Raw genomic sequence first — 115,343 nt, forward strand, 5'->3', positions numbered from 1 at the left:
GCACGCCGAGGCTGTGCGCCTCGATGCGGTGGTCCATGCCACGGATCCACGCCGGGCGTTCGCAGAGCCTGCGCGCGGTGTCGCCTGCCGCGAGGATCACGGCGGCGGCGCCGTCCCCGATGGGCGGGCAGTCGCCGGTACGCAGTGGGTGGACGAGGTAGTCGCCCGCCGGGACGGAGCCGCTGAGCTGGGCGTGCGGATTGGCCTCGGCCGCGGCGCGGCTGCGGGCGGCGACGCCTGCGAGTGCCTTCTCGTCGGTGTCCCCCGCGTCGATGAGTGCCTGCGCCTGGAGCGCCGCGAGCGACACCGAGTCGGGCCACAGCGGGGCGATGTAGTACGGGTCGAGCTGGCGGGTCAGTACGTCGCGCAGCTCGCCGGGCGAGGACTTCCCGTACGCGTAGACCAGTGCGGTGTCGGCGTCGCCGGTCAGGAGCTTGACCCAGGCCTCGTACAGCGCCCAGGCGCCGTCCATCTCGACATGGGACTCGGAGATCGGCGGCCAGGCGCCGACGCCGTCGAGAGCCATGGTGAAGGAGAAGGCGCGGCCCGCGAGATAGTCGCTCGATCCGGAGCAGGTGAAGTCGATGTCACTGGTTTTCAGTCCGGTCTGCCCGAGTACGTCGTGCAGCACGGGCATGAGCATCTCGACTTCCGAGAGCTCGTCGCTGCGCCGCCTGTGGTCGGTCTGCCCGAAGGCGACGATGGCCACCTCGCGCATCAGATCAGCTCCTTGTAGACGTCGTAGTCGGCATCGGGTTCGCCGGTGGGTCGGTAGTGGTCGGGATGGCGGCCGTCCTCGGTCCATACCGGTTCGACGCGCAGGCCCATCCGCACCTGGTCGTAGGGGATGCCGCCGATCCGGCCGTGCAGGGCGAGGTCGGCTCCGTCGAGGGCGATGTGGCCGTAGACGTACGGCACTTCGATGTCGAGATTCGCCGTATATGCAGCCTTGATGTTGACGATGCAGAAAGTGGTGACGGTGCCGCGCGGGCCGACCTCGACGCGCTCCTCGGTGGCGATGCCGCAGGTGGGGCAGGCGCCGCGGGGCGGCACGTACACCTTGCGGCAGGAGGGGCAGCGCTCGCCGACGGTGCGCCGTTCGGCGAGCGCGTTGATGTAGTCGGTGGGGGCGCGGCCGGGGCTGTAGGTGTAGTCGAGGCGGGCGGGGGTGGTGATGCCGGTGACCAGGTTCTCGAAGTGCCCGTCGTGCGGGGCGGCCCCGGTGGCCGCCCCGCCTTCGCACGGCTCGAAGCAAGCGATGTCGGTGATGGCGCCGCTGCGTTCGCCCGCCCAGCGGATCCGGACGCGCATCCCGGTGCTCACGGCGTCCGCCCGTGGCGCGTCGAGGACGTGCAGGAGGGCGGTGTCGGCCCCGTCGAGCTTCACCATGACCCAGGCGAAGGGCGTGCTCAGCGGCTGGTCGCGGCGCGGGGTCGGGTTCCAGGCCCAGGTGGTCACGGTCCCGGTGGGGGCGACCTCTACCAGGTGGCGGATCTCCTCGGCGGTCACCGGATCGTATTCGACGGGCGGTACGAGCACCTTGCCGTCGGCGCCGCGCACGCCCAGCACGGTGCGTTCGCGCAGGCCGGTGAGGAAGGCGCTCTGGACAGGACCGAGCGAGCGGGTGAAGGGGAACTCGACGACGAGGGGGGCACTGAGGACTTCGGGCACGGTCACTCCTTGGGTCGGGTCGGACGCAGGCCCCCAGGACCTGCGTCCGTCAGGCGCGCCGGTAGACGGGGGGACGCTTCTCGGCGAAGGCGCGGGAGCCCTCCTTGGCGTCGTCGGTGGCGAAGATCGGCCAGCCGCGTTCGAGTTCGGCGGCGAGGCCGTCGGTCTCGGTCATCTCCGCCGTCTCGTACACCGACGCCTTCACCGCCTCCACGGCGAGCGGACCGCACGCGTTGACCTGCTCGGCGATGGCCAGTGCCTTCTCCAGAGCGGCGCCATCCGTCACGACGTGGCCGATGAGCCCGATGCCCCTGGCCTCCTCCGCGCTGTACGGGCGGGCGGTCAGCAGCATCTCCAGGGCGTGGGTGCGCGGGATCTGGCGGGGCAGGCGCACGGTCGAGCCGCCGATCGGGAAGAGGCCGCGTCTGACCTCGAAGAGACCGAAGGTGGCGCTCTCGCCTGCGACCCGGATGTCGGTGCCCTGAAGGATCTCCGTGCCGCCCGCCACGCAGTAGCCCTCGACGGCGGCGATCACCGGTTTGCGCGGGCGGTGGTGGCGCAGCATCGCCTTCCAGTGCAGGTCGGGGTCGGCCTCCATGCGGTCCCGGTACTGCTCGCCGCCCATCGAGTCGCCCGCGAGCGCCTTGAGGTCCATGCCCGCGCAGAAGTCCCCTCCCGCGCCGGTCAGCACGATCGAGCGGACCGTGTCGTCCTCGTCGGCCGCCAGCCAGCCGTCGTACAGACCGACCAGCATCGGCAGCGAGAGGGCGTTCTTCGCCTCGGGCCTGTTCAGGGTGAGCACCAGAGTGGCGCCTTCGCGCCGCGCGGTGAGGTGTTCCGTACCGAGGTGTTCCGTACCACCCATAACCATCCTCCACTCGTCGGACGTGGAACAGGTTGCAGGAGGGCGGGTTCCAGTTCAATAGTTTTCTGACAGTCAGTCAGATTTCTTCGGTGCAGGCCCTTCCCACTTGGGGCGGGCTTTGCTCTGATGGCCGTCGAGCCAGTCGTGCCAGTTCTGCACCCGGGGCAGTCAGGAGGAACGGTGGAGTACAACCTTGCCGACCTGTTCGAGTCGGTCGTCGACGCGGTCCCGGACCGCGAGGCGCTTGTGTACATCGACCATCCCGGCACGGGCGCGGAGCGCCGGCTCACGTACGCCGAGCTGGACGTGGCCGCCAACCGTGTCGCGCACCACCTGATCGACGCGGGCATCAAGCCGGGCGAGCATGTGGGCCTGCATCTGTACAACGGCATCGAGTATCTGCAGACCGTGCTGGGCTGTCTCAAGGCACGCATTGTGCCAGTCAACGTCAACTACCGTTACGTCGAAGAGGAGTTGATCTACCTCTACCGTGACGCGGACCTGACGGCGCTCGTCTTCGACGCCGAGTTCACCGAGCGGGTCGCGGCCGCCCTGCCGCAGACCCACAAGCTCCGGCATCTGGTGCGCGTGGGCACTCCCCCGCCCGGTGTCCCCGAACCCGCCGTGCTCCCCGTGCCCTTCGCGGAGGCCGCGACGACGGCGTCCGACGCGCGGGGCTTCGGTCCGCGGTCGGCCGACGACCAGTTCATCATCTACACGGGCGGCACCACGGGCATGCCCAAGGGCGTCATGTGGCGCCAGGAAGACCTGTTCTTCTCCGGGCTCGGCGGCGGCGCGCCGACCGGTGACCCGGTGAAGTCCCCCCAGGAACTGGCCGAGCGGGTGGCGGCCGGCGGCGACGGGATCACCTTCTTCCCCACTCCCCCGCTGATGCACGGCACCTCGACCCTCACCGCGTTCATCGGCTTCTTCTTCGGCCAACGGATCGTCATCCACCGCAAGTTCGCGCCCGAAGAGGTACTTCGTACGATCGAGAAGGAGAAGGTCACCAGCGTGTCGCTGGTCGGCGACGCGATGCTGCGGCCACTGATCGACGCACTGAACGGGCCGATGAGGGGCACCGACTGCTCGTCGATGTTCAGCGTCTCGTCCTCGGGCGCGATCATGTCGGAGACGGTGCGCGCACAGTTCCAGGCGCTGGTGCCGACGGTGACGCTGCTGAACAACTTCGGGTCATCGGAGTCCGGCTTCAACGGCACGGCGACCGACGACTCCGGGCCCGAGAAGGGGTTCAGGTTGCGCGTCAACTCCCGTACAGCGGTGGTCGATCCGGCGACGTACACGCCGGTCGCGGTCGGCGAGGTGGGCCGCATCGCCCAGCGCGGACACGTACCGCTCGGCTACTACAACGACCCGAAGAAGACCGCCGAGACCTTCTTCCAGGCGGACGGCGAGCGCTGGGTGCTGCTCGGCGACATGGCGACCGTCGACGACGAGGGCATCGTCACGGTGCTGGGCCGGGGCTCGCAGTGCATCAACACCGGTGGTGAGAAAGTCTATCCGGAAGAGGTCGAGCAGGCGCTGAAGTCCCATCCCGATGTGTACGACGCGCTGGTGGCGGGTGTCCCCGACGAGAAGTGGGGCAATCATGTGGCCGCCGTGGTGCAGCTGCGCGAGGGGGCGGGCGAGCCGAGCCTCGACGACATCCAGGCGCACTGCCGGACCCGGTTGGCGGGGTACAAGATCCCCCGGCAGCTGGTGATAGCACCCGAGATCCAGCGCTCACCGAGCGGCAAGGCGGACTACCGGTGGGCCCGGACGGTCGCGGTGGGCACGAACGGCCGATAGGGCTCCCCCGCCGTGGCTCCCCCTGCCGCCCCCGGTGACTTCCGCCGCCCCCGGTGAAGACGCCGCGGGCCATCGGGCAGTCATCAGCGGGAATCGGAAAGGCCATGCCGAAGAAATCGGGCAAGGGCGTGCTGTACGCGGAGAACGAGGCCGAGGCCAAGGATTCTGCTTGAGGCCTACGCCAAGGGCATCGAGTTGGACAGGGCGCTGGTGTCCGAGAGCATCTGGGCCACGACCCCGCGGATCGCCTGCGACCCCAAGGAAGGCATCAGCGTGGCGGAGAGCGCGCTGCTCACCGAACTGCAGGAACTGCAGGAGCTGCAGGAGCTGCAAGAGCTGCAGAGCGAGACGCGCAGGAAGGCACGCCGGGACGCGCTCGCCACGCAGTGGGCCACCCTGCCGGGTCGTACGGCCACGATCGGCGGCGCCGTCCAGAACATCGCAAGCCAGTGCCGGGCCCAGTACATCTCGGGATCCCCAGTGGACTTCAGTTACGGCGCGCCCCTGACCGAAACCGCGTGCGAAGCACTCGGCGCGAACTGGAAGACGCTGGGCACCTGGGCCTCGGGCCAGGGGCTCACGCAGTTCCAGTCGTTCCGTTGGCTGCCGGTCGAGAACAAGGAGGAGAAGGTCAAGGGGGGCGGTGCGACGCTCGCACGCCGCGGCAAACAGGGGAACCTGTTCGTCACCATTCGGAACATCACCTACAACGCCCATATCGACATCCGCTGAGCCCCGGCGTTCGACGGATCGCGCGGGCCTCCTACCGGCCGGCCAGCAGGCTCTTGAGCTCGCGGCCGAAGAGCAGCCGGCCCGCGCGCACGATCGCCCCGTCGAACACCCTGGGGAGCCCACGGACGTGCAGGTCCTCGGTCCAGACGACGCAGGCGCCGCCGGGCACGGGCCGTACATCGAACTCGGCCCACCCCAGCACGACGGAGCCGCGCTTCTCCAGGCGGCAGCGCCCCGGGCCGTCCGCCCGCGGCGGCTCCCAGCGCACCACCTCCATGGGGTCGTCGAACCCGAGCGGACCGGCGCCCGTACGGGCCACGAAGACCGTCCCCGGGCCGGTCGGCGACGGCGTGGTGACGGTGACGCGGGTGAGGGGGACCTGGGCGCCGTGGCGTTCCCACGCGGTCAGGCGGCGCCAGGCCTCGTCGGCGGACAGGTGCGTGCGTCGTTCGATACGGAAGAGGGCCACAGCGCGAGCTTAGGCCTGCGGGATGACGGATGCCGTTGCACGATGGGGGCATGCTGCTGGCCACACTCGCCCGGGTCTCCCGGGAGATCACCTCGACCTCGGCGCGCTCGGGGAAGACCGCGCTGCTGGCGGAGCTCTTCCGGGCCGCGGAACCCGACGACGTACCGATCGCCATCGCGTATCTGGCGGGCCGGCTGCCCCAGGGCCGGATCGGGATCGGCTGGAGTCTGCTGAGCGAGCACGTCGCCCCGGCCGCCGACCCCTCGCTGACGCTGCGCGAGGTGGACGCGGCGCTGACCGCGTTCGTGGCGGTCGCCGGGCGCGGTGCGCAGGCGGAGCGCGGCAGCCTGGTGCGGGGGTTGATGGCCTCGGCGACGGACGAGGAGCAGCGTTTCCTGACGGGGCTGCTCACCGGCGAGGTGCGGCAGGGTGCCCTGGACGCGCTGGCCGCGGAGGGCCTGGCCGCCGCCGCCGGGGCACCGGCGGCGGCGGTGCGCCGGGCGGTGACGCTGGGCGGCTCGCTGGTCGAGGTCGGCCGGGCGCTGCTCGCCCGGGGCCCGGCGGCGCTCACCGAATTCAGCCTGCGGGTCGGGCGTGGCGTGCCGCCGATGCTGGCGAGCCCCGCGGCCGGTGTGGGGGCGGCGGTCGAGAAGCTCGGCCTGTGCGCCGTGGAGGAGAAGCTGGACGGCATCCGGGTCCAGGTGCACCGCGACGGCGAGGGGGTCCGCGTCTTCACCCGCACCCTGGACGACATCACCGACCGGGTTCCCGAACTCACCTCGGCGGCGATGGAGTTGAGCGCCGATTCGTTCATTCTCGACGGCGAGGTCATCGCGTTCGACACTCGCGGACGCCCGCTGCCCTTCCAGGACATCGCGGGCCGTGTCGGCTCGCGCCTCGATGTGGCGGCGGCCCGCGCGGCGCTGCCCCTGTCCCCCGTGTTCTTCGACGTGCTGGCTCTCGACGGGGAGGTCCTGCTCGACCTGCCGTACCGGGAGCGCCATGAGCGGCTGGCCGGGCTCGTTCCCGAGCCGATGCGGGTACGCCGGACGGTGGTGACGGGCGCCGACGGCCGGGCCGCGGCGGACGAGTTCTGGGCGCGGACACTTGAACGCGGCCACGAAGGGGTGGTGCTCAAGGCGCTGGACGCGCCCTATCAGGCGGGGCGGCGCGGCGCCTCGTGGCTCAAGGTGAAGCCGGTCCACACCTTGGACCTGGTGGTACTGGCCGCCGAATGGGGCCACGGCCGGCGGACCGGGAAGCTGTCCAATCTACATCTGGGCGCGCGCCGGCCCGACGGAACGTTCGCGATGCTCGGCAAGACGTTCAAGGGGCTCACCGATGTGATGCTGGCCTGGCAGACGAAGCGTCTACAGGAGCTGGCGACGTCCGAGAAGGGGTACGTGGTGACCGTACGCCCGGAGCTTGTCGTGGAGATCGCGTACGACGGGCTCCAGCGGTCCACGCGATACCCGGAAGGGGTGACGCTCCGGTTCGCGCGGGTCGTCCGCCACCGGGAGGACAAGGCGGCGGCCGAGGCGGACACCGTCGAGACGGTGCTCGCGTCGGGGCCGGTCCTGACCGAGGAGAAGCCGGAGTAGTAGCGGGCCGCCGCCCTCCTTCCACATCGCAGGTAAAGAAGACTTGACACCATATCCGGGGTGCTTGACACTCACGAGTGTCAGGTTTTCTTTACATGGGGGGCTCATGAAGGCCATCGTTCACGACACCTACGGACCGCCCGAGGTGCTGCGCCTCGAAGAGGTAGCGCGACCGGTCGCCGGCCGGGGGGAGGTCCTCGTCAAGATCCATGCCGCGTCCGTCGACCCGGGGGTCTGGCATCTCACGACGGGCCGCCCGTACCTCCTCCGCGCGGCGGGCTTCGGCCTGCGGGCTCCCAAGGCCCGCGTCCGGGGCACGGACGCCGCGGGGCGGGTGGAGGCGGTCGGCCCGGACGTCACCCGGTTCCGGCCGGGCGACGAGGTGTACGGCACCTGCAAGGGGTCGTTCGCCGAATACGCGTGCGCCAAGGAGGACAGCCTCGCGCCGAAGCCCGCGAACCTCGACTTCGAGCAGGCGTCCGCGGTCCCGGTTTCCGCGTGCACCGCCCTCCAGGCCCTGCGCGACGGAGGGCGGCTGAAGTCCGGCCGGCGGGTCCTCGTCATCGGCGCGTCGGGCGGCGTGGGCACGTTCGCCGTACAGCTGGCCAAGGCCTTCGGCGCCCATGTCACCGGCGTCTGCAGCACCGCCAACACGGACCTGGTCCGCTCCGTCGGCGCCGACGAGGTCATCGACTACACCCAGGAGGACCCCACCGACGGCGCCCGCCGCTACGACCTCGTCGTCGATACCGGCGGCAACCGCCCCCTCGCGCGGCTGCGCAGAGCCCTGACCCCGCGCGGAACCCTGGTCATCGTCGGCGGCGAGGGCGGGGGCAAGTGGATCGGCGGTACGAACCGGGAGTTGGGGGCGCTCCTGCTGTCACCGTTCGTGGGCCACCGGCTGCGCGGGCTCGTCGCCACGCAACGCCACAGCGACCTGGCGCTTCTCACGGAACTCGTCGAGGCCGGATCGGTGACACCCGTCATCGACCGCGTCTACCCGCTGGCCGACGTCCCCGCCGCCGTCCAGCACCTCAGGGAGGGCCACCCGCGCGGCAAGATCGTCGTCCGCGTCTGACGGGCCGTCCGACATCGCTCGGCCGAATCGGTCGTGCGCGTAGGCCAGTTGGCGCCGGGCGCGGGCCCTCATGCCAGTGCGCGCGGCGGTGCTAGCCGCGTGCGTGCCGCTGGAGTCCATCGGTCTGAAGCGCATGGTTCACGCCAACGCCGGTAACACGTAGGGCATCACACCCCCGACGCGAGGATGCAGACCATGCCGATCACCTTCCGCAAGAGCTTCCGGATCCTCCCCGGAGTGCGGCTGAACATCAACCGTCGCTCCTGGTCCATCACCACCGGCGGCCGGAACGGCCCGCGCCGCACGACGAGCAGCACGGGCCGCCGCACCACCTCCATGGACCTGCCTGGTCCCTTCGGGTGGCGGAAAACGACCCGCACCCGCAAGTCGCGCTGACTCAGCGGGCCGCGTCCCTGCCGACCCTCGCCGCCCACAGGACCAGCGGCGCCTGCAGCGGCAGCCGTCCGTAGGCGAGGGCCTTCAGCGGAGCCTTCTTGTGCCGCCAGTCGTACGCCATCTTCACGTTGGCGGGGAAGACGGCCGCGAAGAAGACCGCGGTGGCGAGCGCGCTCACCCGCCGGGTGCGCGGCACCGATACGCCCGCCGCGAGCAGCAGTTCCACGACCCCGCTGCCCTGGGTCCAGGCGCGGGCGCTGCCCGGCAGCGCATCGGGGACGGTGGCGTCGAACAGCTTCGGCGCCACGGCGTGGGCCGCGCCCGCCGCGGCGAGGAGACCGACAAGCAGTTGTGCGGAGCGTTCGGTGGCGGGCAACTGGGGCCTCCTGGGCGGTCGGAGCTGGGGGCGGCGGACGGCAGCACGATTATTACCTGCCAGTAGACCGCATTGCTAGACGTTGTGTCAGCAGCCGTGGCAGGCGCCGCGTCAGGAGCTGATGCGGCAACCGTGTCAGTAGCAGCCGAACGTCCTGAGCTCCGCCAGGTACGCGACGGGCTCCCGCTGGTGAATCAGGTGTCCCGCTTCGATCGTCACGAAGCGACAGCCCGGGATCCGCTCCGCCATCCGCGCCAGGCGGTCCTGCGGCATGAAGCTGCCGGCGCCGCCTGCGATCAGCAGGGCGGGCGCCGTGATCTTGGCGAGGTCGTCGACCCAGGCCGGGTCGGGGTCGTTGTATTGCGCGTCGGTCTCGACGACCACGCCCCAGTCGTAGTCGAGCACCTCGTCCGTGCGCACCGGGTCCGGACGCCTCGGGTCGGCGGGGAACGGCGGGGGCTCCTCCATGACGAGCCGCCCGACCCGCTCCGGGTACGCCTGGGCGACCAGTGCGGCGACCGCTCCGCCCATGGAATGGCCGACGAGGTCGACCCGGTCCAGACCGAGCGCGTCGAGGAACGCCCTTACGTCGTCCCGCATTTGTGCGTATCCGTAGCTGCCGGGCCAGTCGCTCGCCCCGTGGCCGCGCAGATCGATGGCGTACACCCGGCGGATCGCCGCCAGCTCCCGGGCGATGTGCGCCCAGCGGGCGCTGTTGGCCGACCTGCCGTGCAGCAGAACGACGGGCGGCGCGGCCTGGTCGCCCCAGGTGCGGTACGCCATCCGCAGGCCGTTCGCCCGCACGGTGAGCACGTCCGGATCGAGGAAGGACAGCACGGTCCGGAGGAACCCTGCCCGGTCACCGACCCGCGGGAGGCTGCCACCGCCGGGCAGGACAACAAGCTCGGCGTCGGGCAGCACGCCCGCCAGTTCGGCGGCGCGCTCGCACTGGGCCCCGGCGCCCTCCCCTTCTCCCGCCAGGAGCAGGACCGGCGCCTTCACCCCGGTCGGCGCGGTCGGCCCCGCGCCGGAGGCAGCGTCCGGCTCGGGATCGACCAGTACCAGGGAGCGCAGCCGCCCGGGGTGCTCGGCGGCGTACCGCAGAGCGAGGTCGGCGCCCGACGCCTGCGCCAGCACGTCCGTCCGTTCCAGGCCGAGGTGCTCACGCAGGGCCTCGATGTCGTCGACGGTCGGGGCGCGGTACGTCGACGGGCCCGCCGGGGCCGCGGATTCAGCTACGCCGCGCCGGTCGAGGAGGACGAGCTCCCGGTGCGCGCCCAGCCCACCGAGGTCCCTGAGCTGCTCCGACGCACTCGGCGCGCCGTCCAGCAGACAGATCAGCGGCTCCCCCTCCCCCACCAGGCGGTAGCCGAGTTCCGCGCCGTCGTGCGTGCCGAATATCCCCATGCCGAAGATCCTCTCAGGTCCCCAGGAAGCCGGGCCGGTCGCATGCCTTGACGATGGGACGGGCTCCTGAATTACTGATCCCCCAGAAGCTCGACCGAATGATCGGTCGTCCGGTTTGGACGGGAGAGTCACCCATGACGGTGCTGCTGGACGCGGCGGAACAGCTCGGCCGCGGGGAGCTCGAAGCGCTGCAACTAGAGCGGCTGCGGAAGTCTCTGCGCCACGCGTACAACCAGGTGCCGTTCTACCGGCAGGCGTTCGACCAGGCAGGGTTGCGCCCCGAGGACTGCACCTCGCTCGCCGACGTGGCCCGCTTCCCGTTCACCACCAAGGCCGATCTGCGCGACAACTACCCCTTCGGCATGTTCGCCGTCCCCCAGTCCGAGGTCCGCCGTATCCACGCCTCCAGCGGGACCACGGGCCGTCCGACCGTCGTCGGCTACACCGAGGGCGATCTGGACATGTGGGCCGACACGGTCGCGCGCTCGATCCGCGCGGCCGGCGGACGCCCCGGCCACAAGGTGCATGTGGCTTACGGATACGGGCTGTTCACCGGCGGCCTGGGCGCGCACTACGGCGCCGAGCGGCTCGGCTGTACCGTCATCCCGGCCTCCGGCGGCATGACCGCGCGCCAGGTGCAGCTGATCCAGGACTTTCGCCCCGAGGTCATCATGGTGACGCCGTCGTACATGCTCACCCTGCTCGACGAGTTCGAACGCCAGGGCGTCGATCCGCGCTCCACCTCCCTGCAGGTCGGCATCTTCGGCGCCGAGCCGTGGACCGAGGCGATGCGCGATGAGATCGAGGAGCGGTTCGCGATCGACGCGGTCGACATATACGGGCTGTCCGAGGTGATCGGTCCGGGGGTGGCGCAGGAGTGCGTGGAGACGAAGGACGGGCTGCACATCTGGGAGGACCACTTCTACCCGGAGGTCGTCGACCCCGTCACGGGTGAGGTGCTGCCGGACGGTGAGCAGGGTGAGCTGGTCTTCACCTCGCTCACCAAGGAGGCCATGCCGGTGATCCGCTACCGGACGAGGGACCTGACGCGCCTGCTGCCGGGTACGGCCAGGGTCTTCCGGCGCATGGACAAGGTCACCGGCCGCAGCGACGACCTGGTGATCGTGCGCGGGGTCAATCTCTTCCCCACCCAGGTCGAGGAGATCGTACTGCGGACGCCCGCGCTCGCCCCGCACTTCCAACTGCTGCTGACCCGCGAGGGCCGGATGGATCAACTCACCGTACTGGCCGAGGCCAGGGCCGATGCCACCGCCGAGGAGCGGAAGGCCGCCGCCCTCGCGGTCGCGACGGCCGTGAAGGACTCCATCGGAGTGTCGGTCGGAGTCGAGATCCTCGACCCCGAGACGCTGGAGCGGTCGGTGGGCAAGTTCAAGCGGATCGTGGACCGTCGTCCTCGCTGAAGCGGTCCCGCAGTTCGCGCTTGAGGATCTTCCCGCTGGCGTTGCGCGGCAGTTCGTCCACGAACTGGACCTTCTTCGGAGCCTTGAAGTGGGCGAGCTTCTCGCGTGCGTGGACCATCAGTTCGGCCTCGGTGACCTCGCCGCGCGGCACGACGAAGGCGGTGACGGCCTCGATCCAGCGCTCGTCCGGCAGCCCGACCACCGCTGCCTCGGCGACGCCCGGGTGGGTGTAGAGCGCGTCCTCGACCTGGCGTGAAGCGATCAGCACACCACCGGAGTTGATGACGTCCTTCACCCGGTCGACGATCGTGAAGTACCCCTCGCGGTCGCGCACCGCGAGGTCCCCGGAGCGGAACCACCCGTCCCGGAAGGCCTCCTTCGTCTCCGCCGCCTTGTGCCAGTAGCCCTCGCACAGCTGCGGTGAGCGGTAGACGACCTCGCCCGCTGTCCCGTCGGGGACCTCGTCGCCGTGCTCGTCGACGACCATGGCCTCGACGAAGAGCACGGGCCGCCCGCAGGAGTCCATCCTTCCCTCGTGCTCGTCGGGGCCGAGGACGGTGGCGAGCGGGCCGATCTCACTCTGCCCGAAGCAGTTGTAGAAGGCGAGCGAGGGAAGCCGCTCCCGAAGCCGTTCGAGAACCGGTACGGGCATGATCGACGCCCCGTAGTACGCCTTCCGCAGCCCACCGAGCTCGCGGGTGGCGAAGTCGGGGTGGTTGGCCAGGCCGATCCAGACCGTGGGCGGCGCGAAGAGGCTGTCCGCTTCGCCCGCCTCCACCAGGTCGAAGATCTTCACCGGATCGGGCCCGTCGATGATGATGTTCGTCGCGCCGACCGCGAGGTGGGGCAGCAGGAAGACATGCATCTGCGCCGAGTGGTAGAGCGGCAGCGAGTGGACGGGACGGTCGCTCTCCTTGAGGTCGAGCGCGGTGATGGCGCTGACGTACTCGTGGACGAGCGCCCGGTGGGTCATCATCGCGCCCTTGGGCAGGGCCGTCGTCCCCGACGTGTACAGCAGTTGCACGATGTCCCGGGCCTCCCGGTCGATCTCGTACGGTTGCGTGCTGCCCAGCGCCTCCAGCAGCGAACCCGGTGCGTCGCGCAGCGGACGTACGGCGAAACCCTCCGGAATGCGCCCGGCGAGGTTCGGATCGGCGAGGACCAGCGCGCTGGCCGAATCCTCCAGGATGTACGTCAGGTCCTCACCGGTCAGGTTCTGGTTCACCGGCACATGGATGAGGCCGGCCCGCGCGCAGGCGAGGAAGGCGATCAGGTACACGTCCGAGTTGTGGCCGTACGTCGCCACCCGGTCGTCGCCCTCCAGGCCCTGCCCGGTCAGTTCGGCCGCCGCCGTGGAGACCGCTTCGTCCAGCTCCGCGTAGGTCCAGGTCCGGTCCGCGTACCGCAGGGCGGTGCGGTCGGGGGTGCGCCGGGCGCTGCGCCGCAGGACACCGTCGACTGTGCTGTTGCGTACGGCTCTCATGGCGTGATCCTGCGGGGCGGCGCCCCGCGGGTCAAGCGGGCCACGTCCAATACCGAACGGGATGTTGACATGCGTCCGCCCGGCTGGGTGCATGGACCAACCACCCTGCGCCACCGACACGTTGGGAGGCACGTTGCACTTCCGAACCCGCCTGAGACACCTGGCGCTCGCCTCGATCGCCCTGACCACCGTCACGGCTTCACTGCCGTCGGCAGCGGCCGCCGACACCGATTCCCGCGACCGGCACCCCTCCTCCGGCAAGCTGTCAGCCGGGTGTTGTCAGGTTGAGCGGGAGGCTTCTCCGGTGGCATGGTCATCCGGCTTGGTCGGATCGCCGGAGGGGCTGCTCGTGGGCACGGTGTCGTACCGGGGTTTCCGCTTCCCGCCGGAGATCATCAGCCACTGCGTGTGGCTGTACCACCGGTTCACGCTGAGCCTGCGCGATGTCGAGGAGCTGATTTCGAGCGCGGCATCGAGGTCACCTACGAGACGGTCCACCAGTGGACCCGCCGGTTCGGCCCGGCCTACGCCGCGGCGCTGCGCCGCCGGCGCCCGAAGCCGGGCGACAAGTGGCACCTCGACGAGGTCTTCGTCAAGATCCAAGGGAGGCAGCGGTACCTGTGGCGCGCCGTCGACAGCGACGGCAACGTGCTCGACATCCTGCTGCAGAACCGCCGCGACGAGCCCACGGCCAGGCGCTTCTTCCGGAAACTGATGAAGAAGACCCGCGCGGTGCCCCGGGTGATCGTCACCGACAAGCTCCGCTCCTACGGCGCCGCCCACCGCACGGTCATGCCCTCGGTCGAGCACCGCTCCCACAAGGGCCTGAACAACCGCGCCGAGAACAGCCACCAGCCAACGAGGCAACGCGAACGCGCGATGAAAGGCTTCCGCTCGGTGGGCGCCGCCCAACGGTTCCTCGCCGCCTTCAGCGGCATCTCACCCCACTTCCGACCCCCACGCCACCTCATGACCGCCAGCCACCACCGCACCGAAAAAAACATCCGCTTCGCCATCTGGGACCGGATCACCGGCACCGTCGGCCCACCCACCGCGGCTTGAGTCAGCCACCACCACGCCCAGACACGCCCCGAATCGGAACACATCCCCAAGGACTCACTCAACCTGACAACACCCATCGATGTGCTCCTCAGCGCCCCACAAGCGCCGAGGATGAACGCCTACTGCGAGCGCGTGATCGGCACCGTCCGCCGCGAAGCCCTCGACCATGTCCTCATCACCAACGAAGCCCACGCCCGCCGCGTCCTGGCCGAATACCAGAGCCACGACAACGGACACAGGCCCCACCAGTCCCGCAACCAGCCACCACCCGACGCACAGGAGCAACCGGCCTCCGCCTCAACAGACGACCTCGGCAACCGCAGACTCCTGCGAACCCGCGTCCTCGGCGGAACCATCAACGAATACCGATTCGCCGCTTGACCAGCAGCGATGACTTTTCGAGCGGCACAGGGTCAGGTGCCCAGGGAGGTGTGGAGCTGGTCGGAGATGGTCTGGATGACCTCGGCCTGGTAGGGCACCAGGTAGAAGTGGCCCTGGGAGAAGACCCGTAGGGCGAACGGGCCTTCGGTGTGCTCGGCCCAGGCTGCGGCCTCCTGCACGGTCACCTTGGGGTCGTCGCTGCCGACCATCGCGAGCAGGGGGCAGTGCAGCGGCTCCCCCGGCTCGGGGGCGTAGGTCTCCGCGGCCCGGTAGTCGGCCCGGATGGCCGGGAGGATCATCCGGAGCACCTCCTCGTCGCCGAGCAGTTGGGTGTCGGTGCCGCTGAGGCTCTTGACCTCGTCGATCAGGCCCCGGTCGTCGCGCAGGTGGACGGTCTCGTGGCGGGGTCCCGAGGGGGCCCGGCGGCCGGAGGCGAACAGGGCCGCCGCGACGATGCCCTTCTCTCGCTCGAAACGGCGGGCGACCTCGAAGGCGACCGAGGCGCCCATGCTGTGGCCGAAGAATGCCAGCGGCCGGTCCGCCCAGGGCAGCAGCGCCGTGAAGACGTGGTCGGCGAGTTCGGGGATGTTGTCGATGAGGGGTTCGGTGCGGCGGTCCTGCCGGCCGGGGTACTGCACGCACAGCACGTCGGCGAAGTCCGGCATGGCGCGGGCCACGGGGAGGTAGAAGCTCGCGGAGCCGCCCGCGTGCGGCAGGCAGACCAGTCGGACGGTGCTGTCCGGCCGCGGCTGGAACCGGCGGATCCACAGGCTGTCGTGGGCGAGGGTCGAGGCGTTCACGGAAGTGATCACTTTCTTTCGGGAGGCGGGAGGACGGGAACTGGGCGATGTTCAGGGCAGCTTGCGGACCCACTCGTCGACGGCGGTCGCCGTGGACCGCGCGTACCGCTCCATCAGCGTGTAGTGGTTTCCGGGCACTTCGGTGACCGTCTCGGCGTGTTCGGGGGCCGGCGGCCGGTCGTCGGACCCGGCTTCGTCGCCGGCCATCCAGTCGTCCGCGCGGACCACCAGGGTGGGCGCCTTGGCCACGGGAGCGTCCCAGTCCGCGAAGATGCCGAGGTAGCCGCCCATCGCGGTGAGTTGGGTGCCGGGCGCGGAGATGAAGTCGAAGCGCTCCGACTGCTCGCGCACCACCGCCGACTGGAACCGGTCGGCCATGCCGTGCTCGCGGGTGAAGCTGTCGAGCATCACGATGCCTTCGACGGGCCGGCCCAGTTCCTCCAGCCGGCAGGCCACGGCGTGCGCGACCCAGCCGCCGGAGGAGTAGCCGACGAGCACCACCGGTTCCTCGCCCGCGCACTCGGTGACGGCCCTGACGTGTACCTCCACGAGGGCGTCGACGTCCTGCGGCAGCGATTCGCCCGGGCCGAAGCCCGGCTCGGGCAGCCCCCAGACGGTGCGCCGGCCGTCGAACGCGGCCGCGAACCGGGCGTACTGGTGCACCCCTGAGGGCGCCATGTACGGGCCGAAGCAGACCAGATGGGGCCCTTCCTCGCCCTGCGCCAGCCGGACCGGGGCCGATCGGTGCGCGGCGGCGGACGCCGCGTCGAAGGCCGGCCGCAACCGCGCGGCGGCCGTGACCATCTCGATGCCCTCGACGAGCCGGCCGAGTTCGCCGGCCCGACGGTAGAGGCCGACGAGGAGGTCGTCCTGCTCGGCCGGTGCGGCCGGGCGGGAGCCGCCACCGGGCACCTCTGCCAGCAGGGCGACGAGCCGCGCGGTCACCGCGACGGGGGTGGGGTGGTCGAAGACCAGGGTGCTGGTCAGCTTGAGGCCGGTGGCCCGGCCCAGCCGCTTGGCGAGCTGGACGGCGGTGAGCGAGTCGAAGCCGAGCTCCAGGAAGACGTGCCGGTCCCGCACCGCGTCCTCGGACGGATGGCCGAGCACGGCCGCGGCCTCGGACCGTACGAACTCCAGTACCGCCGCCTCGTGTTCGGCCCCGGTCAGCCCGGCCAGCCTGCGTACCAGGAGAGGCTCGCCGTCGGCCGGGTCGCCCGGGCCGGTCTCCTCGGCGGCCAGCAGGCGCCGCACCTCGGGCAGGCCACCGATCAGCGGACTGGGCCGGGCCGCGGTGAAGCCGGGCAGGAAACGCGTCCAGTCCACGTCGGCCACGATCACCGAGGTGTCGCCCTGCTCGACCGCGCGCCGTAGGGCCAGCACACCGAGGGCGGGGTCCATCGGGTCGAGACCGCGCAGCCGCAGCCGCTCCTCGGCCGCCCGGTCGACCATGCCGCCACCGCCCCAGGCGCCCCAGGCGATGGAGGTGGCGGGCAGCCCGCGCGCCCGCCGGTCCTCGGCGAGGGCGTCCACGAAGGCGTTCGCCGCCGCGTACGCGGACTGCGCGCCGCTACCCCAGGCGGCGGCGCCGGAGGAGAACAGGACGAAGGCGTCCAGTTCGCGGTCGGCGAGCAGTTCGTCCAGGTGGGCCGCGCCCGCCGCCTTGGCGCCCAGTACGGCGGCGAAGTCGGCCACGGTGGTGTCCGCGAGCATGGCGGGCGTGCCGACGCCGGCGGCGTGCACGACGGCGCTCAGCGGCGGCAGGCCGGCGAGTGAGTCCAGGAGTCCGGCCACCGCCTCCCGGTCGGCCAGGTCGCAGGCTGCGATCGTCACGCGGGCGCCCAGCGACTCCAGTTCGGCGCGCAGTTCCCCGGCGCCCTCGGCGGCGGGGCCCCGGCGGCTGGTCAGTACCAGGTGTTCGGCGCCGTCGGCCGCGAGCCAGCGTGCGACCCTGCCGCCGATGAAGCCGGTGCCGCCGGTCACCAGGACGGTGCCGCGCGGCTGCCAGCCGGGCCCGGCGGGGGCGCCGCCGCCGGTGGCGCGGAGCATCCTTCGGGCGTAGCTGCCTTCGGCGCGGACCGCGAGCTGGTCCTCTGCGGTGCCTCCGGACAGCGCCGCGGCCAGCCGGCGCCCGATCCGCCCGTCGGTGGCCCGTACGCCGGCGGGCAGGTCAATGAGGCCGCCCCACCGGGCCGGGTGCTCCAGAGCCGCGACCCGGCCCAGTGCCCACACCGGCGCCTGGCGAACGGCGTGGACGGGGTCGGCGGGCCCGGTGGACACCGCGCCCCGGGTCACGCACCACAGGGGTGCGTCGACGTCCGCGTCACCGAGCGCCTGTACGAGGAGCAGGGCCGTGGTGAGGCCTAGCGGCACTACGGGGTGCTCCGGGTGGGCCCGCTCATCGAGGGCGAGCAGGGACAGTACTCCGCGTACGCCACGGCCCGCCTCGCGCAGCGTGTCGGCGAGGGTGCGCCGGTCCTCGTCGCCCGCCACCTCCAGCCGTACGATCTCGGCGCCGTGCGCGGCGAGGGAGTCCAGCGCCAGCTCCACCGCCGGGTCGTCGGGCCGGTCGCGCGGGACGACCGCGAGCCAGACCCCGGGCAGGGAGGGCGGCGCAGCGTCGGGCACCGGCTTCCAGCTGATCCGGTAGCGCCAGGATTCCGTGGCGGCCTCGTCGCGGCGGCCCCGGTGCCAGGCGTTCAGCGCTGGGAGCGCGGAGCGCAGGGTGGCGTCCTCGTCGATCCGCAGCCCCTCGGCGAGCGCGGCCAGGTCCTCGCGTTCCACGGCCGCCCAGAACTCGGCGTCCACGGCGGACTCTGCCGCCGGGGTGGTGCTGGCCGCCGGCTGCGGCGTGTCGAGCCAGTACCGCTGCCGCTGGAAGGGGTACGTCGGCAGCTCGGCCGGCGCGCCGGTGCGGCCCCCGAACACCGCGTTCCAGTCGACCGGGACACCGTGCGCGTGCGCCTCGCCCAGGGAGGCGAGGAAGCGCCGGGCGCCTCCCGCGTTGCGGGTCAGCGTCGGTACGACGGCCGCCGCTGGACCGTCCGTACGCGCGTCGTCGACGGTGTCCTGGAGGCCGTACACCAGCACCGGGTGCGGGCTGATCTCGATGAAGACCCGGTGTCCGTCGGCCAGCAGGCGCCGGGTGGCCTGCTCGAAACGCACGGTCTGGCGCAGGTTGCGGTACCAGTACGCGGCGTCCGGCGCGGTGTCGAGCGGTTCGCCCGTCACCGTCGAGCAGAACGGTGTCTTCGGCGCGCTCGGCGCGAGCGTGGCGAGTTCCGCGGCCAGCTCGTCCCGTACGGCCTCGACCTGGGCGCAATGCGAGGCGATGTCCACCCGGACGCGCTTGGCCCGTACGCCGTCGGCCGCGCAGGCGTCGAGGAGTTCGGCCAGCGCGTCCAGGTCGCCGGAGACGACCACGGTGCGCGGCCCGTTGACGGCGGCCACGCTCAGCCGGCCCTGCCAGCGGGTGAGGCGCTCGGTGACCTCGGCCTCCGACTGCGGTACCGAGACCATGCCGCCCCGCCCTGACAGCCGGGCGAGCAGGGCGCTGCGGCGCGCCACGAGCCGGGCACCGTCCGACAGGGTCAGTGCCCCGGCGACCACGGCCGCCGCGATCTCGCCCTGCGAGTGGCCGACGACAGCGGCGGGGCGCACTCCGCACGAGCCCCACAGTTCGGCGAGCGCCACCATTACCGCCCACAGCACGGGCTGGATCACGTCTGGGCCTTCCAGCCGCGGGGCGCCGTCCGTACCCCGCAGTACGTCCTCAAGCGACCAGTCCACGTACGGGTCCAGTGCCTCGCCGCACGCGGTGATCCACTCCTTGAAGACGGCCGACGTGTCGAGGAGTTCGACGGCCATGCCCGCCCACTGGGAGCCCTGGCCGGGGAAGACGAACACCGGCTGGGCGGGGGCCCCGGCCGAGCCGCGGACCGCGAGCTCGTGGGAGCCGCCGGACGCGAGCGCGTCGAGGGCCGCGATCAGCTCTTCGCGGTCTTCGCCGACCACCACGGCGCGCTCGTCGAACAGGGTGCGGGTGGTGGCGAGCGCGTACCCGACGTCCCACGGGCGGGTCCGGCCCTCGCGCAGGAGCGCGGCCATGCGGTCTGCCTGCTCCTCCACGGCCGCCCCGGTCCGGGCCGACAGCAGCAGCGCTGTGGCCGCCGACGTGAACGGCTGCTGTGCGGGGGCGGCCTCCGGCTCCTGCTCCGGGTCCCGCGCGGGACCGTCGGCGCCGGAATCGGTGCGCGGCGCCTCTTCGATGATGACGTGGGCGTTGGTGCCGCTCATCCCGAAGGACGACACCCCGGCCCGGCGGGGACGGTCGGCCGCACCCCAGGCGACGGGCTCGGTCAGCAGCCGGACGGCGCCGGCGCTCCAGTCGACGTGCGGGGTCGGCTGCTCGGCATGCAGGGTCTTGGGGAGTACGCCGTGCCGCAGTGCCTGCACCATCTTGATGATGCCGCCCGCTCCGGCGGCGGCCTGGGTGTGCCCGATGTTGGACTTCAACGAGCCCAGCCACAGTGGCCGGTCCCCGGACCGGTCCTGGCCGTACGTCGCCAGCAGCGCCGAGGCCTCGATGGGGTCGCCGAGCCGGGTGCCCGTGCCGTGTCCCTCGACCACGTCGACATCAGCGGCGGACAGCCCGGCGTTGGCAAGCGCCTGCCGGATCACGAGCTGCTGGGCCCGGCCGCTGGGCGCGGTGAGGCCGTTGGACGCGCCGTCCTGGTTGACGGCACTGCCCCGGACGACCGCCAGCACCTGATGGCCGTTGCGGCGGGCGTCGGACAGCCGCTCCACCAGCAGCATGCCGACGCCCTCGCCCCATCCGGTGCCGTCGGCGTCGGCGGAGTACGCCTTGCAGCGGCCGTCGGCGGCGAGCGCGCGCTGCCGGCTGAACTCGACGAACGCACCTGAGCTGGACATCACGGTGACACCGCCCGCCAGCGCCAGGTCGCACTCGCCCTGGCGCAGGGCCTGGGCCGCCAGGTGCAGGGCGACCAGCGAGGACGAGCACGCCGTGTCCACCGTCACGGCCGGCCCTTCGAGACCGAGGGTGTAGGCGATGCGCCCGGAGGCCACACTGGCGGCGTTGCCGGTGCCCAGATAGCCCTCGACGCCTTCGGGGACGGCGAGGCCGCGCCGGATGTAGTCCTGGTATCCGGAGCCGACGAACACCCCGGTGCGGCTGCCGCGCACGGTCGCCGGGTCGATGCCGGCCCGTTCGAACGCCTCCCAGGAGGTCTCCAGGAGCAGCCGCTGCTGTGGGTCCATGGCCGTTGCCTCGCGTGGCGAGATACCGAAGAACGCGGCGTCGAAGTTGGCCAGGTCGTACAGGAATCCGCCGGCCCGCGCGTAGGTCGTGCCCGGGTGATCGGGGTCCGGGTGGTAGAGCGTGTCCAGGTCCCAGCCTCGGTTGTCCGGGAACACCGACATCGCGTCCGTGCCCTCCTCCACGAGCCGCCACAACTCCTCCGGCGAGCTGACGCCGCCCGGGTAGCGGCAGCTCATCGCGACGATCGCGATCGGCTCGTCGTCCGCCCGGAGCCGCGCGCCCGCGGCCTCGGACTCGTCGCCGGTGCCCAGCAGTTCGACGAGCAGCCAGCCCGCCAGGTCGAGCACGGACGGGTAGTCGAACACCAGGGTCGTGGGCAGCGCCAGGCCGGTGGCCCGGATCAGCCGGTTGCGCAGCTCGACGGCCGTCAGCGAGTCGAAGCCCAGGTCACGGAAGGCCCGCCCGGGCTCGACGGCCTCGGGACCCGGGTGTCCGAGCACGGCCGCGGCCTCGGCCCGTACGAGTTCCATGAGCGTACGGTCCCGCTCGGCCGGGTCCGCCTGGGCGAGGGCTCGGCGCAGGGCCGTGGCGGTGTCGGCCGCCTCGTCGGACCGCCCGGACGGCGCGGCGGTGGCCTCCCGGACTTCCGGCAGCTCGCCCAGGAACGGGCTGGGCCGGCCCACGGTGAAGGTCGGGGCGAAGCGCGCCCAGTCCACGTCCGCGATGGTCACCGCGGTCGCGCCCCGCCCGACCGCCCGGTCCAGCGCCTTGATCGCGGACTCCGCCGCCAGCGGTTCGAGGCCGCGCCGCCGCAGGCTGTCGGCGACCTCGGAGGTGCCGGCCATGCCGGAGTCGGCCCAGGGCCCCCACGCCAGGGCGGTGGCCGGCAGGCCGCGCGCCCGGCGGGCGGCGGCGAGCGCGTCGAGATGGGCGTTGGCGGCGCTGTACGCGGCCTGGCCGCCCCCGCCCCACACCCCGGCGATGGACGAGAAGAGCACGAACGCGTCCAGCTCGTGTCCGGCGGGGAGTTCGCCCAGGAGTTCGTCGAGGTGGACCGCGCCCGCCGCCTTCGCGGCCAGGACGGCAGCGAAGGCGGCCGGATCGGTGTCGGCCAGCAGCGCCGGGGTGTCCACGCCCGCCGTGTGCACCACGGCGGTGAGCGGGCAGTCCGCGCCCGCCGTGGCCACCGTGTCCGCGAGCAGCCGGGCCAGCGCGTCCCGGTCCGCCACGTCGCAGGCGGCGAACGTCACCCGGGCGCCCAGCGCCTCCAGCTCGGCGCGCAGCTCGTCGGCGCCCTCGGCTGCGGGACCCCGGCGGCTGGTCAGGACGAGGCGCCCGGCGCCTCGGCCGGCGAGCAGCCGGGCGACATGTCCGCCGAGCGCGCCGGTCCCGCCGGTGACCAGGACGGTGCCCCGCGGGCGCCATTGCGCGATCGACCGCACCTCGGCCGCGGTGGCGTGAGCGAGCCGCCGGACGAGCACACCACCCGCGCGTACGGCGAGCTGGTCCTCCGGGCCGTCGGCGGTCAGTACGCCGACCAGCCGGGCCAGTACCGGTTCGTCGCACTCCTGCGGCAGGTCCACGAGGCCGCCCCACCGGCCCGGGTGCTCCAGTGCGGCCACTCGGCCGAGTCCCCAGATCTGCGCCTGACCGGGGGCCGTCACCGCGTCGTCGTCCGGCGATGTCGACACCGCGCCGCGCGTGGCGCACCACAGCGGTGCCTCGACCCCCGCGTCGCCCAGCGCCTGGATCAGGGTCAGGGTGCCGGCGACGCCGCCGGTCAGGGCGGCCAGGCCCGCCAGGGGGCGCTCGTCCAGGGCGAGCAACGAGACGACGGTGCGCGCGGCAGTGCCGGCCGTGGCCGTACGGAGCCGGGCGGCGAGCGCGTCCCGGTCCTCGGCGCCGTCGACGGTCAGGCAGGTGGTGCGCGCACCACGTGTGAGGAGTGCGTCCCGGAGTCCGGCCGCGATGTGTCCAGCGGTGTTGTCCGGCCCGTCGGCGGGCAGCACCAGCAGCCAGTGCCCGTCGGCGGTCACGGCCGCGGCGTCGGCCTCGGCCGCCGGATCGCTCAACTGCTTCCACGTGATGCCGTACTGCCAGTCCTCGACCGTGGATCGCCGGCCGCCGATGGGGGCGGCCGCTTCGAGCCAGTAGTGCTCGCGTTGGAAGGCGTAGGTGGGCAGGTCGACGCGTCGTGCGCCGCGCCCGGCGAAGACGGCCGTCCAGTCGACGGCCGTGCCGTGGACGTGGAGCTGGGCGAGGGCGGTGGTGACCGCTACGTCCTCGGCGCGGTCGGCACGCAGCGCGGGGATGACGACGGGACCATCGAGAACGGCCTGAGTCATGGCGGTCAGGACACCGCCCGGGCCGACCTCCAGGAACGTACCGACCCCTTCGCCCGCAAGGGAGTTGACCGCGTCCGCGAAGCGGACCGCCTCACGGACATGGCGCACCCAGTAGTCCGCGGAGCAGAACTCTGCCGCCGACACCAGACGACCGGTGAGGGTGGAGACGATCGGCAGCCTCGGGGCTTCGAAGGAAGCACTCTCCACGACGGCCCGGAAATCGGCCAGCATCGCGTCCATGAGAGGCGAGTGGAACGCGTGGGAGACGGACAGAGCCTTGGTCTTACGGCCGTCAGCCGACAGCTTCTCCACCACCGCCGCCACCGCGTCCTCGGCACCCGAAACCACCACCGATGACGGCCCGTTGACTGCGGCGATGCCCGCACGGTCTTCGAGTCCGGCCAGTAGCGCCCGCACCTCATCCTCCGAAGCCTGCACCGCGACCATCACTCCCCCACCAGGGAGCGCCTGCATCAGCCGGCCACGCGCAGCCACCAGAGCCGCCGCATCTTCCAGCGAGAGCACGCCCGCCACATGAGCCGCCGCGAACTCACCCACCGAATGACCCGCCAGGAAGTCCGGCCGCACACCCCACGACTCCACCAACCGGAACAACGCCACCTCAACCGCGAACAACGCCGGCTGCGCATACCCCGTCTGGTTCAACAGCTCCGCGTCCTCACCGAAGACGACATCCCGCAACGGACGCTCCAGATACCCGTCCACATGCGCACACACCGCATCAAACACATCCGCGAACACCGGGAACGACCCATACAGCTCACGCCCCATCCCCAACCGCTGACTCCCCTGCCCCGAGAACAAGAACGCGGTCCCGCCATCACGGCCGCTCACCCCCTCGACCACCTGTGCGGCGGACTTTCCCTCGGCCACCGTCTTCAGGCCGGCGACGAGTTCGTGCAGGTCTATTCCGACCACAGCGGCCCGGTGTTCCAGCACGGCCCGCGACGTGGCCAGGGAATGGGCCACGTCCACCGCAGTGACATCACCGAGGCCGAGGACGTGCGTCAGCAGTCGCTCCGCCTGTTCGCGCAAGGCCGCGCTGTTACGGCCCGAGAGGGTCCAGGCGACGGGCAGAGGCCCGGCGGCCGGATCGGTCGCGTGCTGCCCTGCGAGATCCTCTTCGGCGTCGGGGACCGCCGGCGCCTGCTCGATGATGGTGTGGGCGTTGGTCCCGCTCACGCCGAAGGAAGAGACGGCGGCCCGGCGCAGACGGCCGTTCTCCGTCCAGGCCCTGGGCTCGGTGAGGAGACGTACGGCGCCGGACGACCAGTCGACGTGCGGGGACGCCTCATCGGCGTGCAGGGTCTTGGGGAGGACGCCGTGCCGCATCGCCTCGACCATCTTGATGATCCCGCCCACGCCGGCAGCCGCCTGTGTGTGCCCGATGTTGGACTTGAGCGAGCCGAGCCACAGCGGCCGGCCTTCCGGCCGGTCCTGCCCGTACGTCGCCAGCAGCGCCTGCGCCTCGATCGGGTCACCCAGCCGCGTACCCGTACCGTGCGCCTCCACCACATCCACATCGGCCGGGGACAACCCGGCGCCGGCCAGGGCTTGTTCGATGACGCGCTGCTGGGCGGGGCCGTTGGGGGCGGTGAGGCCGTTGGACGCGCCGTCCTGGTTGACGGCACTGCCCCGGACGACCGCCAGGACCGGGTGGCCGTTGCGGCGGGCGTCGGACAGCCGCTCCACCAGCAGCATGCCGACGCCCTCGCCCCAGCCGGTTCCGTCGGCTTCGGCGGCGAAGGACTTGCAGCGGCCGTCGACGGCGAGGCCCTGCTGGCGGCTGAACTCGGTGAACATGCCGGTGGCGGCCATGATGGCGGCACCGCCGGCCAGCGCCATCGAGCACTCGCCCTGCCGCAGTGCCTGCACCGCCAGGTGCAGGGCCACCAGAGAGGAGGAGCACGCGGTGTCGACGGTCAGCGAGGGGCCTTCGAGACCGAACGTGTACGACACCCGGCCCGAGGCGACGCTGGGAGCGGTGCCGGTGAGCAGGAAGCCCTCCAGCTCTTCCCGGGTGTCGCCGCTGCCTGCGTACCCCTGGTAGGCGAGGCCGACGAACACGCCGGTCCGGGAGCCCTTGACGGAGGTGGGGGCGATCCCGGCGCGTTCGAAGGCCTCCCAGGCGACCTCCAGGAGCAGCCGCTGCTGCGGGTCGGTGGCCAGGGCCTCGCGGGGGGACATCCCGAAGAAGCCGGGGTCGAACCGACCGGCTTCGTGCAGGAACCCGCCCTCTCGGGTGTAGCACTTGCCGGGCACGCCCGGGTCGGGGTCGTACAGCGCGTCGAGGTCCCAGCCACGGTTGGTGGGGAAGCCGGTGACGGCGTCCGCGCCACCCTCGACCAGCTGCCATAGTGCTTCGGGGCTGTCCACCTGCCCCGGATAGCGGCAGCTCATCGCCACGATGGCGATCGGCTCCTGGTTCTTGGCCTCCACCTCGTGCAACCGGCGCCGGGTCTGCTTGAGATCCGCCGTCACACGCTTGAGGTAGTCCAGCAGTTTCTGCTCGTTCTGTGCGTTCTCTGTGTTCGCTTCGTTCTGCATGTCTCGTTCACCCGCCAAGAAGTGTCAGGAAAGTGGTGTGGTGGTGCGGCCGCGATGGTGTGCACCGCGCTTGTCCGGGTGTTCAGGAGCCGTCGAGCTCCTGGTCGATGAGCGCGAAGATGTCGTCGACAGTGGCGCTCTGGAGCCTCTCGTCGGATGCCTCGTCAGGCGTCGGACCGCCCCCTCGCCCCTCGGTGGCGGCGGAGCTCTCGCTGAACGCCGTGAGCACGCCTTGCAGGCGGGTCCTGATCCGGGACCGGACCAGCTCGTCGTCGGCTCCGACGGCCGCGAGGACCGTCTCCAGCCGTTCGAGTTCACCGAAGACCGACAGGGCCGACGAGGCCGGTGTCTGCTCGGGCACGAGGTCGAGGCGGATGCGTTCGGCGAGCGCGAGGGGCGTCGGGCAGTCGAACACGAGGGTGGCCGGCAGTCGGAGTCCGGTGGCGGCGCCCAGCCGGTTGCGCAGCTCCACCGACGTGAGCGAGTCGAAGCCGAGCAGCTTGAACTCCCGGTTCCGGTCGACGTCCCGCGGGCCTCCGATACCGAGCACCGCCGCCACCTGGGTACGCACCAGGTCCAGCAGGACGCTGTCCCGTTCGGGCGCGGACAGGCCGTTCAGCCGGTCGCGCAGCGCGTCGGCGCCCCCGGCCGACATGACGTCCCGAGCGGTGCGCCGGGCGGCCGGGCGGACCAGGCCGCGCAGGATCGCCGGGACCGCCTGGGTGGCGTCCGGGCCGGCCGTCGGCGCCGAGGTGTCGAAGCGCACCGGTACCGCGACGGCGTACGCGCCGGTCCGGGCCGCGTCGAAGAGTGCGAGGCCCTCTGCGGCGCGGAAGGAGACCAGTCCGGAGCGGGCCATCCGGCCTCGTCCCGACTCGTCCATGCCCGAGGCCATGCCGCTGTCAGCCCAGGGGCCCCAGGCGATGGCGGTCGCGGGCAGGCCGGCCGCCCTGCGGCGCTGGGCGAGCGCGTCGAGGAACGCGTTGGCCGCGGCGTAGTTGCCCTGCCCGGCGCTGCCCAGCGTCGCGGCGACCGACGAGAACAGCACGAACGCCGACAGGTCCAGGCCCCGGGTCAGCTCGTGGAGGTTGAGCGCGGCGTCCACCTTGGGGCGCAGCACCGCGTCCAGCCGGTCCGGAGTGAGCGAGGCGACCAGGCCGTCGTCGAGTACGCCGGCCGCATGGATCACGGCGGTCAGCGGCCGGTCCTCGGGGACGGTGGCCAGCAGTGCGGCAAGTGCCTCCCGGTCGGCCGCGTCGCACGCCGCCACCGTGACGGTCGCGGCACCCTGCGCGAGCAGGTCGTCCCGCAGCCCGGCCGCCCCGTCGGCGGCCGTGCCGCGCCTGCTGGTGAGCAGCAGGTGCCGTACGCCGTGCTCGGCCACCAGGTGGCGGGCCACCAGCCCGCCCAGTGCCCCGGTGGCGCCCGTGACGAGCACGGTGCCCGAGGTGTCGAGCGCGGCAGGGACGGTCAGGACTAGCTTGCCGATGTGCCGGGCCTGGCTGAGGTGGCGCAGCGCCTCGGGTGCCTGGCGTACGTCCCAGCAGGTGACGGGCAGCGGCCGCAGCGCCCCGGCCTCGAACAGCGCTACGAGTTCGCGGAGCATGGCGCCGATGCGGTCGGGCCCCGCCTCGATGGTGTCGAAGGCCGTGTACGCGGCGCCGCGGTGCTCGTCGGCGACCCGCTCCGGGTCGCGGACGTCCGTCTTGCCCATCTCCAGGAAGCGGCCGCCGTCGGCGAGCGTGCGCAGCGAGGCGTCGACGTAGTCGCCGGCGAGGGAGTTGAGTACGACGTCCACGCCCCGGCCGCCGGTGGCGGCCAGGAACCGCTGCTCGAAGCCGAGTTCGCGCGACGAGGCGAGGTGGTCGTCGTCCAGGCCGGCTGCCCGCAGGGCCGCCCATTTGCCGGGTCCCGCGGTGCCGTAGACCTCGGCGCCGAGGTGCTGGGCCAGCTGGGTCGCGGCCATGCCGACGCCGCCCGCCGCCGAGTGCACCAGCAGCGACTGCCCGGCCCGCAGGCCCGCCAGGTCGACCAGGGCGTAGTAGGCGGTCAGGAAGACGATCGGCACCGAGGCGGCCTCGGTGAACGTCCAGCTCTCCGGCATCCGCGCCACCATCCGGTGGTCTGCGACGGCGAGGGGGCCGAACGCCTCGGGGATCATTCCGAACACCCGGTCCCCCACCGCCAGTGCGGTGATCCCGGGCCCGGTCTCGACCACGACACCGGCGGCCTCGCTGCCCAGCGTCGCGGCCCCCGGATACATGCCGAGCGCGATGAGGGCGTCGCGGAAGTTGACGCCCGCGGCGCGCACCGCGATCCGCACCTGGCCCTCGCCGAGCGGGGCGGTGGCCGCGGGGTTCTCCGTCAGCGCGAGGTCGTCGAGGGTGCCGGTGGCGCCGGTTGCGCCTGTGGTCAGCCGCCAGCTGGTGACGCCGGGGGCGGGGCGCAGCGCGTCACCGGCCGTCCGTCGGGCGAGCCTGGGCACGTAGGCGGTGCCGCCGCGCAGCGCGAGCTGCGGTTCGCCGGTCGCCAGGGCGGCAGGCAGGGCCCGCTCGGATCGCTCGTGACCGTCGAGGTCGTCCAGGCGATCGAGGTCGACGAGGACCAGCCGTTCAGGGTTCTCCGACTGCGCGGACCGTACGAGTCCCCACAGCGCGCCCTGAGCCGCGTCCGCGACCGTGGCACCGGGCTCGGGGGCGACAGCCCCCCGCGTGAGGAGCGCCAGCCGCGAGCCCGAGGTCCGGTCGTCGCCGAGCCAGGTCCGCAGGAGTTCGAGGCCCTGCCGGGTCACCGCGCGGACGTCGTGCGCCGTGGCACCGCCATCGCCGCGCGGCACCGGGACCAGAACGGCTTGCGGGAGCCTGCCCCCGCCGTCGAGGGCGGCCAGGAGCGTGAGGAGTCCCGCGTGGTCCTCGACCCTGGCGATGGCGCCCGTCCCCGGGGCATCGGTGTCCCCCGGCGGGAGGGCGGGCCAGTCCATCCGGTACAGCGCGTCCTGGTGCTCGACCTGCTGTGCGGAGGCCAGCTGATCGGCCGTCACCGCCCGCAGCACGAGGGATTCGACCGAGGCGACCGGCCGGCCCGTGCCGTCGGCGACGAGCAGCGACACCGTGTCAGGGGCCGGCGAGGCCAGGCGGACCCGCAGGCTCGTGGCCCCCGTCGCGTCCAGCCGTACACCGCTCCAGGCGAACGGGATGCGCCCTTGCCCGGTGTCCGGGAGCAGTCCGCCGAGACCGACCGCGTGCAGAGCGGAGTCGAGCAGTGCCGGGTGCACGCCGAATCCGTCGACGGCGGTGTCCTCCGGCAGGGCGACCTCCGCGAACACTTCGCCATCGCGCTGCCACAGCGCGCGCAACCCCTGGAAGACCGGCCCGTAGCCGAAGCCGAGCTCCGTCAGCCGCTCGTAGTAGCCCTCGACCGGAACCGGCTGCGCGGCGGCGGGCGGCCACTGCGTCAGGTCCGCCCCGGGGCCGGGCTGCCCGAGCGAGTCCGTCCGTGCCGAGGCCGACGTGGCGAGTACTCCGATGGCATGGGTCGACCAGGGCGAGTCGAGGCCCGAGGCGTCCGGGCGGGAATGAACCCGCACGGTCCGGCGCCCGTTGTCGTCGGGGCCGGTCACGGCGACTTGGAGCTGGACGGCGCCCTGAGCAGGCAGAACGAGCGGAGCCTGGAGGGTGAGTTCGTCGACCCGGTCACAGCCCGTCTCGTCGGCGGCCCGGATCGCGAGGTCCACCAGCGCCGTACCGGGCAGCAGCACCGATCCCATGACCTGGTGCTCCGCCAGCCAGGGCTGCGCCGTCAGCGACAGCCGCCCGGTGAGCACCACGCCCTCACCGTCGGCGAGCGGCACGGCGGCGCCCAGCAGCGAGTGGTCCGCCGAGCGCAGTCCCGTGCTTGCCAGATCCCCGGCCATGGTCCCGGTGTCGAGCCAGTAGTGCTCGCGCTGGAAGGCGTAGGTGGGGAGGTCGACGCGTCGGGCGCCGCGCCCGGCGAAGACGGCCGTCCAGTCAACGGCCGTGCCGTGGACATGGAGCTGGGCGAGGGCGGTGGTGACCGCCATCCCCTCGGCGCGGTCCGCGCGCAGCGCGGGGATGACGGCCTGACCGCCATCGAGGACACCCTGGGCCATCGCGGTCAGAACACCGCCGGGACCGACCTCGAGGAACGTGCCCACACCCTCGCCGGCAAGGGAGTTGACCGCGTCCGCGAAGCGGACGGCCTCACGCACATGCCGCACCCAGTACTCGACAGAGCAGAACTCCTCCGCCGTGACCGTACGACCGGTGAGCGTCGAGACGACCGGAAGCCTCGGGGAGCCGAAGGAGACGCCCTCAACGACCTTCCGGAAGTCGGCCACCATCGGGTCCATCAGCGGCGAGTGGAAGGCGTGCGAGACGGACAGCGCCTTCGTCCTACAGCCGTCAGCCGACAGCCTCTCGACAACCGCCGCGACCGCGTCATCCGCGCCCGAAACCACTACCGACGTAGGCCCGTTGACCGCTGCGATACCCACGCGGTTCTCACACCCGGCCAGCAGCGCCCGTACCTCTTCCTCCGAGGCCTGCACCGCGACCATCGCACCCCCGCCAGGGAGCGCCTGCATCAGCCGGCCACGAGCAGCCACCACGGCCGACGCGTCCTCCAGCGAGAACACACCCGCCACATGAGCCGCCGCGAACTCACCCACCGAATGACCCGCCAATAGATCCGGCCGCACACCCCACGACTCCACCAACCGGAACAAAGCCACCTCAACCGCGAACAACGCCGGCTGCGTGTAGCCAGTCTGGTTCAGCAGCTCCGCATCGTCACCGAAGACGACATCACGCAACGGACGCTCCAGATACCCGTCCACATGCGCACACACCGCATCAAACGCATCCGCGAACACCGGGAACAGCGCGTACAGCTCACGCCCCATCCCCAACCGCTGACTCCCCTGCCCCGAGAACAGGAACGCCACCTTGCGCTCCGAGGAAGCAGTGCCGCGGAGTGCCGAGTCCGTCATCCCGGCGGTGTCACTCGCCGCCAGTGCGCGCAGCGCCGGGAGGAAATCCTCGCGCTGCGTGCCCAGCACCGCAGCGCGGTGCTCCAGGGCAGCGCGCGAGGCCGCCAACGAAAGGGCCACGTCGGCCGGTTCGAGCTCCGGGTGACTCTCGATGTGAGCGAGGAGGCGTTGGGCCTGCTCGCGGAGGGCTTCCGGGCCGGTACCGGACATGAGCCAGGGGACTGCGACCGGCTCGGTACGCGCCTCGTCGGCGGCCGGGGTCTCCGACGGGGCCTGCTCGATGATGATGTGGGCGTTGGTGCCGCTCACGCCGAAGGAGGAGATTCCGGCGCGGCGGGTGTGCTCGCCGTCGGCCTTCCAGTCGACAGCTTCGGTCAGCAGCTCAACTGAGCCCGCCGACCAGTCGACGTGCGGGGTCGGCGCGTCCACGTGCAGGGTCCTGGGCAGGACGCCGTGGCGCATCGCCTCGACCATCTTGATGATCCCGCCCACGCCGGCAGCCGCCTGTGTGTGCCCGATGTTGGACTTGAGCGAGCCGAGCCACAGCGGCCGGCCGGCGGGCCGGTCCTGCCCGTACGTCGCCAGCAGCGCCTGCGCCTCGATCGGGTCACCCAGCCGCGTACCCGTACCGTGCGCCTCCACCACATCCACATCCGCGGCCGACAGCCCGGCATCCGCCAGCGCCTGGCGGATCACCCGCTGCTGCGCCGGACCGTTCGGGGCGGTCAGGCCGTTCGACGCACCGTCCTGGTTCACGGCACTGCCACGGACCACCGCCAGCACCTTGTGCCCGTTGCGGCGAGCGTCCGACAGGCGCTCCACGAGCAGCATGCCGACACCCTCACCCCAGCCGGTCCCGTCGGCCGCGGCGGCGAACGACTTGCAGCGGCCGTCCGCGGCCAGCCCGCGCTGCCTGCTGAATTCGATGAAGGCGTTGGGGCTGGACATCACCGTCACACCGCCGGCCAGGGCCAGGTCGCACTCGCCGCGCCGCAGTGCCTGAGCGGCGAGGTGCAGGGCGACGAGCGAGGACGAGCACGCCGTGTCCACCGTCAGCGCCGGCCCCTCAAGGCCGAAGGAGTAGGCGATACGGCCGGAGACGACGCTTCCGGAGCTTCCGGTGCCGATGTAGCCCTCCAGGTCCTGCGGGACGCTCAGCAGGCGCGACGCGTAGTCCTGGTAGCCGGAGCCGATGAAGACCCCTGTGCTGCTGCCGCGCAGCGAGGTGGGGTCGAGGCCGCCCCGCTCGAACGCCTCCCAGGCGATCTCAAGGAGCAGCCGCTGCTGCGGGTCCATGGCGAGCGCCTCGCGCGGCGAGATGCCGAAGAACAACGGGTCGAAGTCGGCGACGTCGTAGAGGAAACCGCCGTCCTTGGCGTAGGTGGTGCCGGGCCGGTCGGGGTCCGGGTCGTACAGCGAGTCCAGGTCCCAGCCCCGGTCGACGGGGAATCCGCCGATCGCGTCACGGCCGTCGGCGACCAGGCGCCAGAGGTCTTCCGGGGTACGTACCCCGCCCGGGTAGCGGCAGCTCATGGCGACGATCGCGATCGGCTCGTCGTCTTCGGACGTGCGGGCTGCGGCCGCCGGAGCATGGGCAGCGGCAGCCGCGATACCGGTGGCGGCAGCCGTCAGCTCGGTCAGGAGGTGTGCGGCCAGTACGGCCGGGGACGGGTGGTCGAAGACGAGGGTGGCCGGGAGCCCGGCACCGGTCGTCTTGTTCAGCCGGTTCCGCAGCTCGACGGCGGTCAGGGAGTCGAAGCCCAGCTCGCGGAAGGCCCGGTCGGCGGCAACCGCCTCCGTGTCCTGGTGCCCGAGCACCGCTGCCGCCTCGCGCCGTACGAGTCCGAGGACCGCGCGGGCCCGCTCGGGCCCGGTCAGGGCCATGGTCCGGCGGACGAACTCGGGCAGCTCGCCGTGGCCCGCCCCGCCGCCCGGCACCGATGCCGCCGCGGCTGCCGCCAGGGCGGTGGCGGCCTCGGGGATCTCGCTCAGCAGCGGGCTCGGCCGGAGCAGCGTGAAGGAGGGTGCGAAGCGGTCCCACGCGACGTCCGCCACCGTCACCGCCGTCTCGTCGCGGTCGACGACTCCGCGCAGTGCGGCGATCGCCGACGGCGGGGAGAGGGCGGGCAGTCCGCGCTTGCGCAGCCGCTCCTCGGCGTCGCCGTCCTCGACCATCCCGCCACCGGCCCACGGGCCCCAGGCCACGGCCGTTCCGGTGAGCCCGCGCGCCCTGCGCTGCTCGGCGAGGGCGTCGAGGGAGGCGTTCGCCACCGCGTACGCCGCCTGCCCTGCCGCGCCCCATACGCCGGAAATCGACGAGAAGAGGACGAAGGCGTCCAGCGGGCGGTCGCCCAGCAGGTCGTCCAGGTGCCGGGCGCCCGCCGCCTTGGCCGCGAGGACCCGGGCGAACTCCTCCGGCGTCGTCTCGGCCAGCATGCCGGGGGTGCCCGCTCCGGCCGCGTGCACGACGGCACTCAGCGGGTGCTCCTGTTCCAGACCCTTGAGCAGGCGCGCCACCGCGTCCCGGTCCGCGATGTCGCAGGCCTCGATGGTGACCTTCGCGCCGAGTTCCTCCAGTTCGGCGCGCAGCGCGTCGGCGCCCGCCGCCGCTGCCCCGCGTCGGCTCGTCAGCACGAGGTGCGCCGCGCCCGCGCCGGCCAGCCACCGGGCCACGTGGGCGCCTAGGGCACCCGTGCCACCGGTGATCAGGACGGTGGCGCGCGGCTGCCACCCGGCGGTCGCGCCGGTCGCGTCGCCCTGCGGCGAGCGCAGCAGGCGTCGTACGAAGACACCCGCGGCCCGCACGGCCAGCTGGTCCTCGTCCCCGTGGGCACCTGCGAGCACTGCCGCGAAGCGCCGCGCCACGCGGGCGTCCAGCACGTCCGGAAGGTCGACCAGACCACCCCAGCGTCCGGAGTGCTCCAGCGCCGCGGTACGGCCGAGTGCCCAGACCTGTGCCTGATGAGCGCTGCGGAGCGGGTCGGAGGATCCGGTGGACACGGCGCCCCGGGTCGCGCACCACAGCGGTGTGCCGATGCCGGCGTCGCCGAGGGCCTGGATCAGCGCCAGGGTCGACGCGAGCCCCTCCGGCAGCACGGCGTGCACGGGGGGCTGCCGCTCGTCGGCCGCCAGCAGGGAGAGCACTCCGACGACGTCCGTGGTTCCGCCGGGAACATCGGCGGCATCCCGGGCGCCGGACAGGGCGCTCCGCAGCTGGTCGGCGAGTGCTTCCCGGCCCGTGCCGGGCTCGACCGCCACGGGCCGCACCTCTGCCCCGTGGTCGCGGAGTGCCTGCACCGTGGCGGCCCCCCACTGGCCGTCCGCCATTCGACCGGCGGGCGCCACGACGAGCCATGTGCCGCTCAACCGTGTGGCGTTGAGTGCGGAGCCGCCTGCGGGCTTCCACCCGATCCGGTAGCGCCGGCTGTCCACCGTGGACTGCTCGCGGTGCTTGCGGCGCCACATGGAGAGCGCGGGCAGCACCGAGCTGAGGGGCGCGTCACCCGCCACGTCGAGCCGTTCCGCGAACGCCGCGAGGTCCGCGCGCTCCACGGACTCCCAGAACCCGGCCTCCGCCGGATCCGCTCCCCCGGCTTCCGTAACCGTCTGCCGACCTGAGAACGCCGTCGACTCCAGCCAGTACCGGCGGCGCTGGAAGGCGTAGGTGGGCAGGTCATGGAGGCCGGCGTTCCGGTCGCCGAGCAGGGCGGTCCAGTCGAGCGCGACACCGTGGACGTGGAGCTGCGCCAGCGTGGAGGCCACCGCGAGGTCCTCGGGGCGGTCCGCGCGCAGCAGCGGCACGGCCACCGCGGACTGCGCATCGAGCAGCGACTGCGCCAGGGCCGTCAGTACGCCGCCGGGGCCGACCTCGACGAACACCGACGCACCGGCGGTCGACAGCGCCCCCACCGCGTCCGCGAACCGCACCGCCGCACGGACCTGACCCACCCAGTACTCGGCGTCAGCCAGCTCCCCCGCCGTCACCGGACGGCCCGTCACGGTCGACACGACCGGAATGACCGGCTCGGCGAAGGCCACGCCCCCGACGACCTTGCGGAAGTCGGCCAGCATCGGGTCCATGAGGGGCGAGTGGAAGGCGTGGGATACCGACAGCGCCTGGGTCTTGCGCCCGTCGGCCGACAGCTTCTCGACCACCGCCGCGACCGCGTCCTCGGCACCCGAAACCACCACCGACGACGGCCCGTTGATCGCCGCAATACCCGCACGGTCCTCGAACCCGGCCAGCAGAGCCCGTACCTCCTGCTCGGAGGCCTGCACCGCGACCATCACACCCCCGGCCGGAAGCGCCTGCATCAGGCGGCCGCGAGCAGCCACCAACCGCGCCGCTTCCTCCAGGGAGAACACGCCCGCCACATGGGCCGCCGCGAACTCGCCCACCGAATGACCGGCCACCACGTCCGGGCGCACACCCCACGACTCCACCAGCCGGAACAACGCCACCTCGACCGCGAACAACGCCGGCTGCGTGCACCCGGTCCGGTTCAGCAGCTCCGCGTCCTCACCGAACACCACATCCTTCAAGGGCTGTTCAAGATGCGGGTCCAGCTCCGAGCACACCGCGTCGAAGGCCTCGGCGAACACCGGGAACGCCGCGTACAGCTCGCGCCCCATCCCGGTCCTCTGGCTTCCCTGCCCCGGGAACAGGAACGCCACCTTGCTCTTGCGCACCGCCGTACCCTCGAAGACATGCCCCGTCGACTCGTGGCGGGCGAACGCGGCGAGTCCGGTCAGCAGTCCCTCGAGGTTTCGCCCCACGACGGCCGCGCGGTGCGGCAGCCCGGCACGCGTCGTCGCGAGCGCGTGACCGATGTCGGCCGCCAGGGTCTGCGGGTGCTCCCGTACGTACGAGAGGAGTCGCCGGGCCTGTTCGGGGAGTGCCTCGGGGGTACGGGCCGAGATCGGCCAGAGGACCGGGGCCTGGGCGGCCTCGGGGGCCGACTCCGTTGCTTCGACGGCCGTTTCAGGGGCCGGCTGTTCCAGTACGACGTGGGCGTTGGTGCCGCTCACACCGAACGAGGAGACGCCCGCCCGGCGCGGCCCCTCCTTCTCCGGCCACTCGACCGACTCCGTCAGCAGCCGGACGGCGCCCGCCGACCAGTCCACGTGCGGCGACGGCTCGTCGAGGTGCAGGGTGCCGGGAAGCACCCCGTGGTGCATGGCCATGACCATCTTGATGACACCCGCGACGCCTGCGGCGGCCTGGGTGTGGCCGATGTTCGACTTGAGCGCGCCGAGCAGCAGCGGGCGGCCGGCCGACCGGTCCTGGCCGTACGTCGCGAGCAGGGCCTGGGCCTCGATCGGGTCGCCGAGTGAGGTGCCGGTGCCGTGCGCCTCCACGGCGTCCACGTCGGCCCCGGCGAGTTCGGCGTTGGCCAGGGCCTGGCGGATCACCTTCTGCTGCGCCGGACCGCTCGGGGCGGTCAGGCCGTTGGACGCCCCATCCTGATTGACCGCGCTGCCGCGGACCACGGCCAGCACCTTGTGCCCGTTGCGCCGGGCGTCGGAGAGCCGCTCGACGAGCAGCATGCCGACGCCTTCGCTCCAGCCCGTACCGTCGGCGGCGGCCGAGAACGGCTTGCAGCGGCCGTCGGCGGCCAGTCCGCGCTGCCGGCTGAACTCCATGAACGCGCCCGGTGTGGACATGACCGTCACACCGCTGACCAGGGCCAGCGAGCATTCGCCCTTGCGCAGCGCCTGGGCGGCGAGGTGCAGGGCTACGAGGGACGACGAGCACGCCGTGTCGACCGTCACCGCCGGCCCCTCAAGGCCGAAGGTGTAGGCGAGGCGTCCGGAGACGACGGCGGCGGCGTTGCCCGTCCCCAGGTATCCGTCGAAGTCCTCCGGGGAGGTGGACAGCCGGGCGTAGTCCTGGCCGTTGGTGCCGGCGAAGACCCCGGTCCGGGTGCCGCGCAGGGCCGCCGGGTCGATGCCGGCCCGCTCGAACGCCTCCCAGGCCGTCTCCAGCAGCAGCCGCTGCTGCGGGTCCATCATCAGGGCCTCGCGCGGCGAGATTCCGAAGAACCCGGCGTCGAACTCGCCCACGCCGTCGAGGAATCCGCCGTGGCGGACGTAGCAGGTGCCCGCGTTGTCCGGGTCGGGGTCGTACAGCGCGTCCAGGTCCCAGCCCCGGTCGGCGGGGAAGCCGGAGATCGCGTCGCCGCCCTCCGCCACCAGCCGCCACAGGTCCTCGGGCGAGGTCACCCCGCCCGGGAAACGGCAGCTCATCGCGACGATGGCGATGGGCTCGCGGGAGTCGGCCGTCATTTTCCGGTTCTGCCGGCGCAGCCGCTCGGTCTCCTGAAGGGAGGCCCGCAGTGCCTGAACGATCTTCTCGTTCGATGTGGTCATCGTGTGCTCCGTACTCAGGCCGTTGATCAGGCTTCGCTGTCGCCAAGCGCCAGTTCGATGAGGTTTTCGAGGTCCATCTCCGCGATGGCGGAGTCGGCGTCCGGGCCGCTCCCGTCGTCGGGGGCGCCGTCCGGGTACGTCGCGCCGCCGTCCGGCCGTGTGAGGCCCAGCAGCGCGTCCATCAGCCCGGCTTCCCGCAGGCGTGCCAGCGGGATCGTCGCGAGGGCTTGCCGTACGCGGTCTTCGTCCGGACGCCCGTCCGGGTCGCCGTCGGCGGCCCGTGCGGGGAGCAGGTCGCTCAGCAGCTGGTCGGTGAGGGCGCTCGGGGTGGGGTGGTCGAAGACCATCGTCATCGGGAGCCTGAGCCCGGTCGCGGCGCCGATCCGGTTGCGGAGTTCGACCGCGGTGAGCGAGTCGAAGCCGATGTCCCGGAAGGCCCGGTCGGGCTCGATCACATCCGTGCGCGGGTAGCCCAGCACCGCCGCGGCCTCCTTCTGCACCAGCTCCAGCAGCAGGTCGTGCCGGTCCTCCGGGGTGAGGTCGGACAGCCGCCGCACCAGCTCCGCGACCACGGGGGCGGCGGTGCTGCCGGCGTCGTCACCTTCGTCGCCGCCGTCCAGCGCCGCCCGCACCTCGGGCAGGCCGGCGAGCAGCGCGCTCGGCCGTCCGATCGTGAAGGACGGTGCGAACCTCGGCCAGTCGATGTCGGCCACCACCACGGCGGTCTCGTCCCGGTCCATGGCGAGTTGAAGGGCCTGGACCGCCAGGGCCGGGGAGAGCGAGGGCAGCCCGCTGCGCCGGAGGTACTCCTCCGCCCCGCCGTCTGCGGCCATCCCGCCCTCGGCCCAGGGGCCCCAGGCCACGGCGGTCGCGGCGAGTCCCCTGGCCCGGCGGTGCTGAGCAAGCACGTCGAGGAAGGCGTTGCCCGCGGAGTAGGCGGCCTGGCTGCCGCTGCCCCACACTCCGGAGACGGACGAGAAGAGGATGAACGCGTCCAGCTCCCGGTCGGCGAGCAACTCGTCCAGATGAACCGCGCCGGCCACCTTGGCCGCTACGACCGCGGCCAGTTCGTCCAGGCTCGTGTCCGCGACGGCGGCGAACTGCGCAAGCCCCGCGGCGTGGACGACGGCGGTGAGCGGCGAGGGGTCATCGGCGAGCCCGTCCAGCAGCCCGGCCAGGGCCGCACGGTCGGCGACGTCGCACACGGCGACCGTCACTCGGGCCCCCAATTCCCGTAGTTCGGCCGCGAGTTCGGCCGCACCTTCGGCCGCCTCGCCCCGCCTGCTGGTGAGGACCAGGTGCTCGGCGCCGCCCCGGGCCAGCCACCGGGCGGCGTGCCCGCCGAGCGAGCCCGTACCGCCGGTGATCAGTACGGTGCCGCGCGGCTTCCAGCGGCCGTCGGTGACACCCGCGCTACGGGACATCCGCGCGAGCCTGCGGACCAGTACCCCGGAGGCACGCACCGCAAGCTGGTCCTCGCCGCCGGCGCCACCGAGCACACCGGCCAGGCGCGCGAGTGCCCGCTCGTCCGGGTTCTCGGGAAGGTCGACCAGACCGCCCCAGCGCTGCGGCGTCTCCAGCGCGACCGCACGCCCCAGGCCCCATACGAGGCCCTGCAGCGGCCGCGTGACCGGCTGGGAGCCGCTGACGGACACGGCACCGCGGGTGACGCACCACAGCGGCGCGTCCAGCTCCAGCGCGCCCAGTGCCTGTACGAGCGCGAAGGTGGCTGTCAGGCCGGTCGGCAGACCGGTGTGGACCGGGTGGGTGCGTTGGTCGAGCGCCAGCAGGGACATGACACCGGCCACGGGTAGGCCACCCACGGCTCCGGCCTCCCGCAGCAGCGCGGCGAGCACCTCACGGTCGGCTCCCGGGTCGGCGACGGTGACGCACAGCGGTTGGGCGCCCTGGTCACGCAGCGTACGGGCGTACGGCTCGGCGTCCTCGGTGTCCGGCGCCACGACCAGCCAGGTGCCCGACAGCGGGCCGGACGGCGTGCCGGTGAGCGGCTGCCACACCGCGTGGTAGCGCCGGCTGTCCAGCGTGGAACGCGTGCGGCTCTCCTGGCGCCAGGTCGAGAGCGCGCTGAACAGCGAATCCAGCGGTGCCCCGGTTTCCACGCCCAGCCGCTCGGCGAGTGCCTCGGGCCGGCCGCTCTCGATGGTCTCCCAGAACTCCGCTTCGGCCGCATCGACGGATCCGGCGGCGCCGACAGTCCCGGTGGGGGCTGCATCAAGCCAGTAATGCTCGCGCTGAAAGGCGTACGTGGGCAGGTCGACGCGTCGGGCGCCGCGCCCGGCGAAGACGGCCGTCCAGTCAACGGCCGTGCCGTGGACATGGAGTTGGGCGAGGGCGGTGGTGACCGCCATCCCCTCGGCACGGTCCGCGCGCAGCGCGGGAATGACGGCCTGACCGCCATCGAGGACACCCTGGGCCATCGCGGTCAGAACACCGCCGGGACCGATCTCGAGGAACGTGCCCACGCCCTCGCCGGCAAGGGAGTTGACCGCGTCCGCGAAGCGGACTGCCTCACGCACATGCCGCACCCAGTACTCGACAGAGCAGAACTCCTCCGCCGTGACCGTACGACCGGTGAGCGTCGAGACGACCGGAAGCCTCGGGGAGCCGAAGGAGACGCCCTCAACGACCTTCCGGAAGTCGGCCAGCATCGGGTCCATCAGCGGCGAGTGGAAGGCGTGCGAGACGGACAGCGCCTTCGTCCTACAGCCGTCAGCCGACAGCCTCTCGACAACCGCCGCGACCGCGTCATCCGCGCCCGAAACCACTACCGACGTAGGCCCGTTGACCGCTGCGATACCCACGCGGTTCTCACACCCGGCCAGCAGCGCCCGTACCTCTTCCTCCGAGGCCTGCACCGCGACCATCGCACCCCCGCCAGGGAGCGCCTGCATCAGCCGGCCACGAGCAGCCACCACGGCCGACGCGTCCTCCAGCGAGAACACACCCGCCACATGAGCCGCCGCGAACTCACCCACCGAATGACCCGCCAGAAGATCCGGCCGCACACCCCACGACTCCACCAACCGGAACAAAGCCACCTCAACCGCGAACAACGCCGGCTGCGTGTAGCCAGTCTGGTTCAGCAGCTCCGCATCGTCACCGAAGACGACATCACGCAACGGACGCTCCAGATACCCGTCCACATGCGCACACACCGCATCAAACGCATCCGCGAACACCGGGAACGACCCATACAGCTCACGCCCCATCCCCAACCGCTGACTCCCCTGCCCCGAGAACAGGAACGCCGTACTCCCTTCCGCCGGGCTCGCGACGCCTCGTACGAGGTCCGCGGCCGACTCCCCCTTGCTCAGGACGTCCAGGCCCGCGGCCAGTTCCCCAGTGGTCCGGCCGAGCACGACCGCCCGGTGTGCCATGGCGGTCCGGGACTCTGCCAGCGAGAGGGCGAGGTCCGCCGGGGCGAGGCCGGGGTGGTTCTCCGTGTGGGCCAGGAGGTTGCGTGCCTGCTCGCGCAGCGCCGCTTCGTCCTTGCCGGACACGATCCAGAGCAGGCAGTGCTGCTCTCCGGCGGGCGTTTCGCCACCGCCCGCTTCGGCGAGGGTGGCGGCCGGGGCCTGCTCGATGATGGTGTGGGCGTTGGTGCCGCTCACCCCGAAGGAGGAGACGGCCGCCCTGCGCGGGTGGCCGGTCTCCGTCCAGGCCACGGGCTCGGTGAGCAGCCGTACCGCGCCCGCCGACCAGTCGACGTGCGGCGACGGCTCATCCACGTGCAGCGTCTTCGGCAGCATGCCGTGTCGGAGCGCCATCACGGTCTTGATCACGCTGGCCACTCCGGAAGCGGCCTGGGTGTGGCCGATGTTCGACTTGAGCGAGCCGAGCCACAGCGGCCGGTCTTCCGGGCGGCCTTGGCCGTACGTCGCCAGCAGCGCCTGCGCCTCGATCGGGTCACCGAGCGCGGTTCCGGTCCCGTGCGCCTCGACCGCATCCACGTCAGCGGTCGACAGGCCGGCGTTCGCCAGCGCCTGCCGGATCACCCTCTGCTGCGCCGGGCCGTTCGGGGCGGTCAGGCCGTTCGACGCACCGTCCTGGTTCACGGCGCTGCCACGGACCACCGCCAGGACCGGGTGGCCATGGCGCTGCGCGTCCGAGAGCCGCTCCACGAGCAGCATGCCGACGCCCTCGCCCCATCCCGTGCCGTCGGCGGCGGCCGCGAACGGCTTGCAGCGGCCGTCGGCCGCCAGGCCGCGCTGCCTGCTGAATTCCACGAAGGCGTTGGGGCTGGACATCACGGCCGCTCCGCCGACCAGCGCCAGTTCGCACTCGCCCTGACGCAGTGCCTGCGTGGCCAGGTGCAGCGCGACCAGTGAGGACGAGCACGCCGTGTCGACCGTCATGGCGGGTCCCTCAAGGCCGAGGGAGTACGCGATCCGGCCGGACATGACGCTGCTGGATGCGCCGGTGAGGAGGTGTCCCTCGACTCCGTCGGGCAGGTCGCCCAGCCCGGCGCCGTATCCCTGGTAGCCGGAGCCGATGAAGACGCCGGTGCGGCTGCCGCGTACCGAGGAGGGCGCGAGCCGGGCCCGTTCCAGGGCTTCCCACGCGGCTTCCAGGAGAAGCCGCTGCTGCGGGTCCATGGCGAGGGCCTCGCGCGGCGAGATGCCGAAGAACGTGGAGTCGAAGTGGCCGGCGTCGTAGAGGAATCCGCCCTCGTTGACGTAGGTGGTGCCGGGGTGCTCGGGGTCCGGGTCGTACAGGGCGTCGAGGTTCCAGCCGCGGTCGGCGGGGAACGTCGACACGGCGTCGACGCCGTCCACGAGCAACTGCCAGAGCTGTTCGGGCGAGTTGGCGCCACCGGGGAAGCGGCAGCTCATGGCGACGATCGCGATCGGCTCGTCGAGGGCTGCCTCGGCGCGGTCGGCCGGTGCCGGGCCGCCCGTGGAGACGGCCGCGGTCGCGTAGCCGGACACCTCGGAGGCCAGGAAGCCGGCGAGCGCTTCCGCGTTGGGGTGGTCGAAGACGAGGGTGGTGGGCAGGCGCAGCCCGGTGGCCTTGTTCAGCCGGTTGCGCAGTTCGACACCGGTGAGCGAGTCGAAGCCGAGGTCCTTGAAGGACCGGTCGGAAGCCACCGCCTCCCGACCCGAGTGGCCCATTGCCTGGGCCACTTCGGCCCTGACGAGATCCAGGAGTACGCGGTGGCGCTCCGGCTCCGCGAGGCCCGCGAGTTCGGCACGGAGGGAGGGCGCCGCGGCGTCGGCCGGGCCTCCGGTGCCTGCTGCGCCGTCGCCTGCCGCGAGGGCCTTGCGGACTTCGGGCAGGTCGGCGAAGAGCGTACTGGGCCGTGCGACGGTGAAGGCGGGCGCGAACCGGTCCCAGTTGACGTCCGCGACGACGACGGCGGTCTCGTCGTGGTCCAGTGCCCGCTGGAGCGCGGCGATCGCGGTGTCCGGGGACATCGCCGGCAGCCCCCGTCGCCGCAGGTGCGCTTCCGCCTCGCCGTCGCCCGCCATGCCGCCGTCGGCCCAGGGTCCCCAGGCGACAGCCGTGGCGGCGAGGCCGCGGGCGCGGCGATGCTCGGCGAGTGCGTCGAGGTACGCGTTGGCGGCGGAGTAGGCGGCCTGGCTGCCGCTGCCCCATGCGGCAGCGACCGACGAGAAGAGGACGAAGGCGTCCAGCTGCCGGTCGTCCAGCAGTTCGTCGAGGTGCGTCGCGCCCGCCACCTTGGCGGCGACGACGGCCGAGAGGTCCGCGAGGCTCAGGGTGTCGGTGGGCGCGAACTGCGACATGCCGGCCGCGTGCACCACCGCCCTCAGCGGATACCGGTCCACCGGCAGTGCCCAGAGTAGGTCGGCGACCTGCTCGCGGTCGGAGACGTCACAGGCCACGACGGTCACCTTGGCCCCCAACTCCTCGATCTCCGAAGCGAGTTCGATGGCCCCTGGGGCTTCCGGGCCCCGCCGGCTGGTCAGCACGATGTGCTCGGCGCCGCCGCGTGCCATGTGCCGCGCGACCTGTGCGCCCAGCGCGCCGGTGCCTCCGGTGATCAGTACGGTGCCGCGCGGCTGCCAGGCCTTGTCGGCCGGTACGCCACCGGAGAGGGACCGGCTCAGACGCCGGACGAAGACTCCGGAGGGCCGGACCGCGATCTGGTCCTCGCCGCTCGCCTCGCCCGCCACGGGCGGTGCGCACAGTACGGACACCAGGCGGCGCCCCGCCCGCTCGTCCAGGGCGCCGGGCAGGTCGACGAGTCCGCCCCAGCGGTCCGGGTATTCGAGTGCCATCGAGCGGCCGAGGCCCCAGACCATGGCCTGGTGCGGGCTCGTCAGGATGTCCGAGCGGCCGACCGTGACGGCTCCCCGGGTGACGCACCAGAGCGGTGCGGCCGCCTCCGCGTCGCCCAGTGCCTGGACGAGCAGGGTGGTCAGGGCGAGACCGGCGGGTAGGTCCGGGTGCGCCGGGTGGGGCTCCTCGGTGAGCGCGAGCAGTGACAGGACGCCGGCCGGTGCCGTCTCGGCAAGCTCCTGGCGCAGGCGCCCGGCGAGTTCCGGGCGGTCCTCGTCGGCGTGTACGGCAAGGCGTACGACGTCGGCGCCGTGGCGGGACAGGGCGGCCGCGACATCGAGGACCGTACGGTCCTCCTCGGCGCCCTCCGGGACGGCGAGCAGCCAGGTACCCGTCAGCTCGGCGGCGTCCCGTCCGGTCAGCGGCTTCCAGGAGACCCGGTAGCGCCAGGCGTCGACGACGGACCGGTCGCGCTGCCGGCGGCGCCATTGGGACAGCGCCGGCAGTACGGAGCTGAGCGGGGAGTCCCCGGCGAGCTCCAGTCGCTCCGCCAGGGCGGCCAGGTCCTGGCTCTCGACGACCTCCCAGAACGCGGCCTCCGCCGGGTCCGCCGTCGCGGGTCCGGCCTCCTGGGGGTCGGCGGGGAGCAGCCAGTACGGCTTGCGCCGGAAGGCGTACGTGGGCAGGTCGACGCGTCGTGCGGCGCGTCCGGCGAAGACGGCCTGCCAGTCGACGGTCTTTCCGCGGACGTGGAGTTGGGCGAGGGCTGTGGTGACGGCCAGGTCCTCGGCGCGGTCACCGCGCAGGGCGGGCACAGCAACCGAGGTCTCGTGCAGGGAGTCCTGGGCCATGGCGGTCAGCACCCCGCCCGGGCCGATCTCCAGGAACGTGCCCACGCCCTCGCCTGCGAGGGAGTCGACGGCGTCCGCGAACCGCACGGCCTCGCGGACGTGGCGCACCCAGTAGTCGGCGGAGCAGAACTCCTCCGCCGACACCCGCCGGCCGGTGAGGGTGGAAACGACCGGCAGCGTCGGGGTGCCGAAGCAAACGCCGTCGACGACCTTCCGGAAGTCGGCCAGCATCGGGTCCATCAGGGGCGAGTGGAAGGCGTGGGAGACGGAGAGGGCCTTCGTCTTGCGTCCCTGGGCGGACAGTCGCCCGACCACCGACGCGATGGCCTCTTCCGTGCCTGAAACCACCACCGAGGAGGGCCCGTTGACCGCCGCGATACCGGCACGGTCCTCGAACCCGGCCAGCAGCGCCCGTAATTCTTCCTCCGATGCCTGGGCCGCGACCATCACACCCCCACCCGGGAGTGCCTGCATCAGCCGGCCGCGAGCCGCCACGAGCTTAGCGGCGTCTTCGAGCGTGAACACGCCCGCGACGTGCGCCGCGGCGAACTCGCCGACGGAGTGCCCGGCCAGGAGGTCGGGGCGTACCCCCCAGGACTCCACCAGCCGGAACAACGCCACCTCAAGGGCGAACAGCGCCGGCTGCGCGTACCCGGTCCGGTTCAGCAGCTCCGGGTCGTCACCGAACACCACGTCCTTCATGGGCAGTTCGAGATGCGCGTCCAGTGCGGCACAGACCCCGTCGAACACCTCGGCGAACACCGGGAAGGCCGCGTACAGCTCGCGGCCCATCCCCAGCCGCTGGCTCCCCTGCCCGGAGAACAGGAACGCGGTCCGGCTTCCTCCGGCGGACGCCGTGCCCTGCACGGTCTGCGGGCCCGGGGTCTCGCCGTGCGCGAGGGCGGTCAGTCCCCGCAGCAGGTCGGCGCGGTCGGCGCCGACGATCGCCGCGCGGTGTGGGAAGGAGGCGCGCGTGGTCGCCAGCGAGAAGGCGATGTCCGTCTCGTGAGCGGACCGGGCGGACTGGGCGTACGCGAGGAGGCGTTCTGCCTGTGCCCGCAGGCCGTTCTCGTCCTTCGCGGAGATGAGCCAGGGGACCGCAGGCCGTGCGGTATCGGCGTTCGGCTCGGCGTCCGTCTCGCTCGCCGGTTCGGCCGGTGCCTGTTCCACGATGACGTGCGCGTTGGTGCCACTGACGCCGAAGGAGGAGACGCCCGCCCGGCGCGGACGCCCGTACTCGGCCCACTCCACCGGCTCCGTCAGCAGCCGCACCGCACCCGCCGACCAGTCCACATGCGGCGACGGCTCATCCACATGCAACGTCCTCGGCAGCACACCGTGCCGCATCGCCATCACCATCTTGATCACACCCGCCACACCCGCGGCAGCCTGCGTATGACCGATGTTCGACTTGACCGTGCCCAGCCACAGCGGGCGGTCGGCGGCGCGGTCGGTGCCGTAGGCCTTCAGTAGGGCCTGCGCCTCGATCGGGTCACCGAGCGTCGTACCCGTACCGTGTGCCTCGACCGCGTCGACGTCACCGGCCGCCAGGCCCGCATTGGCCAAGGCCTGCCGGACCACCCGCTGCTGCGCAGGACCGTTCGGGGCCGTCAGGCCGTTCGACGCACCGTCCTGATTGATCGCCGAGCCCCGTACGACAGCCAGCACCCGGTGGCCGTTGCGCCGGGCGTCCGACAGCCGCTCCACCAGCAGCATGCCCACGCCCTCGGCCAGACCGGTGCCGTCCGCCGCCGCGGCGAAGGCGCGGCAGCGGGCGTCCGGGGACAGCCCGCGCTGGCGGCTGAAGCCGATCAGCGCACCCGGGGTGGACATGACGGTGACACCGCCCGCCAGGGCCAGGTCGCACTCGCCCTGCCGCAGCGACTGCGCCGCCAGGTGCAGCGCGACCAGGGACGACGAGCACGCGGTGTCCACCGTCACCGCCGGCCCCTCCAGACCGAAGGTGTACGCCACCCGGCCGGAGACGACCGAGGCGGAGTTGGCGGTGAGGAGGTGCCCTTCCATGCCCTCCGTCTGCTGCTGGGAGAGGCCGATGGCGTAGTCCTGGCCGTTGGTGCCGGCGAAGACTCCGGTACGGCTGCCGCGCAGCGCGGCCGGGTCGATGCCGGCCCGCTCGAACGCCTCCCACGACGTCTCCAGCAGCAACCGCTGCTGCGGGTCCATGGAAAGGGCCTCACGCGGCGAGATCCCGAAGAATTCGGGGTCGAAGTCGCCCGCGTCGTGCAGGAATCCGCCGTCCCGGACGTAGCTGGTGCCCGGGTGGTCGGGGTCCGGGTCGTACAGCGAGTCGAGGTCCCAGCCGCGATTGGCGGGCAGGCCGGTAATGGCGTCCGTGCCGTTGGCCACCAGGTCCCAGAGGTCCTCGGGGCTGCGGACCTCGCCGGGCAGCCGGCAGCTCATCGCAACGATGGCGATGGGCTCGTCGCTGTCCGCGACGACGACGCGGCCGGACGCGGCCGTGATGCGGGCCGGGCCCGGGTGGCCGCCGGGAATCTCGTCCAAGAGGTGGCCGGCGAGTGCCGAGGGGGTGGGGTGGTCGAAGACGACGGTCGCGGGGAGGCGTACGCCGGTGGCCATGGCGAGCCGGTTGCGGAGTTCCATCGCGGCCAGCGAGTCGAATCCCAGTTCGCGGAAGGCCCGGCCGGGGTCGATGGCCTCGGGAGCGGAGTGGCCGAGTACGGCGGCGACCTGGTTGCGCACCAGCGCGACGAGGGTGTCCTTGCGCTCGGCGAGGGGCAGGGCGGCCAGCCGTGAAAGCTCGGCGGAAAGGCCGCCGGGGCCGGAGGCCGCTTCCACGGAGCGCCGGGACGGGGTGCGGATCAACCCGCGCAGCAAGGGCGGTACGGAGCCTGCCGCCGCCTGGGCGCGCATCGCGGCGAGGTCGAGGCGTACGGGCGCCAGTACCGCGTCGTCCAGGGTCCGGGCGGTGTCGAGCAGACGCAGGCCCTCTTCCGCGCCGAGCGGTACGAGACCGGCGCGGGCCATGCGCCGCAGGTCGCCCGCCTCCAGGCGGGTCTGGTCGCCGCGCTCGTCCCAGACGCCCCAGGCCAGGGAGGAGGCCGGCAGGCCCTGGGCGCGGCGCTGGTGGGCGAGGGCGTCGAGGAAGGCGTTGCCCGCCGCGTAGGCGGCCTGTCCGGCGCCGCCGAGCGTGCCGGCCAGGGAGGAGAAGAGGACGAAGGCCGAGAGGTCCAGGCCGCGGGTCAGTTCATGGAGGTTGAGCGCGGCATCGACCTTGGGCCGCAGGACCTGGTCGAGGTCGTCGTCGGTGAGGGAGTCGACGAGTCCGCCGGCCACCACGGCGGCGGCGTGCACGACGGCGGTGAGCGGCCGGTCGTCGGGGATGGTCGCGAGGAGGGCCGCCAGAGCGTCCCGGTCGGCGGCGTCGCAGGCGGCGACGGTGACGGTGGCGCCGAGTGCGGCGAGTTCGTCGCGGAGTCCGGCCGCTCCATCGGCGTCGGGGCCCCGGCGGCTGGTGAGGACGATGTTGCGGATGCCGTGGGTGGTGATGAGGTGCGCGGCGACGAGCTTGCCGAGCGCTCCGGTGCCGCCGGTGATCAGTACGGTGCCTTGCGGGTCCAGGGCGGGAGCGGGGGCGGGTTCCGTACCGACCGGGACCCGGGCCAGCCGCGGGACGGACATCCGGCCCGCGCGCAGGGCCAGTTGGGGCTCCGCGGTCGCGACGGCCGCGGCGATGCGGCGCAGGGAGTCCGGCTCGCCGTCGGTGTCGGCCAGGACCAGGCGGTCGGCGTGCTCGGACTGGGCCGAGCGGATCAGACCCCAGACGGGCGCGTGCGCCGGCCGGGTGGCGCTCACGCCGTCCTCGCCGTCCTCGCCGTCGTGCGGTACGGCGACGGCGTCCCGGGTGAGCACGACCAGCCGGGAGGCGGCGAACCGTTCGTCTGCCAGCCAGGCCCGGACGAGGGCGAGGGCGTCCCGCGCGGTCGCCCGGACGGCCTCGGCGCCGGACTCGGCCCCGGTGGCCGCAGGCACGACGGCGGCCACCACGTCGGGCACGGGCGCGCCCGCCCCGACCGCTTCGGCCAGGGCGGCCAGGCCGGGGTGGGTGTCGGGCCGCAGGCCCCCGGTCCGCAGGGCGTCGGCGACCTCGTCGGCGTCCGCCTCCGGGGTGACGCCGACGACGGCCCAGTGCGCGGTGGTGCCGGGGGTGGTGTCCGCGAGCGGCAGTACCGGCCAGTCCACGCGGTAGAGGGACTCGTGGTGGTCGGTGAGCGCGGCCCGCAGGTGCTCCTCGCGCACCTCGCGGAAGGTGAGTGTGCCGATGGTGGCCACGGCGCGTCCGCCGGTGTCGGCGGCGGTGACGGCCACGGCGTCCTCGCCGACGGGTGTCAGCCGCACTCGCAGCTGGGTGGCTCCGGTGGCGTGCAGGCGTACGTTCTCCCACGCGAAGGCCATCCGCCCGGTTCCCATGTCTCCGAGCGGGCCGAACCCGACGCTGTGCAGCGCCGCGTCGAGCAGTGCCGGGTGCAGCCCGTACCTGCCCGCGTCGGACTGGGCGGAGGCGTCCGCCGGAAGGGCCACCTCGGCGAAGACCTCGTCCCCGCGGCGCCAGGCGGCGCGCAGGCCCTGGAAGACGGGGCCGTAGGCGAAGGAGCGTTCGGCGAGCTGGGCGTAGAAGTCGCCGAGGTCGACGGGGGTCGCGCCGGCGGGCGGCCAGTCGGCCAGCTCCTCGTCCTGGGGCCGGGCCTCGGGGGCCGAGGTCAGTACGCCGGTGCCGTGGCAGGTCCAGCTGTCCTCGGGGGCGGCGGTGTCGGGGCGCGAGTGGATGGCGAAGTGCCGGTCGCCGGATCCGTCGGCCGGGCCGACCGCGGCCTGCACGACGACTCCGCCGTGCTCGGGCAGGATCAGCGGTGCCTGGAGGGTGAGTTCGGCCAGGCTGTCGCAGCCGACGTGGTCGCCCGCGCGGACCGCGAGTTCCACGAACGCCGTACCGGGAAGGACGACCGCGCCCATCACGACGTGGTCGGCGAGCCAGGGGTGGGTGTGCGTGGCCAGCCGGCCGGTCAGCAGCAGGCCGTCGGAGTCGGCGAGGCTGACGACGGCGCCCAGCAGCGGATGGTCGGACGAGGCCAGACCGAGGCCTGCGGCGTCCGCGGCCGCGGGCGGGGCGTCGAGCCAGTACCGCTCGTACTGAAAGGCGTAGGTGGGCAGTTGGACCTTTCGGGCCCCGGTGCCCGTGAAGACGGCCGCCCAGTCGAGGGCGACGCCGTGGGCGTGGGCCTCGGCGGCGGAGCGCAGGAAGCGGTCGGCGCCGCCTGCGTCGCGGCGCAGCGTGCCGAGGGTGACGGCAGTGCTGCCGAGGTCGTCGAGGGTCTCCTGGATGCCGATGGTCAGGACGGGGTGGGCGCTGACCTCGATGAGGGCACTGTGTCCGTCCTGTACGAGGGCGCGGGTGACCCTTTCGAACTGCACGGTCTGGCGCAGGCTGCGGTACCAGTACTCGGCGTCGAGTTCGTCGGTGTCCACGACCGTGCCGGTGACCGTGGAGTAGAACGGCACGTCGCACACCCGGGGGGTGATGTCGGCGAGCGCGGCGAGGACGCGCTCGCGGACCGCCTCGACGTGCGCGGAGTGGGAGGCGTAGTCCACGGCGATCAGCCGGGCCCGGACGTCGTCGGCGTGCAGGGCGTCGCGCAGTTCGGTGAGCGCGTCGCAGTCGCCGGAGACGACGGTGGAGGTCGGGCTGTTCGCGGCTGCGACCGACAACCGGTCGCCCCAGTCCGCCAAGCGGGGGGTCAGCCGATCGAGCGGCAGGGCGACGGACAGCATGCCGCCCCGGCCGGACAGTGCGGTCAGTGCCTGACTGCGCAGCGCCACCACCTTCGCGGCGTCTTCCAGGGAGAGCGCGCCGACGACGCACGCGGCGGCGATCTCGCCCTGGCTGTGGCCGGCGACCGCCGAGGGATGCACGCCGTAGGAGCGCCACAGTTCTGCCAGCGAGACCATGACCGCGAACAGGACGGGCTGGACGACGTCGACCCGGTCGAACCCGGGGGCGCCGGGCGCGCCGCGCAGGACGTCCGTCAGCGACCAGTCGACGTGAGGTGCGAGGGCCTCCTCGCACTGGCGGATGCGCTCGCGGAAGACGGGTGCGGTGTCGAGGAGTTCGACGGCCATGCCGGCCCATTGGGAGCCCTGGCCGGGGAACACGAAGGCGACCTGACGGGTGTCGCCGGCGGTGCCGCGCACCAGGCCGGTGCCGGCGGCGTCGGGGTTGCCGTCGGCGAGGGCGTCCAGGGCCCGGTCGAGACCCGCCCGGTCCGCCGCGAGCAGCACGGCGCGGTGGGAGAAGGCGGTACGGGTGGTCGCGAGGGAGTACGCGACGTCGACCGCGGCGGGGCCGGGGCCGGCGGCCGGGTCCGCAGCGGGCTGTCCGGCGGCCAGGTGGGAGCGGAGCCGGGCGGCCTGCGCCGAGAGGGCGGCGGGGCTCTTGCCGGAAAGGGTCCAGGGGATAAGGGGAAGTGCGGTGCCCGCCGGGTCTGCGGTGGGGGCCTCTGCGATGGGTGCCCCGACCTCGGCTGCGGCGGTACCGGCGTCCGCGGCTTCGGCGTCTGCCGGTTCTGCGGCGGCGAGGTGCTGTTCGACGACGATGTGCGCGTTGGTGCCGCTGACCCCGAAGGCGGAGACGCCGGCGCGCCGGGGCCTGCCGGTCTCCGGCCAGGCGGCGTTCTCGGTGACCAGGGAGACGGCCCCGGCCGACCAGTCGACGTGCGGGCTCGGCTCGTCGGCGTGCAGGGTCTTCGGCAGGACGCCGTGGCGCAGCGCCTGCACCATCTTGATGACGCCCGCCACACCGGCCGCCGCCTGGGTGTGCCCGAGGTTGGACTTGACGGAACCGAGCCACAGCGGCTGACCCCCGGGCCGGTCCTGCCCGTACGTCGCCAGGAGCGCCTGCGCCTCGATCGGGTCGCCGAGCGTGGTGCCGGTGCCGTGCGCCTCGACGATGTCCACGTCTGAAGGGGACAGCAGGGCGTTGGCCAACGCCTGGTGGATGACACGCTGCTGGGCGGGGCCGTTGGGTGCGGTGAGCCCGTTGCTCGCACCGTCCTGGTTGACGGCGGAGCCGCGGACGACAGCCAGCACCGGGTGCCCGAGCCTGACGGCATCGGAGAGCCGCTCGACGAGCAGCATGCCGACGCCCTCGGACCAGCCGGTGCCGTTGGCCGACGCCGAGAATGCCCGGCAGCGGCCGTCGGGCGACAGCCCGCGCTGGCGGCTGAACTCGACGAAGGTCGTCGGGCCGGCCATCACGGTGACGCCGCCCGCGAGCGCCAGGTCGCACTCGCCCTGGCGCAGCGCCTGCACGGCGAGATGCAGCGCCACGAGGGAGGAGGAGCAGGCCGTGTCGATGGTCACGGCGGGGCCTTCCAGGCCCAGGGTGTAGGCGATGCGGCCGGAGACGACGCTGCCGGTGTTGCCGGTGCTCACATACCCCTCGATGCCTTCGGGCATCGCCGGGAGCCGGGAGACGTAGTCGTGGTACATGACTCCGGCGAACACCCCGGTGCGGCTGCCGCGCAGCGACAGCGGGTCCAGCTCGGCCCGCTCGACCGCCTCCCAGGAGGCCTCCAGGATGAGCCGCTGCTGCGGGTCCATGGCGAGGGCCTCGCGCGGGCCGATCCCGAAGAACGCGGGGTCGAACTCGCCCGCCTCGTAGAGGAATCCGCCTTCCCGCGCGTAGCTCGTCCCGGGGTTCTCGGGGTCCGGGTCGTAGAGCGCGTCGAGGTCCCAGCCCCGGTCGGTGGGGAAGCCGGAGATCGCGTCGCCGCCCGAGGCGATCAGGTCCCACAGGTCCTCGGGGGACCGGACGCCGCCGGGGAAGCGGCAGCTCATGCCCACGATCGCGATCGGTTCTCGGTTCTTGCCCTCGGCCTCACGCAGTCGCTGACGCGTGTGACGCAGATCGACGGTGGCACGCTTGAGGTAGTCGCGGAGCTTGTTCATGTCTGTCGTCATCTGAGTTCTGTTCCTCAACGCGAAGGGATGTCGTGCTGGTCGATCAGTGGGTGCCGAGCTCTCCGTCGAGCAGCTCGAAGAGTTCTTCGTCGGAGGCCGATTTGACCGAGATCGCGGCTGCGTCCGCGGTGCTCTGACCGGCGCCTCCCGTCTCATTTCCTGCTTCGCGCCACTTGGCGAGCAGGACCTCCAGGCGCAGGGTGACCGCGGCGCGCGTTCCCTTGTCGTCCGGGGACTGCGCGAGCGCGGCTTCCACGCGGTCGATCTCGGAGAGGAGCGAGGGGGCAGCCTCTCCCCCGCCGCTCCCGGCGGCCGGCAGCGCGGCGTCGAGGTGGTCCACGAGGGCCGACGGGGTGGGGTAGTCGAACAGCAGGCTCGCCGGAAGGCGCAGCCCAGTGACCGCGCCGAGGTGGTTGCGCAGCTCGACGGCGGTGAGCGAGTCGAAGCCGAGGTCGTGGAACGCCTGGGTGGCACCGATCGCCTCGGACGAGGCGTGGCCCAGAACCCCGGCGACCTGTGCCCTGACGATGCCGAGCAGGATCCTTCGGCGCTTCTCGTCCGACGCCCCCGCCAGCTGCTCGGCGAGAACGTCCGCTCCGGCCCCGGCCCCGGCCCCGGCAGCATGCGCCGGGTGGGAGGAGGCCCGTACCAGGCCGCGCAGCAGGGCGGGCAGCGGCTCGGTCCCGGCGCGGTGGCGCAGGGCGGCGAGGTTCAGCCGGACGGGCAGGACCACGCACTCCGGGCCGGTACGGGACGTGGTGGTCGCGGTGTCGAAGAGCGTGAGGCCCTCGTCCGGGGACAGCGGCGACACCCCGGCCCGGGCCATCCGGGCGAGCGCTGCCGCGCCGGCCTCGCCGAGCATGCCCTGCATGCCCCCGGCCTCCGCCCAGGGCCCCCAGGCCAGCGAGACGGCCGGGAGTCCTGCCGCCCGGCGCCGCTGCGCCAGGGCGTCGAGGCAGGCGTTGGCGGCGGCGTAGTTGGCCTGGCCCGCGTTGCCGAACGTACCGGCGAGCGAGGAGAACAGGATGAAGGCCGCCAGGTCCAGGTCCCGGGTCAGCTCGTGCAGATGGAGGGCCGCGTCCGCCTTGGGCTTGAGGACGTGGTCCAGCCGCTCGGCCGTCAGCGAGCCGACGAGGGCGTCGTCGAGCACCCCGGCGGCGTGCACCACGCCGGTCAGCGGGTGCGCGGCCGGGATGCCGTCGAGTACGGCGGCGAGCGCGGCGCGGTCGGCCACGTCGCAGGCCACCGTGGACACCTCGGCGCCCAGCGCCGCCAGTTCGGAGGCGAAGGCGGACGCGCCGTCGGCGGCGGGGCCCCGGCGGCTGGTCAGCACGAGGTGCCGCACGCCGTGCGCGGAGACCAGATGCCGTGCCACGAGCCGGCCGAGCGCGCCCGTGGCGCCCGTCACCAGGACCGACCCCTGGGGGTTCAGCCCCAGGGACGCGGGCAGCCCCGGAGTTCCGGCGGCGGCCGCACGTGCCAGCCTCGGCACGAACGCCCGGCCTCCGCGGAGGGCGAACTGCGGCTCGCCGGTGGCGAGAGCGGCCGTCAGCCCGGCCGGCGGCACGGAGTCCGCGTCCCCGCTCGTTTCGGCGTCCACGAGGACGAAGCGCTCGGGGTGTTCTGCCTGGACGGCCCTGATCAGGCCCCACACGGCGGCCTGGGCCGGGTCGAGCCGCGCCGCGTCATCGGCACCGACGGAAACCGCGTTCCGGGTCACGAGGACGAGCCGCCGCGCATCCGCCTCATCGGGGTGAGGTCCCGTCAGCCACTCCTGTACGAGGGCCAGGGCGGGGCGGACTGCGGACCTTACCGCGTCGGGCGAGTCTGCCGGGTGGTCCGGGTGGTCCGACTGCTCCGGGCCGAGCACCTCGATGTGATCGGCGACGGGCAGTGACTCCGGGGCTGCCGGCAGGGCCAGTGCGGTCCAGTCGACGCGGAACAGCGAGTCCTGGGACCGCCCCGCCCGCGCGGCGGCGAGCTGCTCGGGGGAGATCGGCCGCAGGACGAGCGAGTCGACGGACGCCACGGCCTGTCCGGTGACGTCGGTGGCCAGCAGCGAGACGGCGTCCTGACCGGCGGGTGCCAGCCGGATCCGCAGGGCCGCCGGCCCCCCAGACGGCGCGGAGGACGCTGAGGACACGGCGTGCAGCATGACCCCGCTCCACGAGAACGGCACCCGTGCCTGATCGGAGCCGGTGTCGGGGCCGAGCAGGCCGTCGCCGAGCGCGACCGTGTGCAGCGCCGCGTCCAGCAGCGCGGGGTGCAGGCCGAATCCGGAAACGTCCGTCCCCTCGGGCAGCGCCACCTCGGCGAAGAGGACGTCGTCCTGACTCCACGCGGCGCGTACCCCCCGGAACAACGGGCCGTAGTCGAGCCCCAGGCCGGCCATCCGCTCGTACAGGGAGTCCAGCGACTCGCCGGAGACGCCGACGGCGTCCGGCGGGGGCCACTCCGTCAGTCCGGCCGTCTCCGTGTCCGTCACCGGACCCGCGTCGGCGGGCGCGGCGGACGACAGCGTTCCGGCCGCGTGGCTCGTCCACGGCTCGGCGGAGGGCGCGCCCTGGGTGCGGGAGTAGATCTCCAGCGGACGACGGCCGTTGCCGTCGGCCGCCGCGACGCGTACCTGGACCTGGACTGCGCCGTCCTCGGGAACGACGAGCGGGGCCCCGAGCGTCAGCTCGTCCAGCCGGTCGCACCCGACGGCCTCGTCGAGAGCCGCGTGCAGCGCCAAGTCCACCAGGGCGGCACCGGGGAGCAGTACGGCGCCCATCACCACGTGGCCGGCGAGCCAGGGATGCGTGGCGAGCGACAGCCGCCCGGTCAGCACGAGCCCTTCCCCGCCGGCGAGCGGTACCGCGGCTCCGAGCAGGGGGTGGCCCGCCTCGGCGAGTCCGGCGGCCGCGACGTTGCCGGGCGCTGGGGCCGCTTCGAGCCAGTAGCGGGTGCGCTGGAAGGCGTACGTGGGCAGGTCCACGCGCTGGGCGGCGCGCCCGGCGAAGACGGCCGCCCAGTCGACGGCCGTTCCGTGGACGTGGAGTTGGGCAAGGGCGGTGGCAACGGCGAGGCCTTCGGTGCGGTCCGTCCGCAGGACGGGGACCGTGACCGCTTGCTCCTCCAGGGCGTCCTGGGCCATGGCGGTGAGCACACCGCCCGGGCCGATCTCCAGGAACGTGCCGACACCCTCGGCGGCAAGGGAGTTGACGGCGTCCGCGAACCGGACGGCCTCGCGGACATGCCGCACCCAGTAGTCCGCCGAGCAGAACTCCTCCTCCGACACCGGGCGGCCGGTGAGCGTGGAGACGATCGGCAGCCTCGGGGTTCCGAAGGTGACCGTCTCCGCGACCTTCCGGAAGTCGGCCAGCACCGGGTCCATGAGCGGCGAGTGGAACGCGTGGGAGACGGAGAGCCCCTTCGTCCTGCGGCCGTCGGCCGTCAGCCGCTCGACGACCGCCGCGACCACGTCCTCGGCACCCGAAACGACCACTGCCGAGGGCCCGTTGACCGCAGCGATACCTGCCCGGTCTTCACTACCGGCCAGCAGTTCCCGTACTTCGTCCTCCGAAGCCTGGACCGCGGCCATGGCGCCGCCGTGCGGGAGCGCCTGCATCAGACGGCCGCGAGCCGCCACCAGCCGCGCGGCGTCTTCGAGTGAGAGCACGCCCGCGACATGGGCCGCCGCGAACTCACCCACGGAGTGGCCCGCCAGGAAGTCCGGCCGCACGCCCCACGACTCGACAAGGCGGAAGAGGGCCACCTCAATGGCGAACAACGCGGGCTGCGTGTAGCCGGTCTGGTCGAGCAGCCCGGCGTCATCCCCGAACACCGCGTCCTTCAAGGACTGTTCGAGATGCGCATCCAGCTCGGCGCAGACCCCATCGAACGCATCCGCGAACACCGGGAACGATGCGTACAGCTCACGTCCCATCCCCAACCGCTGGCTCCCCTGCCCCGAGAAGAGAAACGCCCGCTTCCCGCCCGGTGCGGCGACGGCCTGGACCACGGACCGCGACGGCTCGCCGCCGGCAAGGGCCATCAGCCCCTCCAGGACGCCGGCCGCGTCCGGCGCGATGACGGCGGCGCGGTGCTCCAGCGCGGTGCGGCTCGTGGCCAGTGAGTACGCCACATCGGCTGCTGCCTGGCTTCCGTCGCGTCCGTCTGCGTAGTCCTTCGCGTACGACAAGAGGTGCCGGGCCTGCTCGCGCAGCGCGTCCGGGCTCTTGGCGGACAGCACCCAGGGCGCCGCGAACGGGAACGGGGGTGCGGTCGTCGCCTCCGTCGTGTCCTCGGGCCGGGCAGCCGGCACCTGTTCGAGGACGACGTGGGCGTTGGTCCCGCTGAAGCCGAAGGAGGAGACCGCTCCCCGCCGGGGCCGGTCGCCCTCCGTCCATGCGACGGGCTCGGTGAGGAGACGTACGTCTCCGGACGACCAGTCGATGTGCGGCGACGGTTCACCGGCGTGCAGGGTCTTGGGCAGGACGCCGTGCCGCATCGCCTGCACCATCTTGATGATCCCGCCCACGCCGGCGGCGGCCTGCGTGTGACCGATGTTGGACTTCAGCGAACCCAGCCACAGCGGCCGGTCCTCGGGCCGCCCCTGACCGTACGTGGCGAGCAGCGCCTGCGCCTCGATCGGGTCGCCCAGCCTCGTACCCGTACCGTGCGCCTCCACCGCATCCACATCGGCCGGTGACAACCCCGCACTGGCCAGGGCCTGCTGAATGACGCGCTGCTGCGCGGGCCCGTTCGGGGCGGTCAGGCCGTTCGACGCACCGTCCTGGTTCACGGCACTGCCACGGACCACCGCCAGCACCTGGTGACCGTTGCGCCGGGCGTCCGACAGCCGCTCCACCAGCAGCACGCCCACGCCCTCGGCCCAGCCCGTGCCGTCGGCGTTCACGGAGAACGCCTTGCACCGGCCGTCGGCCGCCAGCCCGCGCTGCCGGCTGAAGTCCACGAAGGACGTCGGGGTGAGCATCGCGGTCACACCGCCCGCGAGGGCCAGATCGCACTCGCCCTGGCGTAGCGCCCGCACCGCGAGGTGCAGTGCGACGAGCGACGACGAGCACGCCGTGTCGACCGTCACCGCCGGCCCCTCAAGACCGAAGGTGTACGAGACTCGTCCGGAGACGACGCTCGCCGCGCTGCCGGTGCCGATGTAGCCGTCGACGTCCTCCACCGCGTGTTGCAGAACCGACGAGTGGTCGTGGTACATCACGCCCGTGAACACGCCGGTGCGGCTGCCCTTGAGGGATGTGGGGTCGATTCCGGCCCGCTCGAATGTCTCCCAGCAGGATTCCAGCAGAATGCGCTGCTGGGGATCCATGGTCAGGGCCTCGCGGGGTGAGATTTCGAAGAGGCCGGCGTCGAAGAGGTCGATTCCGTCGAGGAATCCGCCTTCCCGGACGTGGCTGGTGCCACGGCTGTCCGGGTCGGGGTCGTAGAGCGCTTCCAGGTCCCAGCCCCGGTCGACGGGGAATTCCGTGATGGCGTCCCCGCCGTCCATCAGGAACTGCCAGAGGCTCTCAGGTGACGTGATGCCGCCGGGGAACCGGCAGCTCATCGCGACGATGGCGATCGGCTCGTGCTGTGCCGCGTCGATGTCCCGCAGCCGCTCACGGGCCTCATGCAGATCCGCCGATACCCGCTTGAGGAAATACCGCAGCTTTTCCTCGTTGTTGTTCGCCTGAAGGTCAGTCACCTGAGGTCACCTTTTACGTTGAGCCTGTAGGGGCCGGAGGTCGGCAGATGGGTCATGTGTGTGGCGAGTTGCCCGCCGGCTCCCTGGTTCAGGAGATCCCGAATTCCTTGCCGATGAAGTCGAACATTTCGTCGTCCGTGGCGGAATCGAGTTCGTCCGCGACATCTGCCGTATCTGGCGTGGCTCCTGCCGCGTCCGCCTCACCCGTACCGCCGGCCGCGGCCCACTGGGCCAGCAGTTCCTGGAGGCGCGATGTGACGGCGCTGCGGCCATCCGCGTCGGCCGTCGCCGTGAGCTGGAGAGCCGTCTCGATCCGGTCGAGTTCGGCGAGCAGCCCGGTGACGCTCTGCCCGGACGGGGCCGCCTCGGCCTTGAGGTACTCGACCAGTTCGGCCGGGGTCGGGGAGTCGAAGACGAGCGTGGGAGGCAGCCGCAGTCCGGTGTCCTTGCCCAGCCGGTTGCGCAGCTCGACAGCGGTCAGTGAGTCGAATCCGAGGTCGCGGAGCGCCTGGCCGGGCCGTACCGCCCGGGGTGACGCGAGGTCGAGGACCGCGGCGACATGCTCGCACACCAGGTCGAGCAGCAGCTTGCGCTGCTCGACCTCGGTGAGACCGGCCAGCCGGGCCGACAGGTCCTGGTCCGAGGCCCCGGACAGCCCGGCCCCGATGCCGGTTGCCGCTCCTGTCCCCGCTCCCCCGCTCGCGGTCGCCACCGAACGTCGGGCCGGGACACGGACGAGGGAGGTGAGCAGGGTGGGCAGCGAGCCGGCCGCCGCCTGGCCGCGGAGTTCCGCCTGGTTCAGGCGTACCGGAACCACGGAGCTCTGCGGGTGGGCCATCGCGGCGTCGAAGAGACCGAGGGCCTCATCGGTGGCCAGCGGCAGCACACCACTGCGGGCCATACGGCTCCGGTCCGCATCACTCAACTCACCGGTGATTCCGCTGCTTTCGGCCCACAGCCCCCAAGCCAGCGATACGGCGGGCAGCCCGGCCGCGCGGCGCTGCAGGGCGAGGGCGTCCAGGAAGGAGTTGGCGGCGGCGTAGTTGCCCTGACCCGCCGCGCCGAAGACACCGGCGGCGGAGGAGAAGAGGACGAAGGCGGACAGTTCCAAGTCGCGGGTGAGTTCGTCCAGGTGCAGGGCTGCGTCGACCTTCGGCCGGAACACCCGGTCGATCCGCTCCGGGGTGAGGCCGGTGACGATGCCGTCATCGGTCACACCCGCCACGTGCACCACACCGTTCAGCGGGTGCTCGGCGGGGATCACCGCCAGCAGCCGGGCCAGCGCCTCCCGGTCGGCCACGTCGCAGGCGGCCACGGTGACCCGCGCCCCCCGCGCGGCGAGTTCCGCCTCCAGTTCGGCCATGCCCTCGGCCCGGCCGCCGCTGCGGCTGACCAGCAGCAGCTGCCGTACGCCGTGTTCGGTGACCAGGTGCCGCGCGACGTGGCGGCCGAGCAGGCCTGAGGCGCCGGTCACCAGGACCGTGCCGTCGGCCGTGAACGCGGGGCTCACGTCACCCAGGGCGACCGGGCTCTCGGCCCGCGCCAGCCGGGGCACGAGCACCGAACCGCCGCGTACGGCGAACTGGTCCTCGCCCGAGGCCAGCAGTTCGGGCAGTACCCGCACCGAGGCCGCGTCGCGGTCCAGGTCGACGAGGACGAACCGATCGGGGTTCTCCGACTGCGCCGAACGCACCAGGCCCCAGATCGCGGCCTGGACCGGGTCGATCTCCTTGTCCCGGTCCTTGGCGACGACGGCATTGCCGGTCAGGATGACCAGCCGGGCCTCGGCGTCGCGGTCGGCGGCCAGCCACTGCTGGAGCAGCTCCAGCGTCCGGTGCACGGTCCCGTGGACGTGCGCCACCGGGTGGTCGCTGTCCGGGTGGACGTCGACGGCCGCGAGCACGACCGGGGGCAGCTCCGGTTCACCGTTCAGATCCGTACGGAACGCGACGCGCATGCCGGAGTCCTCAAGGGCGGCGCGGAGACCGTCGTCGCCGCCGATGAGGGTCCACTGCTCGTCCGTCCCGCTCATGGGAGCCTCCGCGGTGAGGGGAAGAGCGGTCCAGTCGACTCGGTAGAGCGAGTCGTGCGTGCCGTGGTCCCGGCTCGCCTGGGCGAGTTGCGCCGCCGATACGGGACGCAGAACCAGGGAGTCGACCGAGACCACGGGCCGACCCGCCTCGTCGGTGGCCAGCAGGGCCACCGCGTCGGCGCCGGCCGGGGTGATCCTGACCCGCAGGGCCGTCGCGCCGGTGGCGTGGACCCTCACGCCGCTCCAGGCGAAGGGGATCCGCCCCTGTCCGGCGTCGGGCAGCAGGCCGCCGAGGCCGATCGCGTGCAGCGCGGAGTCGAGCAGGGCCGGGTGGACCCCGAAGCCCCCGACTTCCGTCTCCGCGGGCAGCCGCACTTCGGCGAACACCTCGTCCCCGCGCCGCCACAGGCCGTGCAGGCCTTGGAACACCGGTCCGTAGCCGAAGCCGAGGCCGGCCAGCCGCTCGTACGCTCCGCCGGTTTGCAGGCGTTCCGCTTCGGGAGCGGGCCAGTCGACGAGGTCGTGCCGCTCCGCGCCCAGTCCCTGTGCGTCCACGGACACGACACCGGTCGCGTGGCAGGTCCACGGTTCGACGGCATCGGCGGTCTCGGGGCGGGAGTAGACGTTGACCGTGCGGTGCCCGGTGGCGTCCGGCCCGCCGACGACGACCTGGAGCTGTGCGGCCCCCTGCTCCCGTAGGACGAGCGGGGCCCCGAGCGTCAGCTCGTCCACGCGGTCACTGCCCACCTCATCGGCGGCGCGCAGCGCGAGATCGACCAGGGCGGTGCCGGGCAGCAGAATCGCATCCATCACCGTGTGGTCGGCAAGCCACGGGTGCGTGGCCAACGACAGCCGGCCGGTCAGCAGGGCCCCCTCGCCGTCTGCGAGTGCGACGGCGGCACCCAGCAGGGAGTGCTCGGCCGCCACGAGCCCCACGGACGCCACGTCACCGGCCGGGGAACCTGACTCGAGCCAGTAGCGCCGTCGGTGGAAGGCGTAGGTGGGCAGGTCGACACGCTGGGCGCCGCGCCCGGCGAAGACGGCCGTCCAGTCGACGGCCGTTCCGTGGACGTGGAGCTGGGCGAGGGCGGTGGTGACCGCTACGTCCTCGGCGCGGTCCGCACGCAGGAGGGGAACCGTGACCGCCTGCGCGTCCAGCGAATCCTGGGCCATGGCGGTCAGGACACCGCCCGGGCCGACCTCCAGGAACGTACTCACGCCTTCACCCGCAAGGGAGTTGATGGCGTCCGCGAAACGGACGGCCTCGCGGACATGGCGCACCCAGTAGTCCGCGGAGCAGAACTCCGCCGCCGGCACCAGGCGCCCCGTGAGCGTGGAGACGACCGGCAGCTTCGGGGTTCCGAAGACCACCCCTTCAACGACCTCTCGGAACTCGGCCAGCACCGGGTCCATCAGCGGGGAATGGAACCCGTGGGAGACCGCCAGTGCCTTCGTCTTGCGGCCTTCGCCCGAAAGCCGCTCGACGGCCACCGCGACCGCGTCCTCGGCACCCGAAATGACCACCGACGACGGCCCGTTGACTGCGGCGACGCCCGCACGGTCCTCAAGCCCGGCCAGCAGTTCCAGCACCTCATCCTCCGAGGCCTGCACCGCGACCATCACGCCTCCGACCGGGAGCGCCTGCATCAGCCGGCCACGAGCAGCCACCAACCGCGCCGCGTCTGCCAGCGAGAGCACGCCCGCCACATGAGCCGCCGCGAACTCGCCGACCGAATGCCCCGCCAGGAAGTCCGCCCGTACGCCCCACGACTCGACCAGCCGGAAGAGCGCCACCTCGACGGCGAACAACGCCGGCTGCGCGTAAGCAGTCTGGTTCAGCAGCTCGGCGTCATCACCGAACACCACACTCTTCAGCGGCCGTTCAAGATGCGCGTCCAGCTCAGCACACACCCCGTCGAACGCCTCGGTGAACACCGGGTGGGCCGAGTACAGCTCACGCCCCATCCCCAACCGCTGACTCCCCTGCCCCGAGAACAGGAACGCGGTCCGGTCTCCACCGGCAGCCGCACCAGGCTCCCGTTCGCCTCGTACGACGCCGGCTGCCTGGCGGCCCGTGGCGATCGCCATCAGGCCCTCCAGCAGGTCGTCGCGCTCTGCGGCCACCACCGCCGCGCGCAGCTCCATCGCCGCCCGCGACATGGCGAGCGACCGCCCGATGTCAGCGAGGCCGAGGGCCGGGTGCTCGGTGACATGGGACGCGAGGCGCTGCGCCTGTGCGCGCAGGGACGTCTCGTCCTTGGCGGACAGCACCCACGGGACGACGCCGGGCGCTGAGTCGGGCTCGGCGGCCGGGGCGGGCTCCGCGCTCGGAACGTGCTCCAGCACCACGTGCGCGTTCGTTCCACTGACGCCGAAGGACGATACGCCCGCCCGGCGCGGACGGCCGTGCTCGGCCCAGTCCAGCGGTTCGGTGAGCAGCCGCACCGCGCCGGACGACCAGTCGATGTGCGGCGACGGTTCGTCGGCGTGCAGGGTCCTGGGGAGGACGCCGTGCCGCATCGCCTCGACCATCTTGATCACACCCGCGACACCGGCGGCCGCCTGCGTGTGACCGATGTTGGACTTCAGCGAACCCAGCCACAGCGGCCGGCCTTCCGGCCGCCCCTGACCGTACGTGGCGAGCAGCGCCTGCGCCTCGATCGGGTCGCCCAGCCTCGTACCCGTACCGTGCGCCTCGACCGCGTCCACGTCAGCGGTCGACAGGCCGCCCTGCGCCAGTGCCTGGCGGATCACCCGCTGCTGCGCGGGGCCGTTCGGGGCGGTCAGGCCGTTCGACGCGCCGTCCTGGTTGATCGCCGAACCGCGCACCACCGCCAGCACCTGGTGGCCGTTGCGCCGGGCGTCCGACAAACGCTCCACGAGGAGCATGCCCGCACCTTCGGCCCAGCCCGTGCCGTCGGCCGAGGCCGAGAAGGCCTTGCAGCGGCCGTCGGCGGCGAGCCCGCGCTGGCGGCTGAACTCCACGAACGTGTTCGGGGTCGCCATGACCGTCACACCGCCGACCAGAGCCATCGAGCACTCGCCCTGGCGCAGCGACTGCGCCGCCAAGTGCAGCGCGACCAGGGACGACGAGCAGGCCGTGTCCACGGTCACCGCGGGCCCCTCCAGGCCGAAGGTGTACGCCACCCGGCCCGAGGCGATACTGCCCGCGCTTCCATTGACCAGGTATCCCTCGAATCCCTCGGGCACGACGGACAGGCGGGAGCCGTAGTCGTGGTACATCACGCCGGCGAAGACACCGGTACGGGAACCACGCAGCGCGGCGGGGTCGATCCCGGCCCGCTCGAACGCCTCCCACGAGGTCTCCAGCAGCAAACGCTGCTGCGGATCCATGGCGAGCGCCTCACGCGGCGAGATCCCGAAGAACGCCGCGTCGAACTCCCCCGCGTCGTAAAGGAACCCGCCGTCCTTCGCGTAACTCGTACCCGCATGATCCGGATCCGGGTGATACAGCGAATCCACCGCCCAGCCACGATCAACCGGGAAACCTCCGACAGCATCACCACCCTCGGCGACCAGCCGCCACAAATCCTCCGGAGACCGCACCCCACCCGGATAACGGCAACTCATCCCGACAATCGCGATCGGCTCGTCGGCGGACACGACCGGAGCCGGCGTCTGTTCCGTGGCGCCGGGCACCGTGCCCACCAGTTCGGTCAGCAGATATCGGGTGAGCGCCCCGGGGGTCGGGTGATCGAAGACGAGGGTCGCGGGCAGCCTCAGGCCGGTGGCGGAGTTGAGGGAGTTCCGCAGTTCGACGGCGGTGAGCGAGTCGAAGCCGAGGTCCCTGAACTGCCGGTCCACCGCGACCGATCGCCCGGATGCGTGACCGAGAACCGCCGCTACCTGGGTCCGGACGAGGCCGAGGACGAAGTCGTAGTGCTCGGCCGGCGGCAGTGCGGAGATCCGCGCGGCCACCGAGGACTCCGTCGCCGCCTTGCGAGCGCCTTCGAGTGCACGCCGTACGGAGGTGCGCACCAGTTTCCGCAGCAGCGGGGGCAGTGCTCCGGCGCGGGCCTGCGCCTGGAGCGCGCCGCTGTCCAGCCGGACCGGAACCACCGTGGCGGGGGCGGAGCGGCATGCGGCGTCGAAGAGCGCCAGGCCCTCCTCCACCTCCAGCGCGATCAGCCCGGACCTGCTGATCCTGCGCCGGTCCGCGGCGGCCAGGTCTGCCGTGAGCGCGCTGGTCTCTGCCCACAGGCCCCAGGCGATCGACACCGCGGGCAGTCCCTCGGCCCGCCGGGAGTGGGCGAGGGCGTCGAGGAAGGAGTTCGCGGCCGCGTAGTTGGCCTGCCCGGCGCTGCCGAGGATGCCGGCGGCGGAGGAGAACAGGACGAAGGCGGAGAGATCCGCGTCCCGGGTCAGTTCGTGGAGGTTCAGGGCCGCATCGGCCTTCGGACGGAACACGTGGTCGACGCGCTCCGGCGTGAGCGCGGAGACGATGCCGTCATCGGTCACACCCGCCGCGTGCACCACACCGGTCAGCGGGTGCTCGACCGGAATCGCGGCGAGCAGCTCGGCCAGCGCGGCGCGGTCCGCCACATCGCAGCAGACCGTCTGCACGTCGGCGCCCAGCGCCCGCAGTTCCTCGGCGAACTCCGGCGCGCCCGCGGCGTCTGGGCCCCGGCGGCTCGCGAGCAGCAGGTGCCGTACCCCGTACTCCATGACCAGGTGGCGTGCGACCAAGCGCCCCAGCACACCCGAGGCACCGGTGATCAGCACCGTGCCTTCGGCCGAGAAGGCAGGACGCGGATCCATGTCGCGTGAGACATCCGGCAGTTCGGCCAGGGCCGTGTCGACCACCCGCACCAGACGCGGGACGAGCAGCTCACCGTTTCGGACCGCCACCTGCGGTTCGCCCGAGGCCACCGCGGCCGACAGCTGAGCGACGTCGTCGTTGTCGACGTCCACCAGCACGAACCGGCCCGGGTTCTCCGACTGCGCGGAGCGCACGAGCCCCCATGCCGCGGCCTGCGCCACATCCACGTCGACCCCGGAAGCAGCGGAAGCAGCGGTGCCCGCGGTGGCCGCCACAGCGCCTCGCGTCACAACGACCAAGCGCGAGGCGCCGAACCTGTCCTCCAGCAACCACTCCTGAAGCAGCGTCAACACCCTCTGCGCGACGGCAGCCGACGAATCGTCGCTGCCGCTGAGCGTCGCGGGCACCGAGACGGCCACGGTTTCCGGGACCGGAGTCCCGTCCGGACCCAGGTCCAGCCCCGACAGGCTCGCGCACACCACCACTGCGACGGGCTCTGCCCCCGCTGCCGGCTCACACCGCTCCCAGTCCACTCGGAACAGCGAGTCCCGGGACATCGGCTTTCCGTGCGTACTGCTCGCTTCGGCCAGCTGCTCGGGAGTCACCGCCCGCAGCATCAGTGAGTCGACCGATGCGACCGGTCGACCCAGGCCGTCGGTGATCAGCAGCGACACGGACTCCGGCCCGGACACGGCACGGCTCAGGCGAACCCGCAGCGTCTCGGCGCCGGTTCCGTACACGCTCACGCCGTTCCAGGCGAACGGCAGCCGGCCTTCTTGGCCCGTCGTGAGGAACTCGCCCACGCTCATGGCGTGCAGCGCCGCGTCGAGGAGGGCGGGGTGGACGGCGAACCCGGCGACCGAAGTGCCTTCGGGAAGGGCTACCTCGGCGAACAGCTCGTCGTCCCCTCGCCGCCATACGCCGCGCAGGCCCTGGAACACCGGCCCATATCCGAAGCCGGACTCGGCCAACTGCTCGTAGCAGTCGTGGATGTCGACCGCGTTGGCGTCGGCAGGCGGCCATGCGCCGGAGGTTCCGGGCCTGCCGGGTACGTCGAGAGCCGGCGTCCCCTCGGTGTCGGGAACCAGGAAGCCCGTGGCATGGCGCGTCCACGAGGTCTGCGTACCGGCCTCGTCCGGGGCCTCGGCACGTGAGTAGATCTTCACCGTGCGCCGGCCCGAATCATCGTCGGCGGTGCCGACGACCACCCGCACCTGAACCGCGCCGTGCTCCGGGAGCACCAAGGGTGCGGCGAGGGCGAGTTCGTCGATTCGGCCGCAGCCGAGCTCGTCGCCGGCCCGTACCGCCATCTCCAGGAAGGCGGTGCCCGGCAGCAGCGTCACACCGGAGACGGTGTGGTCCGCCAGCCACGGGTGCGTGGCCAGCGACAGTCGGCCGGTCAGCAGCGATCCCGCGCCGTCGGGCAGCAGGGCTGCCGCCCCGAACAGCGCGTGACCGGCGGCGGTCAGTCCTGCCGCGGCGACATCGCCGGGGGCCGCCGGCGCTTCGAGCCAGTAGTGCTCGTACTGGAAGGCGTACGTGGGCAGGTCGACACGCCGGGCGTCGCACCCGGCGAAGACGGCTGCCCAGTCCACGGAAACCCCATGGACGTGCAGCTGGGCGAGGGCGGTGGTGACGGCTAGGTCTTCGGCGCGGTCAGGGCGCAGGACGGGAACCGTGACCGCCTGTTCGTCCAGGGAGTCCTGAGCCATGGCCGTGAGCACACCGCCCGGGCCGATCTCCAGGAACGTCCTCACGCCTTCGAGCGCCAGGCAGCTGACCGCATCGGCGAAGCGGACGGCCTCGCGGACATGGCGCACCCAGTACTCGGCGGAGCAGAACTCTGCCGCCGGCACAAGACGCCCGGTGAGGGTGGAGACGATCGGCAGTTTCGGGGTTCCAAAGGAGATGCTCTCCACGGCGGCCCGGAATTCGGCCAGCATCGGGTCCATCAGCGGCGAGTGGAACGCGTGCGAGACAGAGAGCGCCTTCGTCTTACGGCCGTCAGCCGACAGCCCTTCGACCACGGCCGCGACCGCGTCCTCCGTGCCCGAAACCACCACCGACGTAGGCCCGTTGACCGCGGCGATACCCGCACGGCCCTCAAGCCCGGCCAGCAGCGCCCGTACCTCTTCCTCCGCGGCCTGGACCGCGACCATCACGCCTCCGACCGGGAGCGCCTGCATCAGCCGGCCACGAGCAGCCACCAACCGCGCCGCGTCTGCCAGCGAGAGCACACCGGCCGCGTGGGCCGCGGCGAACTCGCCGACCGAATGCCCCGCCAGGAAGTCCGCCCGTACGCCCCACGACTCGACCAGCCGGAAGAGCGCCACCTCGACGGCGAACAACGCCGGCTGCGCGTAAGCGGTCTGGTTCAGCAGCTCCGCGTCATCACCGAAGACGACATCCCGCAGCGGACGCTCCACCTGGTCATCCAGCGCGGAACAGACCTCATCGAACGCCTCCGCGAACACCGGGTAGGCCGCGTACAGCTCACGCCCCATCCCCAACCGCTGGCTCCCCTGCCCCGAGAAGAGGAACGCGGTCCGGTTTCCCCCTGCGGGCGCGCCGGCCGACGTCTCACCGCGCAGCAGTGCGGTGGCCGCCGGTCGGCCCGCGGCGATGGCGGCCAGGCCCTCCAGCAGGTCCTCGCGGCTCGTGCCGACGGCCGCGGACCGGAGGTCCAGTGCGGCTCGTGAGGTCGCCAGGGACAGGCCGACATCGGCAAGGCGGATGTCCGGGTGTTCCGTCAGGTGTACGAGCAGGCGTTCGGCCTGCTCACGCAGCGCTGCCGGATTCTTGGCGGACATCGGCCACGCGACCGCCGTGCCGGCCGTCGGTGCGGTCCCCTCATCGTCGTGCCGCTGCTCCGGCTCGTGCGCCGAAGACTGCTCGATGACGACGTGCGCGTTGGTGCCGCTGACGCCGAAGGAGGAGACGCCTGCCCGGCGCGGACGCCCGTACTCGGCCCACTCCACCGGCTCCGTCAGCAGCCGCACCGCACCCGCCGACCAGTCCACATGCGGCGACGGCTCATCCACATGCAGCGTCTTCGGCAGCACACCGTTGCGCATCGCCATCACCATCTTGATCACACCCGCCACACCGGCGGCCGCCTGCGTGTGACCGATGTTGGACTTCAGCGAACCGAGCCACAGCGGCTGGTCCTCCGAGCGGTCCTGCCCGTACGTGGCGAGCAGCGCCTGCGCCTCGATCGGGTCGCCCAGCCTGGTACCGGTGCCGTGCGCCTCCACGACGTCGACGTCACCGGCCGACAGGCCGCCCTGCGCCAGTGCCTGGCGGATCACCCGCTGCTGCGCGGGGCCGTTCGGGGCGGTCAGGCCGTTCGACGCGCCGTCCTGGTTGATCGCCGAACCGCGCACCACCGCCAGCACCTGGTGGCCGTTGCGCCGGGCGTCCGACAAACGCTCCACGAGGAGCATGCCCGCACCTTCGGCCCAGCCCGTGCCGTCGGCCGAGGCCGAGAAGGCCTTGCAGCGGCCGTCGGCGGCGAGCCCGCGCTGGCGGCTGAACTCCACGAAGATGTTCGGGGTCGCCATGACCGTCACACCGCCGACCAGAGCCATCGAGCACTCGCCCTGGCGCAGCGACTGCGCCGCCAAGTGCAGCGCGACCAGGGACGACGAGCAGGCCGTGTCCACGGTCACCGCGGGCCCCTCCAGACCGAAGGTGTACGCCACCCGGCCCGAGGCGATACTGCCCGCGCTTCCATTGACCAGGTATCCCTCGAATCCCTCGGGCACGACGGACAGGCGGGAGCCGTAGTCGTGGTACATCACGCCGGCGAAGACACCGGTACGGGAACCACGCAGCGCGGCGGGGTCGATCCCGGCCCGCTCGAACGCCTCCCACGAGGTCTCCAGCAGCAAACGCTGCTGCGGATCCATGGCGAGCGCCTCACGCGGCGAGATCCCGAAGAACGCCGCGTCGAACTCCCCCGCGTCGTAAAGGAACCCGCCGTCCTTCGCGTAACTCGTACCCGCATGATCCGGATCCGGGTGATACAGCGAATCCACCGCCCAGCCACGATCAACCGGGAAACCTCCGACAGCATCACCACCCTCGGCGACCAGCCGCCACAAATCCTCCGGAGACCGCACCCCACCCGGATAACGGCAACTCATCCCGACAATCGCGATCGGCTCGTCGGCGGACACGACCGGAGCCAGGGCCGCCACGGCGGTCTGCGTCCCACCGGTCCCGCTGCCGAGGATCTCGCCCCGCAGGAAGCGGGTGAGGGCCAGCGGTGTGGGGTGGTCGAAAGCCAGGGTCGCGGGCAGCCGGGTGCCGGTGGCCGCGTTGAGCAGGTTGCGCAGTTCGACGGCGGTGAGCGAGTCGAAGCCGAGGTCCTTGAAGGGCCGCTCCGGTTCGACCTGGTCCGGCGAGGCGTGGCCGAGCACCGTGGCGATCTGGAGACGCACCAGGTCGGTCAGGACGCGGTCCTGCTCCGTCTCGGGCAGACCGTGCAGGCTCCGGGCCAGAGCGGTGGCACGGTCGGCGGCCGCGCCGGTGGCACCGTCGTGCTGGGCGTGGACCTTGCGGACCGGGGCCTTGACGAGTCCGCGCAGCAGTGCGGGCACCGTGCCGCCGGCGGCCTGCGTCCGCAGCCCCGCGTGGTCCAGCGGAACGGGGAACAGGACGTCGCCGTCGGCCGCGCACGCGGCGTCGAACAGGGCGAGGCCCAAGGCGGAGTCCATGGCGACCAGGCCCATCCGGCGGATACGCGCGAGGTCGGCCGAGTCCAGCTTGCTGGTCATCCCGCTGCCCTCGGCCCACAGGCCCCAGGCCATGGACACGGCGGGCAGCCCGGCCGCGCGGCGCTGCTGGGCCAAGGCGTCCAGGAAGGAGTTGGCAGCGGCGTAGCCGGCCTGGCCCGCGCCGCCGAGCGTCGCGGACACCGAGGAGAAGAGCACGAACGCGGTCAGGTCAATGTCCCGCGTGAGTTCGTGCAGATTGAGTGCGGCGTCGACCTTCGGGCGGAGCACGTGGTCGACGCGCTCGGGGGTGAGCGCGGAGACGATGCCGTCGTCGGTCACCCCCGCCGCGTGCACCACGCCGGTCAGCGGGTACTCGGCGGGAATCGTCGCGAGCAGCTCGGCGAGTGCCCCGCGGTCGGCCACGTCGCATGCGGCGGTGACGACCTGGGCGCCGAGTGCGTTCAGTTCGGCCTCGAAGCCGGCCGCGCCTTCGGCGGTGAGTCCTCGACGGCCGGTCAGGAGCAGGTTGCGTACGCCGTGCTCGGTCACGAGGTGGCGGGCGACGAGGCGGCCGAGCGTGCCGGTCGCCCCGGTGACGAGCACGGTCCCTCCGGCCGGGAACGTCTGGCCCTGGCCGTCCTCCGCCTCGCCCGTCGCCCTCGCCAGGCGAGGGCGCAGCAGCGCGCCGCCACGTACCGCGAGCTGCGGTTCGCCCGTGCTCAGGGCGGCGAGAACGGCAGCGCGGCCGAGGTCGCCGTCCGGATCCAGATCGGGTTCCAGATCGAGGAGGACGAAGCGGCCCGGGTTCTCCGACTGCGCCGAGCGGACCATGCCCCAGGCGGCGGCCTGGGCCGGATCGAGCGCTTCGCGTTCACCGGCGTCCGTCGCGACGGCCTGGTGGGTGACGAGCACGAGCGGCGCCGAGTCGGAGCGTTCTTCGGCCAGCCACTGCTGGATCAGCCGGAGCGTCCGGTGACTCGTGGCCCGTACGTCTTCGGCCACCACCTGGCCCGCCTGCGAGCTCCCCCCGGTGGCTGGGCGGACCGTCGCCACGTCGTAGTCGGGCACGGGTCCATCCGCCGGCAGCTCGGCCGGGGTCCAGTCGAGGCGGAAGAGGGAGTCGTTGCGGGGCTTCGCCGCCAGGCGCAGCTGGTCGGCGGAGACCGGGCGCAGGACGAGCGCGCCGACCGACGCGAGGGGCTGCCCCGATCCGTCGGCGACGAGTACCGAGACGGCGTCGGTCCCGGCCGGGGTGAGCTTGATCCGTACGGCGGCGGCGCCGGCGGCCCGCAGGTTCACCTCGCTCCAGGAGAAGGGCAGCAGGCCCTGGCCGGTCTCGGATCCGGAGAGCAGGCCGAGCCACGAGGCGTGGAGCGCCGCGTCGAGAAGGGCCGGGTGCAGTCCGTACGCGCCCGCGTCGGACGCCGACTCCGCGGGGAGGGCCGCGGCGGCGTACAGGGAGTCGCCCTGGCGCCAGGCCTCCTTCAGACCGCGGAAGACGGGCCCGTAGCCGAAGCCGAGGTCGTGGAGCAGGTCGTAGAGGCCGTCGGTGCCGACCGGTGTGGCGCCTTGCGGAGGCCACGCGGTGAGTTCGGACGATGCGGCAGTCGGCGGCTCGGCGGACAGCGTGCCGCCGGCGTGGCGCGTCCAGTCCTGCGCCGCGGAAGCGTCCTCCGGGCGGGAGTACAGCGCCAGGGTGCAGCGCCCGGACACGTCCCGCGCCCCGACCGTGAGGCGGAGCTGGACCCCGCCGTGCTCGGGCAGGACGAGCGGGGCCTCCAGGGTCAGGTCCTCGATCTGCTCGCAGCCGGCTTCCTGCCCGGCCCGCAGCGCCAGCTCCACGAAGGCGGTGCCCGGGACGAGTACGACTCCGGACACCGAGTGGTCCGCGATCCAGGGATGCGTGGCGAGCGACAGCCGGCCCGTCAGCACGATGGCGCCGTCCGGGAGCACAACGGTGGCACCCAGCATGGGATGTTCGGTATCGGCGACACCGATCGCGGTGACGTCGGCGGTCGCCGGGGCGTTCAGCCAGTAGTGCTCGCGCTGGAAGGCGTAGGTGGGCAGGTCGACGCGTCGTGCGCCGCGCCCGGCGAAGACGGCCGTCCACTCGACGGCCGTGCCGTGGACGTGGAGCTGGGCGAGGGCGGTGGTGACCGCTACGTCCTCGGCGCGGTCGGCCCGCAGGAGAGGAACCGTGACCGCCTGCGCGTCCAGCGAATCCTGGGCCATGGCGGTCAGGACACCGCCCGGGCCGACCTCCAGGAAGGTACCGACACCCTCTGCGGCGAGGGAGTTGACCGCGTCCGCGAAGCGGACCGCCTCACGGACGTGACGCACCCAGTAGTCCGCGGAGCAGAACTCTGCCGCCGACACCAGACGACCGGTGAGGGTGGAGACGATCGGCAGCCTCGGGGCTTCGAAGGAAGCACTCTCCACGACGGCCCGGAAATCGGCCAGCATCGCGTCCATGAGAGGCGAGTGGAACGCGTGGGAGACGGACAGAGCCTTGGTCTTACGGCCGTCAGCCGACAGCTTCTCCACCACCGCCGCCACCGCGTCCTTGGCACCCGAAACCACCACCGATGACGGCCCGTTGACTGCGGCGATGCCCGCACGGTCTTCGAGTCCGGCCAGTAGCGCCCGTACCTCGTCCTCCGAGGCCTGGACCGCGACCATCACTCCCCCACCAGGGAGCGCCTGCATCAGCCGGCCACGCGCAGCCACCAGAGCCGCCGCATCTTCCAGCGAGAGCACGCCCGCCACATGAGCCGCCGCGAACTCACCCACCGAATGACCCGCCAGGAAGTCCGGCCGCACACCCCACGACTCCACCAACCGGAACAACGCCACCTCAACCGCGAACAACGCCGGCTGCGCATACCCCGTCTGGTTCAACAGCTCCGCGTCCTCACCGAAGACGACATCCCGCAACGGACGCTCCAGATACCCGTCCACATGCGCACACACCGCATCAAACACATCCGCGAACACCGGGAACGACGCATACAGCTCACGCCCCATCCCCAACCGCTGACTCCCCTGCCCCGAGAACAAGAACGCGGTCCGGTTGGCGTCGTTCCCGCCACCGGCGTCGGTACCGCCTGTGACGACCTGGGACGCCACACCCGCGGGATCCTCGTCGGCGAGGGCCGCCAGGCCGCGGAGCAGTTCGTCACGGTCGGTGCCGACGATGGCGGCGCGTCGCTGAAGGGCCGCCCTGCCGGTGGCGAGTGAGAGTCCGATGTCGGCCGGGGTGGCTTCCTCGTTGTCGGCCAGGTACGTGCGCAAGCGCCGGGCCTGCGCGCGCAGGGCGGTGGCGGTCTTCGCGGAGAGCAGCCAGGGGACGGCCGCGATCGGCGACTCCGGGGCTTCCGGGGCGTCGGCGGTCGTCTCGGACGCCGGCTCGGGGGCCTGCTCGACGATGACGTGGGCGTTGGTGCCGCTCACGCCGAACGCCGAGACGGCGCCCCGGCGGGTGTGTTCGCGGTCGCCGGGCCACGCCACGGGCCGGTCCAGAAGTTCGACCTGGCCCGTCGTCCAGTCGACGTGCGGGGTCGGCGCGTCCACGTGCAGGGTCTTGGGGAGTTCCCCGTGCCGGAGGGCCATCACCATCTTGATGACGCCCGCGACACCGGCCGCGGCCTGCGTGTGGCCGATGTTGGACTTGAGCGAGCCGAGCCACAGCGGCCGGCCTTCCGGCCGGTCCTGCCCGTACGTCGCCAGCAGCGCCTGCGCCTCGATCGGGTCACCCAGCTTCGTACCGGTGCCGTGTGCCTCGACCGCGTCGACGTCGGTGGCCGCCAGGCCGGCGTTGGCCAGTGCCTGGCGGATGACGCGCTGCTGCGCCGGACCGTTCGGAGCGGTCAGGCCGTTCGACGCACCGTCCTGGTTGATCGCCGAGCCCCGTACGACAGCCAGCACCTGGTGGCCGTTGCGGCGGGCGTCGGAGAGCCGTTCCAGGAGCAGCATGCCGGTGCCTTCGCCCCAGCCCGTGCCGTCCGCGGCCGCGGCGAACGCCTTGCAGCGGCCGTCGGCGGCGAGCCCGCGCTGGCGGCTGAACTCGACGAAGATCCCGGGGGTGGACATGATGGTTACACCGCCCGCGAGCGCCAGTTCGCATTCGCCCTGGCGCAGTGACTGGACGGCCAGGTGGAGGGCGACCAGGGACGACGAGCATGCCGTGTCGACCGTCAGCGCCGGCCCTTCCAGGCCGAAGGTGTAGGCGAGGCGGCCGGATACGACACTGGCGGCCCGGCCTGTGAGCAGGTACCCCTCGACGCCTTCGGGGGCCCGGCGCAGGCCCGAGGCGTAGTCCTGTCCGTTGGAGCCGATGAACACTCCGGACTGGGTGCCCTTGAGGGTGGCGGGGTCGATGCCCGCGCGTTCGAAGGCCTCCCAGGTGACTTCGAGCAGCAGCCGCTGCTGCGGGTCCATGGCGAGGGCCTCGCGCGGGGAGATCCCGAAGAAGCCCGCGTCGAAGTCGCCGGCCTCGTAAAGGAAACCGCCTTCGCGCGAGTAGGTGGTACCGGAGTGTTCCGGGTCGGGGTGGTAGAGGGTGTCGAGTTCCCAGCCGCGGTTCCCGGGGAAGCCGGAGAGGGCGTCCCTGCCCTCCGTGAGGAGCTGCCACAGGTCTTCGGGGGAGGTCACTCCGCCCGGGAGGCGGCAGCTCATGGCGACGATGGCGATGGGTTCGTCGTCGGCGGGCTGGGCGGCCGTCGTGGCCGAGGGGGCGGCCTGCGGGCTCCCGGAGATCTCGGCGTGGAGGTAGCCGGCGAGTTCCGTGGGGTTGGGGTAGTCGAAGACGACGGTGGTGGGCAGGCGCATCCCGGTGGCACCGGCCAGGCGGTTGCGCAGCTCGATGGCGGTGAGGGAGTCGAATCCGGTGTCGCGGAAGGCGCGTTGGGGCTTGATGGCGTCGGTGCCCGCGTGCCCGAGCACGGTGGCGGCCTGGGTGCGGACGAGTTCGACGAAGGCCCGGAGCTGGTCGGTCTCGGACAGTCCGGCCAGCCGCTGGGCGAGCGCGGGGCCGCCGGCGGCGGCCGCGGCGGGTGGGGCGGCGGCGGCGAGGATGCGCTGTGCCTCGGGAAGGCGGCGCAGCAGCGGGTAGTCACCGCTGATCGCGAACGCCTGGACGAAGCGGTCCCAGTCGATGTCGGCGAGTACGACGGCCGTGTCGTTGTGTTCCATGGCCCGGCGCAGTGCCGCGATGCCGAGGTCGGCGGGCATGGGGAGGATGCCGCGCCGGGTGAGGTGCTGTTCGGCCAGGTCGCCCATCATGCGGCCACTGCCCCAGGAACCCCAGGCGATGGCGGTGGCGGGGAGTCCCCGGGCGCGGCGCTGGTGGGCGAGGGCGTCGAGGAAGGCGTTGCCCGCGGCGTAGCCGCCCTGGCCGCCGTTGCCGACGACACCGGCGATGGAGGAGAACAGTACGAAGAAGTCCAGGTCGTACCCGGCGGTGAGCTCGTGCAGGTTGTGCGCGGCGTCGACCTTGGGGCGCAGTACGTGTGCGAGGCGTTCAGTGGTCATGGCGTCGAGGACGCCGTCGTCGAGGACGCCTGCGGCGTGGATGACGCCCGTGAGGGGGTGCTCGTCGGGCAGCGAGGCCAGGAGCCGGCTCAGGTCGTCGCGGTCGGTGACGTCGCAGGCCGCGATGGTGGCGCGGCTGCCGAGGGCGGTGAGTTCGTCGCGGAGTTCGGCGGCGCCCTGGGCGGCGAGGCCGCTGCGACTGGTGAGGACGAGGTGTCCGGCTCCGGACCGGGCGAGCCAGCGGGCTACGTGGGCGCCGAGGGTGCCGGTGCCGCCGGTGATCAGGACGGTGCCGTGCGGGTGTGCGAGGGCGTACTCGGAGGCGGGGGCGGTCGTGTTCGTGTTCGTGTCCGCCCGTACGAGGCGCCTGGCGAGGGTGCCGGTGGCGCGCACGGCGACCTCGTCCTCACCGTCGGGGTCGGCGAGGATCGTGGTGAGGAGGTCGAGGGCGCGCTCGTCCAGGGTTTCGGGCAGGTCTACGAGGCCACCCCAGCGCTGGGGGTACTCGGCGCTGACGACCAGGCCGAGGCCCCACAGCTGGGCCTGCTCGGGGTGGCGCGGCGGGTCGGCGGGTCCGGTGGCGACGGCGCCGGAGGTGGCGCACCACAGGGGTGCGCCGATGCCGGTGTCGCCGAGGGCCTGGACGAGGGCGAGCGTGCCTGCGAGGCCGGCCAGGACCCGGTGTCCGGGCAGGCTGTCCGCGTTCCCGGCACTTTCGGTGCTGTCGGCGTTCCCAGTTTTCCCGGCGTTCTCGGTGAGCAGCGAGAACACTCCGGTGACCGCGTCGGTTTCCAGCTCGGCCTGGCCCAGTCGGTCGGTCAGGAGCCGGGCCACGGTCTGCCGGTCGCTGCCGGTGGCCGGGTCGAAGGTGATCCGTTCGACCCGGACGCCGCGCGCGGTGAGCGCGTCATGGACCGCGGTGGCCACGGCGCCTTCGCCGTGGGCGGTGGCGGTGTCGGTGACCAGCAGCCAGGTGCCCGTCAGCGGGGACCGGCTGCCGCGCTGGGCCTGGGTGGCGGTGGGCGTCCAGGTCACTCGGTAGCGCCAGTTGTCGATCAGCGCGCTCTCGGTGGACCGGCGCCTCCAGTGGGCGAGCCGGGTGACCATGCTGTCGAGGGAGGCGTCGGGGGCCAGGTCCAGCGAGCTGGTCAGGGCCTGTACGTCGGCGTTCTCGACGGCTGCCCAGAAGCGGGCCTCTTCGTCGCTGTAGGCACCGGTGGTGCCGGCGGCGAGCGCGGCCGGTGCGGCGGCGTCGAGCCAGAAGCGGCGCCGCTGGAACGGGTAGGTGGGCAGGGCAACGGCACGGGGGCGCTGCCCGGAGAACACGGCGGACCAGTCGGCGGGCACGCCGCGGACGTACGCGTCGCCGAGCGAGGTGAGGAAGCGGGCGGAGCCACCGTCGCCACGGCGCAGCGAGGGCACGACGTCAGCGGTGGTGCCCGCCGCCTCGGCCGTCTCCTGGAGGCCGATGGCGAGTACCGGGTGTGGGCTGCACTCGATGAAGACCTGGTGGCCGTCTTCCATCAGCCGGCGGGCGGCGGGCTCGAACCGCACGGTGGTGCGGAGGTTGGTGTACCAGTAGGAGGCGTCGAGGTCGGCGGAGCCGGTGATCTCGCCGGTGACGGTGGAGTAGAACGGCACCTGCGGGACCTGCGGGGTGATGCCGGCGAGGGCCTCGGCGAGTTCGCTCTCGATGGCCTCGACGTGGGCGGAGTGCGAGGCGTAGTCGACGGGGACCCGCTTGGCCCGGACACCGTCGGCGGTGCAGGCCGCGAGCAGTTCGTCGAGGGCGCCCGCGTCACCGGAGACGACGATGGAGCGAGGTCCGTTGATCGCGGCGATGCCGAGCCGGTCGCCCCACTGCTCCAGGCGTCGGGTGACGTCGGTGAGGGGCTCGGGCACGGACATCATGCCGCCGAGTCCCGCGAGCCTGCCGAGCAGGCGGCTGCGCAGAGCGACGACGCGGGCCGCGTCGTCGAGGCTGAGGGCACCGGACACCGCCGCGGCGGCGATCTCGCCTTGGGAGTGGCCGATGACGGCCGAGGGCTGAACGCCGAAGGAGCGCCACAGCTCGGCGAGCGAGACCATGACGGCCCACAGCGCGGGCTGCACGACATCGTCGGCGCTGTCGAGGGCGGGTGCGCCGGGTGCCCCGCGCAGAACGGCTTCCAGGGACCAGTCCACGTACGGGGCCAGGGCCTCGCCGCAGGCACGCAGCCGCTCGCGGAAGACCGCGGAGCTGTCGAGGAGTTCGACGGCCATGCCGGCCCACTGGGAGCCCTGGCCGGGGAAGACGAACGCCACGCGGCGCCCGTCGGCGGCGGCGCCCTGGGCGGTGCGGGGCGTCGAGCCGCCGTTCGCCAGTGCGCGCAGGCCTTCGGTCAGTTCCGCCTCGGTGGTGCCGACGACGACGGCGCGGTGCTCGAAGGCCGCGCGGGTGGTGGCGAGCGAGTGCCCGATGTCGGCGGGGCGTGCGCCGTGGTGGGTCTCGGTGTGCGCGAGGAGAGCGCGGGCCTGGGCGGCGAGCGCCTCGGGGGTGCGGGCCGACAGCAGCCAAGGCACGGCCGGTGCGTCAGCGGCGGTCCCGGCCGCGGTGGTCCCGGCCGCGGTGGTCCCGGCCGCGGTGGTCCCGGCAGGGGCCTGTTCGAGGATGGTGTGCGCGTTGGTGCCGCTGATCCCGAACGAGGACACGCCGGAGCGGCGCAGACGGCCCGTCTCGGGCCAGTCGGCGGCGTCACCGAGCAGCCGCACCTGTCCTCCGGCCCAGTCGATGTGAGGCGAGGGCACATCGGCGTGCAGGGTCTTGGGGAGGACGCCGTGCTGGAGGGCCAGCACCATCTTGATCACACCCGCGATGCCCGCGGCGGCCTGGGTGTGGCCGATGTTGGACTTCAGCGAGCCGAGCCACAGCGGCCGGTCGACAGGCCGGTCCTGGCCGTACGTCGCCAGCAGCGCCTGCGCCTCGATCGGGTCACCCAGCTTCGTACCGGTGCCGTGCGCCTCCACCGCGTCGACGTCGGTGGCCGCCAGGCCCGCGTTCGCGAGCGCCTGGCGGATGACCCGCTGCTGGGCGGGACCGCTGGGCGCGGTGAGCCCGTTTGACGCGCCATCCTGGTTGATGGCGGAGCCCCGTACGACGGCCAGCACCTTGTGGCCGTTGCGGCGGGCGTCGGAGAGACGCTCCAGCAGGACCATGCCGACACCTTCCGCGAGGCCGAATCCGTCGGCCTCGGCGGAGAACGCCTTGGAGCGGCCGTCCGGGGCCAGCGCGCGCTGTGTGCTGAACTCGATGAACGAGCCGGCCGACGGCAGGACGGTGACGCCGCCCGCCAAGGCCAGAGAGCACTCGCCGGTGCGCAGCGACTGGGCAGCCAGGTGCAGGGCGACCAGCGACGACGAACAGGCGGTGTCGACGGTAACGGCGGGGCCCTCGAACCCGAAGGTGTAGGCGAGGCGGCCGGAGGCGACGCTGGCGGTGTTGCCGGTCAGCAGGTAGCCGCTGACGTCCTCGGAGGCTTCGTAGAGCCGGGGGCCGTAGTCCTGGGTCATGGCGCCGACGAAGGTTCCGGTGCGGGTACCGCGCAGCGTGCCGGGGTCGATGCCCGCGCGCTCCAGCACCTCCCAGCCGGTCTCCAGGAGCAGCCGCTGCTGCGGATCCATGGCGAGGGCCTCGCGCGGGGAGATCCCGAAGAACTCCGGGTCGAAGTCGCCGGCATCGCGCAGCAGTCCGGCTTCGCGCTGGTAGTACCGGCCGGGGCGGCCCGGCTCCGGGTCGTAGAGGCCCTCGACGTCCCAGCCCCGGTCGCCGGGCAGGGCGGACACGGCGTCCCCGCCTTCGGTGAGCAGCTGCCACAGGGCCTCGGGCGTGTCGATCCCGCCGGGCAGGCGGCAGCTCATGGCCACGATGGCGACGGGTTCGTCCCAGGCGGCCGTGCTGGTGTCGTCGTCGGCCTCTTCGTGGGTGCCGAGCGCTTCGGCGAGAATGCGGCCGGTCAGCGAATCCGGGGTGGGGTGGTCGAAGACGACGGTGTGCGGCAGGGTCAGGCCGGTGGCCTCGTTCAGGCGGTTGCGCAGTTCGATGGCGGTGACGGAGTCCAGGCCCAGGTCCCGGAAGGCCTGTCCGGCGGCGATCGCCGCCGGGTCGGGCAGGCTGAGCAGGGCGGCGGTGACGGAGCGGACGAGTGCGCCGACAGCGCGCCCGCGTTCGGCCTCGGGCAGGGTTGACAGCCGGTGGCGCAAGGCCGGTTCGTCAGCGGTCGCGCCGGTCCCGGCATCGGGCCGCTGGAACGGGTAGGGGGGCAGCCGGAGTCGCCCGGCCGGGGTGCCGGGGAAGGCCGCGGCCCAGTCGATGTCCACGCCCTGCACGTAGGCCTCGGCGAGTGAGGTACGCAGGCGGCGCGGGCCGCCCTGGTCGCGGTGGAGGGTGCTGACGGCGACGGCGCGGCGTCCGGCGGAAGAGGCGGTCTCCTGTATCGCGGCGGTGAGCGACGGGTGGGGATTGACCTCGATGAGGGCTTCGTAGCCGTCGGCGAGCAGCGCGTGCGTGGTCTGCTCGAACCGTACCGGGCGGCGCAGGGTCTCGAACCAGAAGGCGGCGTCCAGGGTGCGGCCGTCGACGATGCCACCGGTGGCCGAGGAGTAGAGCGGGGTGTGGGTGGCGCGCGGGGCGACAGCGGCCAGTTCGGACAGCATCCGGTCTCGGATGTCGTCGACGTGCGCCGAGTGGGCGGCGGCGCCGACGGCCACACGGCGGCAGCGGATTCCCTCCGCCTCCAGCTCGGCGCGCAGTTCGTGTACGGCGTCGGTGTCGCCGGAGACGACGACGGACTCGGGGCCGTTGTACGCGGCGATGCCGAGCCCGCCGTCCCAGGGCCGCAGCCGGTCGGCCATCCGGTGGCCGGGCAGGGACACCGCGAGCATGTCGCCCCCGCGTGCGCCGAGTTCGGCCAGGCCGTCGCCCCAGGAGGTGATGACCCGGGCGGCGTCCTCCAGGGTGAGCGCGCCGGACAGGTGGGCGGCCGCCATCTCCCCGATGCTGTGGCCCGCGAACGCGCCGGGCCTGGCCCCGTAGGACAGCCAGGTCTCGGCGAGCGCGATCTGAATGCCGAAGGTGGCGGGGATGCTGACGTCCGGGGTGTCGAGGCCCGGGGCGCCGGGGGCACCGCGCAGCACCTCGGTGAGCAGCCAGCCGGTGAACGGCTGCAGGGCGTCCTGACACGTGTGGATGGCGGCGCGGAACTGTGGTGAGGAGTCGAGGAGTTCGACGGCCATACCGGGCCATTGCGAGCCGATGCCGGGGAAGACGAACGCGGCCGGGCGGGCGGCGGCGGTGCCGCGGACGGCATCGGCGGCGAAGCCGCCGTGTGCCACGGTGGCCAGCGCGTCGAGGAGCTGCGCACGGCTGTCGCCGAGGAGGACGGCGCGGTGCGAGAAGCGGTGGCGGGTGGTGGCGAGGGCCCGTCCCACGGCGGCGGGGTCGAGGTCGGGGTGTGCGGTGAGGTGGTCGTGCAAGCGCTGGGCCTGGGCCCGCAGGGCCCCGGGTCCGGCGGCGGAGAGGATCCAGGGCAGCGGGTGCTCGATGCCGGTGTCGTCCTGACCGGGTTGGTCCGTGCCGGTGGCCGTCGTGACGTCCCCGGGGGCGGTGAGCTGCCCGTCGGCGGTGAGTACGGCGTGTACGCGGTCGCCGTCGGCCAGGGCCCGTGCGAGGGGCTTGAGCAGGACGGCGCCGTAGCCGCCGGGCACGGTTGCTTCCGGCGCGGTGTCCTCGGCGCCCGGGAGCCGCAGGTCCGGGCCGGCTGCCAGGGCCAGGGTGCTCTCGCCACGGTGGAGGCTGTCGTGGGCCGCCCGCAGCGCGTGCGCGCCGGACGGGACGCGGCGGACGACCGGGGCGGAGCCGGGGGCCGGTCGCAGGACGGCGCTCACGGCGGCGGCCGCCGCGCCGTCCTGCGGGAGTTCCGCGCCCTCGGGTACGGCGAGGAAGGCGCCGGTCCGCAGTCCCGGCATCGCCGCCAGGACGACGCCGGCATCCTCCAGCGCCTGCCACCACACCTCCGCCGCGGAAGGCCCGTACGGCAGCGCGCCGGTCCAGCCGCGGGCCGACGGGGCTCCGGGGGAATCCGCGAGGAATTCCGCGTCGAACACCTGGGACACCTCGGTGCCGCCCGGCGGGCGGTGCGCTGACCCGATCGCCACGATCACGTCGTGTGTGCTGGTCCCGGATTCGTCCGGCATCGAAACAGACTCGCGCATAATGTGCTCCATCGACCCGTTGAACTACTTCCAACTCGCTGGTTCCGCAACGCGTTTCGGTGCGTGCGGGCATGCCGGGGAGACCCCACGCCGAATCCCGGTGTGATGGCCCGGCGGTTCGGCCGGAGCGGCTCCCCCGGCCGTTCTACGAAGCAGCGAAATCCTGCTGGATGATGCGCTCTATATTCCGCTCGGCCAGTGCGGTGATGGTGACGAACGGGTTCACACCTATGGATCCGGGAATGAGGGAACCATCGGTCACGTAAAGGTTCTTGTAGCCGGACACCCGGCCGTAGTCATCCGTCGCCTTGCCCAGTACGCAGCCGCCGAGCGGGTGGTAGGAGAAGTCGTCGGAGAAGGCCTTCATCTGCTTGCCGAAGAGGTCGTACCGGTACATCGTGAAGTTCGCCTTGTTAATGCGGTCGAACAAGGATTTCGCGGCATTGACCGCGGGGATGTTCTGGTCGCGGGTCCAGCGCAGGTTCGCCCGGTCGTTGACCGCGTCGTAAACGAACGTGCCCCGCTCGGGGTTCTTGGTGATCGCCAGGTAAAGGCTGACCCAGGTCTCCAGACCGGCCGGCATGGGGGCGATCTCGGCGAAGACGGGGGCCTCGGGGTTGTCCCAGTCGTCGATGCCCAGGGCGGGTATGGACGACTGCCGGGCGCCCGTGGGGTTCCACATGTGGTTGGCACGGGCGGTCATGACATTGCCGTTCGGGCCCCAGCCGGCACCGACCTCGGCGTTGAGGTTCGCCAGCGTGCCGGTCTCCCGGGCGCGCAGCAGCAGTTCGGTGGAGCCGAGACTGCCGGCGCCGAGGAACAGATGGCGGCAGGAGATCTCCCTGGTGGCGAGCAGCGCGCCGTCGGCGTCCTTCTGCTCGACGGTCAGCAGGTAGGTCCCGTCGTTCTGCTGCCGGATGGTCCTGGCCTGGTGGAGGGTCTCGATGGTGACCTTGCCGGTGCCGAGGGCGGCGGCCAGGTAGGTCTTGTCCAGGCTCTGCTTGCCGTGGTTGTTGCCGTAGATGACCTCGGCGGCCAGCGCGGACTTGGGGACCGACCCGTCGGCCTCGCGCCGCATGTAGTCGAAGTCGTAGACGTTGGGAACGTGTACGGTGCCCAGTCCGGCCTTCTGGGCCTGGGCACGCGAGACCCTGGCGAACTTGTACCACTCGGTGTTCTCGAACCAGCCGTTGTCGATGTTGTTGACCCTGAGCATGGAGTTGGCGCGCGGGAAGTAGCGGCCGTACATCTCGGCGGAGTCGACCCGCGGCAGCACCTCCTCGAAGTACGAGCGCTTCGGGGCCACCGCCATGCCGCCGTTGACGAGGGAGCCGCCGCCGACGCCGCGGCCCACGTACACGGACATCTGGTCGAAGTTGACGCGGTCCAGGACACCGGCATAGGGGTCGATGTCCCGGTTGGCCAGGTCGAGCCAGAGGAAGCTGCCGAGCGGTGCCTCGGTGCGGGTCTTGAACCAGCTGGAGCGCTTGTCGGGCTTGAGCATGCCGGAGAAGACGTTGCCGTCCGGGCCGGGCTGGTTCCACAGCTGGCCCATTTCGAGCATGACCGTGCGGACCCCGGCCTCGGCGAGGCGTAACGCGGTGACGGCGGCGCCGTAGCCCGTCCCGATGACCACGGCGGGGACGAACGCCGGGCTGCCGGAACGGTCGGCGGCGAGCGCCCGGGTGGCGCCGATCGTGGTGCTGCCCGCGAGGGCGGCGGCCCCGAGGGCCGTGAGTCCGAGCATGCGGCGTCGTGACAGGTGCTGTTCCACTGTGTGTACCTGGCTTTCCCGTGGTGCGAGCGGTGGCGGGGGGGGCCTCAGGGGGATTCGTGAAGGGTGATCGCCGAGCAGGGGCACTGGTCGGCGGCCTCGCGCACGGCGGCGAGCGCGGCGGCGGGCGGGCGGGCGTCGAGCAGCACCACGACGCCTTCGTCGCTCTGGTCGAAGACCTCGGAGGCGACCAGGGTGCACATGCCGGCGCCGCAGCACAGCTGCCGGTTGACCTCGACCCGCAGCGGGCTGCCCGTCACCAGGCGACGGGCAGCGCGTACACGCCGTAGACCTGCATGTCGTGACGGAGCCTGATCTCTTCGGCGGGGCACGCCAGGCGGAGTCCGGGGAAGCGCTCCAGCAGTGCGGTGAAGCCGACGCGCAGTTCGATGCGGGCCAGCTGCTGGCCGAGGCACTGGTGGATGCCGTGCCCGAAGCCGAGGTGACCGGCGGCGCGCCGGGTCACGTCGAAGGACTCCGGCTCGGGGAAGCGGTCGGGGTCCCGGTTGGCCGCGGCGAGGGAGACCATCACGACCTCACCCTCCTTGACGAGGGTGCCTTCGATCTCGACGTCCTCCAGGGCGGCGCGGGTGGGGCCGTGGTGGACGATGCTGAGGTAGCGCAGCGTCTCCTCGACGGCGCCCTCGATCAGGGCCCGGTCGGCGCGCAGCGCGGCGAGCTGTTCGGGGTGTTCCAGCAGGGCGAACGTGCCGAGGGCGAGCTGATTGGCGGTGGTCTCGTGGCCCGCGACCAGCAGGAGGAACGCGATCGAGGTGAGTTCCTCGTCGGTGAGGTCCGCGGCGGCGATCAGGCCGCTGAGGATGTCGTCGGCGGGCTCGGTGCGCTTGAGCCGTACCAGGCCGTTCAGGTAGGCCGCCAGTGACATGAAGGCCGCGGTGACGTCCTCGGTGGACTCGCCGAAGCTGCTCCAGACGTGGGTGTCGTGCTGGAATCCGGCGCGGTCGGCGTAGGGCACGCCGAGCAGTTCGCAGATGACGAGGGACGGGATGGGCAGCGCGAAGTGCTCGAAGAGGTCGGCTGGAGAGCGGAGGCGCTCCATGGCGTCGAGACGCTCCGCGGTGACCTTCTCGATCCACTCGGTGAGCAGCTTCATCCGGCGTACTGTGAACTGCCCGACGAGGAGCTTCCGGTACCGCTGGTGTTCGGGGTCGTCGTGCTGGATGAACATGCCCGGCGGCGCGGCCGGAGCTTCCTCCAGGGTCGCGGCGCGCGGTACCGGCGGATGCTTGAGTTCGCCCCGGGCACTGAACCGCGCGTCGGCGAGGACCGCTCGGGCGGCGGCGTATCCGGTGACGACCCAGCCGAGGTGTCCGTCCGCGAATTCCATCCGGGCGATCGGCTCGGTCCGGCGCAGCAACTGCGTCGTCGGCGGCGGATTGAAGAATCCCTCTCGGACAGTGGAAAAAGTCACCGGTGTACCCTGGCTCATTTCCGCCCTTTCACGGCTGGCACTTTATGGCTGGGATTCTCTTCGAACGTGGCCTGAACACGACTTCAAACCGGCCTGGACATGGCCTTCTTCGAATCGAACGCCACCTGAACCGCAGTTCGATCATCGCAAATATGAAGGTATGGAGAGGCGGTGAAGAGTGTCAACGAAATCAATCCCATGTGCGCTAACCCTGTGGACACGAGGCCGAGTGTACGGTTACCGGCGGTACCGTAAGGGCTTCGGTTCGGTTCGGTTGTCCCTACCCCCGCAAACCTACCGTCTTGCGTGACCATCCCCGACGGGGAATAGGTATGTCATCGGGGCGAATTGGGCGCGCCCATCGATGCGCAGCTTGCGATAGGCCTGAGTAAGGTGTTTCTCCACCGCACGCGAACTCACTCCGAGTCGCTCGGCAATGGCCTTGTTGGAGGCTCCATGGGCGGCGAGTCCCGCGACCCGGCGTTCGGTGGGGGTCAGCGCGGCGACCGCGGCGGCCCCCTGGGAGCCACCCATGGCGTGCAGCGCCCGGCCGGCCCGTTCGGCGATCCAGGGCGCGCCGCAGGCCAGGCTCTCCTCGCGGGCCTGGATCAGCCGGTGTTCGGCCTCGCTCTCCCTTCCGGCGGCCAGCAGACGCCGGCCGAGGAGCAGTGAGGTACGGGACCGCTCCAGGGCGTTGACCGCCTGCTCCAGGGTGACCGCAGACTCACGCAGCAGCCCGATGCCCCGCTCCCCCTCGGTGATGGCGCCCTTGCCCCGCTGAGCCCGGCCGATGGCCACCGGGCTGCCCCAGCTCACGGCGCGCTCGTACTCCTCGTCCATGAGGTCGTGGGCCTGATCGGGCCGGCCCATCCGGTAGTGCAGCGCCGATGCCCACGAACGCCAGGGCGCGATGGCCGGGTTGCGCCAGTGGGCCCGCTCGGCCGTGCGCCCCCAGTCGAGGAAGTACTCCAGGGCGGTCGGCAGATCGTCCCGCAGGGCGGCCGAGCCGCCCCGGACGAGCCGGTGCAGGGAGGGCCGGTAGCCCTGGACGGCGTCGTCCCGGCAGCCGGACAGCAGGCGCCCGCACAGCTCGACGTCCCGGGCCTCCAAGGCGGCCAGCGCGACGGCGGCCAGGGTCTGCAGCGTGGCCCACTCGGTTATGCCCAGGCCGAGTGCCTCTTCGGTGTGCGCCCGTGCCTTCGTCAGTTCGCCCCTGGCCAGCGCGAGATGGGTCAGCTCGACGGCGATGACGGCACGGGGTACGTCGGCGTTCGCGCGGCGGGACCTTTCGTACGCGGTGTGCAGCCAGGGACCGATCGTGTCGAGGGAGTCGGCGGCGACCAGGATGTCCGTCAGCAGCGGCAGCGCGGTGTGGACGTGGTCCGGGGCGGCGGGCTCGTGCTGGAGCACGCGCTCGGCAAGCGGTACGGCCTCGGCAACGGTGATCTGTTGGGCCATGGTGGCGCCGTGCAGCAGGACGGTCACGAGTTCGCGTTCGGCGGCGGTGTCCAGGCAGGGTGCCGGGCCCATGGCTCGTAGCCGGTCCCCGCACGTGGCGAGCTCTGCGGAGCCGGCCACCGCCGTGTGCCGCAGGCGGGCCTCCAGCCGCAGCGCGTGCCCGCGGGCGGTGCCGGTGAGCGTCGCCGCGTCACCCAGTTCCGCGGCCGTCCTGACGATGGTGTCGAGGGTGGAGGGCGGGCAGCCGTCGAGGAGGAACGGCGGAATCCGGCCTGCCATCCCAGCGCGTCGGCCCGCGTCCGGGAGCAGGAGCAGCGCCTGCGCGAAGTGCCGTAACGCGGCCCGGGGCGCGACATCGCGCTCGATGCCGGCGAGTTCGGCCAGCAGCTCGGCGCGGTCCGGCCCGTCGGGCGAACTGGCGAGCAGGGCGCGGCGCAGATAGCGGACGGCGTCGTCCGGGGCCGCGCGCCGCAGTGCGGCGGCCGCGGCGGCACGCAGGACGTCGACCGCCCAGCCCTCGCTGCAGGACACGGCGGAGAGGAGCTGGGCCGCGGCCCGCTCCGCCGGGTGGCCGCCCTGGTGCAGCAGCAGGGCGGCGTGCACCCGGGTGCTCTCGGCTTCGGCAGGGGTCATCGCCTCCTCGGCGGCGTCGGCCACCACCGGGTGGACGAACCGGGCCACAGGGCCCTCGGAGAGCAGGCCGAGCCTGCGCAGCACCCTGACCGCTTCGGCCCGACCGGTGTCGTCGAGGCCCGCCAGCCGGCCGGCCAGCTCCTCGTCGGCGCCGTCACCGAGGACCGCGAGGGCGGTGGCGAACTGCCACACCGGCGTGTGCTGGTTGCGCAGGACGACGGCGAACCGTTCGTGGAGCGTCGGCAGGCGGGTCTCGCGGATGGCCCGGATATCGTCCGCAGCCGCCTCACCGGGGCCCGTCAGCGCGTCGAGGGTGGCGGTGAGCAGCAGCGGATGCCCGCCGGTCGCCTCGTGGCAGGCCTGTCCGTAGGCCGGGTCGACGGGACGCCCGAAGTGGGCGCGGGCCAGGTCCGCGGTGCCCTCGGGGGGCAGCGGGCACAGCCGCACCACGTGCGCGGCGCGTTCGCCGAGTTGGCGCAGGTGGGGTTCGTCCTCGCCGGGATCGCCCTCGCGCAGGGCGACGACCAGGGTGACGCGCAGCTCCGCCAGCCGTCCGGCCAGCCCGCCGAGCCGGCGCAGGGAGGAGAGGTCGGCCCACTGGAGGTCGTCCACGAGCATGAGCAGCGGTGTGCGGGCGCTCTGTTCGGCGACCAGGGCGAGAAGCCCGGTGTCCCCTTCGGGTCCCGCCGTGGGGTCGGCGCGGTCGCCGGGCAGTGCGACGGCGGTCCCGGGCAGCAAGGGGGTCAGCAACTGGCTGAGCACGCCGAAGTCGAAGTCGCGTTCGTGCACGGCTCCGCTGGCGGTGACGACGCGCGTCCCCCGGCGTTCGGCGAGCGCCGGCAGGGCCCGCAGCAGGGCGGTCCTGCCCATCCCCATGCCGCCGGTGACGACCACCATCGAGCCGCCGCCGTGGCGTGCGGCGTCCATCGAACCGGTGATCAGGTCGAGTTCCTTCGTCCGGTGGAGCAGGGGCCTCATGGTTTCTCCCTCGATGTCCGGCCCAGTGCCGCGGGCAGCTGCGGGCGCCCTCGGATGCCGAGCTTGCGGTACACCTTGGTCAGGTGCAGTTCCACGGTCCGGGGGGTGACGGCCAGTTCCTCGGCGATGGCCCGATTGGCCCGGCCTTCGGCGGCGAGGACCGCAACGCGCAGCTCGGCGCCGGTCAGCGGCCCCGCGCCCCCGCCGACCCGCCCCGGGGCCCCGCCGGCGGCGGCCCGCGGGGGCGCGGGCGCGGACGGATGTACGGGCCCGGTGACGAGCGCGGACGGCCGGGCCGCCGCCCGGTCACTGCCGAGCAGCGAATCGACGGTGAGGTGGCCCGAGAACGGGGCCGTGCCGAGAGCGGCCAGCGCCTGCCGGTACTGCCAGCTGACGCGCCGGCCCGGCCCTGGCCGCGGCGTTGCCCGGGCGCCGCCGGGGCCGGGAGGACCCTCCCGCAGCGCCTCGGCCATCGTGGCGGGCGAACCCCACAGCAGAGCCCGTCGGCGCTCCTCGGCCAGCAGGGCCACGGCCAGCGGGTCTCCCGGCTCGCGGGTCCGGGCGGCGGCCGAACGCCACGGCAGCAGGGAGGGGTTGGCCGCCTGCCGGGCAAGCAGTTGGCGGCCGCACTCCAGCAGGTCGGCGAGGGCGGGTTCGCGCAGCCCGCCCGCGAGCCGGACCCGGCCCCGGGCGTACAGCAGGTACGCCCAGGACAGGCCGCCCTCGGCGCCCGACGGCAGCTCAGCCCGGATGACCCGCCCGGCCGCGTCCAGGTCGCCCCGCCGCAGGTCCACCAGGGCCCTGAGCGCGAGGGGTCCGGGTGCCATGAGCGGGTGCCAGTAGTGGCTGGGCATGATTTCCTCGCACCGGTCCAGGGCCTCGGACGCGGCGGCGTCGCGGCCGCCCCGCAGTTCGGCGAGACAGGTGACGAGCAGGGCGAGGCCGGCGACCGGACGGGCATCACTGCGTTCGGCGCACTCCACGATGTCGTCGAGCGCGCCGCGTGCCTCCATGGTGTCCCCGGTGAGGACGAGCGCGTGCGCGGCCGCCGCCCGCACGGTGAGCGGTACGTGTTCACGGGCCTGCGGGGCCAGTCCGGCCCGGGCGAGCCGCCGGGCGTCGGTGATGTCCCGGCCGCGCTGTGCGGTGCGCCAGGCGGCCACGGCTCCCTCGGCGGCCTGTTCCGGGCGCATTGGCCGGTTGCCGGGCAGGGACGGCGCGCAGTCGTCGGCCGGGTCGGGCCTGCCGTACTCGGAGATCCAGTACAGGGCGCGCAGTCCGGAGTGCTCGGCGCTGCCCGGGCGTGCGTCGGCGGCGGCCCGGGCGATCCGGGAGCGGGGCGTGACGATGTCGCCGTGGGCCACCAGGAGTTCCGCGGCTCGCAGCCGGGCGCGGCCCGTCCCTGCGTCCACGGGTGCGTCCGCGGGGGTGTGCAGGGCCCGGTGCAGATGGCGGCTCGCGGCCTCGGGCGCGGTGGGCAGTACGGCCGTGCTCAGGTCGGTCAGCAAGCGGATCCTCAGGGCCGGCGGCACCGGCTCGCACAGGGCCCGTTCGAGCAGCCGGGCGGCCAGGGCGGGCCGGCCTGTGGCACGGCACTCGGCGGCCTCACGGCGCAGGGCCTCCACTGCCCAGGGGGCGCCGATCCTCCGGGCACCCGACAGCATCCGGGCGAGAGCGCGGTCGGGGAGAGCCGCGCGGTGGGCCCACTCGGCCGCCCGGGCGTGCAGCTCCTCGCGGTGTTCGGTGCCGAGGTCCGCGAGGACGGCGCGGGCGGCATCCTTGTTCCGCAGCGCGGGCCGGGGTCCGGGGGCCAGCAGGCCGCTTCCGGACAGCAGGGCCAGCGCCCGGGCGGTACCGACGGTCCGGGGGCCGGTGAGGGAGTCGATCAGGCCGGGGGTGCAGTCGGGTCCGCTGACGGCGATGGCGCGCAGTACGTCGAGGAGTTCGCCGGGCAACAGGGCGACGGTGCGTACGGTGCGCTCCCTGACCGCTTCCGCCGCGCTCTCGGCCAGGTGGCCGAGATGCCCCGCGACGGGCGTCCAGCCCCTCCGGACGAAGCGTCCGACGACGGAGTGCAGCAAGGCCGGGCTGCCTTCGAGATGCCGGACGGCGCCGTCGCGGAACGCCGCGTCCGCCGGGGTGCGCCAGGTCCCGGCGAGGACCTCGCCGACGGCGTCGTCCGACAGCGGGGCCAGGACCAGGGAGTGCCGGGACACGGAGCGCTCACCGGCCAGTGTGCAGGGCTCGATCCGGTCGTACGGAAGGGGCGGTACGGCGCTGTTACGGGACGTGAGCAGCATGAGCGGCGCCCCTGCCAGCCGCCGGGCCAGCGCCTGCAGCCACCGCAGCGACTGCGTGTCGGCCCACTGCAAGTCGTCGACGACGACCAGCAGGGGCCGACTGCGGGCCGCGGCCAGGAAGACGGCACACAGGTCGGCGGGCCGCCAGGTCGACGCGTCGCCGGGGTGTGAGGGTGTCCACGGCACGGTGTGACCGGCCGGGGCGGTCGCGGGGAGAGGCTGGGCCTGGAGCTGGGCGGCGACACCGTAGGGCAGTCCGGCCTCCTCCGGCGCCGCCTGGGCGGCGGCGACCCGTATCCCCGCCCCTTCGGCGAGGGCCGCCGCGCGGCGCAGCAGCGCGCTGCGCCCGATGCCGGGCGGCCCGGACACCTCGACGAGTGCGGGCCGTCCCGCGCGCAGGTCCTCCAGCAGGCCGCGCAGCAGCCTGTCCTCGGCGTCCCGCCCGACGACTGGCACCGCCGGGTAGCTCGGGCTGCCCGGCTGTGTCCGGCCTGCCGCCTCCGCCGCTGTCGTCGGCACCATGACTGTCCGTCCTCCAGGGGTGTCGTAGGTATCGGGCCGGGGTCGCGACGCCCCAGATCCCGGCCCCACCTAGTGATTCGGGGTGTTCGGGCCGTCGGCCTGCCAGGGGACGCCGCGGTGCCCGCGGGCGCCGAGGCCACTCGGCAGTTCGGCGCGACCGCGCACGTCGAGCTTTCGGTAGACGTTGGTCAGGTGCATCTCCACCGTGCGTGGCGTGATGAACAGTGTTTCCGCGATCCTCTTGTTGCTGTGGCCGCGCTGGGCCAGTGCCGCGATACGGCGCTCCCTGTGGGTGAGCGAGTCGAGGGGGACGGCGGCGAGCCGGTGCATCCGCCCGCCCGCCGTCACCAGCGCTTCGCGCGCGATGGCGCCGAGCACGTGATAGCCGCAGCGGGTGGCGCGTTCGATGGCCTGGCGCAGATGGCCGCGCGCACCCCGGGCGTCGCCGAGGCCGAGCAGTTCACAGCCCAGCTGGTACTCGGCCTTGGCGAGTTCCAGGCGGGCCGGGGAGTCGGCCAGGATGTCAACGGCCTGCGCGAGCAAAGCCGTACGCCTGCGGCCCTCGACGACCGAAGCCGCAGCGACCATCCCCAGGCCCACGGCTCGCGGGGTGCCCCAGAGCCGGGCGCGTTCCTGGGCCGCCTCGACGATGCCCGAGGCCTCGGCGCCCAGGCCCAGCCGGCCGAGCGTGGTGGCGGTGGGCAGCCACCAGGGAACGAGCACCGGGTTGGTGATGCCTGCCTCCTCCAGGCTCCGGCCGCACTGCCGCCACAGTGCGAGCGCGCCCTCCAGGTCGCCCAGTTCCCGCAGGATTCGGCCCTTGGTGTAAAGGTAGTGGTGCCACTCCCAGACACTCCGGTCCAGGTCCGACGCCGTGCGCGCGAGCCGGTCGAGGACGGCGCCGGCACGCGGAGCCTCGCCCTGGGAGAGCAGTACGGAGCTCAGCGCGATGTGGGCGAGCGGCGGGGCGTCTGTCGGTCCGACGACCTCGACGGCGGCCCAGGCGTCCCGTGCGGCGGCGGACACATCGCCGATGCCGTGCAGGATCAGGGACCGGCCGGCGAGCGCGGCACGCAGTGGCCACAACGGGGGGTGGGCCTCGGCCGGGGACAGCGCCTGGTCCAGTGCGGCCAGCGCTTCGTCAACGCAGTCGGAGAGCGCGAGGACGGCGGAGGAGCAGAACACCCCCCAGCCCACGGTGCCCGGCTCGTCGGCCCGCAGGGCCTGCCGGGCGAGCGTGGCGGCCCGGCCGGCGGATCCGCCGTCCAGTGCGGCGAAGGCGCTCAGGGCGGCGAGCAGCCGGCGGTCGGCCGGGCTGTGTCCGCTCGGCACGGCCACGGAGGCCGCTCGGGCGCGGGCGGCGGGCAGTGCGGTCCGGTCGTTGACCGCGGTGGCCAGCAGGGCGGACTCGACGGTTACCACGAGATCGCGGTCCACTGGCTCCGCACGGGCGCCCGCCGCACCGTGCAGGTCGGCCAGCACCCGCTCCAGTAATCGGAGGGCTTCGGGGGCCCTGCGGGTGCCGAGCGCCATCATGGCGTACTGCACCGCGACGGGGGCCTGTTCGCGCGGGTCGGGTGTGACGGCGAGTGCCTGGTGCAGGTGCCGCAGCGCGTGCGCGGGTGCGACGGCGGTACGGCTGGCCGCGCGGGCCAGTTCGACGTGCAGGTCCTTGCGTTCGGTGGCCGTGAGCCGGCGGCCCGTGTCGCCGCGCAGCCAGCGGGCGGCGGCCGCGACGGTGACGCGCGTCGGGGCTTCGGAGACCGCGTCGCGCAGCACTGCGAACATCCACGGTTCGTCGATCCGCTCCAGCAGGGCGAGCTGCTCGGCTACTTCGGCTGCGGGCCGCCCGGCGTCACTGAGGATCCGGGCGGCCCGGGCCCGCAGTTCCTGTAGCGCGGGCCCGCGTACGGTGGCGAGGACGGCCGTACGGATCCCTTCGCGCATCTCCGCCGGGGAGCCCGGCAGTACGGCCTCGATGTCGCGCAGCCGGGCCAGGGCCGACTGCACGCGCCGGCCGCTCAATCCGCACAGCGCGGCAAGCGGGTCGACGGCGGCGCGGCCGAGCACCGCGAGGGCGGTGGCCACCTGCCGTACGGGGCGGGGCCCGACTGCGAGGAGGTCGGGAATCAGTGAGGTCAGCGTCGTTTGGTGAACGGTTCTCAGCTGGTGCAGGGCATCGACGTCGGGCGGGATCCCCACGGTGCGCAGCGTGGTGAGCAGCCGGTCGAGCAGCAGCGGGTTGCCGCCGGTGATCTCCGTGCAGCCCTGGACGAATCGCGGGTCCGCGGGGCCACCGAACAAGCGAGTGATCATGTTCTGTGTGCCGCGTTCGCCCAGCGGGCCGGGTTCCAGCAGAACGCAGCGATCCTGAGCGAGGATCTCCACGAGCACCGGGGTCCCGGGGCCCGGAGCGTCGGTGCGCTGGGCGAGGAGGACGAGCAGAGGCTGGCCGGCGGCCCGGCGCAGGATGAAGTCGGCACAGCGCAGGGAGGGTTCGTCGCACCACTGGGCGTCGTCGATCACCAGGGCCACGGGGCCGTCGGCGAGCAGTTCCAGGGCGTGCCGGTGAAGTCTGTGCCAGTCGTGGTGGGTGTCGTGCGGCCCGGCGCTGTCCAGCCGCCCGGGTGCCGCCGCGGGCGGCGGCACCAGCAGCGCGTCGACCGCGCGGACGGCGGCGGCGCCGTCGGGAAGGCCGGTGAAGTGCCGTACGGTCACTCCCTCGGCCGCCAGGCGCTCGCTCACTGCGGCCAACAGGTGTGTCCGGCCGACACCTGCGGGCCCTCTGACGAGGACGGCCCGCGCGGCGCCCGCCCGGGCGTCGGCGGCATGGCGCAGAAGGGCGTCCAGTGGGGCGGTACGGCTGTCCGGGCTCCGGGGCGGGCCCTGGTCCCTGACATCGGCGGCGGTGACCACCACAGCGTTTCCCTCCTCCTCCTCCGCGGAACCACTCCCGGCAGCCGATGTCCGAACGCCGGATTCCTCCGTGATTCCAAGATCGTAGGCGATGCTAAAACAGAACCCTGAGAAGATCCGGCAGATTCGAGACAGAATGCCCCGGCCCTTGGCCGAGGCACGCCCTGCACCCCCCGGTAACTGGCGCAAAGGTGCACCACGTTTCAGCCTTTCCACTTCACCCAATTCCCGCGCAACCAAAGGAACAACCGGACAGTCATCAATCCGTGAGCCTTACGTGGCTGATATCCGGCCATCAATTTGCCTTCTATTGACTGCGTTATCGTGCTGGAGCAGCCGTCCGCCGACGCCGACCGACCGGAGTCTCCTGTGCATCCCTCCCCAGAGCTCGCCTGCCCGCCGCCGGGGTGGACCGCCGCACGGTGGCCCGCGGCGCGGCCCCGGCCTGCCGAAGGCTCCCTGGATCTGTGGCTGCTGTACGTCCCGGACGCGTCCCTGCGGTCCGTCGCCCTCGACCACTCCCCGCTGGACGACGAGGAACGCGCCCGGGCCGCCTCTTTCGTGTACGCCGTCGACCGGGACCTCTACGCAGCGGCACACCTCACGCTGCGCCGCGTGCTCTGCGCCTACGAGAACAAGGCCCCCGCGGAGCTGAGGTTCCAGCGCGAACGCTGCCCCTGCTGCGGCGAACCGCACGGCCGGCCCGCCCTGACCGGCCCTGACACACCGCACTTCTCGCTGTCCCACACCGACGGCCTGGTACTGATCGCCGTGGCCGCCCGGCCCGTCGGCGTCGATGTGGAAGGGCTCCCGGCGCCGCACAAGGCGGCCACTGTCGGCGAGGCGCTCCACCCCGCCGAGCAGAGGGCGATCCGTGCCGCACAACCGTCGTTGCAGCCCGCGGTCTTCGCCCGGCTCTGGGCACGCAAGGAGGCCTACCTCAAGGGCCTCGGCACCGGCATCGGCCGCAGCCCGGCCCTTGACTACCTCGGCGACCCCGGACCCGGGGCCCCGGCCCGGCCGCCCGGCTGGATGGTCAAGGACATCCCTGCCGGAGCGGAACACGCGGCGGCGCTGGCCCTCAAACGGGCACCGACCGGCGGCCCCGACGTCGTTGTCCGCATGCACTTCCTCGGGGCTTTGGATCGCACCGCACCCCTCGCATTGACGGGTTTCTGACGGGAGCCCAGACTCTCACCAGATTTCCTCCCGGAAACGAATTCCAGCTCCGAGCAGGTCGCCTTTTGACCGGGACCTGACATGATACGGACGGACGTATTCAACGCGCCCGGAATCGACTCCGACCGGTATCGGTCAGAAATCCGCAGCCGCGCTGCTCCAGGAGGTTGCCGTGGATCTCGGCGAACCGGGCCCGCACCGCCTCAGCGGCGCAGTATTATAAGCTTGCCGTAAAACCTGGCGGTCTCGAACAGACGTTGTTCGAGCTCCTCGCATGGGAAAACGCCGGACAAGACGACGGCCGCGTCGTAATCCTGAGGTTGTGACACCAAGTAAGGCCGACGCGGCCTTCGCTCCCAGTGTGGCACGGAGTCGCTGGGCATCTGGAACAAGGTGGAGCCGATGTGGAATCCGGCGGGCGGCGGCTACACCGAGGTGACGACGGGATCGAGTTACATCCAGGCAGTCGGCTGGAACGGCGGCCGGTGCCCGCAGGCGCGCACCCTGCTGACGTACGCGCAGTCCTCGAACCCCAACTCGCCGTACTTCAGCGACCAGACGCAGCTGTACTCGGGTGAGCGCTGGGTGACCTCACGGTTCTGCGAGAAGGACATCCTCACCTCGCCGAAGCTGCGGGTGGTGTGGGCGCGCGAGCGCTGACGCGGGTACGTGCGACGGTCCGGCCCGCCAATGTGGCGGGCCGGACCCAATTCGCGGTGTCAGGCCTGGTCGACCTTGAGCATGTCGGCGCACTTCTCGCCGATCATCATGGTCGTGATGCACGGATTGACGGCGGGCAGGAACGGCATCACCGACCCGTCGGCCACCCGCAGGCCCCGCACGCCCTTGACCCGCAGCTGCGGGTCGAGCGCGGCCCCGGGGTCGTCGGCGGCGCCCATCCGGACGGTGCACGCCGGGTGGTAGACCGTGTTGTGGGTCTTGCGGATGTAGTCCAGGAGATCCTCGTCGGACTGTGCGGCGGGGCCGGGAGCCAGCTCCTGCCCGGCCCACTCGGCCATCGGCGACTGCGAGACGATCTCCCGGGCGAGCCGCAGACCGGCCGTCATCACGCGTACGTCGTGCTCGTCGGTGAAGTAGCGCGGGTCGACGCGCGGCTTGTCGCGGAAGTCCCGGGTGCGCAGCCGCACGGTGCCCATGGAGCGGGCGCGGGTGACGTTGGGGGTGAGACAGAAGGCGTTCTCGGCGGTCGGGTAGCCGCGTCGGTAGGTGTTCATGTCGAAGGGCACCGAGCCGTAGTGGAACATCAAGTCAGGCCGGTCCAGGCCTGGTTCGGTGTCGGCGAAGATGCCGATCTCCCACCACTGGGTGGACGAGGTGACCATGGGCCGCTTCGCCTCCCACATGATCACGCCCTCCGGGTGGTCCTGGAGGTTGGAGCCGACCGCCGGGGAGTCGACGAGGACCTCCACCCCGTTGTCGCGCAGGTGCTCGGCCGGGCCGATGCCCGAAAGCATCAGCAGCTTCGGAGTGTCGATCGATCCGCAGGCGACGATCACTTCGCGGCGCGCGCCGACGGTACGGGTGTGGATGAGGTCGGGCGCCAGGTACTCCACCCCGGTGCAGCGCCGGTCGGCGTCCAGCACCAGCCGCTTGGCGTGCAGTCCGGTGCGCACCTCCAGGTTGGGCCGCTTGCCCATGACGGGGTGCAGATAGGAGACCGAGGCCGAGGAACGGGTGCCGTCGGGGCGGGCGTTGATCTGGAACCAGTGGGCGCCGCGCTTGACCGTGGTGCCGGTGTTGAACGGCGTGGTGGGGATGGCGGCGGCGGCGCAGGCCTCCAGGAGGGCTGTGCCGCACGGGTCGTTGGGCGGGACGGTGCGGATGGTGACGGGTCCGCTGCGGCCGTGGTGCTCGCCCGGGGCGTCGTTGGTCTCCAGCCGCTTGTACAGCGGGAAGCAGTCCGCGGCGCTCCAGCCCTCGCACCCGAGGGCGGCCCACTCGTCGAGGTCTTCGGCGGGCGCCCAGAAGGCGATGCACGAGTTGTGCGACGAGCAGCCGCCGAGGACCTTGGCGCGGGCATGCCGCATGAAGCTGTTGCCGTTGTCCTGGGGCTCCACGGGGTAGTCCCAGTCGTAGCCGGACTCCAGCAGCCCCATCCACTGGTCGAGCCGCAGGACGTTCTCGTCGCCGACGTCGGAGGGCCCTGCCTCCAGTACGCACACGGTGACGGCCGGGTCCTCGGTCAGCCGGGCGGCGACCACCGCCCCGGCCGTACCCCCACCGACGACCACGTAGTCGAACTGCTCCTGCGGGTGGCTCTCGGCCGGCATCTTCTCTCCAGGAAACGGTGGGGGGAGGGAACGTGAGTGCGGGAAGCGGCTGGGGCGGTGGTGTCCGTGCGGGGTCAGGGCGCCGTCGGGTCGCCGCGGACCTCGGCGCGGTGGCCTTCGAGGACGCCGGTCTTGTGGCGCTGCACGAACCAGTAGTAGGCGAAGCCGCCCAGGGCGACGATGCCGATGAAGAGGAACGCGCCCCAGCGCAGGTACCAGTGCTGAGGTCCCGTGGCGTTGTACACCTCGGCGCGCGGCCAGGCGAGGTTGAGCGACATGACGGCGCCCCACACCACGGCGACGATGTTGATCGGCAGACCGAACCGGCCGAGCGAGAACTTCCCCGCGGCGGGAGTCCAGTTGCCGCGCAGCCGCTGGATCAGCATGGGCACGGTGACCAGCAGGTACGCCACGTAGATCATGATGATCGCGATACTGGTGATCACCGAGAAGATCTGCGGCTGGTTGACGTTGATCACCAGGATGACGACGCCCACCACACCGATCACGACGGCGGGCACCACCGGGGTCTGGAAGCGGGGACTGACCTTGGCGAGCACCGAGCCGGCCGGCAGGTTGTTGTCCCGGGCCATGGCGAACATCAGGCGGATGCCCGCTGCCTGTACGGCCAGCACACAGACGGTGATCGCGATGACCACGCCCCACAGGAAGATCTCGCCGATGGTCGAGCCGAGTGTCTCCAGTACGACGTACTGCAGACCGCCCGTCGACAGCTCCTTCGCGGCCAGGTCCGGCACGGCCATCAGGGCGAACAGCAGGATGAGTCCGCCGATGAGGAAGGAGGCGACGAGGGCCCGCAGGATGGCGCGGGGCGCGTTGCGGCCCGGGTTGTGCGACTCCTCGCCCAGCGATGAGGCCGTGTCGAAGCCGTACATCACGTAGGCGGAGGCCAGCGACGCGGTGAGGAACGCGCCGAAGTAGCCGAGGCTCTCGCCGGCGCCGAGCCCGTTGGTCTCGGTCAGGACGCTGCTGGGGCCGCGGGTGATGTGCGCCGCGAGGAAGATGATCAGGGCGACGGCGGCGATCAGCTCGATGAATACGCCCGCCGAGTTGATCCGGGCCATGAGCTTGACGCCGAAGGCGTTGACCGCGGTGGAGAAGAGAATGAGGACCGAGCCGAGGAGGACGGCGTTGGCCGCCGCGTCCGTCTTGCCACTGCCGTCGCCCACGAACTGGAACCAGGAGTCGATCTGCGGCAGCGTGAGCTGGTAGGCGAGCGCCACGGCCGACAGCGTCACCATGGTGGCCGTCATCATCATCCAGCCGCCGAGCCAGCCGGTGTGCGGGCCGCCCATGGCCTTGGCCCAGTTGTAGACCGAGCCGGCGACGGGGTAGCGGGCCGCGAGCTCACAGAAGCACAGGGCGACCATCAGCTGACCGGCGAAGACCATGGGCCAGGACCACCAGTAGGCCGGTCCGCCGAAGCTCACTCCGAAGTAGAAGAGCTGGAAGGTGCCGGTCAGGATCGAGATGTAGCTGATGCCCGCGGCGAAGGTGTGGAAGTTGCCCAGGGTGCGCTTGAGTTCGGGCTTGTAGCCGAGCTCGTGGAGCGAGTCGTCGTCGTGGGTGCCATCGGGTCGTGTTCCGGAACGTTCCGGTCCGTTCGTGCTCACTCGAACCACCTCTGCGGCCGGGGCGCGGTGTTGCGCCAGATGTGCTTGGCCTCCTGGTACTCCGCAAGACCCGCGGGTCCCAGTTCACGGCCGACGCCGGACTGTTTCATCCCGCCCCACTCCGCCTGTGGCACATAGGGGTGGAAGTCGTTGACCCATACGGTGCCCGCCCGCAGCCCGGCGGCGACCCGGTGGGCACGCTCGCTGTCCTGCGTCCAGACCGCTCCGGCCAGGCCGTAGACGGTGTCGTTGGCCAGGGCGAGCGCCTCGGCCTCGTCGCGGAACCGTTCGACGGTCAGGACCGGACCGAACGATTCATCACGTACCACCGACATGCCGGGGGTGCACTCGTCGAGGACGGTCGGCGGGTAGTAGAACCCGTTCTGCAGCGCGGGATCCTCGGGGCGGGCGCCGCCGCAGCGCAGGACGGCGCCCTCGGCGAGGCCCGCGGCGACGTACGCCTCGACCTTGTCGCGGTGCGCGGCGGAGATCAGCGGTCCGGTGCGGGCGTGCTCGTCGAAGGGGCCGCCGAGCGGGATCTCCCGGGCCCGGCGCACCACCTCGTCGACGAAGGCGTCGTGCAGTTCGTCCTGGACGAGCAGCCGAGCGCCGGCCGAGCAGACCTGCCCGGAGTGCAGGAACACGGCCATGAGCGCGTAGTCGACCGCCGTGTCGAAGTCGGCGTCGGCGAAGACGATGTTGGGGTTCTTGCCGCCCAGCTCGAGGGCGATCTTCTTCACGGTGGGCGCGGCCGCGGCCATGATGCGCCGCCCGGTGATCAGGCCGCCGGTGAAGGAGACCAGATCGACGCGTTCGTCGGTGCTGAGCGGTGCGCCCGCGGTGGCTCCGGCGCCCAGTACCAGGTTGGCGGCGCCGGGCGGCAGTCCGGCCTCGGTGAGCGCCTTCATCAGGAGGATGGCGGTGTGCGGCGTCAGCTCGCTGGGCTTGAGGACAAAGGTGTTGCCCGCGGCGAGCGCGGGGGCGACCTTCCAGGCCGTCTGCAGCAGCGGGTAGTTCCACGGTGTGATCAGCGAGCAGACGCCGACCGGCTCGTGCACCACCCTGCTGTCCGTCTCCGGGTTCCCCGCGTCGACGACCCGGTCGGTGCCGCCGGACGCGCCCAGGTTGCCGAAGTAGCGGAAGCAGTTCGCGATGTCCGCCATGTCGTACTCGCTCTCCACGAGCCGCTTCCCGGTGTCCAGGGATTCGGCTCGGGCGAACGCGTCCGTGTCGCGGTCGAGGAGGTCGGCGACGCGCAGCAGCAGCCGTCCGCGCTCGGCGGCCGGGGTGTGCGGCCACGGCCCTCGGTCGAACGCGTCGCGTGCGGCGCCGACCGCGGCGGCGGCGTCCTTGGGTCCTGCCTCATCGACGGTCGCGACGAGTGTTCCGTCGGCCGGACAGCGGATCTCGCGTGTCCCACCCTCGACGGCAGCGGTCCATTGGCCACCGATGAACAGCTCCGGCATGGCGTCCCTCCGGGCTCGCACGGGAAGAGGAGTGGTGCGTACGGTCTGCGACGAGCTCCGGATTCACAATAAGTGGCCTGGGTCACACCCGCACCGTACGCGCGGCCACTCGGCCGAGTCGTTTGCGGCGCGTTTGCCGCTGAGCGCGCCTCGTGCCGCGCCTCGCACGGGCCGGGTCGCACTCACTTGGCCTTCGCGGGTCGCCCGTTCCTGCCGGGCGCGATGCCATGGAAGCGGTAGATTCTCCCACCGCCCGGCCCATGGAAGGCATACGCGTGCATCGCAGCATTCCCAGGGATTCCCTCGCTTCGGCCACCTTGGCCTTCGCCCTCATGGCCGCGCTGCCGGGGGCCGCATTGGCGGCCGGCGCGCACGCCGTGGGCGACCGATCGGACCGGATCGTGCGGGACCAGGACCAGGACCGTGTCCAGGGCGCGGCCGTGGACACGCCCGCCGTGGGTGACGACGCCGCGGACGACAAGGAAGAGGCCCTGAAGGACGCGGCGGAGGCCAAGGCGGAGGCCGCCAAGGGTGTCGCCGAAGCAAAGGCGGACGCGGCCGAGGACGCCGCCGAGGGGAAAGCGGACGCCGCCGAAGCAAAGGCCGACGCCGCCGAGGCCGACGCCGACGCCCCGGCAGCCCGGACCGACGCGGCCTGACCCCGCTCAGCGCTCACCTGCCGCCGGGCGCCCCCGCCTCACACCGCGCGCTCCTGGCCCTCCCAGTAGGGCTCGCGCAGCCGGCGCTTGTAGAGCTTGCCGTTCGGGTCGCGGGGCATCGTCTCGATGAACTCGACGGTCCTGGGCCGCTTGTAGCGGGCGAGCCGCTGTTCGCAGACCACCAGGATGTCCGCGGCCAGCACATCGTCGGGGGCGTGCCCCTCGGCCACCTCGACAACGGCCTTGACCTCCTCGCCCCACTCCGGGTGCGGGATGCCGAAGGCGGCGGCGTCCACGACGGCGGGGTGGGTGAGGAGGGCGGCCTCGATCTCGGCCGGGTAGATGTTGACGCCGCCCGAGATGATCATGTCGATCTTGCGGTCGCGGAGGAAGAGATAGCCGTCCTCGTCGAGGACGCCCAGGTCGCCGACGGTGAAGAAGTCACCGATGCGATTCTTCTTCGTCTTGCCCTCGTCCTTGTGGTAGCTGAAGCCGCCCGTGCTCATCTTCATGTAGACGGTGCCCAGCTCACCGGGCGGCAGCCGATTGGCGTCGTCGTCGAAGACGGCGAGTTCGCTGATGGGCCAGGCGCGGCCGACGGTCCCCGGCTTCTTCAGCCAGTCCCCGGCGGTCGCGAAGGCGCCGCCGCCCTCGCTCGCCGCGTAGTACTCCTCGACGCAGTGCCCCCACCAGTCGATCATCGCCCGCTTGACGTGGTCGGGGCAGGGCGCTGCCCCGTGGATGGCGTGCCGCATCGACGACACGTCGTACGCGGTGCGTATGTCGTCGGGCAGCGCCAGCAGCCGGTGGAACTGGGTCGGGACCATATGGGTGTGGGTGCAGGCGTGACGGTCGATGAGGCGCAGCATGTCCTCGGGCGTCCACTTGTCCATGAGGACGAGCGGGTGGCCGATGTGCAGTGCGGCGCCCGCGAACTGCAGTACGGCGGTGTGGTAGAGCGGCGAGCAGACGAGGTGGACGTTGTCGTCGAAGGCCTTGATGCCGAAGATGCCGAGGAAGCCGCCGAGGTGGGACTCCTCGGGAAGCCGGTCGGACAGCGGGCGGCGGATGCCGCGGGGGCGTCCCGTGGTGCCCGAGGTGTAGTTCATGACCCAGCCGAGGGTGCGGTCGGCGGGTGGTGACTCGCTCTGTCCGTCGAGGAGTTCGGCGTACGGACGGAAGCCGTCGAGGGCACCGACGGCGTAGCGGTGGGAGGGCGGCAGCTTCGCCTCGTCGGCGGCCGCGGTGGCCGCGTCGGCGAAGTGCTCGTGCGCGATGAGCACCTTCGCGCCGGAGTCGGCGACGATCCAGGCGATCTCGGGGCCGACGAGGTGGTGGTTGACCGGGACGAGATAGAGCCCGGCCTGGGATGCGGCCAAATACGCCGTGAAGAACTCCACGCCGTTGGGGAGGACCACGGCGAAGGAGTCGCCGCGTTCGAGTCCGGCCGCGCGCAGGCCGTGCACGAGCTGGTTGACGGCGGCGTGCAGCCGGCCCGCCGTCCATTCCTCGGCGTCCGGGGCGACCAGCATGACGCGGTCGGGGTTCATGGTCGCCTGCGCCCAGAAACCGTTGAGCGGCTCGCTCATGACTGGCTCCGTCCTGCGATCCGGTTGATACGGTCCACGGCCCGCTCGAAGCCGCAGGTGAGGTCGTCGAAGACGGCCTGGACGCCGCGTTCGGAGTTCATCCGGCCGACGATCTGGCCGACCGGGGTGCCGAGGAGCGGGCCGACTTCGTACTTCTGGATACGGGAGACGGCCTCGGCCACCAGGAGGCCCTGGAGCGGCATGGGCAGGGTGCCCGGGCCGCTCGGGTCGTCCCAGGCGTCGGTCCATTCGGTGCGCAGCTGGCGGGCGGGCTTGCCGGTCAGTGCCCGGGAGCGGACGGTGTCGCCGGAACCCGCCGAGATGAGCTTGGCGGTGAGGGCGCGCGAGTGGAGGTCGGCCTCCTCGGTGGTGAGCCAGATCGAGCCGAGCCAGGCGCCCTGCGCGCCGAGTGCGAGCCCGGCGGCGATCTGTTCGCCGCTGCCGATGCCTCCGGCGGCGAGTACGGGCAGCGGGTGGACGGCTTCGACGACCTCGGGTACCAGGACCATGGTGGCGATCTCACCGGTGTGGCCGCCCGCCTCGTAGCCCTGCGCGACGACGATATCGATGCCCGCCTCGGCGTGCCGCCGGGCGTGCTTGGCGTTGCCGGCCAGCGCTGCGACGAGGACGCCGTGGTCGTGGGCGCGCGCGATGACGTCGGCGGGCGGCGAGCCCAGCGCGTTGGCGAGCAGCTTGATCGGGTAGTCGAAGGCGACGTCGAGCTGGTTGCGGGCGACCTCTTCCATCCAGCCGGTGATGCGCCAGCCCGAGGCTTCGCCCCGGTCGAGTTCGGGTACGCCGTGCTTGGCGAGGGTCTGGGTGACGAACTCGCGGTGCCCTTCGGGGATCATCGCCTCGACCTCGGCCTCGGTCACCCCCGACACCTTCTTCGCGGGCATGACGACATCAAGGCCGTACGGCTTGCCGTCGGTGTGCTCCTGCATCCAGTCGAGGTCGCGTGCGAGGTCGTCGGGTGCGGTGTAGCGGACCGCGCCGAGTACGCCGAGTCCGCCCGCCCTGGTGATGGCGGCGGCCACGGCGGGGAAGGGGGTGAAGCCGAAGATCGCGTGCTCGACTCCCAGTTTCTTGCTCAGCTCCGTCTCCATGGGCCGCAGGATGCCGCAGCGGGGCGGACGAGGGAAGAGGTTTCCTGATGCTGCGTCAGATTATTTGGGCAGTTGACAGCACTCTCCGCCTGCAAGAAAGTTTCAGGGGTTGGGCGTAAGACGGAAGTTACTTTCACAAGGGGTGGCCCGTGACCGAAGGTGTGGCCGACAGAGGGATCAGCAGGCGCGGACTGGGTGGTGGCCTCATGGCGCTCGGTGGCGCCCTGGCGCTCGCGGGACTGCCCGCATCGGCGGCAGCGGCGGCCCCGCCCTCCGGTGGCAGGACCACGCTGCGGCGCGGCTCGCCGGAGCGGGCCGGGCTGCTCCCGGGCCCCCTGCAGCAGCTCGTGTCGGACGCGGAGCGCTTCCTCGCCCCCTCCCCCAAGCACCCCTGGTACGCGGGGGCCGTCCTGCTCGCGGGCCGGGGCGGCACCGTGGCGCTGCACCGGCCGATCGGCTCGGCGGTGCGCTATTCGGCGTACGACGAGAAGACGGACACGGGGGTCGAGTTCCCGGCGGAGCAGCGGATCGCGATGGCCGAGGACACCGTCTTCGACCTGGCATCGGTCTCCAAGCTCTTCACGTCCATTCTCGCCGTGCAGCAGATCGAGCGCGGCGCGCTGGAGCTGGAGGGGAAGGTCACCGCCTATCTCCCGGAGTTCGGGGGCGCGGGAAAGCAGGACATCACGGTACGTCAGCTCCTCACCCACACCTCGGGGTTCCGTTCCTGGATCCCGCTCTACAAGGAGCCGACACGGGAGGGGAAGCTGAGGCTGCTGTGGAACGAGGCGCCGACCAGCGCCCCCGGCACCAAGTACCTTTACTCGGACCTCAACCTGATCTCGCTCCAGCTGGTCCTGGAGGAGATCACCGGTCGCACTCTGGAGGCGCTGCTCCACGACGAGATCACCGCTCCGCTCGGGATGCACCGCACTCGCTTCAACCCGCCCGCCTCCTGGAAGCCGAAGATCGCGGCCACCGAGGACGCCCGGCTGCCCTGGTCGGGTCTCGAACGCGGCCTGGTGTGGGGCGAGGTGCACGACGAGAACGCCTTCGGTTTCGGCGGCGTCGCCGGCCACGCCGGGGTCTTCTCCGACGCCTGGGACCTCGCGATCCTCGCCCGTACGCTGCTCAACGGCGGCGCGTACGGCCGCCGACGCATCCTGGAGCCGGAGTCGGTCGAGCTGATGTTCACCGACTTCAACACCGCGTTCCCAGGCGACGAGCACGGTCTGGGCTTCGAGCTCTACCAGCACTGGTACATGGGCGCGATGGCCACGCCCCGCACCGCGGGCCACACCGGCTTCACCGGCACCAGCCTGGTCCTCGACCCGTCGACCGACTCCTTCCTCGTGGTCCTGGGCAACTCGGTCCACCCGGTGCGCGGTTGGCGCTCCGGCAGCGCCCCGCGCTTCGCCGCCGCCAATAATCTGGCGCGCGCCGTCGCCGTACGCCCGGCCCACGACCGCACCGCCTGGTTCTCCGGCATGGCCGTCGCCGGCACCGCCACACTCACCCTGCCCGCACTGCGCCTGCCCAAGGACTGCCCACGGCTGCGCTGTTCGCTGTGGTGGGACACCGAACCCGGCTCGGACCGGCTCTTCCTCGAAGCCTCGGCGGATGAGGGCGCCCCCTGGCAGCCGGTGCCGTTCACCACCGTACGAACAGAGCGCGAGGACAACGCCCATGAGCCCGAGCCGCACCCCGACGGCTCCGCCACCGGCTGGTCCGGGCGGGTCTGGCACCGGCTGACCGCGGACCTGACCGCCTGGGGCGGCACGGACGTGACGCTGCGCTGGCGGTACACGACCGACACGCTGTACGTCGGACGCGGCGCGTACGTCGACGCCCTGCGGGTCGACAACGGGCGCCGCACCGTCTTCGACGAGTCCAGGCCACGGGACGCCGCCCGCATCGAGGCCGTCGGCTGGACGGCCTCCGAGGACTGACCGGCGCTCGCAGGCGCGGCCTCGCTACCGGCCCCGGCGCCGCAGGAGCAGGAGGGCGGCGCCGGCCAGCCCCGCCGCCGCCCCGGCGGACAGGACGCCGCGCCGGGACTGGACGGACAGCACCGACCACTGGGACTGCAGGGACAGCGCCGACCCGGTGCTCAGGGCCGAGCCGATCGAGATGAACGACAGGGCGGACCCGACCGAGCCGATCGACAGTGAGCTGCCGATCGAGCCGACACTGAGGGCGGAGCCGACCGACCCGATGGAAAGCACCGACCCCACAGAGCCGATCGACAGCACCGAGTCCGACGACCAGAGCGACAAACGCGATTTCGACATGGGACCACGTTACGACCTCACCCGCGATTGACAGTGGGAGAAGGAGCGACGTCTGGGGCCTTCGAAATCCAAGGCGGAGGAGGGAGTGATGGCGGGGCCATCGCGACTGACGACAACGCCGGAGGCGGAGGTCCCAGACGCCGCGACGCCGCTGCCAATCGTGGGTGAGGTCGTTAGAGGGCTCTGGTGGATGCGCGCAGAGTCCCACCGGGGACTCCAGTGACCGAACAGGACCCGAACCCGCCTTACAGGGAACGCATCCCTCCGGAGACGATCACTTTGTGGCGTTTCCTGACCGTTCCCTCGCTGATGGCTGCCGCTCGATCAGATCCTGAGCAGTGCCTACGGCCGTACGCTGCTGGCCAAGCTGCTCCCGGTCGCCCTGGTGGGGCTGCTCGCCCTGGTGGCCAGGCGGCGACTGCACCGGACGCGGCGCGGGCCGGGTGCCTTCCTGGCGGCCCGGGTGGAGCTGGTGGCGCTGGTGGCGCTGGGCGCGGTGGTACTCGTATCGGCGCTGCTGACCGCTGTGCCGGTTCCGGTGGCGGTAGGTGTCCGGGGCCGCCGGGCTCGGGCACCTCTCAACGGCCGAGCGCCGCCATCGCCGCGTTGTGGCCCGGGATGCCGCTGACTCCGCCGCCCCGGACGGCGCCCGCCCCGCACAGCAGCACGTTCGCGTGCGCCGTCTCCACACCCCACCTTCCGGTCCCGGCCGACTCGTCGGCGTACGGGAAGGCGAGCGGGCGGTGGAAGATGTTGCCGCCGGGCAGCCGCAGTTCGGCTTCGAGGTCGAGCGGGGTCTTCGCCTCGATGCAGGGACGCCCGTCCTCGTCGAGCGCGAGACAGTCGGCGATCGGCTCGGCGAGGTGGGCGTCGAGCTGGGCGAGGGTCGCCTTGAGCAGGCTCTCGCGCGCCCCGTCGTTGTCGTGCGCGAAGAGCCCCGCAGGGGTGTGCAGTCCGAAGAGCGTCAGGGTCTGGTAGCCCTGCTCGGCCAGTTCGGGGCCGAGGATCGACGGGTCCGTCAGCGAGTGGCAGTAGATCTCGGACGGCGGCGCGCTCGGCAGCCTGCCCGCCGCCGCTTCCCGGTACGCCACCGCCAACTGCTCGTACCCCTCGGCCACATGGAACGTCCCGGCGAAGGCGTCACTCGGCGAAGCCGCGCGGTCGCGCAGTTCGGGGAGGCGGCGCAGCAACATGTTGACCTTGAGCTGGGCACCTTCGTACGGTGCCCGGGGCGCGTCGCCGAGCAGGGCCGCGAGCGCCTGCGGAGACGCGTTCACCAGGACCTGGAAGGCCGCGACCGCGCCCTCCTCTTGGTCCGTGCGCCAGGAGACCTCGGCCCGGGTCCCGTCGGTCTCGACACGGGTCACCTCGCGCCCGGTGACGATCCGCGCGCCCGCCGACCGGGCGGCGGTGGCGAGTGCGTCGGTGAGGGCTCCCATGCCGCCCACCGGTACGTTCCAATCGCCGGTGCCGCCGCCGATCACGTGGTAGAGGAAGCAGCGGTTCTGTGCCAGGGACGGGTCGTGCGCGTCGGCGAACGTGCCGATCAGCGCGTCGGTCAGTGCGACGCCCCGCACGAGGTCGTCCTCGAAGGTGTCCTCGATCGCGACGCCGAGCGGCTCGTCGAAAAGCATCCGCCAGGCGTCCGCGTCGCCGATCCGCTCGCGCAGGGCCTCGCGGGTGGGGAGCGGCTCGGTGAGTGTGGGGAAGACCCGCTCCGCGACCCGGCGTGTCATCGCGTAGAACCGCTGCCAGGACTCGAAGTCCCGGTCGGCTCCTGTGAGCGCCCGGAACGAGCCGCGGGTGCGGTCTTCGCCACCGCCGACCAGCAGGCCGGTCGGGGCGCCGTGCCGCTGGGCGGGGGTATACGAGGAGATGGTGCGTTCCCGGACGGTGAAGCGCAGCCCGAGATCGCGCACGATCTTGTCCGGCAGCAGGCTGACCAGGTACGAGTAGCGGGACAGCCGGGCGTCGAACCCCGCGAAGGGGCGGGTGGAGACGGCGGCTCCGCCGGTGTGGCCGAGCCGCTCCAGGACGAGGACCGAGCGCCCGGCGCGCGCCAGATAGGTGGCGGCGACCAGCCCGTTGTGACCGCCGCCCACGATCACGACGTCGTAGGAGTCATGGGCTGCCCCGCCTGTCCGGGGGGCGTCCTGTACGGGCATGGCCTCACACGCTCCTGTCTCGGGTACTGCTCTCTCGCCGGCTCCGGGCTCCGGACCCACCGCTGTCCAGTGTGGCCCGGAGGCGTCAGTGATGTCAGTGGTGTCAGAAGCGAAGCGTCAGTGGTGTCAGAGGCTCTGGGCTCCGCGCTGCTGGCGCAGCGCCGCCACCCGCCGGTACAGCTCCACGGCCTCCGCGCCGCGACCGAGTTGCTCCAGGCAGTGCGCCTCGTCGTTGCGGCTGGCCAGGGCGTCGGGGTGGTCGGCGCCCAGCACGCGCTGGCGGGCCTCCGCGACCTGCCGGTACACCTCGAGGGCGTCGGCCCAGCGGCCCAGCCAGCCGAGGCCGACGGCGACCTCACGCCGGCTGACGAGCGTGTCGGGGTGGTCCGGCCCCAGCACGCGCTCTCGTATCGCGCACACGTCGCGCGCCTCGGCGAGAGCCTCCTCCCAGCGGGCGAGCCGCCCGAGGTTGACGCCGAGGCCGTGCCGTGCGCGCAGCGTCTCGGGGTCGGCGGGGCCGTGCACGCGGGTGCGGTCGTCCACGAGGGAGCGGTAGAGCTCCAGGGCCTCCGCGCTGCGGCCGAGGCGGCCGAGGCTTATACCGACCTCGTAGCGGGCCGAGAGCGTGTCGGGATGGTCGGCGCCGAGCGCCTGGGCCCTGGCCGCCGCGACCTCGCGGTAGGTCTGGAGCGCCTCCGACCAGCGGCCCAGCTGGCCGAGCGCGTAGGCGACCTCGTACTGGGTGACGAGAGTGTCGGGGTGGGTCGCGCCGAGCACCCTGGTACGGGCCGCCGCGACCTCGTGCGCCATGCGGTACGAGTCCTCCAGGCGACCGAGCCTGCTCAGGTTGAACGCCAGGTTGTGCCGGCAGCGCAGGGTGTCGGGGTGCTCGGGTCCCATGGTGCGCTCGCGCGACGCGAGCACCGCGGCGTACACCTGATGGGCCTCGAAGTGCCGGCCGAGCTGGCCCAGTACGTACGCCATCTCCTGGCGCGCGGCGAGGGTTTCGGGGTGGTCCGGGCCCATGGTGCGCTCCCGGCCGTCCGCCACCCGGCCGAACTCGCGCAGCGCGTCCGCCGCACGGCCGGTCCTGCTGAGGGTGAAGCCGACCTCGTAGTGGCTGGCGAGCGTGTCGGGGTGGTCGGGGCCCAGCGCGTGCTCGCGCTCGACGGCGACCGCGCGGTGCACCTCACCGGCCTCCGTCCAACGGCCCAGCCGCCCGAGGCTGAGGCCCGCGTTGTGCCTGCTGTTGAGGACGGTGAGCACCTCGGGCGGCGGCGTGGGCCGCTCCTGGCGCTGCGGAGCCTGCACGGTGACCCCGGCGCGCAGACCGACGCCGGTGGTCCACTCCCCCGTCAGCCCGGCGGAGTGGTCGTGCGCGGCGGCCGGCGACGGCCAGGTCCCGCTCGCCTTGTGCCCGGTGGTCATCCCCCGGGTCCAGGACGGGAGCCTGGGCGCGAGCGAGGGCGGCTGCTCGGGGCGGGCGCCGAACGGGCGCGGTACGGGCGAGGGCACGGCCGCCAGGGCGTAGACGGCGCCGGATGCGCGCCCCGCGGTGAGGCGGTGGGCGAGGTCCCTGGCGTCGGACGGTCGCTCGTCGGGGGCCTTGGCGAGCAGGTCGAGGACGATCCGGTCGAAGAACTCGGGGAGTTCCTCGCGGTGGGTGCGCGGTGGCTCCGGCTGGGTGTCACGGTGGCCGACGAGGACCGCCCAGGCGTCGTCCAGGTCGAACGGCGGCACTCCGGTGGCGATCTCGTACAGCACACAGCCGAGCGAGTAGAGATCGCTGCGGTGATCGACGTGGACGCCGCCGATCTGCTCGGGCGACATGTAGTGGGGGGTACCCATGGCGATGCCCGTGCCGGTGAGCCGGGAGGTGATGCCGATGTCGTGGCCCAGGCGCGCGATGCCGAAGTCGCAGATCTTCACCGAGCCGTCGGTCAGCCGCATGATGTTGGCGGGCTTCAAGTCACGGTGGATGATGCCCTGTTCATGGGTGTAGGCGAGGGCCCAGGCGACCTGCTCGGCGATGTCGACGACATCGGGGACGGCCAGCGGGTGGGCCTTGTTGTCCTCCAGGAGCTGGCTGAGGTTGCGCCCCTCCAGTAGCTCCATGACCAGATAGAGGACGCCCTCGTGCTCCCCGAAGTCGTGCACGACGGTGACGCCCCGGTGCTGGAGAGCGGCGGCGACGCGCGCCTCGCGGCGAAAGCGTTCGCGAAGGACTCTCGTGAAGGACTGATCGTGCTGGGGGCCCATCGGCTTGAGGCACTTCACGGCGACCCGTCGGCCCAGCGACTCGTCGCGGGCACGCCACACCTCGCCCATGCCCCCGCGCCCGATCAGATCGAGCAGCCGGTACCGGCCCTGGATCAGCCTGGTGTCCGCCATCTCGTGCTGTCGCCCCCGTCGTTTTGCTGCGCCCTCCCCGGCTCGTCCAGTATGGCCGCCCGACGGGTGAGTTTGTACGGTGCCGGACGCGCGTCGGGCCCGAGCCGGGCCATCGCCTTGAGGATGTGGCCCGGTGGAAGTTGCCAGCGCACACGCGCGGGGACAGCCCGCAGGGCGGTTCCGGTTACGACCAGGCGGCGGGTGACGGTGCGCGCGGAGGGGGCGGGACGTCCGTACAGCTCATGGGCGTAGGGGGGCAGGGAGGCGTACGCGAGCCCGGCGACGCGCCGCCACAGCAGCATGCGCGCCGGTACGAGCAGCGGGTGAACGGGCGGTTTGCGGAGGAAACCGTCGACGGCGCGCGCTTCGGGGCCCACCGCGAGTTGTGGCCGCACTTTTTCGAAGTATGTGGCGAGCCCGGCCGTGGACGCGGGGACGGTCGCGGGGTCCAGGCCGACCAGCCGCGCGCCCTCACGGTGTTCTTCGATGTAGCGGTCGGCCTGGGCCGCGTCGAGGCGGAAGCCGGAGCGACGCAGGACGTGCAAATAGGAGTCGACCTCGGCGCAGTGCACCCATCGCAGCAGCTCGGGCTCGTCGACTCCGTAGCGCTCGCCCGTCGCGGGGTCGGTGGCGCCCAGCATGCTGTGGATCTTACGGACCCGGGCGCCGGCCCGTTCGGCCGCTTCCTTCGTGCCGTAGGTGATGGTGCCGACGAAACCGGCGGTGCGCATCAGCCTGCCCCAGGCGTCGTTGCGGAAGTCGCTGTTCTGCATGACTCCGCGCACGGCGCGCGGGTGCAGGGCCTGGAGGTAGAGGGCCCGGATGCCCGCGACCCACATCATCGGGTCGCCGTGCATCTGCCAGGTGACGGACTCGGGCCCGAACAGGCCCGGATCGGCGTCGCGCATGTCCCGCCTCCCCAGTGCTGGTCCCCGTACGGTCTGCTCTATCAGCTCGCTGCCCACGGGACCAGGCCACCACGGGGGCGAATCGCTGCATTCCATGACGAAATGGCGATGCATGACCCGGTGACCGCCGCCCTGACGCAGGTCCACGCCCGGCTGGCGAGCCAGCGCGACGGCAAACTCGCCGACTACATCACGCAGCTCGCCCTGGCCGACGCGGGCACCTTCGGTCTTGCCCTGGTGAGCATGGAGGGCCATCAGTACCGGGCGGGCCGCGCGCAGTCGCCGTTCACCGTCCAGTCTGTGTCCAAACCCTTCGTCTACGCCCTGGTCCTGGCCGAGCTGGGCCTGGAGGAGGTGACGCGGTGGGTGGACGCGGAGCCGAGCGGCGAGGCGTTCAACGCGATCAGTCTCGAACCGGGGACCGGGCGTCCGGCGAACGCGATGATCAATGCCGGGGCCATCGCCTGCACGGCCCTGATCCCCGGCCCCACCGGGGCGCGGCGCTTCGATCGCATCCTGGGAATCCTGAGCCGCTTCGCGGGGCGCAACCTCGATGTCGACGAGAGCGTGTACGCCTCGGAGTCGGCCTCCGGGGACCGCAATCGCGCGCTCGCCTGCCTGATGAGCAGCACGGGGTCGCTGCCCGGCGACCCGTCCGGGGCAGTGGACACCTACTTCCGCCAGTGCGCGGTGCGGGTGACCGCCGTCGACCTCGCGGTCATGGTGGCGACCCTGGCCAACGGCGGCACCAACCCGGTGACAGGCAGCGCTGTCGTGCCGGAGCCGGTGGCGGTGCAGGTGCTTGCGGTGATGGCCTCGTGCGGCATGTACGACGCCTCCGGCAAGTGGCTGCTGAGGGTCGGGCTGCCGGCGAAGAGCGGGGTCGCGGGCGGGCTGATCGCCGCGAGCCCCGCACGATTCGGCGTCGCCGCCTTCAGTCCGCCGCTGGATCCGGCCGGAACGCCGGTGCGCGGCGCGGCGGCGATGCGGGAGCTCTCCGAACGGTTCGGCCTGCACCTGATGCACAACCCGGCACGCGGCGCCCCCACGTTCTCCCTCAGCGGCGGGCAGGACGAGCGGGTGACCCTGGTGGCCGCCCAAGGGGCCATCGACTTCACCGCCGCTGAACGGCTGCTGTACGCACTGTCCCCCCTCGCCCTGAAGACCGGAGGCGGGGTGGTCCTCGACCTCGCGGACGTCATGAGCGTCGATGCCCGCGCCACGGAAATGGTGCGGGCCGCCCTCACGGGCCTGGGCGCTCAGGGGCGCCCGGTGGCCGTAGTGGGCCGGCTGGGGAGCGCCGCGGCGGGAACCGGGCCCGGCCGGCGGAGCTTCACCTCCGGGCAGGAGGCTGTCGCGTGCTGCGCCGAGGTCGGCCGCCCCTGAGCCGCCTTCACCGGTCGGCTCACGCGGTGGGCGTAACGCCGACGAAGTGGCTGACCCGCCGGCGCAGTGCGCTCCGACCGACGAGTGCCCAAAAGGCCCGTCGGCGGCAAGTCCGGCATGCGTGCCGTCCGATGGCTCCGCCCGTCAGCGACGCACCCGCGGCATCCCCAGGCCGATCCAGGAGATGATCTCCCGCTGGATCTCGTTGTTGCCGCCACCGAAGGTGAAGATGACGGCGGAGCGGTAGCCGCGTTCGAGTTCGCCGTGCAGGACCGCGCCCGCCGAGCCCTCCTTCAGCGGGCCTGCCGCGGCGGCGATCTCCATCAGCCAGGCGTACGCGTCACGGCGTGCCTCGGAGCCGTACACCTTCACCGCCGAAGCGTCCTGCGGGGTGAGCGTGCCGTTCTGCAGGGCGTACACCATCTGCCAGTTCAGTAGCTTCATCGCGTCGAGTTTGATGTGGGTCTTCGCGAGGCGTCCGCGTACCCAGCCGAGGTCGATGACCCGGCGTCCGTCGGCGAGCTTGGTGTCGGCGGCCCAGCGCTGGACGTTGTGGAAGGCGCGGATGGCCATGGTGCCGTGGGCGGCGAGGGTGACGCGCTCGTGGTTGAGCTGGTTGGTGATGAGCCGCCAGCCCTTGTTCTCGTCGCCCACGCGGCGGGAGACCGGGACGCGGATGTTCTCGTAGTAGCTGGCGGTGGTGTCGTGCGAGGCCAGGGTGTTGATGAGGGTGCAGGAGTAGCCGGGGTCGTCGGTCGGCACGAGCAGCATGGTGATGCCCTTGTGCGGTGGCGCGTCCGGATCCGTGCGGACGGCGAGCCACACCCAGTCGGCGGTGTCGCCGTTGGTGGTCCAGATCTTCTGGCCGTTGACGACATATTCGTCGCCGTCGCGTACGGCGCGGGTCTTGAGGGCGGCGAGGTCGGTGCCCGCGTCGGGTTCGCTGTAGCCGATCGCGAAGTCGATCTCGCCGGCGAGGACCCTGGGCAGGAAGTACGTCTTCTGCTCGTCCGTACCGAACTGCATGATCGTCGGGCCCACGGTGTTGAGCGCCATCAGTGGCAGCGGCACACCGGCCTGCGCGGCCTCGTCGAAGAAGATGAACTGCTCCATCGGCGAGAGTCCCCGCCCGCCGTACCCCTTGGGCCAGCCCACACCGAGCCAGCCGTCGGTGCCCAGGCGGCGGACGGTCTCACGGTAGAAGCGCTTCTGGGCCGCCGGGTCGGCGTACCGCGCATATACGTTGTCCGGCACCAGCTCGGCGAAGTACGCGCGCAGTTCGGCGCGCAACTGCTGCTGCTCAGGCGTGTATTCGAGGTGCACGGCCCCTCCAGGAGTATCGCGTTCCCTATGGCGGCGCACAGACTAGAACGTGTTCCAAGAATCTGGAAGGGCTTCCCCCAACCGCGCCTCCGGGGGTTCGGGTGCGCGGCCGATCGCCCCCCGGGTCAGCCGTCGTTCGCCGCCTCGATGAAGTCCAGCGCCTGCGCCAGGCTCCTGGGCCTGCGGACCCCGGCCGTCTCGCGCATCCTCGTCCAGCCGGGACCGGCGATCAGCACGGTGGGCCGGAACCGTGCGCCCCTGATGCCCCAGGCCGTGGCGCGCACCAGGTTCACCAGGACGCGGTCGGCCGTGAGGCGGGTCTGGGACCACAGCACCACGGCGCGCGGCCCCGTCCTGCGCACCGCCTCGGACAGGGCCCCGGCGGGCACCGCAGCCCCGAACATCCTTACCGGCCGGCCTCGTTCACCCAGGGAGGCGGCGAGCGCCTCCATGGCGAGGGTGTGCGTCTCGCCCGGTACGCAGGCCAGCAGTACCGGGGGCTCGTCACTCTCCGGGTCCTTCGGGCGGCAGCCGCCGCGCAGGGCGGTGGAGATGTGCCAGGACAGCAAGTGCTCGGCCTCGACGTACCGTTCGCCCGCCGTGTCACCGGATTCGGCCCAGGTGCGGCCGATGGCGCGCAGCGTCGGCGACATCACCACCTCCCAGGCCCCGGCGAGTCCGTGCTCGGTGACAGACGCGGCCAACAGGGTGTCGAGGCGGGGAGAGTCGAGGCGTACGGCGGCCCGGCCAAGACCACGGCCGGCCCGCGCGGCGGTGCGCGGAGCGGGGATCGGGACGACGCGGCCGGAGCGCGTGTCGTGCCCCGGCGTTGCCTGTCCGTGCTGCGGCCCGTCGGGCCTGCGGGCCAGCCGGGCGGCCTCGGCCGGCGCGACACCGTGGGCCGTGAGGCGGCACATGCGCTCCAGCAGGGCCACGTCGTCGGGCGCCCAGCGCCGGTGCCTGCCACCCTCGCGCGCGGCGGGGCCAAGACCGTACCGGTGGTCCCAAGACCTCAGCGTCGTCGGGGCGACACCAAGTCGCAGCGCCACGGCCCCGGTTGTCATCCCGGCCTCGGGCGATGTCCCGCTTTCGATGTCCATCTCCCGACGATACGGCGCACGAACGACGCGAGTTGCCGCCGTGGAGCGACTGCGACGAGGGTTGCCACCACAAGGACGGCGGTCGGCCCGCGACTCCCGGAGGCGTCCGCGCGTCGTCGCCGACGCGAGCGCCCCGGCCCGGCAGGTGCGCGGACGTGGAAGACGTCACGTGCCCACGGGCGACGGGCCGACCGCGCAGAGGCGTCATGACGGAGCGGTCTCCTGTGGCGTCACGCCGAAGCCGTCCGGCCCAAGTCAGCTCCCCCGGGCCGGGCGGCTCCGGCGCGTCCTGCCTCTCCACGGTTCACCCGCACCGGTGAACCCCGAGTCACCCGTAAGAGCCCGTCCGGTCGCTGACCACCCGGGGTACGTCCAGCATGGCTGTGGCGCATCCGTCGACCCCGGAGGATCTTCGTGACCACTGTCCGTGACCTGATGACCCGTGACGTCCGGTGCATTCCGGCGACCGAGACACTCGACCGCGCGGCACAGCTGATGCGGGACCACCGCATCGGCGCGCTGCCCGTACAGAACGGCGACAAGGAACTCATCGGCATCGTCACCGACCGCGACATCATCGTGAAGTGTGTCGCCGCGGGCCACGACC

The 115,343-nt window shown here is 72.5% G+C and carries 41 protein-coding genes and 3 pseudogenes (2 of these 44 only partly in view); 14 read left to right on the forward strand and 30 right to left on the reverse strand.

Annotated elements, in window-relative coordinates; genetic code table 11:
* The 3 genes in view from QMK30_RS00300 to QMK30_RS00310 are tightly spaced (at most 49 nt apart) and all read right to left on the reverse strand, a layout consistent with a single transcriptional unit that may run on beyond the window.
* Nucleotides 1–718 carry the 5' portion of a thiolase family protein gene (locus QMK30_RS00300; protein WP_283515044.1) on the reverse strand. 326 nt of this gene lie to the left of the window's left edge, so the window shows 718 of its 1,044 coding nt (coding positions 1–718); it begins with the start codon at nucleotides 716–718; its stop codon lies off the left edge, out of view.
* Nucleotides 718–1,671, reverse strand: coding sequence for a Zn-ribbon domain-containing OB-fold protein (locus QMK30_RS00305; RefSeq protein WP_283515045.1), 954 nt, complete (start codon nucleotides 1,669–1,671; stop codon nucleotides 718–720). The genes QMK30_RS00300 and QMK30_RS00305 overlap by 1 nt, the downstream gene beginning before the upstream one ends.
* A 49-nt stretch (nucleotides 1,672–1,720) precedes the next feature.
* Nucleotides 1,721–2,536, reverse strand: a complete 816-nt coding sequence (locus QMK30_RS00310; protein ID WP_283515046.1) for a crotonase/enoyl-CoA hydratase family protein — start codon at nucleotides 2,534–2,536, stop codon at nucleotides 1,721–1,723.
* A gap of 180 nt (nucleotides 2,537–2,716) precedes the next feature.
* On the opposite strand from QMK30_RS00310, the gene QMK30_RS00315 reads away from it, so the two are divergent.
* Both QMK30_RS00315 and QMK30_RS00320 read left to right on the forward strand, forming a co-directional pair.
* The gene (locus QMK30_RS00315) at nucleotides 2,717–4,345 is read left to right on the forward strand and encodes an acyl-CoA synthetase (RefSeq protein ID WP_283515047.1); all 1,629 of its coding nucleotides are present in this window, start codon (nucleotides 2,717–2,719) and stop codon (nucleotides 4,343–4,345) included.
* A 195-nt stretch (nucleotides 4,346–4,540) separates the two neighbouring features.
* Complete coding sequence (locus QMK30_RS00320; RefSeq protein ID WP_283515048.1) at nucleotides 4,541–5,077, forward strand: hypothetical protein; 537 nt, start codon at nucleotides 4,541–4,543, stop codon at nucleotides 5,075–5,077.
* Nucleotides 5,078–5,108: 31 nt separating this feature from the next.
* Here the strand turns inward: QMK30_RS00320 and QMK30_RS00325 are convergent, their stop codons facing one another.
* Entirely contained in the window at nucleotides 5,109–5,546 is a 438-nt protein-coding gene (locus tag QMK30_RS00325; protein ID WP_283515049.1) for an SRPBCC family protein, read from the reverse strand.
* 50 nt (nucleotides 5,547–5,596) lie between these two features.
* Between QMK30_RS00325 and QMK30_RS00330 the strand changes: the two genes are divergently transcribed.
* The 3 genes from QMK30_RS00330 (at nucleotide 5,597) to QMK30_RS00340 (ending at nucleotide 8,621) form a co-directional block, all read left to right on the forward strand.
* Nucleotides 5,597–7,147 carry an ATP-dependent DNA ligase gene (locus tag QMK30_RS00330; RefSeq protein WP_283515050.1) on the forward strand — a complete coding sequence of 517 codons (1,551 nt, stop codon included), beginning with the start codon at nucleotides 5,597–5,599 and terminating at the stop codon, nucleotides 7,145–7,147.
* Between the two features lie 106 nt (nucleotides 7,148–7,253).
* Nucleotides 7,254–8,225 carry an NAD(P)-dependent alcohol dehydrogenase gene (locus QMK30_RS00335; RefSeq protein ID WP_283515051.1) on the forward strand — a complete coding sequence of 324 codons (972 nt, stop codon included), beginning with the start codon at nucleotides 7,254–7,256 and terminating at the stop codon, nucleotides 8,223–8,225.
* Nucleotides 8,226–8,420: 195 nt separating this feature from the next.
* A complete protein-coding gene (locus QMK30_RS00340; RefSeq protein ID WP_283515052.1) occupies nucleotides 8,421–8,621 on the forward strand; it encodes a DUF4236 domain-containing protein in 201 nt (66 codons plus the stop codon).
* A gap of 1 nt (nucleotide 8,622) precedes the next feature.
* Here the strand turns inward: QMK30_RS00340 and QMK30_RS00345 are convergent, their stop codons facing one another.
* Together QMK30_RS00345 and QMK30_RS00350 are read right to left on the reverse strand one after the other, a co-directional pair.
* Nucleotides 8,623–8,997, reverse strand: coding sequence for a DoxX family protein (locus QMK30_RS00345; protein WP_283515053.1), 375 nt, complete (start codon nucleotides 8,995–8,997; stop codon nucleotides 8,623–8,625).
* 135 nt (nucleotides 8,998–9,132) lie between these two features.
* On the reverse strand, nucleotides 9,133–10,404 hold the full coding sequence (locus QMK30_RS00350; RefSeq protein WP_283515054.1) for an alpha/beta fold hydrolase: 1,272 nt from the start codon (nucleotides 10,402–10,404) through the stop codon (nucleotides 9,133–9,135).
* Between the two features lie 134 nt (nucleotides 10,405–10,538).
* On the opposite strand from QMK30_RS00350, the gene paaK reads away from it, so the two are divergent.
* Nucleotides 10,539–11,825, forward strand: a complete 1,287-nt coding sequence (paaK, locus tag QMK30_RS00355; RefSeq protein WP_283515055.1) for a phenylacetate--CoA ligase PaaK — start codon at nucleotides 10,539–10,541, stop codon at nucleotides 11,823–11,825.
* On the opposite strand, the gene QMK30_RS00360 is transcribed toward paaK, so the two are convergent.
* Nucleotides 11,794–13,308, reverse strand: coding sequence for an acyl-CoA synthetase (locus tag QMK30_RS00360; RefSeq protein WP_283515056.1), 1,515 nt, complete (start codon nucleotides 13,306–13,308; stop codon nucleotides 11,794–11,796). The two genes, paaK and QMK30_RS00360, sit on opposite strands and share 32 nt — an antisense overlap.
* Before the next feature lie 349 nt (nucleotides 13,309–13,657).
* On the opposite strand from QMK30_RS00360, the pseudogene QMK30_RS00365 reads away from it, so the two are divergent.
* Both QMK30_RS00365 and QMK30_RS00370 read left to right on the forward strand, forming a co-directional pair.
* Nucleotides 13,658–14,370 (forward strand): annotated as a pseudogene (locus QMK30_RS00365) (IS6 family transposase).
* A gap of 111 nt (nucleotides 14,371–14,481) precedes the next feature.
* A complete protein-coding gene (locus QMK30_RS00370; RefSeq protein WP_502963024.1) occupies nucleotides 14,482–14,751 on the forward strand; it encodes an integrase core domain-containing protein in 270 nt (89 codons plus the stop codon).
* A 32-nt stretch (nucleotides 14,752–14,783) separates the two neighbouring features.
* Here QMK30_RS00370 and QMK30_RS00375 read toward each other — a convergent pair whose 3' ends face one another.
* The 12 genes and pseudogenes from QMK30_RS00375 to QMK30_RS00435 form a co-directional block, all read right to left on the reverse strand.
* Nucleotides 14,784–15,551 (reverse strand): thioesterase II family protein, encoded by a 768-nt coding sequence (locus QMK30_RS00375; RefSeq protein WP_283515057.1) that lies wholly within the window; start codon nucleotides 15,549–15,551, stop codon nucleotides 14,784–14,786.
* Nucleotides 15,552–15,602: 51 nt separating this feature from the next.
* Nucleotides 15,603–25,742 carry a type I polyketide synthase gene (locus QMK30_RS00380; protein ID WP_283515058.1) on the reverse strand — a complete coding sequence of 3,380 codons (10,140 nt, stop codon included), beginning with the start codon at nucleotides 25,740–25,742 and terminating at the stop codon, nucleotides 15,603–15,605.
* Between the two features lie 82 nt (nucleotides 25,743–25,824).
* The gene (locus QMK30_RS00385) at nucleotides 25,825–37,149 is read right to left on the reverse strand and encodes a type I polyketide synthase (RefSeq protein WP_502963040.1); all 11,325 of its coding nucleotides are present in this window, start codon (nucleotides 37,147–37,149) and stop codon (nucleotides 25,825–25,827) included.
* On the reverse strand, nucleotides 37,146–52,244 hold the full coding sequence (locus QMK30_RS00395) for a type I polyketide synthase (protein WP_502963025.1): 15,099 nt from the start codon (nucleotides 52,242–52,244) through the stop codon (nucleotides 37,146–37,148). The genes QMK30_RS00385 and QMK30_RS00395 overlap by 4 nt, the downstream gene beginning before the upstream one ends.
* Nucleotides 52,245–52,269: 25 nt before the next feature.
* A pseudogene (locus tag QMK30_RS00400) lies at nucleotides 52,270–57,882 on the reverse strand (type I polyketide synthase); the annotation flags it as partial.
* 133 nt (nucleotides 57,883–58,015) lie between these two features.
* Nucleotides 58,016–81,235, reverse strand: a complete 23,220-nt coding sequence (locus QMK30_RS00405) for a type I polyketide synthase (protein WP_283515061.1) — start codon at nucleotides 81,233–81,235, stop codon at nucleotides 58,016–58,018.
* 145 nt (nucleotides 81,236–81,380) lie between these two features.
* A complete protein-coding gene (locus QMK30_RS00410) occupies nucleotides 81,381–82,982 on the reverse strand; it encodes a GMC oxidoreductase (protein WP_283515062.1) in 1,602 nt (533 codons plus the stop codon).
* Nucleotides 82,983–83,056: 74 nt separating this feature from the next.
* Nucleotides 83,057–83,269 (reverse strand): ferredoxin, encoded by a 213-nt coding sequence (locus QMK30_RS00415; protein WP_502963026.1) that lies wholly within the window; start codon nucleotides 83,267–83,269, stop codon nucleotides 83,057–83,059.
* A complete protein-coding gene (locus QMK30_RS00420; RefSeq protein ID WP_283515063.1) occupies nucleotides 83,266–84,441 on the reverse strand; it encodes a cytochrome P450 in 1,176 nt (391 codons plus the stop codon). Before QMK30_RS00420 ends, QMK30_RS00415 begins: the two co-directional genes overlap by 4 nt.
* Before the next feature lie 294 nt (nucleotides 84,442–84,735).
* Nucleotides 84,736–87,510 (reverse strand): AAA family ATPase, encoded by a 2,775-nt coding sequence (locus QMK30_RS00425; RefSeq protein WP_283515064.1) that lies wholly within the window; start codon nucleotides 87,508–87,510, stop codon nucleotides 84,736–84,738.
* Nucleotides 87,507–90,332, reverse strand: coding sequence for an AAA family ATPase (locus QMK30_RS00430; RefSeq protein WP_283515065.1), 2,826 nt, complete (start codon nucleotides 90,330–90,332; stop codon nucleotides 87,507–87,509). The genes QMK30_RS00425 and QMK30_RS00430 overlap by 4 nt, the downstream gene beginning before the upstream one ends.
* A gap of 69 nt (nucleotides 90,333–90,401) precedes the next feature.
* A complete protein-coding gene (locus QMK30_RS00435) occupies nucleotides 90,402–93,251 on the reverse strand; it encodes a helix-turn-helix transcriptional regulator (protein WP_283515066.1) in 2,850 nt (949 codons plus the stop codon).
* Nucleotides 93,252–93,617: 366 nt separating this feature from the next.
* Between QMK30_RS00435 and QMK30_RS00440 the strand changes: the two genes are divergently transcribed.
* Nucleotides 93,618–94,427, forward strand: coding sequence for a 4'-phosphopantetheinyl transferase family protein (locus tag QMK30_RS00440; protein ID WP_283515067.1), 810 nt, complete (start codon nucleotides 93,618–93,620; stop codon nucleotides 94,425–94,427).
* A gap of 363 nt (nucleotides 94,428–94,790) precedes the next feature.
* Nucleotides 94,791–95,087: pseudogene (locus tag QMK30_RS00445) on the forward strand (penicillin acylase family protein); the annotation flags it as partial.
* A 59-nt stretch (nucleotides 95,088–95,146) separates the two neighbouring features.
* On the opposite strand, the gene QMK30_RS00450 reads toward QMK30_RS00445, so the two are convergent.
* The 3 genes from QMK30_RS00450 to QMK30_RS00460 form a co-directional block, all read right to left on the reverse strand.
* Nucleotides 95,147–96,718 (reverse strand): GMC family oxidoreductase, encoded by a 1,572-nt coding sequence (locus tag QMK30_RS00450; RefSeq protein WP_283515068.1) that lies wholly within the window; start codon nucleotides 96,716–96,718, stop codon nucleotides 95,147–95,149.
* Between the two features lie 74 nt (nucleotides 96,719–96,792).
* On the reverse strand, nucleotides 96,793–98,361 hold the full coding sequence (locus QMK30_RS00455; protein WP_283515069.1) for an APC family permease: 1,569 nt from the start codon (nucleotides 98,359–98,361) through the stop codon (nucleotides 96,793–96,795).
* The gene (locus tag QMK30_RS00460) at nucleotides 98,349–99,818 is read right to left on the reverse strand and encodes an aldehyde dehydrogenase family protein (RefSeq protein ID WP_283515070.1); all 1,470 of its coding nucleotides are present in this window, start codon (nucleotides 99,816–99,818) and stop codon (nucleotides 98,349–98,351) included. The genes QMK30_RS00455 and QMK30_RS00460 overlap by 13 nt, the downstream gene beginning before the upstream one ends.
* Before the next feature lie 275 nt (nucleotides 99,819–100,093).
* Here QMK30_RS00460 and QMK30_RS00465 point away from each other — a divergent pair, with 275 nt between their 5' ends.
* Entirely contained in the window at nucleotides 100,094–100,477 is a 384-nt protein-coding gene (locus QMK30_RS00465; protein WP_283515071.1) for a hypothetical protein, read from the forward strand.
* 38 nt (nucleotides 100,478–100,515) lie between these two features.
* Here QMK30_RS00465 and QMK30_RS00470 read toward each other — a convergent pair whose 3' ends face one another.
* Together QMK30_RS00470 and QMK30_RS00475 are read right to left on the reverse strand one after the other, a co-directional pair.
* A complete protein-coding gene (locus QMK30_RS00470) occupies nucleotides 100,516–102,066 on the reverse strand; it encodes an acyl-CoA synthetase (protein WP_283515072.1) in 1,551 nt (516 codons plus the stop codon).
* Nucleotides 102,063–103,172: a nitronate monooxygenase gene (locus QMK30_RS00475; protein ID WP_283515073.1), complete on the reverse strand. Its 1,110-nt coding sequence runs from the start codon at nucleotides 103,170–103,172 to the stop codon at nucleotides 102,063–102,065. Before QMK30_RS00475 ends, QMK30_RS00470 begins: the two co-directional genes overlap by 4 nt.
* A 206-nt stretch (nucleotides 103,173–103,378) precedes the next feature.
* Here QMK30_RS00475 and QMK30_RS00480 point away from each other — a divergent pair, with 206 nt between their 5' ends.
* Nucleotides 103,379–105,121, forward strand: a complete 1,743-nt coding sequence (locus tag QMK30_RS00480) for a serine hydrolase domain-containing protein (protein ID WP_283515220.1) — start codon at nucleotides 103,379–103,381, stop codon at nucleotides 105,119–105,121.
* A 24-nt stretch (nucleotides 105,122–105,145) separates the two neighbouring features.
* Here the strand turns inward: QMK30_RS00480 and QMK30_RS00485 are convergent, their stop codons facing one another.
* The 4 genes from QMK30_RS00485 to QMK30_RS00500 all read right to left on the reverse strand — a co-directional run bounded on the left by QMK30_RS00485 (nucleotide 105,146) and on the right by QMK30_RS00500 (nucleotide 110,927).
* Nucleotides 105,146–105,463: a hypothetical protein gene (locus QMK30_RS00485; RefSeq protein WP_283515074.1), complete on the reverse strand. Its 318-nt coding sequence runs from the start codon at nucleotides 105,461–105,463 to the stop codon at nucleotides 105,146–105,148.
* Nucleotides 105,464–106,041: 578 nt separating this feature from the next.
* Complete coding sequence (locus tag QMK30_RS00490; RefSeq protein WP_283515075.1) at nucleotides 106,042–107,628, reverse strand: phytoene desaturase family protein; 1,587 nt, start codon at nucleotides 107,626–107,628, stop codon at nucleotides 106,042–106,044.
* Nucleotides 107,629–107,754: 126 nt separating this feature from the next.
* Nucleotides 107,755–110,019 carry a serine/threonine-protein kinase gene (locus tag QMK30_RS00495; protein ID WP_283515076.1) on the reverse strand — a complete coding sequence of 755 codons (2,265 nt, stop codon included), beginning with the start codon at nucleotides 110,017–110,019 and terminating at the stop codon, nucleotides 107,755–107,757.
* Nucleotides 110,001–110,927 carry an oxygenase MpaB family protein gene (locus QMK30_RS00500; RefSeq protein ID WP_283515077.1) on the reverse strand — a complete coding sequence of 309 codons (927 nt, stop codon included), beginning with the start codon at nucleotides 110,925–110,927 and terminating at the stop codon, nucleotides 110,001–110,003. Before QMK30_RS00500 ends, QMK30_RS00495 begins: the two co-directional genes overlap by 19 nt.
* A gap of 102 nt (nucleotides 110,928–111,029) precedes the next feature.
* Between QMK30_RS00500 and glsA the strand changes: the two genes are divergently transcribed.
* Nucleotides 111,030–112,313 carry a glutaminase A gene (glsA, locus tag QMK30_RS00505; RefSeq protein WP_283515078.1) on the forward strand — a complete coding sequence of 428 codons (1,284 nt, stop codon included), beginning with the start codon at nucleotides 111,030–111,032 and terminating at the stop codon, nucleotides 112,311–112,313.
* 144 nt (nucleotides 112,314–112,457) lie between these two features.
* On the opposite strand, the gene QMK30_RS00510 is transcribed toward glsA, so the two are convergent.
* Nucleotides 112,458–113,636 carry an acyl-CoA dehydrogenase family protein gene (locus QMK30_RS00510; protein ID WP_283515079.1) on the reverse strand — a complete coding sequence of 393 codons (1,179 nt, stop codon included), beginning with the start codon at nucleotides 113,634–113,636 and terminating at the stop codon, nucleotides 112,458–112,460.
* A gap of 125 nt (nucleotides 113,637–113,761) precedes the next feature.
* Nucleotides 113,762–114,736, reverse strand: coding sequence for a MerR family transcriptional regulator (locus QMK30_RS00515; RefSeq protein ID WP_283515080.1), 975 nt, complete (start codon nucleotides 114,734–114,736; stop codon nucleotides 113,762–113,764).
* A gap of 414 nt (nucleotides 114,737–115,150) precedes the next feature.
* Here QMK30_RS00515 and QMK30_RS00520 point away from each other — a divergent pair, with 414 nt between their 5' ends.
* Nucleotides 115,151–115,343, forward strand: the beginning of a protein-coding gene (locus tag QMK30_RS00520) for a CBS domain-containing protein (RefSeq protein ID WP_283515081.1). 242 nt of this gene lie beyond the right edge of the window; only the first 193 of its 435 coding nucleotides appear in the window; the start codon lies at nucleotides 115,151–115,153; the stop codon falls past the right edge of the window.

It is taken from the genome of Streptomyces sp. H27-C3 (assembly GCF_030063415.1).
Classification (GTDB): domain Bacteria; phylum Actinomycetota; class Actinomycetes; order Streptomycetales; family Streptomycetaceae; genus Streptomyces.

Coding starts and splice junctions, on each gene's coding strand:
- QMK30_RS00310 (WP_283515046.1), bottom strand. CDS start 2,536: ATGGGTGGTACGGAACACCTCGGTACGGAACACCTCACCGCGCGGCGC.
- QMK30_RS00330 (WP_283515050.1), top strand. CDS start 5,597: ATGCTGCTGGCCACACTCGCCCGGGTCTCCCGGGAGATCACCTCGACC.
- QMK30_RS00335 (WP_283515051.1), top strand. CDS start 7,254: ATGAAGGCCATCGTTCACGACACCTACGGACCGCCCGAGGTGCTGCGC.
- QMK30_RS00340 (WP_283515052.1), top strand. CDS start 8,421: ATGCCGATCACCTTCCGCAAGAGCTTCCGGATCCTCCCCGGAGTGCGG.
- QMK30_RS00350 (WP_283515054.1), bottom strand. CDS start 10,404: ATGGGGATATTCGGCACGCACGACGGCGCGGAACTCGGCTACCGCCTG.
- paaK (WP_283515055.1), top strand. CDS start 10,539: ATGACGGTGCTGCTGGACGCGGCGGAACAGCTCGGCCGCGGGGAGCTC.
- QMK30_RS00360 (WP_283515056.1), bottom strand. CDS start 13,308: ATGAGAGCCGTACGCAACAGCACAGTCGACGGTGTCCTGCGGCGCAGC.
- QMK30_RS00370 (WP_502963024.1), top strand. CDS start 14,482: ATGAACGCCTACTGCGAGCGCGTGATCGGCACCGTCCGCCGCGAAGCC.
- QMK30_RS00380 (WP_283515058.1), bottom strand. CDS start 25,742: ATGCAGAACGAAGCGAACACAGAGAACGCACAGAACGAGCAGAAACTG.
- QMK30_RS00405 (WP_283515061.1), bottom strand. CDS start 81,235: ATGCGCGAGTCTGTTTCGATGCCGGACGAATCCGGGACCAGCACACAC.
- QMK30_RS00410 (WP_283515062.1), bottom strand. CDS start 82,982: ATGCTCGGACTCACGGCCCTCGGGGCCGCCGCCCTCGCGGGCAGCACC.
- QMK30_RS00425 (WP_283515064.1), bottom strand. CDS start 87,510: ATGAGGCCCCTGCTCCACCGGACGAAGGAACTCGACCTGATCACCGGT.
- QMK30_RS00430 (WP_283515065.1), bottom strand. CDS start 90,332: ATGGTGCCGACGACAGCGGCGGAGGCGGCAGGCCGGACACAGCCGGGC.
- QMK30_RS00450 (WP_283515068.1), bottom strand. CDS start 96,718: ATGCCGGCCGAGAGCCACCCGCAGGAGCAGTTCGACTACGTGGTCGTC.
- QMK30_RS00460 (WP_283515070.1), bottom strand. CDS start 99,818: ATGCCGGAGCTGTTCATCGGTGGCCAATGGACCGCTGCCGTCGAGGGT.
- QMK30_RS00470 (WP_283515072.1), bottom strand. CDS start 102,066: ATGAGCGAGCCGCTCAACGGTTTCTGGGCGCAGGCGACCATGAACCCC.
- QMK30_RS00475 (WP_283515073.1), bottom strand. CDS start 103,172: ATGGAGACGGAGCTGAGCAAGAAACTGGGAGTCGAGCACGCGATCTTC.
- QMK30_RS00480 (WP_283515220.1), top strand. CDS start 103,379: ATGGCGCTCGGTGGCGCCCTGGCGCTCGCGGGACTGCCCGCATCGGCG.
- QMK30_RS00485 (WP_283515074.1), bottom strand. CDS start 105,463: ATGTCGAAATCGCGTTTGTCGCTCTGGTCGTCGGACTCGGTGCTGTCG.
- QMK30_RS00490 (WP_283515075.1), bottom strand. CDS start 107,628: ATGCCCGTACAGGACGCCCCCCGGACAGGCGGGGCAGCCCATGACTCC.
- QMK30_RS00495 (WP_283515076.1), bottom strand. CDS start 110,019: ATGGCGGACACCAGGCTGATCCAGGGCCGGTACCGGCTGCTCGATCTG.
- QMK30_RS00500 (WP_283515077.1), bottom strand. CDS start 110,927: ATGCGCGACGCCGATCCGGGCCTGTTCGGGCCCGAGTCCGTCACCTGG.
- glsA (WP_283515078.1), top strand. CDS start 111,030: ATGGCGATGCATGACCCGGTGACCGCCGCCCTGACGCAGGTCCACGCC.
- QMK30_RS00515 (WP_283515080.1), bottom strand. CDS start 114,736: ATGGACATCGAAAGCGGGACATCGCCCGAGGCCGGGATGACAACCGGG.